The 114,503-nt window shown below is 65.1% G+C and carries 102 protein-coding genes and 2 pseudogenes (2 of these 104 running past the window's edge); 62 read left to right on the top strand and 42 right to left on the bottom strand.

Translation table 11 applies throughout. The features are described from left to right. The 19 genes from HAP48_RS07100 to HAP48_RS07010 form a co-directional block, all read left to right on the top strand. Positions 1–622, top strand: the 3' portion of a protein-coding gene (locus HAP48_RS07100) for an efflux RND transporter periplasmic adaptor subunit (protein ID WP_166214350.1). The gene continues 485 nt to the left of window position 1, outside the view; the window shows 622 of its 1,107 coding nt (coding positions 486–1,107); its start codon lies beyond the left edge, outside the window; its stop codon occupies positions 620–622. 57 nt (positions 623–679) lie between these two features. Beyond that, entirely contained in the window at positions 680–3,817 is a 3,138-nt protein-coding gene (locus tag HAP48_RS07095; protein WP_166214351.1) for an efflux RND transporter permease subunit, read from the top strand. A 21-nt stretch (positions 3,818–3,838) separates the two neighbouring features. Beyond that, complete coding sequence (locus tag HAP48_RS07090; protein WP_166216800.1) at positions 3,839–4,447, top strand: TetR/AcrR family transcriptional regulator; 609 nt, start codon at positions 3,839–3,841, stop codon at positions 4,445–4,447. Between the two features lie 133 nt (positions 4,448–4,580). Next, a complete protein-coding gene (locus tag HAP48_RS07085; RefSeq protein ID WP_166214352.1) occupies positions 4,581–5,204 on the top strand; it encodes a flavin reductase family protein in 624 nt (207 codons plus the stop codon). Positions 5,205–5,525: 321 nt separating this feature from the next. Continuing rightward, the gene (locus HAP48_RS07080) at positions 5,526–6,749 is read left to right on the top strand and encodes an SMP-30/gluconolactonase/LRE family protein (protein WP_166214353.1); all 1,224 of its coding nucleotides are present in this window, start codon (positions 5,526–5,528) and stop codon (positions 6,747–6,749) included. Between the two features lie 404 nt (positions 6,750–7,153). Further along, complete coding sequence (locus tag HAP48_RS07075) at positions 7,154–9,421, top strand: acyl-CoA dehydrogenase (protein ID WP_166214354.1); 2,268 nt, start codon at positions 7,154–7,156, stop codon at positions 9,419–9,421. Beyond that, positions 9,421–10,704, top strand: coding sequence for an acetyl-CoA C-acetyltransferase (locus HAP48_RS07070; protein WP_166214355.1), 1,284 nt, complete (start codon positions 9,421–9,423; stop codon positions 10,702–10,704). Before HAP48_RS07075 ends, HAP48_RS07070 begins: the two co-directional genes overlap by 1 nt. A gap of 2 nt (positions 10,705–10,706) precedes the next feature. Continuing rightward, positions 10,707–12,803: a 3-hydroxyacyl-CoA dehydrogenase NAD-binding domain-containing protein gene (locus HAP48_RS07065; protein ID WP_166214356.1), complete on the top strand. Its 2,097-nt coding sequence runs from the start codon at positions 10,707–10,709 to the stop codon at positions 12,801–12,803. An 89-nt stretch (positions 12,804–12,892) separates the two neighbouring features. Continuing rightward, positions 12,893–13,246: an acyl-CoA thioesterase gene (locus HAP48_RS07060; RefSeq protein WP_051346527.1), complete on the top strand. Its 354-nt coding sequence runs from the start codon at positions 12,893–12,895 to the stop codon at positions 13,244–13,246. 164 nt (positions 13,247–13,410) lie between these two features. Further along, positions 13,411–13,605, top strand: coding sequence for a hypothetical protein (locus HAP48_RS07055; RefSeq protein WP_166214357.1), 195 nt, complete (start codon positions 13,411–13,413; stop codon positions 13,603–13,605). A 76-nt stretch (positions 13,606–13,681) separates the two neighbouring features. After that, complete coding sequence (locus HAP48_RS07050) at positions 13,682–14,377, top strand: HAD family hydrolase (protein WP_166214358.1); 696 nt, start codon at positions 13,682–13,684, stop codon at positions 14,375–14,377. A 140-nt stretch (positions 14,378–14,517) separates the two neighbouring features. After that, entirely contained in the window at positions 14,518–15,345 is an 828-nt protein-coding gene (locus tag HAP48_RS07045) for a DeoR/GlpR family DNA-binding transcription regulator (protein WP_166214359.1), read from the top strand. A gap of 387 nt (positions 15,346–15,732) precedes the next feature. After that, positions 15,733–17,277 (top strand): glycerol-3-phosphate dehydrogenase, encoded by a 1,545-nt coding sequence (gene glpD, locus HAP48_RS07040; RefSeq protein WP_166214360.1) that lies wholly within the window; start codon positions 15,733–15,735, stop codon positions 17,275–17,277. Next, entirely contained in the window at positions 17,274–18,413 is a 1,140-nt protein-coding gene (locus tag HAP48_RS07035; RefSeq protein ID WP_029082999.1) for an ABC transporter ATP-binding protein, read from the top strand. The genes glpD and HAP48_RS07035 overlap by 4 nt, the downstream gene beginning before the upstream one ends. A gap of 12 nt (positions 18,414–18,425) precedes the next feature. After that, entirely contained in the window at positions 18,426–19,511 is a 1,086-nt protein-coding gene (locus HAP48_RS07030; RefSeq protein ID WP_166214361.1) for an ABC transporter ATP-binding protein, read from the top strand. Further along, complete coding sequence (locus tag HAP48_RS07025; protein ID WP_029082997.1) at positions 19,511–20,413, top strand: carbohydrate ABC transporter permease; 903 nt, start codon at positions 19,511–19,513, stop codon at positions 20,411–20,413. The genes HAP48_RS07030 and HAP48_RS07025 overlap by 1 nt, the downstream gene beginning before the upstream one ends. After that, positions 20,413–21,219 carry a carbohydrate ABC transporter permease gene (locus HAP48_RS07020; protein WP_029082996.1) on the top strand — a complete coding sequence of 269 codons (807 nt, stop codon included), beginning with the start codon at positions 20,413–20,415 and terminating at the stop codon, positions 21,217–21,219. Before HAP48_RS07025 ends, HAP48_RS07020 begins: the two co-directional genes overlap by 1 nt. 9 nt (positions 21,220–21,228) lie before the next feature. After that, entirely contained in the window at positions 21,229–21,555 is a 327-nt protein-coding gene (locus tag HAP48_RS07015) for a DUF2160 domain-containing protein (RefSeq protein ID WP_029082995.1), read from the top strand. 115 nt (positions 21,556–21,670) lie between these two features. Next, the gene (locus HAP48_RS07010; RefSeq protein ID WP_166216803.1) at positions 21,671–23,413 is read left to right on the top strand and encodes an ABC transporter substrate-binding protein; all 1,743 of its coding nucleotides are present in this window, start codon (positions 21,671–21,673) and stop codon (positions 23,411–23,413) included. A 192-nt stretch (positions 23,414–23,605) separates the two neighbouring features. Here the strand turns inward: HAP48_RS07010 and HAP48_RS07005 are convergent, their stop codons facing one another. The 4 genes from HAP48_RS07005 to HAP48_RS06990 all read right to left on the bottom strand — a co-directional run bounded on the left by HAP48_RS07005 (position 23,606) and on the right by HAP48_RS06990 (position 27,982). Continuing rightward, a complete protein-coding gene (locus tag HAP48_RS07005) occupies positions 23,606–24,709 on the bottom strand; it encodes an alkene reductase (RefSeq protein WP_166214362.1) in 1,104 nt (367 codons plus the stop codon). An 85-nt stretch (positions 24,710–24,794) separates the two neighbouring features. Beyond that, positions 24,795–25,655 (bottom strand): SDR family NAD(P)-dependent oxidoreductase, encoded by an 861-nt coding sequence (locus tag HAP48_RS07000; RefSeq protein WP_166214363.1) that lies wholly within the window; start codon positions 25,653–25,655, stop codon positions 24,795–24,797. 197 nt (positions 25,656–25,852) lie between these two features. Then, entirely contained in the window at positions 25,853–26,356 is a 504-nt protein-coding gene (locus tag HAP48_RS06995; protein ID WP_166214364.1) for a DUF1993 domain-containing protein, read from the bottom strand. Positions 26,357–26,668: 312 nt separating this feature from the next. Further along, complete coding sequence (locus tag HAP48_RS06990) at positions 26,669–27,982, bottom strand: lytic murein transglycosylase (protein ID WP_175612354.1); 1,314 nt, start codon at positions 27,980–27,982, stop codon at positions 26,669–26,671. A gap of 211 nt (positions 27,983–28,193) precedes the next feature. Here HAP48_RS06990 and HAP48_RS06985 point away from each other — a divergent pair. The 3 genes and pseudogenes from HAP48_RS06985 to htpX all read left to right on the top strand — a co-directional run. Further along, positions 28,194–28,399 (top strand): annotated as a pseudogene (locus HAP48_RS06985) (hybrid sensor histidine kinase/response regulator); the annotation flags it as partial. 47 nt (positions 28,400–28,446) lie between these two features. Further along, positions 28,447–28,839, top strand: a complete 393-nt coding sequence (locus HAP48_RS06980) for a response regulator (protein WP_338028981.1) — start codon at positions 28,447–28,449, stop codon at positions 28,837–28,839. A gap of 265 nt (positions 28,840–29,104) precedes the next feature. Next, positions 29,105–30,037, top strand: coding sequence for a zinc metalloprotease HtpX (gene htpX, locus HAP48_RS06975; protein WP_166214365.1), 933 nt, complete (start codon positions 29,105–29,107; stop codon positions 30,035–30,037). A gap of 73 nt (positions 30,038–30,110) precedes the next feature. Here htpX and HAP48_RS06970 read toward each other — a convergent pair whose 3' ends face one another. Next, complete coding sequence (locus tag HAP48_RS06970) at positions 30,111–31,787, bottom strand: carbamoyltransferase family protein (protein ID WP_166214366.1); 1,677 nt, start codon at positions 31,785–31,787, stop codon at positions 30,111–30,113. A 174-nt stretch (positions 31,788–31,961) separates the two neighbouring features. Further along, positions 31,962–32,912 carry an aldo/keto reductase gene (locus HAP48_RS06965; protein WP_166214367.1) on the bottom strand — a complete coding sequence of 317 codons (951 nt, stop codon included), beginning with the start codon at positions 32,910–32,912 and terminating at the stop codon, positions 31,962–31,964. 282 nt (positions 32,913–33,194) lie between these two features. On the opposite strand from HAP48_RS06965, the gene HAP48_RS06960 reads away from it, so the two are divergent. Beyond that, positions 33,195–33,638, top strand: coding sequence for a GYD domain-containing protein (locus HAP48_RS06960; RefSeq protein WP_224496940.1), 444 nt, complete (start codon positions 33,195–33,197; stop codon positions 33,636–33,638). A 258-nt stretch (positions 33,639–33,896) separates the two neighbouring features. Here the strand turns inward: HAP48_RS06960 and HAP48_RS06955 are convergent, their stop codons facing one another. Further along, a complete protein-coding gene (locus tag HAP48_RS06955) occupies positions 33,897–34,259 on the bottom strand; it encodes a nuclear transport factor 2 family protein (protein WP_224496939.1) in 363 nt (120 codons plus the stop codon). Between the two features lie 177 nt (positions 34,260–34,436). On the opposite strand from HAP48_RS06955, the gene HAP48_RS06950 reads away from it, so the two are divergent. Continuing rightward, a complete protein-coding gene (locus HAP48_RS06950) occupies positions 34,437–35,219 on the top strand; it encodes a hypothetical protein (RefSeq protein WP_210292800.1) in 783 nt (260 codons plus the stop codon). Positions 35,220–35,811: 592 nt separating this feature from the next. Beyond that, positions 35,812–36,168, top strand: a complete 357-nt coding sequence (locus tag HAP48_RS06945) for a hypothetical protein (protein ID WP_210295628.1) — start codon at positions 35,812–35,814, stop codon at positions 36,166–36,168. 2 nt (positions 36,169–36,170) lie between these two features. On the opposite strand, the gene HAP48_RS06940 is transcribed toward HAP48_RS06945, so the two are convergent. Then, the gene (locus HAP48_RS06940; protein WP_166214370.1) at positions 36,171–37,613 is read right to left on the bottom strand and encodes a helix-turn-helix domain-containing protein; all 1,443 of its coding nucleotides are present in this window, start codon (positions 37,611–37,613) and stop codon (positions 36,171–36,173) included. A 496-nt stretch (positions 37,614–38,109) separates the two neighbouring features. Between HAP48_RS06940 and HAP48_RS06935 the strand changes: the two genes are divergently transcribed. From HAP48_RS06935 to HAP48_RS06925, 3 genes are all read left to right on the top strand, one after another. Next, the gene (locus HAP48_RS06935; protein ID WP_029083693.1) at positions 38,110–38,319 is read left to right on the top strand and encodes a DUF4170 domain-containing protein; all 210 of its coding nucleotides are present in this window, start codon (positions 38,110–38,112) and stop codon (positions 38,317–38,319) included. Between the two features lie 288 nt (positions 38,320–38,607). Beyond that, on the top strand, positions 38,608–39,183 hold the full coding sequence (locus tag HAP48_RS06930) for a hypothetical protein (RefSeq protein ID WP_166214371.1): 576 nt from the start codon (positions 38,608–38,610) through the stop codon (positions 39,181–39,183). Between the two features lie 27 nt (positions 39,184–39,210). Beyond that, the gene (locus HAP48_RS06925; RefSeq protein WP_224496938.1) at positions 39,211–39,963 is read left to right on the top strand and encodes a glycine-rich domain-containing protein; all 753 of its coding nucleotides are present in this window, start codon (positions 39,211–39,213) and stop codon (positions 39,961–39,963) included. Between the two features lie 97 nt (positions 39,964–40,060). Here HAP48_RS06925 and HAP48_RS06920 read toward each other — a convergent pair whose 3' ends face one another. Beyond that, positions 40,061–40,948 (bottom strand): metallophosphoesterase family protein, encoded by an 888-nt coding sequence (locus tag HAP48_RS06920; RefSeq protein WP_166214372.1) that lies wholly within the window; start codon positions 40,946–40,948, stop codon positions 40,061–40,063. A gap of 147 nt (positions 40,949–41,095) precedes the next feature. Here HAP48_RS06920 and HAP48_RS06915 point away from each other — a divergent pair, with 147 nt between their 5' ends. From HAP48_RS06915 to HAP48_RS06905, 3 genes are all read left to right on the top strand, one after another. Next, positions 41,096–41,584: an NUDIX domain-containing protein gene (locus HAP48_RS06915; protein ID WP_166214373.1), complete on the top strand. Its 489-nt coding sequence runs from the start codon at positions 41,096–41,098 to the stop codon at positions 41,582–41,584. Positions 41,585–41,623: 39 nt separating this feature from the next. After that, positions 41,624–42,136, top strand: a complete 513-nt coding sequence (locus HAP48_RS06910) for a GNAT family N-acetyltransferase (RefSeq protein WP_166214374.1) — start codon at positions 41,624–41,626, stop codon at positions 42,134–42,136. Between the two features lie 113 nt (positions 42,137–42,249). Beyond that, positions 42,250–42,567 (top strand): EthD family reductase, encoded by a 318-nt coding sequence (locus HAP48_RS06905; RefSeq protein WP_029083699.1) that lies wholly within the window; start codon positions 42,250–42,252, stop codon positions 42,565–42,567. Positions 42,568–42,625: 58 nt separating this feature from the next. On the opposite strand, the gene HAP48_RS06900 is transcribed toward HAP48_RS06905, so the two are convergent. The 6 genes from HAP48_RS06900 to HAP48_RS06875 all read right to left on the bottom strand — a co-directional run bounded on the left by HAP48_RS06900 (position 42,626) and on the right by HAP48_RS06875 (position 52,576). Continuing rightward, complete coding sequence (locus tag HAP48_RS06900) at positions 42,626–45,004, bottom strand: TonB-dependent receptor (RefSeq protein ID WP_166214375.1); 2,379 nt, start codon at positions 45,002–45,004, stop codon at positions 42,626–42,628. Between the two features lie 111 nt (positions 45,005–45,115). Beyond that, complete coding sequence (locus HAP48_RS06895) at positions 45,116–45,538, bottom strand: DUF2946 family protein (RefSeq protein ID WP_166214376.1); 423 nt, start codon at positions 45,536–45,538, stop codon at positions 45,116–45,118. A 160-nt stretch (positions 45,539–45,698) separates the two neighbouring features. Beyond that, the gene (locus HAP48_RS06890) at positions 45,699–47,762 is read right to left on the bottom strand and encodes a hypothetical protein (RefSeq protein WP_166214377.1); all 2,064 of its coding nucleotides are present in this window, start codon (positions 47,760–47,762) and stop codon (positions 45,699–45,701) included. Positions 47,763–47,829: 67 nt separating this feature from the next. Beyond that, complete coding sequence (locus tag HAP48_RS06885; RefSeq protein ID WP_166216824.1) at positions 47,830–50,631, bottom strand: DUF4159 domain-containing protein; 2,802 nt, start codon at positions 50,629–50,631, stop codon at positions 47,830–47,832. Beyond that, entirely contained in the window at positions 50,631–51,572 is a 942-nt protein-coding gene (locus tag HAP48_RS06880) for a DUF58 domain-containing protein (RefSeq protein ID WP_166214378.1), read from the bottom strand. The genes HAP48_RS06885 and HAP48_RS06880 overlap by 1 nt, the downstream gene beginning before the upstream one ends. Continuing rightward, positions 51,572–52,576: an AAA family ATPase gene (locus tag HAP48_RS06875; RefSeq protein WP_029083705.1), complete on the bottom strand. Its 1,005-nt coding sequence runs from the start codon at positions 52,574–52,576 to the stop codon at positions 51,572–51,574. Before HAP48_RS06875 ends, HAP48_RS06880 begins: the two co-directional genes overlap by 1 nt. Before the next feature lie 238 nt (positions 52,577–52,814). Between HAP48_RS06875 and HAP48_RS06870 the strand changes: the two genes are divergently transcribed. From HAP48_RS06870 to HAP48_RS06855, 4 genes are read left to right on the top strand one after another with little or no spacing between them, the layout of a single operon-like run. Continuing rightward, on the top strand, positions 52,815–53,456 hold the full coding sequence (locus tag HAP48_RS06870) for a DUF1285 domain-containing protein (RefSeq protein ID WP_166214379.1): 642 nt from the start codon (positions 52,815–52,817) through the stop codon (positions 53,454–53,456). Positions 53,457–53,488: 32 nt separating this feature from the next. Continuing rightward, the gene (locus HAP48_RS06865; RefSeq protein WP_371261233.1) at positions 53,489–54,124 is read left to right on the top strand and encodes a CoA pyrophosphatase; all 636 of its coding nucleotides are present in this window, start codon (positions 53,489–53,491) and stop codon (positions 54,122–54,124) included. After that, positions 54,121–54,384, top strand: coding sequence for a DUF6111 family protein (locus tag HAP48_RS06860; RefSeq protein WP_166214380.1), 264 nt, complete (start codon positions 54,121–54,123; stop codon positions 54,382–54,384). Before HAP48_RS06865 ends, HAP48_RS06860 begins: the two co-directional genes overlap by 4 nt. Beyond that, a complete protein-coding gene (locus tag HAP48_RS06855; protein WP_166214381.1) occupies positions 54,381–55,637 on the top strand; it encodes a CCA tRNA nucleotidyltransferase in 1,257 nt (418 codons plus the stop codon). Before HAP48_RS06860 ends, HAP48_RS06855 begins: the two co-directional genes overlap by 4 nt. 147 nt (positions 55,638–55,784) lie before the next feature. Here HAP48_RS06855 and HAP48_RS06850 read toward each other — a convergent pair whose 3' ends face one another. From HAP48_RS06850 to HAP48_RS06820, 7 genes and pseudogenes are all read right to left on the bottom strand, one after another. Further along, positions 55,785–56,027 (bottom strand): DUF2158 domain-containing protein, encoded by a 243-nt coding sequence (locus HAP48_RS06850; RefSeq protein WP_420869855.1) that lies wholly within the window; start codon positions 56,025–56,027, stop codon positions 55,785–55,787. Positions 56,028–56,287: 260 nt separating this feature from the next. Continuing rightward, a pseudogene (locus tag HAP48_RS06845) lies at positions 56,288–57,054 on the bottom strand (IS5 family transposase). 78 nt (positions 57,055–57,132) lie between these two features. After that, complete coding sequence (locus tag HAP48_RS06840; protein ID WP_166214383.1) at positions 57,133–57,870, bottom strand: HAD family hydrolase; 738 nt, start codon at positions 57,868–57,870, stop codon at positions 57,133–57,135. Further along, positions 57,861–58,754 (bottom strand): oxygen-dependent coproporphyrinogen oxidase, encoded by an 894-nt coding sequence (gene hemF, locus HAP48_RS06835; protein ID WP_175612355.1) that lies wholly within the window; start codon positions 58,752–58,754, stop codon positions 57,861–57,863. The genes HAP48_RS06840 and hemF overlap by 10 nt, the downstream gene beginning before the upstream one ends. Positions 58,755–58,756: 2 nt before the next feature. Then, on the bottom strand, positions 58,757–59,122 hold the full coding sequence (locus HAP48_RS06830; RefSeq protein ID WP_166216830.1) for a 6-pyruvoyl trahydropterin synthase family protein: 366 nt from the start codon (positions 59,120–59,122) through the stop codon (positions 58,757–58,759). A 31-nt stretch (positions 59,123–59,153) separates the two neighbouring features. Then, positions 59,154–59,786, bottom strand: coding sequence for a 7-carboxy-7-deazaguanine synthase (queE, locus tag HAP48_RS06825; RefSeq protein WP_166214384.1), 633 nt, complete (start codon positions 59,784–59,786; stop codon positions 59,154–59,156). Beyond that, positions 59,783–60,268 carry a tRNA (cytidine(34)-2'-O)-methyltransferase gene (locus HAP48_RS06820; RefSeq protein ID WP_166214385.1) on the bottom strand — a complete coding sequence of 162 codons (486 nt, stop codon included), beginning with the start codon at positions 60,266–60,268 and terminating at the stop codon, positions 59,783–59,785. The genes queE and HAP48_RS06820 overlap by 4 nt, the downstream gene beginning before the upstream one ends. Before the next feature lie 277 nt (positions 60,269–60,545). Here HAP48_RS06820 and petA point away from each other — a divergent pair, with 277 nt between their 5' ends. From petA to HAP48_RS06805, 3 genes are all read left to right on the top strand, one after another. Continuing rightward, the gene (petA, locus tag HAP48_RS06815) at positions 60,546–61,076 is read left to right on the top strand and encodes a ubiquinol-cytochrome c reductase iron-sulfur subunit (protein WP_029083716.1); all 531 of its coding nucleotides are present in this window, start codon (positions 60,546–60,548) and stop codon (positions 61,074–61,076) included. A gap of 72 nt (positions 61,077–61,148) precedes the next feature. After that, positions 61,149–63,221, top strand: coding sequence for a cytochrome c1 (locus HAP48_RS06810; protein ID WP_166214386.1), 2,073 nt, complete (start codon positions 61,149–61,151; stop codon positions 63,219–63,221). A gap of 178 nt (positions 63,222–63,399) precedes the next feature. After that, a complete protein-coding gene (locus HAP48_RS06805; protein ID WP_166214387.1) occupies positions 63,400–64,074 on the top strand; it encodes a dienelactone hydrolase family protein in 675 nt (224 codons plus the stop codon). A 170-nt stretch (positions 64,075–64,244) separates the two neighbouring features. Here the strand turns inward: HAP48_RS06805 and HAP48_RS06800 are convergent, their stop codons facing one another. Beyond that, a complete protein-coding gene (locus HAP48_RS06800; RefSeq protein WP_166214388.1) occupies positions 64,245–65,240 on the bottom strand; it encodes a VOC family protein in 996 nt (331 codons plus the stop codon). A 340-nt stretch (positions 65,241–65,580) separates the two neighbouring features. Here HAP48_RS06800 and HAP48_RS06795 point away from each other — a divergent pair, with 340 nt between their 5' ends. From HAP48_RS06795 to oxlT, 4 genes are all read left to right on the top strand, one after another. Next, a complete protein-coding gene (locus HAP48_RS06795) occupies positions 65,581–67,746 on the top strand; it encodes an anthranilate synthase component I (RefSeq protein WP_166214389.1) in 2,166 nt (721 codons plus the stop codon). Between the two features lie 14 nt (positions 67,747–67,760). Further along, on the top strand, positions 67,761–68,300 hold the full coding sequence (locus tag HAP48_RS06790) for an adenine phosphoribosyltransferase (RefSeq protein ID WP_166214390.1): 540 nt from the start codon (positions 67,761–67,763) through the stop codon (positions 68,298–68,300). Positions 68,301–68,847: 547 nt separating this feature from the next. Then, a complete protein-coding gene (locus HAP48_RS06785) occupies positions 68,848–68,997 on the top strand; it encodes a hypothetical protein (protein WP_166214391.1) in 150 nt (49 codons plus the stop codon). Between the two features lie 45 nt (positions 68,998–69,042). Next, positions 69,043–70,317: an oxalate/formate MFS antiporter gene (gene oxlT, locus HAP48_RS06780; protein WP_166214392.1), complete on the top strand. Its 1,275-nt coding sequence runs from the start codon at positions 69,043–69,045 to the stop codon at positions 70,315–70,317. 56 nt (positions 70,318–70,373) lie between these two features. Here oxlT and HAP48_RS06775 read toward each other — a convergent pair whose 3' ends face one another. The 8 genes from HAP48_RS06775 to HAP48_RS06740 all read right to left on the bottom strand — a co-directional run bounded on the left by HAP48_RS06775 (position 70,374) and on the right by HAP48_RS06740 (position 80,373). Beyond that, a complete protein-coding gene (locus HAP48_RS06775; protein WP_166214393.1) occupies positions 70,374–71,042 on the bottom strand; it encodes a P-loop NTPase family protein in 669 nt (222 codons plus the stop codon). 129 nt (positions 71,043–71,171) lie between these two features. Beyond that, on the bottom strand, positions 71,172–71,915 hold the full coding sequence (locus HAP48_RS06770) for a P-loop NTPase family protein (protein ID WP_166214394.1): 744 nt from the start codon (positions 71,913–71,915) through the stop codon (positions 71,172–71,174). Between the two features lie 226 nt (positions 71,916–72,141). Then, on the bottom strand, positions 72,142–73,380 hold the full coding sequence (locus HAP48_RS06765) for a M48 family metallopeptidase (RefSeq protein ID WP_166214395.1): 1,239 nt from the start codon (positions 73,378–73,380) through the stop codon (positions 72,142–72,144). A gap of 28 nt (positions 73,381–73,408) precedes the next feature. Next, entirely contained in the window at positions 73,409–73,969 is a 561-nt protein-coding gene (locus HAP48_RS06760) for a LemA family protein (protein WP_166214396.1), read from the bottom strand. A 246-nt stretch (positions 73,970–74,215) separates the two neighbouring features. Next, positions 74,216–75,184, bottom strand: a complete 969-nt coding sequence (locus HAP48_RS06755; protein ID WP_166214397.1) for a small ribosomal subunit Rsm22 family protein — start codon at positions 75,182–75,184, stop codon at positions 74,216–74,218. A 121-nt stretch (positions 75,185–75,305) separates the two neighbouring features. Then, positions 75,306–78,770, bottom strand: a complete 3,465-nt coding sequence (gene smc, locus HAP48_RS06750; RefSeq protein ID WP_166214398.1) for a chromosome segregation protein SMC — start codon at positions 78,768–78,770, stop codon at positions 75,306–75,308. 345 nt (positions 78,771–79,115) lie between these two features. After that, a complete protein-coding gene (locus HAP48_RS06745; protein ID WP_166214399.1) occupies positions 79,116–79,772 on the bottom strand; it encodes a DsbA family protein in 657 nt (218 codons plus the stop codon). A gap of 121 nt (positions 79,773–79,893) precedes the next feature. Next, positions 79,894–80,373, bottom strand: coding sequence for a DUF721 domain-containing protein (locus tag HAP48_RS06740; RefSeq protein ID WP_166214400.1), 480 nt, complete (start codon positions 80,371–80,373; stop codon positions 79,894–79,896). Between the two features lie 141 nt (positions 80,374–80,514). Between HAP48_RS06740 and mutY the strand changes: the two genes are divergently transcribed. Then, positions 80,515–81,606 (top strand): A/G-specific adenine glycosylase, encoded by a 1,092-nt coding sequence (mutY, locus tag HAP48_RS06735; protein WP_166214401.1) that lies wholly within the window; start codon positions 80,515–80,517, stop codon positions 81,604–81,606. 71 nt (positions 81,607–81,677) lie between these two features. Next, the gene (locus tag HAP48_RS06730; RefSeq protein ID WP_166214402.1) at positions 81,678–82,097 is read left to right on the top strand and encodes a PaaI family thioesterase; all 420 of its coding nucleotides are present in this window, start codon (positions 81,678–81,680) and stop codon (positions 82,095–82,097) included. 143 nt (positions 82,098–82,240) lie between these two features. Here the strand turns inward: HAP48_RS06730 and HAP48_RS06725 are convergent, their stop codons facing one another. Continuing rightward, positions 82,241–83,506 (bottom strand): flavin-dependent oxidoreductase, encoded by a 1,266-nt coding sequence (locus HAP48_RS06725; protein WP_166214403.1) that lies wholly within the window; start codon positions 83,504–83,506, stop codon positions 82,241–82,243. A gap of 167 nt (positions 83,507–83,673) precedes the next feature. Here HAP48_RS06725 and HAP48_RS06720 point away from each other — a divergent pair, with 167 nt between their 5' ends. Then, positions 83,674–84,294, top strand: a complete 621-nt coding sequence (locus HAP48_RS06720) for a glutathione S-transferase family protein (protein ID WP_166214404.1) — start codon at positions 83,674–83,676, stop codon at positions 84,292–84,294. Positions 84,295–84,476: 182 nt separating this feature from the next. On the opposite strand, the gene HAP48_RS06715 is transcribed toward HAP48_RS06720, so the two are convergent. After that, a complete protein-coding gene (locus HAP48_RS06715) occupies positions 84,477–85,391 on the bottom strand; it encodes a LysR family transcriptional regulator (protein ID WP_166216833.1) in 915 nt (304 codons plus the stop codon). Between the two features lie 169 nt (positions 85,392–85,560). On the opposite strand from HAP48_RS06715, the gene HAP48_RS06710 reads away from it, so the two are divergent. Continuing rightward, positions 85,561–85,983 carry a nuclear transport factor 2 family protein gene (locus tag HAP48_RS06710; RefSeq protein WP_166214405.1) on the top strand — a complete coding sequence of 141 codons (423 nt, stop codon included), beginning with the start codon at positions 85,561–85,563 and terminating at the stop codon, positions 85,981–85,983. A gap of 150 nt (positions 85,984–86,133) precedes the next feature. Here HAP48_RS06710 and HAP48_RS06705 read toward each other — a convergent pair whose 3' ends face one another. The 3 genes from HAP48_RS06705 to HAP48_RS06695 form a co-directional block, all read right to left on the bottom strand. Next, the gene (locus HAP48_RS06705; RefSeq protein WP_166214406.1) at positions 86,134–86,814 is read right to left on the bottom strand and encodes a glutathione S-transferase family protein; all 681 of its coding nucleotides are present in this window, start codon (positions 86,812–86,814) and stop codon (positions 86,134–86,136) included. Positions 86,815–86,940: 126 nt separating this feature from the next. After that, a complete protein-coding gene (locus tag HAP48_RS06700) occupies positions 86,941–87,267 on the bottom strand; it encodes a hypothetical protein (protein ID WP_166214407.1) in 327 nt (108 codons plus the stop codon). A 241-nt stretch (positions 87,268–87,508) separates the two neighbouring features. Next, on the bottom strand, positions 87,509–88,642 hold the full coding sequence (locus tag HAP48_RS06695; RefSeq protein ID WP_029083738.1) for a site-specific DNA-methyltransferase: 1,134 nt from the start codon (positions 88,640–88,642) through the stop codon (positions 87,509–87,511). Between the two features lie 379 nt (positions 88,643–89,021). On the opposite strand from HAP48_RS06695, the gene ypfJ reads away from it, so the two are divergent. Further along, a complete protein-coding gene (ypfJ, locus tag HAP48_RS06690; RefSeq protein WP_166214408.1) occupies positions 89,022–89,957 on the top strand; it encodes a KPN_02809 family neutral zinc metallopeptidase in 936 nt (311 codons plus the stop codon). A gap of 186 nt (positions 89,958–90,143) precedes the next feature. Then, complete coding sequence (gene moaB, locus HAP48_RS06685; protein ID WP_166214409.1) at positions 90,144–90,707, top strand: molybdenum cofactor biosynthesis protein B; 564 nt, start codon at positions 90,144–90,146, stop codon at positions 90,705–90,707. Positions 90,708–90,830: 123 nt separating this feature from the next. On the opposite strand, the gene HAP48_RS06680 is transcribed toward moaB, so the two are convergent. Both HAP48_RS06680 and HAP48_RS06675 read right to left on the bottom strand, forming a co-directional pair. Continuing rightward, entirely contained in the window at positions 90,831–91,772 is a 942-nt protein-coding gene (locus tag HAP48_RS06680; protein ID WP_175612356.1) for a bifunctional helix-turn-helix transcriptional regulator/GNAT family N-acetyltransferase, read from the bottom strand. Positions 91,773–91,865: 93 nt separating this feature from the next. Beyond that, positions 91,866–92,435, bottom strand: a complete 570-nt coding sequence (locus HAP48_RS06675; RefSeq protein ID WP_029083742.1) for a glycosyltransferase family protein — start codon at positions 92,433–92,435, stop codon at positions 91,866–91,868. 163 nt (positions 92,436–92,598) lie between these two features. On the opposite strand from HAP48_RS06675, the gene HAP48_RS06670 reads away from it, so the two are divergent. The 5 genes from HAP48_RS06670 (at position 92,599) to HAP48_RS06650 (ending at position 98,196) form a co-directional block, all read left to right on the top strand. Next, the gene (locus tag HAP48_RS06670; protein ID WP_166214410.1) at positions 92,599–93,789 is read left to right on the top strand and encodes a PA0069 family radical SAM protein; all 1,191 of its coding nucleotides are present in this window, start codon (positions 92,599–92,601) and stop codon (positions 93,787–93,789) included. A gap of 121 nt (positions 93,790–93,910) precedes the next feature. Next, the gene (locus tag HAP48_RS06665; RefSeq protein ID WP_166214411.1) at positions 93,911–94,366 is read left to right on the top strand and encodes a VOC family protein; all 456 of its coding nucleotides are present in this window, start codon (positions 93,911–93,913) and stop codon (positions 94,364–94,366) included. 78 nt (positions 94,367–94,444) lie between these two features. Continuing rightward, complete coding sequence (locus HAP48_RS06660) at positions 94,445–95,200, top strand: ribonuclease HII (protein WP_166214412.1); 756 nt, start codon at positions 94,445–94,447, stop codon at positions 95,198–95,200. Positions 95,201–95,438: 238 nt separating this feature from the next. Beyond that, complete coding sequence (locus HAP48_RS06655; protein ID WP_166214413.1) at positions 95,439–96,941, top strand: glycosyltransferase family 39 protein; 1,503 nt, start codon at positions 95,439–95,441, stop codon at positions 96,939–96,941. Between the two features lie 103 nt (positions 96,942–97,044). After that, positions 97,045–98,196, top strand: coding sequence for an IS110 family RNA-guided transposase (locus HAP48_RS06650; protein ID WP_166214414.1), 1,152 nt, complete (start codon positions 97,045–97,047; stop codon positions 98,194–98,196). Positions 98,197–98,617: 421 nt separating this feature from the next. Here HAP48_RS06650 and HAP48_RS06645 read toward each other — a convergent pair whose 3' ends face one another. Then, complete coding sequence (locus HAP48_RS06645) at positions 98,618–99,445, bottom strand: uracil-DNA glycosylase (protein ID WP_166216839.1); 828 nt, start codon at positions 99,443–99,445, stop codon at positions 98,618–98,620. A gap of 193 nt (positions 99,446–99,638) precedes the next feature. Here HAP48_RS06645 and HAP48_RS06640 point away from each other — a divergent pair, with 193 nt between their 5' ends. The 6 genes from HAP48_RS06640 to HAP48_RS06615 all read left to right on the top strand — a co-directional run bounded on the left by HAP48_RS06640 (position 99,639) and on the right by HAP48_RS06615 (position 109,156). Beyond that, positions 99,639–101,297, top strand: a complete 1,659-nt coding sequence (locus HAP48_RS06640) for an electron transfer flavoprotein-ubiquinone oxidoreductase (RefSeq protein ID WP_166214415.1) — start codon at positions 99,639–99,641, stop codon at positions 101,295–101,297. 415 nt (positions 101,298–101,712) lie between these two features. Next, entirely contained in the window at positions 101,713–103,500 is a 1,788-nt protein-coding gene (locus tag HAP48_RS06635; protein ID WP_166214416.1) for a tetratricopeptide repeat protein, read from the top strand. A gap of 329 nt (positions 103,501–103,829) precedes the next feature. After that, positions 103,830–104,714 carry a 4-(cytidine 5'-diphospho)-2-C-methyl-D-erythritol kinase gene (locus HAP48_RS06630; RefSeq protein WP_166214417.1) on the top strand — a complete coding sequence of 295 codons (885 nt, stop codon included), beginning with the start codon at positions 103,830–103,832 and terminating at the stop codon, positions 104,712–104,714. 1,114 nt (positions 104,715–105,828) lie between these two features. Beyond that, on the top strand, positions 105,829–106,755 hold the full coding sequence (locus HAP48_RS06625; RefSeq protein ID WP_166214418.1) for an SMP-30/gluconolactonase/LRE family protein: 927 nt from the start codon (positions 105,829–105,831) through the stop codon (positions 106,753–106,755). A gap of 135 nt (positions 106,756–106,890) precedes the next feature. Then, on the top strand, positions 106,891–107,484 hold the full coding sequence (locus HAP48_RS06620; RefSeq protein WP_166214419.1) for a GNAT family N-acetyltransferase: 594 nt from the start codon (positions 106,891–106,893) through the stop codon (positions 107,482–107,484). A 28-nt stretch (positions 107,485–107,512) separates the two neighbouring features. Beyond that, positions 107,513–109,156: a GMC family oxidoreductase gene (locus tag HAP48_RS06615; protein ID WP_166214420.1), complete on the top strand. Its 1,644-nt coding sequence runs from the start codon at positions 107,513–107,515 to the stop codon at positions 109,154–109,156. 169 nt (positions 109,157–109,325) lie between these two features. Here the strand turns inward: HAP48_RS06615 and HAP48_RS06610 are convergent, their stop codons facing one another. From HAP48_RS06610 to HAP48_RS06600, 3 genes are all read right to left on the bottom strand, one after another. Further along, entirely contained in the window at positions 109,326–110,828 is a 1,503-nt protein-coding gene (locus HAP48_RS06610) for a flavin-containing monooxygenase (protein ID WP_166214421.1), read from the bottom strand. A 78-nt stretch (positions 110,829–110,906) separates the two neighbouring features. Further along, positions 110,907–111,749, bottom strand: coding sequence for an AAA family ATPase (locus HAP48_RS06605; protein ID WP_166214422.1), 843 nt, complete (start codon positions 111,747–111,749; stop codon positions 110,907–110,909). 105 nt (positions 111,750–111,854) lie between these two features. Next, the gene (locus HAP48_RS06600; RefSeq protein ID WP_166214423.1) at positions 111,855–112,100 is read right to left on the bottom strand and encodes a GlsB/YeaQ/YmgE family stress response membrane protein; all 246 of its coding nucleotides are present in this window, start codon (positions 112,098–112,100) and stop codon (positions 111,855–111,857) included. A 287-nt stretch (positions 112,101–112,387) separates the two neighbouring features. Between HAP48_RS06600 and HAP48_RS06595 the strand changes: the two genes are divergently transcribed. The 3 genes from HAP48_RS06595 to sseA all read left to right on the top strand — a co-directional run. Further along, a complete protein-coding gene (locus tag HAP48_RS06595) occupies positions 112,388–113,563 on the top strand; it encodes a vWA domain-containing protein (RefSeq protein WP_166216842.1) in 1,176 nt (391 codons plus the stop codon). A 55-nt stretch (positions 113,564–113,618) separates the two neighbouring features. After that, a complete protein-coding gene (locus tag HAP48_RS06590) occupies positions 113,619–114,032 on the top strand; it encodes a rhodanese-like domain-containing protein (RefSeq protein WP_016847778.1) in 414 nt (137 codons plus the stop codon). Between the two features lie 168 nt (positions 114,033–114,200). Next, positions 114,201–114,503, top strand: partial view of a 3-mercaptopyruvate sulfurtransferase gene (sseA, locus tag HAP48_RS06585; RefSeq protein ID WP_166216845.1) — the 5' portion only. Its footprint extends 552 nt past the window's final position; the window shows 303 of its 855 coding nt (coding positions 1–303); its start codon is at positions 114,201–114,203; its stop codon lies beyond the right edge, outside the window.

Raw genomic sequence — 114,503 nt, 5'->3', positions numbered from 1 at the left:
CGCCGAGCGTTCGGTCGAGCTGACCAAAAACTCTCTCTCCTATGCAACGCTGGTGGCCGATACCCGAGGTGTCGTCACAGCGACCATGATCGAGCCCGGCCAGGTGGTTGCCGCGGGCCAGGCTTCGATCCGTGTCGCCCGACTTGGTGAGAAGGAAGCTGTCGTCGCGATCCCAGAGACGCTTCTTGCTCGTGCCAGGTCGGGCGTTGCCACGGTGACGCTCTGGTCGGATGCGAAGAAGACCTATGCCGCCAAGCTGCGCGAGGTCGCGCCGCAGGCCGATCCCGCCACCCGCACCTATCTCGCAAAGTTCTCGCTGCCGGACGCCGACGAGGCCGTCTCGCTCGGCATGACCGCAACCCTGACACTGGCCGACAAGGCGAGCGAGCGCGTGGCGAAGCTGCCGCTGTCGGCGCTGTACAGCCAGGGCGGCGATCCCTCGCTCTACATCGTCGACGACAAGGGCGAGGTCGCGCTGAAGCCGGTCAAGGTGAAGGCCTATGAGAGCAACAACGTCGTCATCTCTGATGGCGTCGACGAAGGCGCCAAGGTCGTCGCCCTCGGTGTGCAGAAACTCGATCCGACCCAGAAGGTGCGGGTCGTGTCGTCGCTGTCGTTCTAACCCTCGCAATATCAGCGCAAACGGTTCTGGGACTTGGTCTAGAACTTGGAGAGTTCGATGAAGCGCTTCAACCTTTCGGCCTGGGCGGTCAGCCATCCGACGCTGGTCCTGTTCCTGATGCTCGTGCTCGGCGTCGCCGGCTTCTTCTCCTACGAGAAGCTCGGCCGCGCCGAGGACCCGTTCTTCACCGTCAAGGTGGTGAACGTCTCGGTGATGTGGCCGGGCGCGACCTCGCAGGAAATGCAGATGCAGGTCGCCGATCCGATCGAGAAGAAGCTGCAGGAGCTGCCGTTCTTCGAAAAGGTGCAGACCTATTCCAAGCCGGGCTTCACGGCGATGCAGGTCACCTTCCGCGACTCGACCCCGCCGAAGGACGTGCCCTATCTGTTCTATCTGCTGCGCAAGAAGCTGGTCGACGTGCAGGGCCAGCTGCCGTCGGGCATCCTCGGCCCCGTGGTCAACGACGAATTCTCCGACGTCGATTCGATCCTCTACATGATGACCGGAGACGGCGCCGACTACGCGCAGCTCAAGAAGGTCGCCGAAGGCTTCCGCCAACGCCTGCTGAAGGTGCCCGGCGTGACCAAGGTCGACCTCTACGGCACCCAGGACGAGCGCATCTATGTCGAGTTCTCGCACGCCAAGCTTGCGACGCTCGGCATCACGCCGCAGGCGCTGTTCGACTCGCTCGCCAAGCAGAACAACGTGACGCCTGCCGGCACCGTCGAGACCTCCTCGCAGCGCGTGCCGCTGCGCGTCACCGGCGCGCTTGACGGCGTCAAGGCGGTGGCCGAGACGCCGGTCGAGAGCAACGGCCGCGTGTTCCGGCTCGGCGATATCGCGACCGTCAGCCACGGCTATGCCGATCCGCCGAGCTTCACGGTGCGTCAGGAAGGCAAGCCCGCGCTCGGCATCGGCGTCGTCACCGCCAAGGGTGCCAACATCCTCGAGCTCGGCAAGGAGGTCGAAAAGGCCACCACCGATTTCATGAAGGCGGTGCCGCAGGGCGTCGAGGTCGAGCAGATCGCCGACCAGCCCAAGGTGGTCGAGCACGCCGTCGGCGAGTTCGTGCACTCGTTCGTCGAGGCGCTGGCGATCGTGCTGTTCGTCTCCTTTGTCGCGCTCGGCTGGCGCACCGGCATCGTGGTGGCGCTGTCGGTGCCGCTGGTGCTCGGCATCGTCTTCATCGTGATGAATGCGATGTCGCTCGACCTGCACCGCATCACGCTCGGCGCGCTGATCATCGCGCTCGGCCTGCTGGTCGACGACGCCATCATTGCGGTCGAGATGATGGTGGTAAAAATGGAGCAGGGCTGGGACCGCTTCAAGGCCGCATCCTTTGCCTGGGAATCTACTGCGTTTCCGATGCTCACGGGGACGCTGGTCACAGCCGCTGGCTTCCTCCCCATCGGCTTTGCCAATTCGGCGGTCGGCGAATATGCCGGCGGCATCTTCTGGATCGTGGCGATCGCGCTGGTCGCCTCCTGGTTCGTCGCGGTGATCTTCACGCCCTATATCGGCGTCAAGCTGCTGCCCAACATCAAGGTGCACCAGAACCACGATCCGCACGCGATCTACGAGACGCGGATGTATCGCGGCCTGCGCAGCGTGGTGCAGTGGTGCGTCGATCACCGCGTCAAGGTGGTGGTTGCAACCGTCGGCGTCTTCATCGCCTCGATCGTCGCGTTCGGCCACGTCCAGCAGCAGTTCTTCCCGCTGTCAGAGCGGCCTGAGCTGTTCCTGCAGCTCCGCCTGCCGGAAGGCACCGCCTTCGGCACCACCGAGAAGGCAGTCAAGAAGGCCGAGGGCCTGCTGAAGGACGACAAGGACATCGAGACCTACACCGCCTATGTCGGCCAGGGCTCGCCGCGCTTCTGGCTCGGCCTCAACCCGCAGCTGCCGAACGAGGCGTTTGCCGAGATCGTGATCCTCGCCAAGAACGTCGATGCGCGCGAGCGCGTCAAGGCGAAGCTCGAGCAGGCCGCCGCCGACGGCGCGCTGAACGAGGCGCGGGTCCGGGTCGACCGCTTCAATTTCGGTCCGCCGGTCGGCTTCCCGGTCCAGTTCCGCGTGATCGGGCCCGACGCCAACAAGGTGCGCGACATCGCCTACCAGGTGCGCGACGTCATGCGCCAGAACCCCAACGTCAAGGACGTCCAGCTCGACTGGAACGAGCAGTCGCCGTACCTGAAGCTTGCCGTCGACCAGGATCGGGCGCGTGCGCTCGGCCTGACCCCGCAGGAGGTTTCGCAGGCGCTGGCGATGCTGATCTCGGGCGCGCCTGTTACCACCATCCGCGACGGCATCGAGAAGGTCGGCGTGGTCGCCCGCGCGGTGCCATCCGAGCGGCTCGATCTCGGCCGCGTCGGCGATCTCACCATCACGTCACGCAATGGTGTCGCGGTGCCCCTCCAGCAGATTGCGAAGATCGAATATGCGCATGAGGAGCCGATCCTGTGGCGGCGCAACCGCGACATGGCGATCACCGTGCGCTCCGACGTCGTCGACGGCGTGCAGGCGCCCGACGTCACCAACCAGATCTCGCCGAAGCTGAAGGACATTCAGGCCCATCTCGAGCCGGCTTACCGGATCGAGCCAGGCGGCGCGTTCGAGGAATCGGCCAAGGGCAATGCGTCGATCTTCATCCTCTTCCCCGTGATGGTGATGGTGATGCTGACGCTCCTGATGATCCAGCTGCAGAGCTTCTCGCGCCTGTTCCTGGTGTTCCTGACCGCGCCGCTCGGCATCGTCGGCGCCTCGCTCGGGTTGAACGTCGCCAACCAGCCGTTCGGCTTCGTGGCGCTGCTCGGCCTGATCGCGCTTGCCGGCATGATCATGCGCAACGCGGTGATCCTGGTCGATCAGATCGAGAGCGACGTGGCCTCCGGCCTGACCCGGCGCGAGGCGATCGTCGAGGCCACCGTGCGGCGCGCCCGGCCGGTGGTGCTGACCGCGCTCGCCGCGATCCTCGCCATGATCCCGCTGTCGCGCTCGGCGTTCTGGGGCCCGATGGCGATCACCATCATGGGCGGTTTGTTTGTTGCGACTTTCCTGACCTTGCTGTATCTGCCGGGCCTTTACGCCCTCTGGTTCCGCAAGACCCTCGAGGAAAGCGGCCCCGAGCAAACCGATACTGCGCCGCAGCATGCAGGAAAGGGACAACGCGCATTTCCGCTTGCTGAGGCTGCCGAATAATTGAAGATTGAGCAGGCCAACATGACGCTGATCCAGGAACATAGCGAAACCGACACCCGCGAACGGATTCTCGTGGTGGCGGAGCGCTTGTTCCGGCAGATCGGCTACCAGAAGACCACGGTGGCCGACATCGCCAAAGAGCTGCGGATGAGCCCCGCCAACGTGTATCGCTTCTTCGATTCGAAGAAGTCGATCCACGAAGGCGTGGCGCGCGGCCTGATGGTCGAGGTCGAGATCGAGGCGCAGCGCATCGCGCGCTCGGAAGGGCCGGCCGCGCCGCGGCTGCGTCAGTTGATGACGACCATCAATCGCATGAACACCGAGCGCTATGTCGGTGATTCCAAGCTGCATGAGATGGTCGAGGTCGCGATGCAGGAGGACTGGGACGTCTGTGTCGCCCATATGGAGTGTATCGCCGCTATTATCGGCGAGGTGATCGCGCAAGGAGCCGCGTCGGGCGAGTTCGAGGCCCCGGACCTGCTACTCGCCTCGCTCTGCGCCTGCACCGCGATGATGCGGTTCTTCCACCCGCAGATGATCGCCCAATGTGCGACCAAGCCGGGCCCGACCATCGACCAGATGATCGATTTCGTGATCGCCGGCCTGTCGCCGCGCGTCCGCGCCAATTGAACGCCAGCACTGACGTTTTCGTCAGTTGACTCGCCAGTCATTCCGGGGCGATGCGTTAGCATCGAACCCGGAATCTCGAGATTCCGGGTCTGGTCCTTCGGACCATCCCGGAATGACAAGAGAGAGATTCAGCGTGACCGCAAAAGACCTGCATTTCTACGAGCCGAAGAACGGCCACGGGCTGAAGCACGACCCGTTCAACGCCATCGTGGCGCCGCGGCCGATCGGCTGGATCTCCTCGCGTGACAAGGGCGGCAACGTCAACCTCGCGCCCTACAGCTTCTTCAACGCCTTCTGCTACGTGCCGCCGATCATCGGCTTCTCCTCCACCAACTGGAAGGACAGCGTCGCCAACATCCAGGACACCGGCGAGTTCGTCTGGAATCTGACGACGATGGATCTGGCCAAGCACATGAATGCGACGGCGGCGCATGTCGCGCGCGATGTCGACGAGTTCAAGCTCGCAGGCCTCACGCCGGTCGCCGGCAAGCTCGTCAACGTGCCGCGCGTCGCCGAAAGCCCGGTGTCGTTCGAATGCAAGGTCAGCCAGATCGTCCAGCTCCAGGGCGCCGACGGCAAGAAGGCCGAGGCCTGGCTGACGCTCGGCGAGGTCGTCGCCGTCCACATCGACAAGGCCTTCATCAAGGACGGCGTCTACCAGACCGGATTGGCCCACCCGATCGTCCGCGCCGGCCGCCGCGGTGACTATTTCGAGATCAAGCCGGAAAACATGTTCGAGATGATCCGGCCGGATTAGTTCTTCTCCCTCGCCCCGCTCTTGCGAGGAGAGGGCAGGGGTGAGGGGCTGCTTCCGCGAGCCGTGAACGCGGTGAGACCTCTACCCCCTCACCCGAAATTCAACCTGCGCTTGAATTTCGACCTCTCCCCGCAAGCGGGGCGAGGTAAGGGAGGACTCTGCGGCGCATTTGCACGCTCCGCGACGACGGCCCGGACCACAACAATGTGAAATTTCAGCGTGCAGTGATGAAAAACCGTCACTCGCAACCTCCAGGCGAGCAGTCTAACCTCCCGCGCGCCAGGCCGGATCAACGGCCGGCCAACAGAGTGGGAGGATGTGATGACACATCAAGAACGGCGCGATCCGAACGTGTCACGTCGAACGCTTGTCCAGGGATTGGCGGTTGGGGCAGCCGCCGCCGCAACCGGCGTCAGTAGTGCGCTGGCCCAGAACGCCCCCGCGCCGGTCGGGCCGCCGACCACGATCACAACCCCGCCGCGCGACTTCAGTCCGCGCGGTGCGCCGACCACCTATTTCTGGGACCCCGACATCATCGCGGTCGATCCGTCCTTCAACGACCTTGCCCAGCCCAACACCTCGATCAAGCGGCTCCATACCGGTCTGTTGTGGGCGGAAGGCCCGGCCTGGAGCGCGCAGGGCCGCTATATGCTGTGGAGCGACATCCCCAACAACCGGCAGATGCGCTGGTCGGAGGACGACGGCCATGTCAGCGTCTTCCGCACGCCGTCGAACTACTCGAACGGCAATTCGTTCGACTTCCAGGGCCGCCAGCTGTCCTGCGAACATCTCACCCGCCGCGTGACGCGTTACGAGAACGACGGCACCGCGACCGTGCTCGCCGATTCCTATCAAGGCAAGCGGCTGAACTCGCCGAACGACGTGGTCGCGCATCCCGACGGCAGCTACTGGTTCACCGATCCGCCCTATGGCGGCCAGCTCTATGAGGGCGAGCCTGATGCCGCCGGCGGACCAGGCAATCCGGCCGGCAAGCTCAATCCGCGGATCGGCCAGCCGGCGGGCTTCGTGCCGGCCAAGCGCGAACTGCCGACCAATTGCTATCGCATCGATCCCTCCGGGCGTATCGATCTCGTGGTGAGCGAAGATCAGGTGCCCGATCCGAACGGGTTATGCTTCTCGCCCGATTACAAGAAGCTCTATGTGGTCTCGACCGGCAAGGGACCGGGCGACACCGGCCCCGGCGGCAACGGTGACGTCTTCGTGTTCGATGTCGGCGCCGACAACAAGCTCTCAAACGGCAAGCGGTTCAGCGATTTCACGATCGACGGCGTGAAGTGCGGACCGGACGGCATCCGCTGCGACGTCAACGGCAATGTCTGGTGCTCGAGCAATGCCGGCCGCGCGGTCGGTTACAGCGGCGTGACGGTGTGGTCGCCGGAAGGCAAGCTGCTGGGCCGCATCCGGCTGCCCGAGGTCTGCGGCAACATCACCTTCGGCGGCCCCAAGCGCAACCGCCTGTTCATGGCCGCAAGCCAGTCGCTCTACGCGGTCTATACCGCGACCCAGGGCGCCGGGCCGGCTTAGAGTATCCGCGTAGGAAACTGCGCTCCCTCTCCCGCTTGCGGGGGAGGGTTGGGGTGGGGGCTCTTTCCACGAGTCGCACTGTGGAGAGAGCCCCCACCCGCAAGCGGGAGAGGTGCAGGGAGTCCGCCGCGAGACCGATCGAACTTGGCTTCACCCGCCGGCGCCATCCCCCCGCTACCTGATTGTCGTACCTCAGCTTTCGGAACTGAACGCGTGGCGTGCCGTTAACAAAACGGCGCCTTGCCGCGTCAATTTCGCTTTATCTGCAAGGCGAAGTGTTCACCCGTGACCGGCACTTTCGGATAACATGGAGCATGATCCGAAAAAGTGGAGACCGGTTTTTCGAGAAGATCATGCTCCCAACATAAATCCTATCCGCGCCGCCGATCCATGAGGGCCCCACCATGAGCTTCCGCCGCGATTACATCACCAAGCCGATCTTCTACTGGGCGCGCGGCGTGCTGCCGACGATGTCGGACACCGAGCGCGAGGCGCTGGAAGCCGGCGACGTCTGGTGGGACGCCGATCTCTTCACCGGCAATCCCGACTGGTCGAAATTGCTGGCGATCGCGCCGGCCAAATTGACCGACGAGGAGCACGCCTTCCTGCACGGTCCGGTCGACGAGCTCTGCAACATGCTCGACGAGTGGAAGATCAACTGGGAATGGCGCGACCTGCCGCCCGAGGTCTGGGCCTTCATCAAGGCCAAGAAATTCTTCGGCATGATCATTCCGAAGGAATTCGGCGGGCTCGGCTTCTCGCCCTATGCGCATTCCGAAGTGGTGCGAAAGATTTCGTCGCGCTCGCTGACCGCGGCCGTCACCGTGATGGTGCCGAACTCGCTCGGGCCGGGCGAACTCCTGATGCGCTTCGGCACCAGGGAGCAGCAGGACAGATGGCTGCCGCGCCTGGCCGCCGGCCAGGACATTCCGTGCTTCGGCCTGACCAGTCCCGAGGCCGGCTCGGACGCCGCCTCGATGATCGACACCGGCATCATCTGCAAGGGCAATTTCGAAGGCCGCGAGTTGCTTGGCCTCAAGCTGAACTGGCACAAGCGCTACATTACGCTCGGCCCGGTCTCAACGCTGCTCGGCCTCGCCTTCAAGGCCTATGATCCCGATCACCTGGTCGGCAGCGAGGAAGAGCTCGGCATCACCGTGGCGCTGATCCCGACCCATCTGCCCGGCGTCTCAATCGGCCAGCGCCATCTGCCGGCGATGCAGGTGTTCCAGAACGGCCCGAACTGGGGCCGCGATGTCTTCATTCCGCTCGACTACATCATCGGCGGCCAAGAGCGGCTCGGCCAGGGCTGGAAGATGCTGATGACGGCGCTCGCCGCCGGCCGCGGCATCTCGTTGCCGTCACTGTCGGCCGCCGGCGCCGCCTACGCCGCGCGCACCACCGGCGCCTATGCCCGCATCCGCGAGCAGTTCGGCATCTCGATCTCGAAATTCGAGGGCATCGAGGAGCCGCTGGCGCGCATTGCCGGCACCGCCTATCTGCTCGACGCCGCGCGGCGGCTGACCTGCGCCGCGCTGAACGAGGGGCATCACCCCGCGGTCATCTCCGGCATCATGAAGCTGCACGCCACCGAGCGGATGCGGATCGCGATCGACGACGCCATGGACATCCATGGCGGCAAGGCCGTGATCGACGGGCCGCAAAACTATCTCGGCGGGCTCTATCGCTCGGTGCCGGTCGGCATCACGGTCGAGGGCGCCAATATCCTGACCCGCAATCTGATCGTGTTCGGGCAGGGCGCGATCCGCGCGCATCCCTATTTGTTGCAGGAGATGAACGCGCTCGGCGAGACCGATCGCGACAAGGGCCTCACTGCGTTCGACACCGCGTTCTGGAAGCATGTCGGGCACAGCTTTGCGACCATGTTCCGCGCCTGGGGCCGCAGCTGGAGCTTTGGCCTGTTCGCCCCGGCGCCTGACGCCGGCGAGGCCACCGAATTCTACCGCCAGCTGTCGCGCTATTCGTCGGCGTTCGCGCTCTGCGCCGACATGGCGCTGCTCACGCTCGGCGGCGCGCTGAAGCGCAAGGAGATGCTCTCCGCGCGCTTCGGCGATATACTGTCCGAGCTGTACTTGCTCTCTGCCGCGCTGAAGCGGTGGCAGGACGAGGGCCGGCAGAAGGAGGATCTTCCCGCTCTCGAATGGTGCATGGCGTCGGGCTTCAAGACCATCGAGAACCGCTTTGCGGAAATCCTCGCCAATCTGCCGAACCGGTTTGTCGGCTGGATGCTGAAATTCCTGATCCAGCCGTTCGGCGCCCGCGTCACCGGCCCGTCGGACCGTATGGTGCATCTCTGCGCGCAGCTCGTGCTGTCGCCGTCGGCGGCGCGCGACCGCCTGACGCCGGACCTCGCCTTTGTCGAGGATGACGGTGGCATCGCGCGGCTGGAGAAAGCCTTCCGCCTCGTGACCGAGGCCGACGATGCTGCCAAGCAGCTGCGCGCGGCGCGGCTGAATGACTGGCGGGAGGGCGTCAAGAAGGGCGTCATCACCGAGGCCGACGGCGAAAAGCTCGCGGCCGCCCATGACGCGGTGGCAAAAGTCATCGAGGTCGATGATTTTGCGCCGGAGGCATTGTCCCCGATTTACAAGAAAACCGCCGACGTGCATCAGTTCTTCCAGGAGCTGGGTGAGCAGAGGGCGGCGAGCTGATGGCGCGACAAGTCTTTATCGTCGACGGCAGCCGGACGCCGTTCCTGAAGGCGCGCTCCGGTCCCGGCCCGTTCACCCCGGTCGATCTCGCCGTGCAATGCGGCCGGCCGCTGCTGGCGCGACAGCCTTTCGCGCCCACCGCCTTTGATCAGGTCATCCTCGGCTGCGTCAACGTGATCGCCGACGAGATGAACCCGGCGCGGGTCGCGGCGCTCCGGCTCAGCATGGGCGAGAAGATGGTCGCCTTCACGGTGCAGATCAATTGCGGCTCGGGCATGCAGTCGATCGACACCGGCTACCGCTATATCCGCGAGGGCATCTCCGATCTGATCCTCGCCGGCGGCGCCGAGGCGTTGAGCCACGCGCCGCTGGTCTGGCCCAATTCCGGCGTGCGCTGGTTTGCCGGCTTTGCCGGCGCCAAGGGCATTGGCGCCAAGATCGCCGCCGCGCTGAAGGTCAAGCCGAGCTACTTCAAGCCGATCATCGGCCTCGAGCGCGGGCTGACCGACCCGATCACCGAACTCAACATGGGGCAAACAGCCGAGAAGGTCGGCCATCTCTTCGGCGTTACGCGCGCCCAGTCCGACGCTTATGCTGCCGAGAGCCATCAGCGGCTCGCCAACGCGCAAAAGCAAGGCTTCCTCAAGGGCGAGGTCGAGACCGCGTTCTCCCGCGACGGCAAGTTCTACGATCATGACGACGGCGTCCGTCCAGACTCGACAGCGGAGACGCTGGCGAAGCTGAAGCCGGTGTTCGAGCGCCCCTGGGGCCAGGTCACCGCCGGCAATTCCTCGCAGATCACCGACGGCGCCTCCTGGGTGATCCTGGCGTCGGAGGCAGCCGTTGCGAAGTACGGGCTGACGCCGAAGGCCGTCATCCTCGACAGCCAGTGGTCGGCGCTCGATCCCTCGATCATGGGGCTCGGCCCGGTGCTGTCGGCGAGCGCGCTGCTCAAGCGCAACGAGCTGACGTTGCAGGACGTCGAGACCTGGGAGTTGAACGAGGCGTTTGCGACGCAGGTGCTGGGTTGCCTCGCCGCCTGGAATGACGACAAATTCTGCCGCGAGATTCTTGGGCTCGACGGCGCGGCCGGCGAGATCGATCGCGCCAAGCTGAATGTCGATGGCGGCGCGATCAGCCTCGGCCATCCCGTAGGCTGCAGCGGCAACCGCATCGTGCTGCATCTGGTCAATGCGATGAAGCGGCTCGGCACCAGGCGCGGCGTCGCCACCGAATGCATCGGTGGCGGGCAGGGCGGCGCGATGTTGATAGAGACGGTGTGATCATGGATTCACGGATCATGGACGTTCTCGCCGACCGCGTGCTCGAACTCGGACCGGTCCCGGCCGCCGACAGCCCGTACAGGAATTTCAAGCTGACGCGCGACGAGGACGGCATCGCCTGGCTGTTGTTCGATCGCACCGGCGCCAGCGCCAACACGCTGTCCGCCGATCTGCTCGAGGAACTCGACGCCATCGTCACGGCGCTGGAGAACCAGCGGCCGGCCGGCCTCGTGGTGCGCTCCGCGAAAAAGAGCGGCTTCATCGCCGGCGCCGACGTCAACGAGTTTCGCGGCGCCAGCGACCCGCGCGCGGTCGAGACCGAGATCGGCCGGGCGCATGCCGCGATCGACCGGCTGGAGGCGCTGCGCGTGCCGTCGGTCGCCGTGATCCACGGCTTCTGCCTCGGCGGCGGCCTCGAGGTCGCACTGGCCTGCCAGATGCGGATCGCGATCGACGATGCGCGGTTCGGTTTCCCCGAGGTGATGCTCGGGCTGCATCCCGGCCTCGGCGGCACCGTGCGCTTCACCGAGCTGGTCAACCCGATGCAGGCGATGACCTTGATGTTGACCGGCAAGACGATCGACGCGCGCCGCGCCAGGTCCCTCGGTCTGGTCGATGCCGTCACCCAGGAGCGCCATGTCCGCAACGCCGTGAAGGACGCGGTGTTCGGCCGGCTGAAGCGCGCCAAGCCGGGCGCGCTCAATTCCATCCTCAATTATGGTCCGGTCAGGGGTTTCCTGGCTTCGCGGATGCGCAGCGAGGCCGAGAAGGCCGCGCCGCGCAAGCACTATCCGGCGCCCTCAGCGCTGATCGATCTCTGGGAGAAACACCCCGGCAACCGCGCGGCGATGCTGAATGCGGAGAAGGCCTCGTTCGCCAATCTGATGGTGACGCCGACCGCGCAGAATTTGATCCGGGTCTTCTTCCTGCGCGAGCAGATGAAGAAGGTCGCCGGCAGCGGCAACAAGGTTGCGCACGTCCATGTCATCGGCGCCGGCGCGATGGGCGGCGATATCGCGGCCTGGTGCGCCAATCAGGACATGCGCGTTACGCTCGCCGACATGAAGGCCGAACCGATCGTGGGCGCGATGAAGCGCGCGTCGGAGCTGTTCGGCAAGATCATGCGCAAGCGCACCGATCAGCGCGATGCGCTCGACCGGCTGATCCCCGACATGAACGGCGAGGGCGTCCGCAATGCCGATGTGATCATCGAGGCGGTGCCGGAAAAGCTCGAGCTGAAGCAGAAGGTCTATGCCTCGCTCGAACCGAAGATGAAGCAGGGCGCGATCCTCGCCACCAACACATCGAGCATCCCGCTGCAGGATCTGCACGCCACCCTGGCACGGCCGGAGCGGCTGCTTGGCCTGCACTTCTTCAACCCGGTGTCGCGGCTGCAACTCGTCGAGGTCGTCAGCCATGACGGCACCGATGCGGCCATGCTCAAGGAAGCGCTCGCCTTTGTCGGCGCCATCGATCGCCTGCCGCTGCCGGTGAAGAGCTCGCCGGGCTTTCTCGTCAACCGCGCGCTGACGCCCTATATGCTGGAAGCGATGATGATGCTGAACGAGAAGACCGACCAGCGCCTGATCGATGCGGCGGCCGTCGAGTTCGGCATGCCGATGGGCCCGATCGAGCTTGCCGACCAGGTCGGCCTCGATATCTGCCTCGATGTCGGCGACATGCTGCGCTCGAAGTTCGGCGATACGCTGCCGCCGACGCCCGCGTGGCTGCGCGAAAAAGTCGCCAAGGGCGAGCTCGGCCGCAAGACCGGCAAGGGTTTTTACACCTGGAAGGACGGCAAGGCGGAGAAGGCGCCGCTGCCGGAGACCGGTCCGAAGGTGACGGACGAGATGATCGACCGCCTGGTACTGCCGATCTCGAACGTCTGCGTCGCCGCCTTGCGCGAGGGCATCGTCGACAACGCCGACATGGTCGACGGCGCGATGATCTTCGGCACCGGCTATGCGCCGTTCCGCGGCGGCCCGCTCAATTACGCGCGCAGTCGCGGCGTCGACAATGTGGTGTCGACGATGCAGGCGCTGATGCGTAAGTTTGGCGGACGGTTTGCACCGGATACCGGCTGGGAGGCCTTCAAGTGACCGAGACCCAAACGCCCGATACTCACGTCCGCGCGCCGCCGATCAACGGCAACGAGCCGCAGGGCGATCTCTGTATCCGCACGCTGGCGATGCCGGCCGACACCAATGCCAATGGCGATATCTTCGGCGGCTGGCTGCTCAGCCAGATGGACGTCGGCGGCGGCGTGTTCGCCTCCAAGCTGGCGAAGTCGCGCACCGTGACGGTTGCGATCGAGGCGATGAATTTCCGCAAGGCGGTCTATGTCGGCGATCTCGTCTCGGTGCACGCCAACCTCGTGCGCGTCGGCCGCACCTCGATCACGGTGCATCTCGAAGCCTGGGTGCTGCGCCGCCGCGAGCAGCAGTCGATCCTCGTGACCGACGGCAATTTCACCTACGTCTCGATCGACGAGCAGGGCCATCCGCAACCGATCCAGCGCGACGGCGCGACGATCGAGACCTGAACTCTTCGCGCACCTGTGTCGCTGATTCGGCGCAAGAGCAAACGCGACGAAACTGAGTCCGGAGCGTGGTTTGATTGCAAAAGCGGCGCTCCGGCTCGTAAAATAATGCAGGAACAAACAGCCAGTGACTCCGTTGTCGGCCCGGAGTCAAACCGAGGCCGACAATGTCCGACAGTTACGTGATCGAAGTGAGTTCTCAGACAGCGGGTATCGTGGTGCGCGATAGGCGTGGTTATCAGTTCTTTGCTGCGTCGCACCTTTTCCAGCGCCTGGAAGGCCAGATCTTCCGCAACGCCCGCGAGGCCGAGCGCGCGGCGCGCCGGCTCCTCACCGGTCAGCCCGTGCTGATGGCGTCGTAACTGACCTTGGCGCGTCATTTGCGCGTGCCGCAATTGCCTGTATTGATGCATCCGGGCTCACGGAAACATCTCCCGGATGTCACAGGCACATGGCAGAGCGTCGCAGACACAAGACAAGGCGCTGCTGTTCGATATCGACGGCACGCTCGCCGATACCGATCCGCTGCATCTGGCAGCGTTCAACCGGATACTCGGCCCTCACGGGCATGTGTTCGATCATGCGCGCTTCGGCAAGGAGCTGCAGGGTTTCTCCAACGCCTCGATCGGTGATCGCTTCCTCGCACATGAGCCGCCGGATCGCCGCGCAATCATCCTTGGCGAGAAGGAGCGGACATTTCGCGAATTGGTCAGCGGCCAGATCGTGCCGGTGCCGGGATTGATGGCGCTGCTCGACCGGGCTGATCACGCCGGCGTGCCCATGGTGGCGGTGACCAATGCGCCGCGCCCGAATGCTGAGCTGTTGCTCTCGGGGCTGGGCATCGCGCATCGCTTCAAGGCTGTCGTGATCGGTGACGAATTGGCACACGGCAAGCCGCATCCATTGCCCTATCTCGAGGGATTGCGCCTCGCAGGCGCGTCGGCATCGGCCTCGCTGGCGTTCGAGGATTCGCGGTCCGGCGTGCAGTCCGCGACGGCCGCAGGCATCGCGACGATCGGGATGCGAACCGGGCTCAGTCATGCCGATCTGCTCGCGGCCGGCGCGGTGGCGAGCGCGGCGGCGTTCGACGATCCCGAATTGATCCGCCGGGTTGCATCGGCCATGTCTTGGTAAGCGCTGCGTGGTGAGGAATCGCCGGCACTCACCGCCTCGACATTGCTGCAACGCAGTTCTTAACCCCACGGATGCTTGCTCGTTGACCTCGGTGCCGAACGGTCGCAACATGGGAGACTCGCCGTTTCAAGGGGGCCGCCGTGGCCGGACTCTCCCATCGCCAGACTGAAATCCTCAACATCGCGCGCGCATTCGGCCGGGTCATGGTCGAGGATCTCGCCAGGCGATTCGAGGTGTCGGCGCAGACCATCCGCAAGGACCTCAACGACCTCTGCGACCAGCGCTCGCTGACCCGCATCCATGGCGGCGCGATCATCGCCTCCGGCGTCGAGAACCTTGCCTATGAGGCGCGCCGCTTCGTCGCCGCCGAGGAGAAGAAGGCGATCGGCGCCGCCGCGGCCGCGCGGATTCCGAACGGCTGCTCGCTGTTCATCAATATCGGCACCACGACGGAAGAGGTCGCGAGCGCGCTGACCTCGCATGAGGACCTGCTGGTCATCACCAACAACCTCAACGTCGCGATGCTGCTGTACCGCCATCCGCGCATCGAGGTGGTGGTCGCCGGCGGCACGGTGCGCCGCGCCGACGGTGCGGTGGTCGGCTCCACCGCGACGCAGCTGATCGGCCAGTTCAAGGTCGATTACGCCATCATCGGCGCGTCCGCGATCGATGAGGAGGGCGCGCTGCTCGACTTCGACTATCGCGAGGTGCAGGTCGCGCAGGCGATCATCGCCAATGCGCGCAACGTCATGCTGGTCTCGGATTCGACAAAACTCCGCCGCAGCGCGCCGGTGCGCATCGCGCATATGAGCCAGATCCAGACCTTCGTGACCGACTCACCGCTCCCCGCAGGTCTCGCCAACATCTGCCACAGCCGCGGCATCGAAGTCGTCGTCGCGATGGACAAGCCGCAGAGCGATCTCGACGACAACGCCGAGCCCGCACCGGCGACGCTGCGCAGCGCGTAATTCTCTCGCTGTCATCGCCCGGCTCGACCGCGATCCGATGAAGCCGCGTGCACAATCCTTTCACCGTCCCCCTGAGGAGCGCGAAGCGCGTCTCGAAGGGTCGACGGCCACTTCTCGGGCAGTGCACCCTTCGAGGCTCGCTCCGCTCGCACCTCCAGCGACAACGGCGAAGCCGTTGCGCGAGGATGACGGGTCGAACAGGTAAGCCGCTGCGCCGGGATGACGGCGGAGTGATATGGGACCCGCTGCCCCAGCCGCGATCACCTCGCCCAAAAAATCCACAGCCAAAGTTCCCTGTTTTCACTTTTCTTTCGTTTTTGGTTGTGATCTACTCCAATACGAAAGTAAAACCGTCAAAGCGAAAACGGTTGCCGGGGGAAGCGTTCTTTGGACCAGATTTACGACCTCGCCATCATTGGAGGCGGCGTTAATGGCTGCGGCATCGCGCGCGATGCGGCGGGCCGGGGTAATTCTGTTTTCCTCTGTGAAATGAATGACTTGGCCAGCGGGACGTCGTCCTGGTCGACCAAGCTCGTGCATGGCGGTCTGCGCTATCTCGAATATTACGAGTTTCGTTTGGTGCGCGAGGCGCTGATCGAGCGCGAGATCCTCTGGCAGATCGCGCCTCACATCATTCGTCCGCTGCGTTTCGTTTTGCCGCATCACGCCGGCCTGCGCCCGGCATGGCTGCTGCGGCTCGGCCTGTTCCTCTACGACCATATCGGCGGCCGGCATCTGCTGCCGGCGACGCGCTCGGTTGATCTGACGCGCGACGTGGTCGGCAAGCCGCTGATCCCGGGCCGCTACACCAAGGGCTTTGAATATTCCGACTGCTTCGTCGACGACGCGCGGCTGGTTGCGCTGACCGCGCGCGATGCCGCCGATCGCGGCGCCGAGATCCGCACCCGCACCCGCGCGGTCGAGATCAGGCAGGTCGACGGCGTCTGGCATCTCACGGTCGAGGACAGCGTCAACGGCGCGCGCAACACCATCAAGGCACGCGTGCTGGTCAATGCCGGCGGTCCCTGGGTCGAGCAGGTGCTGGCGTCGGGCGCCGGCGTCAACGCGCGGGCCAAGGTGCGGCTGGTGCAGGGCTCGCACATCGTGGTGCCGAAGCTCTACGACCACGATCGCGCCTATATCTTCCAGAACGCCGACGGCCGCATCATCTTCGTGATTCCCTATCAGGACGATTTCTCGCTGATCGGCACCACCGATCGCGACTATGACGGCGATCCGGCCAAGGTGAAGGCGTCGCAGGAGGAGATCGAATATCTCTGCGCCTCCGCCAGCGCGTATCTCGCCAAGCCGGTGAAGCCCGAGGACGTGGTCTGGAATTACTCCGGCGTGCGACCGCTGTATGACGACGGCGCCAGCGAAGCCAAGGCGGCGACCCGCGACTATGTGTTCGAGCTCGATACGCCCGGCGGTGCGCCGCTACTGTCGATCTATGGCGGCAAGATCACGACCTACCGCCGTCTCTCCGAGGAGGCGCTGGAGCGGCTGTCGCCTTACCTCCGCGGCACAAAGGCGCAGGAGGGTTGGACCGGCAAGGCGCCGCTGCCCGGCGGCGACATGGATGTCTCCGCGGTTGCGGCGCTTTCAGCCGAATTGGTCCGCAATTATCCGTTCCTTGCGCAACAGCACGCCAATCGTCTCGCGCATGCCTACGGCACGCGCGCCAGCAAAGTCTTGGGCAATGCAGCATCGGCCGAAGATCTCGGCCGCTCGTTCGGCGCCACCTTGACGGAGAGCGAAGTCAGGTACCTGATGGCGAACGAATGGGCTCGGACTGCGGACGATGTCGTCTGGCGACGATCCAAGCTGGGCTTGCGGATGACGGCGGGTGAAATCGCCGCGCTCGACGAGTGGATGCTCGCCAACCGCGTGTCCGGTGAACGTCCCCTCCGCGAAGCGGGAGGACGGGCATGAGCGTCACACTGCAGAACGTCACGCGGACCGTGGATGGCATTGCGACCATCCGCGACGTCTCGCTGACGCTGGAGCGTGGTACGCTCAGCGTGCTGCTCGGGCCGACGCTGTCGGGCAAGACCTCGATCATGCGGCTGCTCGCCGGCCTCGACAAGCCGACCACCGGCCGCGTGCTGGTCGACGGCAAGGACGTCACCGGCGCCGACGTGCGCCAGCGCTCGGTCGCGATGGTCTATCAGCAGTTCATCAATTATCCCTCGCTCACGGTTTACGAGAACATCGCCTCGCCGTTGCGGGTGCAGGGCAAGCCGCGCGCCGAGATCGAGAAGCGCGTGGCGGAAGCCGCCGGCCTGCTGCGGCTCGAGCCGTTCCTGAAGCGCACGCCGCTGCAGCTCTCCGGCGGCCAGCAGCAACGCACCGCGATTGCGCGCGCGCTGGTCAAGGGCGCCGACCTCGTGCTGCTCGACGAGCCCTTGGCCAATCTCGATTACAAGCTGCGCGAGGAGCTGCGCGCCGAACTGCCGCGCATCTTCGAGGCCTCCGGCGCGATCTTCGTCTACGCCACCACCGAGCCGTCGGAAGCGCTGCTGCTCGGCGGCGACACCGTGTGCATGTGGGAAGGAGAGGTGCTGCAAATCGGCGCGACGCCGAAGGTCTACCGCCATCCCGACACGCTGCGCGTCGCCCAGGTGTTCTCCGATCCGCCGCTCAACATCATCGGCATCGAGAAGAAGGGCGCCCAGGTGATCTATGCCGGCGGCGAGCAGGCGCCCGCGGCAGGCCTCTACGCCACGCTGCCTGACGGCGTCTACAAGATCGGCTTCCGTGCACACCAGCTCGAGGTCGGCAGCTCCGCAGCCGGCCGCCACAAATTCTCCGCCACCGTGACGGTGACCGAGATCACCGGCTCGGAGAGTTTTGTGCACGTCCATGTCCACGATTCGAACTGGGTCGCGGTGCTGCACGGCGTCCATGAATATGAACCCGGGCAAGTGCTTGAAGCCGCGCTCGATCCCGAAAACATCTTTGTGTTCGACGCCGCTGACCGCCTGGTCGCGTCGCCCGCGACTGCGTTTGCAAGCGAATTGTATGGCGATTCGCTTGCGGCACGCGCGTCGGCCAGCAAGAGCAATTGAGGGAGATGCCCGATGGCCCGCATTGACCTCGTCGATCTCGCACAATCCTACAGCGGCAATGACGCGCCGCCGGAATCCTTCGCCCTGAAGCCCGTGACCATGACCTGGCGGCAGGGCGGCGCCTATGCGCTGCTCGGGCCGTCCGGCTGCGGCAAGACCACGCTGCTCAACCTGATCTCCGGCATCGTGACCCCGTCGCGCGGCAAGATCCTGTTCGACGGCCAGGACATCACGCCGCTGTCGACGCAGAAGCGCAACATCGCGCAGGTGTTCCAGTTCCCGGTGATCTACGACACCATGACGGTCGGCGAGAACCTGGCCTTCCCGCTGAAGAACCGCGGCGTCGCCAAGGCCGAGGTCGATGCGCGGGTCAAACAGATCGCCGATCTGCTCGATCTCACGCCGTATTTGAACCGCAAGGCGACCCGGCTCACCGCCGACGCCAAGCAGAAGATCTCGCTCGGCCGCGGCCTGGTGCGCTCCGACGTCGCCGCCGTGCTGTTCGACGAGCCGCTGACGGTGATCGATCCCGAACTGAAGTGGCAATTGCGCTCGAAGCTGAAGGCGCTGCATCGGGAGCTCGACCTCACGATGATCTATGTCACCCACGACCAGACCGAGGCGCTGACTTTTGCCGACACCGTCGTCGTGATGCATGACGGCCGCGTGGTGCAGAGCGGCACGCCGGCCGAATTGTTCGACAAGCCGGCGCATACCTTCGTCGGCTATTTCATCGGCTCACCCGGCATGAATATCGTGCCCGCCGAGGTCAGTGGCCACGAGGCGCGGGTCGACGGCCATGTCATCGGCCTGCATCGAAACTATGGTGTGCTGCCTAAGGCCGCGAAGGTCGAGATCGGCGTGCGGCCCGAATTCGTCGATGTCGCGGCGCCGGCACCCGGCCTGCTGTCGGCCACGATCGAGCGGATCGACGATCTCGGCCGCATCCAGTTCGCCCGCGTTCGCGTCGGCAACACCAAATTCGCCGCGCGCGTGCCGCCGGGCTTCTCGGTCTCCGGAGATACCGCAGGGCTGATCTTCAATCCGGCGCACGTCCACGTCTATGCCGACAGCCATTTGGTGGAAGGGGTCGCCTGATGGACAAGACGATCAACCAAAAAGCCTGGTTCCTGGTGCTGCCGGTGTTCCTGGTGGTGGCGTTCTCGGCGGTGCTGCCGCTGATGACCGTCGTGAACTACTCGATGCAGGACACCTTCGGCAACAACCAGTTCTTCTGGAACGGCGTCGGCTGGTTCAAGGAGCTGCTCGATCCCTCGACCGATCTCGGCGGCCGCTTCCTGGCCTCGCTCGGCCGCAATTTGTTGTTCTCGGCGATCATCCTCGCGATCGAGGTGCCGCTCGGCATCATCGTCGCGCTGTCGATGCCGCGCGAGGGCTGGAGCGTCGCGGCGTGCCTTGTCATTCTCGCTCTGCCGCTGCTGATTCCGTGGAACGTGGTCGGCACCATCTGGCAGATCTTCGGCCGCCCCGATATCGGCCTGCTGGGCTATACGCTGAACCACCTCGGTATCAACTACAACTACGTCTCCAACGACCTCGACGCCTGGGTCACCGTGATCGTGATGGACGTCTGGCACTGGACCAGCCTCGTCGCGCTGCTGTGCTACGCCGGCTTGAAGTCGATTCCCGACGCCTATTACCAGGCGGCGCAGATCGACGGCGCGTCGCGCTGGGCGGTGTTCAAGGCGATCCAGCTGCCGAAGATGAACCGCGTGCTGCTGATCGCGGTGCTGCTGCGCTTCATGGACAGTTTCATGATCTACACCGAGCCGTTCGTGGTCACCGGCGGCGGCCCGGGCAATTCCACGACCTTCGTCTCGATCGAGCTCGTCAAGATCGCGCTCGGCCAGTTCGACCTCGGCAAGGCGGCTGCGCTGTCGCTGGCCTATAATCTCATCATCCTGATCGTGTGCTGGGTGTTCTACACCGTGATGACCAATGCCGGCGCCGAGCGTCCGGTCAAGGGAGGAGCGGCATGATGCATTCGATCCCCGGCCGCCGCCTGATCATGGCGCTGTTCCTGATCTTCCTGCTGTTGCCGATCTACTGGCTCGTCAACATGAGCTTCAAGACCAACGCCGAGATCGTCTCGACGATGACGCTGTGGCCGCATACGCCGACGCTGCAGCACTACAAACGCATCTTCACCGACGAGAGCTGGTATTCGGGCTACATCAATTCGCTCGAATATGTCGTGCTCAACACCATCATCTCGATCGCGGTGGCGTTGCCGGCGGCCTATGCGTTCTCGCGCTACCGCTTCCTCGGCGACAAGCATCTGTTCTTCTGGCTGCTGTCGAACCGCATGGCGCCGGCGGCGGTCTACGCGCTGCCGTTCTTCAACCTGTATTCGGCGATCGGCCTGTTCGATACGCCATGGGCGGTTGCGCTCGCGCACTGCATCTTCAACGTGCCGCTGGCGGTGTGGATCCTCGAAGGCTTCGTCTCCGGCGTGCCGCGCGAGATCGACGAGACCGCCTTCCTCGACGGCTATTCGTTCCCGCGTTTCTTCATCAAGATCCTGGTGCCGCTGATCGCGAGCGGCATCGGGGTCGCCGCCTTCTTCTGCTTCATGTTCTCCTGGGTCGAACTCCTGCTGGCGCGCACGCTGACCTCGGTGCAGACCAAGCCGATCGCGGCGATCATGACGCGCACGGTCTCCGCCGCGGGCATGGACTGGGGGCTGCTCGCCGCTGCCGGCGTGCTCACCATCATTCCGGGCGCGCTGGTGATCTGGTTCGTCCGCAACTACATCGCGCGCGGCTTCGCGCTCGGCCGGGTCTAGGAGAGGGTCATGGAATCCATCGCATGGATGGCCTGGACGCTGCCGACCGCGATCTTCTTCGCGCTGTTGGCCTCGACGCTCGGCGCCATGACCTGGCTCGCGGCGGTCTATCCCGAGGCCGAGCGGGTCGGCGTGCTGCGCATCCCGACCACGCGCGGCGATCGTTTGTTCATTTCGCTGGTGCTGGCGGCGGTGATCCACCTTTTGTGGATCGGCCTCGTCGGCACCGATACGATCTTCACGCTGCCGATCGGGGAGGGCGTGGAGATTTCGAGCCTGTGGCTCGCAACGCTGATTTCGCTTCTTTCAGCCGTCGCGATTTTTCGCACCGTCTGACGAAAGCGAAGAAGAGCAGATCCGGGGTCTACCCGGGCCTGAGGTTTGGTTTGTCGCTGCAACCGGAGGAAACTATATGCCACATTTGAGGACGACAAAGGATAGTCTTTTGACTATGACCAGCGCCGCCGCGCTGATCGCAGCTTCGCTGGCGGTCGCCGCGCCGGCGCGTGCGGCCGATGAAGCCGTGATCCAGAAGTGGATCGCGGAATTCCAGCCCTCGACGCTGTCGAAGGCAGACCAGAAGAAGGAGCTCGAGTGGTTCGCCAAGGCCGCCGAACCCTTCAAGGGCATGGAGATCAACGTCGTTTCGGAAACGATCACGACGCACGAATATGAATCGCAGACGCTGGCCAAGGCGTTCTCCGAACTCACCGGTATCAAGCTCAAGCACGACATCATCCAGGAAGGTGACGTGGTCGAGAAGCTGCAGACCCAGATGCAGTCCGGCAAGAATGTCTATGACGGCTGGATCAACGACTCCGACCTGATCGGCACGCACTTCCGCTACGGCCAGACCATCGTGCTCTCGGACTATATGAAGGGTGAGGGCAAGGACGTCACCGACCCGATGCTCGACGTCGACGACTTCATCGGCAAGTCGTTCACGACCTCGCCGGACGGCAAGCTGTATCAGCTTCCCGACCAGCAGTTCGCGAACCTCTATTGGTTCCGCTACGACTGGTTCACCAACCCCGACTACAAGGCCAAGTTCAAGGCCAAGTATGGCTACGAGCTCGGCGTGCCCGTGAACTGGTCGGCCTATGAAGACATCGCCGAGTTCTTCACCAACGACATCAAGGAGATCAACGGCGTCAAGGTCTATGGCCACATGGACTATGGCAAGAAGGATCCCTCGCTCGGCTGGCGGTTCACCGACGCGTGGCTGTCGATGGCCGGCAACGGCGACAAGGGCATCCCGAACGGCCTGCCGGTCGACGAGTGGGGCATCCGTATGGAAGGCTGCCGTCCGGTCGGCTCCTCGGTCGACCGTGGTGGCGATACCAACGGCCCGGCCGCGGTCTACTCGATCACCAAGTACCTCGACTGGCTGAAGAAGTATGCCCCGCCGCAGGCCCAGGGCATGACCTTCTCGGAAGCCGGCCCGGTGCCTGCGCAGGGCAACATTGCCCAGCAGATCTTCTGGTACACCGCCTTCACCGCGGACATGGTGAAGCCCGGCATCGCCGTGATGAACGCGGACGGTACGCCGAAGTGGCGTATGGCGCCGTCGCCGCACGGCTCGTACTGGAAGGAAGGCATGAAGCTGGGCTATCAGGACGCCGGTTCCGCCACGCTGCTGAAGTCGACCCCGCCGGATCGCCGCAAGGCGGCCTGGCTCTATCTGCAGTTCATCGTCTCCAAGTCGGTGTCGCTGAAGAAGAGCCATGTCGGTCTCACCTTCATCCGTGAGTCCGATATCTGGGACAAGTCGTTCACCGAGCGTGCGCCGAAGCTCGGCGGCCTGATCGAGTTCTACCGCTCGCCCGCGCGCGTGCAGTGGACCCCGACCGGCAACAACGTGCCCGACTATCCGAAGCTCGCGCAGCTGTGGTGGCAGAACATCGGCGATGCGTCGTCCGGTACCAAGACGCCGCAGCAGGCGATGGACGCGCTCGCCGCGGCCCAGGATTCGGTGATGGAACGTCTTGAGAAGTCCGGTGTGCAGGGCGCCTGCGGACCGAAGCTGAACAAGAAGGAAACCGCCGAATTCTGGTTCAAGAAGGCCGAGAAGGACGGCACCATCGCTCCGCAGCGCAAGCTCGCGAACGAGAAGCCGAAGGGCGAGACCGTCGACTACGACGCGCTGATCAAGTCGTGGCCGGCCACCCCGCCCAAGCGCGCCGAAGCCAAGTAAGGCAGGCGTACCAGCCCACGCCATCCGACGACGACAAAAGGCCGGGAGCGATCCCGGCCTTTTTCTTTTCTCCGCTGTCATCGCCCGGCTTGACCGGGCGATCCAGTACGCCGCGGCGTTTCGATCAATCGTTGGCGTCTCTGGAATACTGGATGCCCCGCCTTCGCGGGGCATGACAGTCTTTGGTCCACTCTACTCCGCCGCCTCGGTCGCCTTCAGCGTCGGGTAATCCGTGTAGCCCTTGGCGCCGCCACCGTAGAAGGTCGCCTTGTCCCACTCGTTGAGCGGGGCGCCGGCCTTGAGCCGCTCGACCAGATCGGGGTTGGAGATGAACGGCTTGCCGAACGCGATCAAGTCGGCAGCGCCAGCTTCCAGCACCTTCTCGGCCAGCGCGAAGTCGTAGCCGTTGTTGGCGACGTAAGCCTGCTTGAAGCGCTTGCGCAGCGAGGCGTAGTCGAACGGCGCGATGTCGCGCGGGCCGCCGGTCGCGCCTTCGATGACGTGGATATAGCTCAGCTTCAGCGCGTTGAGCTGATCGACGATGTAGTCGAACAGTGGCTGCGGATTGGAGTCGGAGACGTCATTTGCCGGCGTCACCGGCGAGATGCGGATGCCGGTGCGATCGGCGCCGGCCTCGGCGGCGACCACCTTCGAAACCTCAAGCATCAGCTTTGCGCGGTTCTCGATTCCGCCGCCGTAGGCATCGGTGCGCTTGTTGGTGCTGTCCCTCGCGAACTGGTCGAGCAGATAGCCGTTGGCGCCGTGGATCTCGACGCCGTCGAAGCCGGCAGCCAGTGCATTCGCGGTGCCGCGCTTGAAGTCCTCGATGATCCCGGGGATTTCCGACAGCTCGAGCGCGCGCGGCTCGGAGACGTCGGCGAAAGTGCCGTTGACGAATGTCTTGCCCTTGGCGCGGATCGCGCTCGGCGCTACCGGCGCACCGCCGTTCGGCTGCAACGTGACATGCGAGATGCGGCCGACATGCCAGATCTGGATGAAGATGCGGCCGCCGCGCTCATGCACGCGGTCGGTCACCTTGCGCCAGGCCTCGACCTGCTCCTTCGAATAGATGCCGGGCGTGTCCTGATAGCCCTGGCCCTGCTGCGAGACCTGGCTCGCCTCGGTGATCAGTAGGCCGGCGGAGGCGCGCTGGCCGTAATAGTCCACCGCGAGCGGGCTCGGCACCATGCCGGGCGGCACCGCGCGGTTGCGCGTCAGCGGCGCCATCACCAGGCGGTTCGGCAGCGTCAGCGCGCCGAGCTTGAAGGGTTCAAGGAGTTTGGTCGGTTGGCTCATGGATATGTCCCAGGGAGTAACGAATGGAGAAGACTTGTGCATTGCAACGACAAGCGCAATGGCCGAGGCATTCGCGCACCGCAGGTTAGCTGCGCACAATCCCGCCCATGTGGCCGGCATCGAGGAACAGGGTGTGCGCGTTCACATAGGAGGATTCATTCGAAATCAGGAACAGCGCAGTATAGGCGACCTCCCAGCCGGTGCCCTGGCGGCCGAAAGGCACTGTCACGGCGCGGTCTGATCGCCTGCGGCTGGCGTCGCGGCCCATCGGCGTATCCATGAAGCCAGGCGCGATCACATTGCAGCGAATGCCCTTGTCCTCGCCGGCCCGCGCGATCGCCCGGCCCAGTGCGATCTGCGCCGCCTTGGAGGATTCATAGGCCGGGTTGCGGCCACCGGCGCGCTGGCTTGCCATCGAGGAGATCAGGATGATCGCGCCACCGGGCGCCATCACCTCGAGCGCCTTCTGTGCGAACAGCATGTGGCTGCGCACATTGACCGCATAGTCGCGGTCCCAGGCTTCTGCCGTCATTTTGGGCAGCGACAGGCCAGAGGAAATGCCGACATTCAGCGCCAGCCCGTCGAGCCCGCCGAGCCGTTGCGCGCAGCGCTCGATCGAAGGCGCGATCGCCGCAACGTCTGATACATCGACCACATCGGTGAAGGCCTTGCCGCCTTCCTTGCTGATCTGCGCGACAGTGTCGTCGGCGCCTTCCTTGTTGACGTCGAGGCAGGCGACCGAAGCGCCCTCGCGCGCGAACAGCACGCTCATCGCGCGGCCGTTGCCGATCGGCGGCTCAGCGTCCACGGTTGTGCGCTGTCCCGCGCCGACCACGATGATGCGCCGGCCGTTGAGGCGGCCGTGGTTCTTTGCCAGTCCCAGCGCTTCCGCATGCAGCGAGGCGGACGGATCGATGGCTTTCGGTGCGTGGGTTGTGGTCGACATGGCGTGCTCCCTGACGTCTTGTTGTTGTCAGGGAGCAGTAGCACGACCGTCCGTGCGAGGCGAAAATCCCGCGGTGAGGAATATGTTTGCTCGTCATTCCGGGGCTCGCGAAGCGAGAACCCGGAATCCAGAGGTTATGTGGCTCGAGATTCCGGGTTCGATGCTGCGCATCGCCCCGGAATGACGAAGGAAGCGCGTCAGCTCACGCCGAGGAAATCGCGCTTGCCGATCTCGACGCCGTTGTGGCGCAGGATGCCGTGCGCGGTGACGGCGTGGAAATAGAAGTTCGGGAACGAAAACGCGTTGAGGAATTGCTGGCCCTTCAGGGTCATGGTGCGGCCGGGGCCGACCGGGAAGGTGACGTCCTTGGCGTCGCCGCCGTCGAACTGCTCCGGCTTGAACGACTTCACATAGTCGATCGTGTTGGCGAGCCGCTGCTTCAATTCGGCGAAGGTGGTCTCGGTGTCGGGCGTCGACGGCACCTCGCTATGCGTCAGCCGCGCGCAGCCCCTTGCGGCGTGATCGCAGACCAGCTGCACCTGCTTGGTCAGCGGCAGCATGTCCGGATAGAGCCGCGATCCGAGCAGCACCTCGGGCGCGATCTTCTTCGCATCGCAATGCGCCTCGGCCTTGCTGAGCAGGCCGGTGAGGCTGTTGAGGATCTGAAGATAGGCGGGGACGACGGCGTCATAAAAGGACATGTGATGCTCTTCTTGGTTCTGATGAAATCCAAATCTGCCGAACGGCGATGCTGCAAATGGGGCCGCGAAGGGAAGAATACAACCGCGGAAGGCTGTAACACTTGGTCAAATATTTCCCGCCGACGCGACGCCCTCCTAGTCCCGTCATCCTGAGGTGCGAGCCTCTTCGGCGAGCCTCGAAGGATGCACGGCCCCAGTGTGGCCGATTCATCCTTCGAGGCTCGCCCAGCGGCGCGAGTGCGCCGCAAGGCTCGCACCTCAGGATGACGGTCCAAGAGCACGGCAGACTGTTCGGGCCAGTCCTACGACGCCCTACCGCGTCCCCGGCACCGCGGCGTCTGCGGCCGGCTGGGTGCGGCCACCGCGCATCCGCGCCAGCAGCTCCGCGGTCGGCCAGGAATCCGCCGGCAGGCCGTACTTCATCTGCATCGCCTTGACCGCGCTGCGGCTCGCCTGTCCGAGCACGCCGTCGATCTTGCCGACATCGTAGCCGGCACGTGCCAAGAGCGACTGCAGCTCCTTGATCTCGTTGAACGGCAGCTGCGCGACCGGCGCGTGCGGGCGCTGCATCGGCGGCGCGCCCGCGATGCGGCCGGCGAGATAGCCGGCGGTGGTCGAATAGATCAACGAGTTGTTCCACTCGGTGTAGGCGGCGAAATTCGCGTAGGCGAGGAATGCCGGGCCCATCCGGCCCATCGGCAGCAACAGCGAGGCCGGCATCTCGTCATTGGCGAGCGGCTTGCCGTCGGTGGTGGTGACGCCGAGCGCAGCCCATTTCGAGCGCGGCAGCTTGACGGTGAGGTCGGCCTGGTCCCACGGGAAATTTGTCGCCTGCGGCACGCGCACCTCCTGCAGCCACGGCTCGCCGCGCCGCCACTTCAATCCGTTGGCGATGTAGTTCGCGGTCGAGCCGATCACGTCGGGGCCGCTGGCGAGCAGATTGCGATGGCCGTCGCCATCATAGTCGACGGCGTAGTTGAAATAGTGCGTCGGCAGGAATTGCGTCTGGCCGAGCTCGCCGGCCCACGAGCCGATCATCTCGTCGGGCGTCAGGTCGCCGCGCTCGATGATCTTCAGCGCCGCGATGGTCTCGTCCTGGAACATCTCCGAACGGCGGCAATCATAGGCCAGCGACACCAGCGATTTCAGCGTCGGCAGATTGCCCATCTGGACGCCGAAGTCGCTCTCCAGTCCCCAGAACGCGGCGATCACCGACGGCGGCACGCCATACTCCTTCTCGGCGCGCGCGAACGCGGCCGCATAGGTCTTGATGTATTGCTGGCCCTGTTGCATCCGGTAGTTCGCGGCCATGCGGCCGGCGAACTGGGTGAATATCTGCCCGAACACGCGCTGGCCGCGGTCGCGGTTGACGATGCCCTGGTCGTAGATCAGGTACGGCGCGGTCTCCGCGATCGTGCGTTGCGAGACGCCGGCGGCCACCGCCTTCTGCTTCAGCTCAGCGAGGAAGCGATCGAAGCTCTGCCCGGCATGGCAGGACGCAGCTCGCGGCGAGGCGGCAACTGCCGGGCGCGGCCTGACCGGGGCGGGGCTTGCGGGGTTGGGCAGCGGCTGCTGCGCCGAGGCGGCCGTCGAGAGCGCCAGCGCCGCCGCTGCTACAGCGATCATGATCGGGGCGCGGGGGGAAGATGCTGGCATCGATGTCACCGGCTGGATCGGGATAGGGCCCGCCCTGCATACACCAGGGCGACACCGGGCAACAACGGGGGTGCCGCCGTTAGACCAATTGGCCTTCGGCAGTGTGAATAGCCGCCGCTAAGATCGGCCGGTGATTCGCGGGCAGGGGGTGTCGGCGGATCGATCACGCCCGGAGGGACCCATGTGGAGTTTTCTCGAGCGTCTTTGGATTCGTCGACGTTTTCGCCGCACGGCATCTGCCTGCTGTGGGAGCCGGAGCTGATCTGGCTCCACGTGATTTCCGACGTACTGATTGCCGCTTCGTATTTCTCGATCCCGTTCGCGCTGGCGATCCTGGTCTCCAAGCGGCGCGATTTTCAGTTCGGCTGGATGGCCTGGCCGTTCGCCGCCTGCCCGAGCGGCGGCAGCCGGATGTCCGCGGCGCGCAGGAAATCGTGCTCGTCGTCGAGGACGACAGACTGGTGCGCTCCTATGTGCTGACCCAGATCGAGAGCCTCGGCTACACGACGCTGTCGGCCAACAATGGCTCTGAAGCGCTCGCCGTGCTCGACAGCAGCGCGCCGATCGATTTGCTGTTCACCGACGTCATCATGCCCGGCGCGATGAACGGGCGCGAGCTCGCCACCGAGGCGCAGAAGCGGCGGCCCGGCCTGCGCGTGCTGTTCACGTCGGGCTACACCGAGAATGCCATCGACCAGGACGGCAAGCTCGAGCAGGGCATCCTGTTCCTCGGCAAGCCCTACAGCCGGGCCCAGCTCGCCCGCATGCTGCAGGTGGCGCTGCGGGAGGGCGAGCGGCAGCTCGCGCGGCAGGAGCCGGTGGGGTAGGCACTCGTCAGCAGGCAAGGTCCCGTTGCCCGGATGAGCCAACGGGTCGCGCGAACGCGCACCCGATGACAGGCTCCGCGATATCCGGGGCGGTGGTCCCGCATGTCGCTTCGCTCATGCGGGCTACAATCTGCCGCAGGTGACCGATCGTTAATCCCCGCCGCGTCGCTGCGACGCACTGGTTCCCCTTGCGGCGCGCTCAGCAAAATCCCTACCTCAGCCGGGTCAGTTGTGGCAGCATTCCGCTCGCCGTGAGGGAACAACGATGAACTATTTCCGCACCGCGCTCCTGCTTGCCGGCCTCACCGCCCTGTTCATGGGCGTCGGCTATCTGATCGGCGGCACCACCGGCGCCGTGATTGCGCTGATCGTCGCGGCTGCGACAAACCTGTTCACCTACTGGAACTCCGATCGCATGGTGCTGTCGATGTACGGCGCCCATCAGGTCGACCAGCACTCGGCACCCGAACTCTATGACCTCGTCGCCGAGCTCGCGCAGCGCGCCGCTCTTCCGATGCCGCGCGTGTTCTTGATGGACGAAGCGCAGCCCAATGCGTTCGCGACCGGCCGCAATCCGGAGAACGCGGCGGTCGCGGTCACCACCGGCTTGATGCAGCAGCTCAGCCGCGAGGAGCTCGCCGGCGTGATCGCGCACGAGCTTGCGCATATCAAGCATCACGACACGCTGACCATGACGATCACGGCGACGATCGCCGGTGCGATCTCGATGCTGGCGCAGTTCGGCATGTTCTTCGGCGGCAACCGCAACAACAACAGCCCCGGCATCATCGGCTCGATCGCGATGATGATCCTGGCGCCGCTCGGCGCTGCGCTGGTGCAGATGGCGATCAGCCGCACCCGCGAATATGCCGCCGACAATTATGGCGCGCGCATCGTCGGGCAGCCGATGTGGCTGGCGTCCGCGCTTGCGAAGATCGAGAACGCCGCGCATCAGATGCCGAACGTAGAGGCCGAGCGCAATCCGGCCACCGCGCATATGTTCATCATCAATCCGCTGTCGGGCCACGGCGTCGACAATCTGTTCGCTACCCACCCCTCGACCGCGAACCGTATCGCGGCGCTGCAGCAGCTCGCCGCCGAGCTCGGCACCCAGACCGCGCCGCTTTCCACCGGCGCAAGCCATCCGCCGCGCAGCCCGTGGGGCGGATCGCAGGGCCAGCGCGGCCCGTGGGGCTGAAGATCTTGGCGCTGAAGGTTCTGGGGTTGAAGATTCGGGGCTGAAGATTCTGGGCTGACGATGGCAGGCGGCGTCACGCCTTTGCCGTCAGCACCACATCGTCCATGAACAGCGCATCGATACCGGACTTGCGGAACGTGACGATGGCGTCGGTGGGAGCGCAGACGATCGGCTCGCTGTCATTGAACGACGTGTTGACGACGAGGGGCACGCCGGTCCTGGCAAAGAAGCAGGAGATCAGCTGGTGAAAGCGCGGATTTGATCTGCGGCTGACGATCTGGACCCGGGCGCTGCCGTCGCGGTGCAGGACTGCCGGGATGAGATCGCGCCGGTCGGGCTTGACGGGACATGCAAACAGCATGAAGGCGTGACTGGCCGTCGGCGCGCCGACCTCGAACCATTCCTCGGCATGTTCGGCCAGCACGCTCGGTGCAAAAGGGCGGAAATCTTCCCGGTGCTTGACCTTCTGATTGAGGATATCGCGCATGTCCGGCCGCCGTGGATCGGCGAGCAGGGACCGATTGCCCAGCGCGCGCGGCCCGAACTCCATCCGGCCCTGGAACCAGGCGACGATCTTGCCGCCGGCGATCATGTCGGCGGCATCGCGCGCCGGCGATGTGCTGCGCCGTGCCTTGAGCCCGGCTGACTTGACCGCCGCCAGAATCTCGCGCCGCTTGAATGCGGGCCCGAGATACGGCGTGTCGTTGCCGCGCTCGGGGGAGCGTTTGTTTTTTGCGCAATGCACGGCGAAGGCAGCGCCGATCGCCGTGCCCGCGTCATGCGGCGCGGAAGGGATGAACACGTTGGTGAATTCGCCGGATCGCCTGACCAGTTCATTGGTCACGCAATTGAGCGCGACGCCGCCGGCAAGACACAGATTGTCCGATGGCACCCTGCGCTTGAGGCGGCGGACGGCCGCGACGACCGCGGCATCCGTCGCCGCCTGCAACGCGGCCGCCATGTCGGCATGCCGCGGCAGGATTTCGCCGTCCTCGTAGCGCCCCGGGCCGAACACGGCTTCCATTCTGGCGTGACGCTCCGGGCTGTTGCCGAGATACTCCGGCGACACCCCATAGTTCACCTCATCGGCACGCATGATCGACTGGAACTGCTGACGGAAAACCTCGGGATCGCCGTAAGCCGCGAGGCCCATGACCTTCGACGCGTCGTAATGCGAGAAGCCGAGATAGCCGCTGAACACCTCCCACAGGAAACCGATCGAAAGCGGATATTCGAATGTCTCGACGGTCTGGATGCGGGTGCCGGCGGCCTTCGCCAGCGAGGTGGCCGCGGTCTCGCCGATTCCATCGATGGTGAGGATCGCCGCGTGATCGAAGCCCGACGGGAAGTATGCCGATGCCGCGTGCGCCATATGGTGAGGCACGAAATGCAGCCGCTGCCGCAGTGAACGTCCAAGCAGGTCGTCGATGGCGCCGGGCACCTGACCGAGCCGGAGCCGAAACGTCTCCTCCAGCCGCGGATCCCACCACTCGGCGCGATATCGCTTGCGGCGCTGCCTGGGATCGAACGAGTATGCGACGTGATCGATATCGCGCGCGGTCAGCCCGGCATGGTTCAGGCAAAAGCGGATCGCGCGTTCGGGAAGCTGATGCGGGTTGTCGAACTCGGCCGGCTTGGCGTGTTTGATGCGGTTGAACCGCTCCTCCTCGGCGGCCACCACGAGCCTGCCGTCGACGAGCAGTGCGGCGGCGGACTCGTGATACACCGAGTTGATCCCAAGGATATTCACCTGCGTTCCCCCATACGCCTGACCGTCACGGCAGACCAGAGCGTTTTCGAGCGAAGTGGATTCCGATTTTATCGGAACGGAAATGGCTCTAGCCAAGCTGTCCGGAATAGTAAGGCGGTATCGAGGCTGCGCACTGAAGACCAAAAGCCGCAGCTCACGCCGATCGCAAACGCGCTATGCGCTTGCGGCGTCCAGCCGTCCGACCTGGTCCTTGGTCAGTTCGAGCTTCGTCGCCGCGACGAGCGTCGCGACCTGCTCGGGCCTGGTTGCGCTGGCAATCGGCGCGGTGACCGAGGGCTTTGCCATCAGCCAGGCCAGCGCGACCGCGGCCGGCTCGGCGCGGGTTTCCGCCGCGACCTCGTCGAGGCCGGCCAGGATCCGCATGCCGCGCGGATTCATGTATCTTGGAATGCTGCGCGCACCGCGCGGGCTCTTGCCGAAATCGGCCTCCGAGCGATACTTGCCGGTCAGAAACCCCGCGGCGAGTGACCAGAACGTGATCACGCCGACGTCGTTCTCTTCGCACACCCGTTGCAGCGCGCCTTCGTAGCTCGCTCGCTCCGCGAGGCTGTACTCGGGCTGCATGCTCTCGTAGCGCGGCAGCCCGTTTGCCTTGGAGATATCGAGCGCGTTCTTGAGCCGCTCCGCCGAGAAATTCGAGGCGCCGATCACCCTGACCTTGCCGGCCTTGATCAGCCTGTCGTAGGCCGCCAGCGTCTCTTCCTGCGGGGTCGTCTCATCGTCCTTGTGGGACTGGTAGAGGTCGATGAAATCGGTCTGCAGCCGCCTCAGCGAGTCCTCGACGGCGCGCGCGATGTAGTCCGGCTTCAGCCCGACATTGCCGCCTCCCATGTCCAGGCCGACCTTGGTGGCGAGGATGACGCGGTTGCGGTTGCCGCGCGCCTTCATCCATTTGCCGATGATCGTCTCGGATTCGCCGCCGCTATGGCCCGGCGCCCAGCGCGAATAGACGTCCGCCGTATCCAGGAACGTCAGCCCGTGCTCCAGCACGGCGTCGAGCAGGCGGAACGACGAGGCCTCGTCGACCGTCCAGCCGAACACATTGCAGCCGAAGCACAGGGAGGGGACGGTGAGGCCGGAGCGGCCGAGCGCGCGATGCTTCATGAGTTTTCTTTCGCTTGTTCTTGAGGGCAGGCGCCGGACACTGCGGCAGATCGCCTTTGTTTGCAAGGCGCTGGGCGACGCCAATACCGCTCTGGTTGCATCACAAAGCGCCGTGCTCGCTCGTGCGTCAGGTCAGGCAGGCTGCCCCTCGGCGCCGCGTCGGTCACGGCGCGACTTTCGCAATGCGCAGGAACGCGATTTCAGTTGTCGGGCGCTTGATGTAGATTGCTCGGCGAGCTGCCACCGGTCGCGCCGAATTCCGGAAAATGAGCGGCAGCGGACATGGCCATCGGCAGGCCACATCTTCTCATTTCAGTACGAAATCTGCTGCTGCCCGGGTCACGCCCGGGTGAAACGCTTTTCTCATTTCAGCCAAATGGAGCGATTGCCATGCATTTCTGCTTCTCAGGTGAATACACCCCGCGTGCTCTCAACAACATCATGGAGAACCCGACGACCAATCGCTATGAGGCCGCCAGGAAGTTGATCGAGGCAGCCGGCGGCAAATTGATTTCGATGTACAGCACGGCGGTCGATGGCCCCGGCGTGATGGTGATCTTCGACGTGCCGGATCCGAGCGTCGCACCTGCCATCAGCGGCGTGGTCGTGGCGGCCGGCACCATGCAGAATGTGAAGCTGACCCGACTGTTTACCCAGGACGAGATCAAGGGGGTGCGTCAGCACGCCAGCAAGCTGAAGGCTGCCTACACCCCGCCTGGTGGCTAGCAGGCCGGAGGATCAAGCACCGCTGATCGTCTGACGTCCGGTGTCCTCTCGCGCGGCGGCGCTACCCGGCGCCCCGCGCGAAGGCGAGGGCCGTTGCGCGCGCCGCTGATCCGGGACGCGTCAACGGATGGGCAACACGCTCCGGCGGATGTCGCGGGCTCGTGCATGCCGGTTCGCAAGCCCCGGCCGGTTGTGCCGTCGCCTGACGTCCGCCGCCTCGTTCAACATTTTCCTCAGCGCCGGCGTCGCAGCCGCCGCTCAAGCAGGCAGCGCGTCCAGGTAGACGTAGAGCGCCGCGATCTTGCCGTACCGCACGATGATGAAATCCACGCCGGTGTACGCAGGCTTCTCGCCTTGCGGCCCGGAGCCCCATGCCAGGCGTCCCGAATTGTGCAGGACCTGCGGCGCGCCATGAGGCGTGTAAGCGAAGTGCGGATGCGTCGCCCGGAGATCGCCGGCGAACTTGTCGAGTGCATCGTGGCCCTCGAGAATGCCGGATGGCGCGTAGAGCACGCAATCCTCGGTGTAGAGCTGTTGAATTGCAGCCTTTCGGCACACCGGATCGCCTTCGCCGAAAACCTCCGGAAGGTTGCGGGTGAGCAGCGTTTCGATGCCGCTCACATCTGCGCCCACCGAGGGTGGGGCGCTGGTCTTGCTAGCATGCTGGTTCATTGGGGACTCCCTTGCGTGTCCCTACATCATGTGGTCGCAGCCGCCGTTGCGGAACGGCAATGATGGAAAGTCGTCGTTTCCCGTTTTGATGCATCGGCGGCCAGGCGATCGAGGATCTCCAGCAGCGTGCTGCCGCAGCAGGATCGGCTCCTTGTCCGGTCCCTTGGGTCCGCTAGCGTCTGGACACATGACGCGAGCTGCTTCAACCTTCTCGAGGCGTCAGGTTATCGGACGCAGGCTGCCGTTGGAGTTTGGGGGACGACGCGGTTTGGAAACATTCAGGTCGGATTTGAACATCCGATCGAGCAGGTTCGTCTCGCAAGGGAGATGGGTATGTTTGAAACTGAGCGATTCATCGCCGACTGCGAGGCGGCTTTCGCAGCGGACTCGAGCCACAAGGCAATTCGCGAGGTCGTTGCACGGGCAATGTCCGAGCCGGCAACAGTCCTCAAGAGCCTCGGTGAGCCGAAGCGCGCCGGGAGCCAGACGCTCTTCCACTCGGATTCGCTCACAATCCTCAATGTGATTTGGGCGCCGGGCATGATGGTGATGCCTCACAATCATCGCATGTGGGCCGTCATTGGCATCTACTCGGGCCGGGAGGACAACGTCTTCTGGCGACGCATCCCGGGCGAGCCGAACAGGATAGAGGCCGCTGGAGCGAAAGCGCTGTGCGAGAAGGACACCGTGCCGCTCGGTTCGGACGTTATCCATTCAGTCATCAATCCGATCGATCGGCTGACCGGCGCGATCCATATCTATGGTGGCGGCGATTTCTTCGCTGCGGAGCGCAGCGAATGGGATTCGTTGACGCTGGATGAGCACCGCCACGACCGTGCGCGGACCCTCCGGATGTTCGAACAGGCGAATGCGCGTTACGAGGCGAGTCTCCGCACACTCGACGGCTGAACCGCGCGGCACCGGGAAAGTGGAAGTGTAATCCGTCTCCGGGAGGATGGCATGCACACGATGACAATTCCGCGTCGCTTTCGCGGGCCGCCGAATTCGGGCAACGGCGGCTATGTCTGTGGGGCGCTGGCGCGCCAAATAGCCGGTGCCGCGGAAGTCACGCTGCGCGCTCCGCCACCGCTGGAGACGGAGCTGGATCTCGTCGAGGTCGAGATGGGCGTATGGGAGATACGCCATGGCGCCGCGACAATAGCAATCGGCCGGGCCGTCATGCTTGACCTGAGCCGGCTCGAGAGGGCGACCTTCGACGAGGCGGCGGAAGCCGAGAAGCGCACGCCAATCGAGCCGCACGAACATCAGCTGCCGATGTGCTTTGTTTGCGGACCTGTGGTCCTAGCCCCGAGCTTTCTACCTTTTGCTCGGGGCCCATGGGTGCGATCGGCACCCGCTTCCCCTGCGCCCTCTGTTCAAGAGGGCGAAACGAAGAGCAAAGCTCGGACAATTCATGTCGCGAGAATGCGAAACTATGGTTCACCCACCAAGCTGCGTATTCGGTGTCGTCCCGGGCTTGACCCGGGACCCATAACCACAAATGCTGATTATTGCGCGATGCTGGGGCCACAACTTCGCCTACAACACGGCCCTGTGGTTATGGGTCCCTGCTTTCGCAGGGACGACGCATGGGGTGAACACCATGGCCAAACAATTACCCAACCGCTCCCGGCGCGCCTTCATCGGCGCCGCCTTCGCCGCCCTTCCCTCACTTCTGCTGCGACCTGCCACAGCCTCCGACAAGATGACCAAACCCCAAGCCGAGTATCAGGACTCGCCGAACGGCATCTACTCCTGCGGCGCGTGCACGCTGTTCGTCGAACCCGACGGCTGCAAGGTGGTCGAGGGCGCGATCAGCAAGGACGGCTGGTGCAAGGCCTTTGCGGCAGTGGATTGAGCTCACAGCTCCCGCGCATTCGAGAATGCGAACGACGACACCCGCCGCGTGGTCTCGTCGAGGATCAGGGTGCGGGTGATCGGCGGCTCGGCGCGCTGGCTGCAATTCTCGCGCTCGCAGAGCCGGCAGTTGACGCCGATCGGGGTGCCCTCGACCTTCTCCAGATCCATGCCGGTCGCGTAGACGAGCTTGGACGCATGACGGATTTCGCATCCGAGCCCGATCGCAAAGCGCGGCTGCGGCTGCGGATAGGGCGCCACCGGCCGGCGCACCGTCTGCGCGATCGAGAAATAGCGCGTGCCGTCGGGCAGCTCGATCACCTGGCTGAGCAAGCGGTCCGGCATGTCGAAGGTCGAGTGCACGTTCCAGAGCGGACAGGTGCCGCCGAATTTGGAGAACGGGAAGGTGCCGGAGGAAAACCGCTTCGACACGTTGCCGGCATTGTCGACGCGCAGCAGGAAGAACGGCACGCCGCGCGCATTCGGCCGCTGCAAGGTGGTGAGCCGGTGGCAGACCTGCTCGAAGCCGGCGTTGAAGCGCTGCGCCAGCACGTGGACGTCGTAGCTCAAGGCTTCGGCGGCGGAATGAAACGCCTGATAGGGCATCATCGCGGCCGCCGCGAAGTAATTGGCGAGCGTGATGCGGTAAAGCCTGCGCGCGGTGTCGTCGAGCGGACCGGCGCGGCTGACGATCGCGTCGATCGCTGTGCCGCACTCGACAAAGCCGATCTGCAGCGCGAGCTGGAAGCTGCGCCCGGCACTGTCGACCAGTTCGGAGATCAGGAGCTGCCGGCGATGCCGGTCGAAGCGGCGCAGCGTCTCGCGCATCACGTCGACCGGCATCACGCGGGTGACGGTCGAATGCTTTTCGCGCAAGCGTGCGCTGAGCGCCGTGAACAGGCCTTCGGTCGGCACGTTGAGCTCGTCGCGCAGAGTTTCCGCCGCGGTCTCGAGCTCCGGAAAATAGTTGCGGTTGGCCTCGATCAGGTCGCGCACCCGCTCGATCGGGTTGGCGTCGAACTGCGAGCCCTCGCGATCGGCCATCTGCGCCGCCACCAGCGTCTCGCCGCGGCGCGCCTCGGTGTAGGCGGCATAGAGCCGCTGCAGCGCATGGGTCACGCCGGGGCAGAGCTCGGCGAGGTCGCGCAGCTCCTGCTTCGGCAGGTCGATCTGGCGGAACAGGGGATCGGAGAAGATCTCGTTGAGTTCCGCGAAGAAGCGGTCCTCGTCGGCGGTGGCGAGGTCGCGCAGATCGAGATCGTAGGTCTCGGCCAGCCGCAGCAGGATCTGCGCCGTCACCGGGCGCTGGTTGCGCTCGATCAGGTTGATGTAGGAGGGCGAGATGCCGAGCCCCTCGGCGATCTGGGTCTGCGACAGTCCCAGTTGCTGGCGGATCCGCCGGAACCGCGGACCGACGAACAGTTTTTTTCCGGACTCGCCAGGCATGGGATGCTCCGTCGCAACGAACGCAGATCACCTCGCCCCGCTTGCGGGGAGAGAGGCGTAGGCCGCCTTCGGCGGCCGCTCAGAAGAACGCCGAAACAAGGTTTCGGCTATGGTCGCATCGTCAGATGCGATCCGGGTGAGGGCGTACAGGTCTATCCGGCAGCGTTGCTCGCGGAGAGATGCCCCTCACCCCGACCCTCTCCCCGCAAGAGCGGGGCGAGGGAGCTGAGAGACCACCCCAAGTCCGTAGGCATGGCAGCCTTCCTGACCTATTATGTGACAAGATTTACAAATCGACAATTATTACAAGTTCAGATGTTACATGACATCACCAATAAAAAACAAGGCATCTATACGAACTTCCCGTTTTCGCGTTTATCTCCTGACACGCGCTTCGCGATGCTCTGTCAAGAATGTCGATACGGCGAGCAGGTCGCGGGGATCAGGATTCAGGCGGCTGATCAAGGGCAGCAGGATTTTTTAGAGGAGACTGACGATGAGCAAGGGCAGCAATTTCTGGGTGATCGGCGGCGAGTTCGGCTCGATGAACTTCCACAAGCTCGTCGAAGGCTCCGCCCAGGTGCAGGGTCCGTTCAAGACCCGCAAGGAAGCCGAGGATGCGTGGCGCGTGGTCTCGGAAGAGAACCGCCACAAGGCCGGCGTGCGCTTCTCCATCGTCGAGGAGCCGTCGCGGGTTTCGGCCTGAGCGAGCATGATCCGGAAAAGTGGGAACCGGTTTTCCGAAAAGATCATGCTCAAACAAGAGATGAAGTCACGATACGCAATCGCATTGTGACGCAGCTAAGAAACGTCCAAGGACGGCAGCCCCATCCGGTTCATCCGGGTGGGGCTGTCCGCTTTCGGAACACTGCCGGGGTCTTTGATCTGGGGATAAGTGGCCGCCTAAGTGCTTGGGAACCAACGTGCTTTGCGGACGTCATGGTTGCTGATAGGTTAATGGATAAGACAACCCGTCACCACGAGGCCGCAAGGCATGTCCGATCCGCACAATACCGGCAGCGAGGCGCGCGAGATGCGGCCGACGCTGCGAGAGGCGCTGCGGCGGGCGCGGATCGAGGCGGCCGATCGCACCGGCGTCGTCGTCGAGTTGCGCGACGCCGAGGTGGCGCGGCTCGAGATCCTCAACGAGGCGCTCGATCCACTGTTCGCGCAGGTGCCGGAGAAGGTCGATCTGTTCGACCGCGGCATCAGCCAGGGCGAGACGCCGCGGCTGTGGATCGACGTCGTCGCCCATGTGCTGATGGGGCGCGACAAGCGCATCTACCGCTTCGTACAGGACACCCGCTTCGGCCGCATCGTGCTCGCCGAATCGCACGACGCGCCCGTGATCGTCGACGCCGTCACCGATTATGTCGCGCGCCGCATGATCGAGCGCGAGCATGCGATGGTGGCAACGCCGCTTCCGGCTGCCGAGCCGGCGGCGCCGCCGCCCGTGCCGGTGGTGACGCCGAAGCGCCGCGGCGGGTTCGGCATGTTCGTGTTCGGCTTCATCATGGGCGCGCTGGCGCTGTTCGGCTACGCGCTGTTTGCGAGCTGGCAGAATTTCTAGCCGCTGAGGGGCGGGGGCATTGTAGTCGTGACACCCGCCTCGGCATTTCTCGGCGTCCTGGCGGCGGCCGCGGTGGTCGGCAGCGCCGTGCTGTTCGGCAAATGGCAGAGGCTGCGGCGCGCCGAATATATCCGCACCTTCAAATGGCCGGCGGGCCTGCTGGCGCGGCTCGAGAAGCGTCACCCGGGTTTCATGCGCAAGGACAGCGCGCTGGTCTCGCGCGGCCTGCGGCAGTTTTTCCTCGCCTATCTGATGAGCGGCAAGCGCTACGTCTCGATGCCGTCGCAGGCCGCCGACGATCTCTGGCACGAATTCATTCTCTACACCCGCGAATACGATGCGTTCTGCCGCCGCGCCTTCGGCGGCTTCCTGCATCACACGCCGGCGGTCGTGCTGGTGAAGGAGCGGCGCCGGAGCAATGAGGGACTGCGGCGGGTCTGGTGGTATTGCTGCAAATACGAGAACATCGATCCGGTCAGGCCGACGCGGCTGCCGCTCCTGTTCGCGCTCGACGCCAAGCTGAACATCGTCAACGGCTTCGTCTATCACACCGACTGCGAGGCGCTGCGCCGCAGCGGCATTGCCGGTGATAGTCCCTATTGCGGCGGCGATTTCTCCGACTCGTCGATCGACGGATCGTCGGCGGGCTTCGGCGATGCCGGCAGTGACGGGAGCGGCAGCGGGGATGGTGGCGACGCTGGCAGCGGCAGCGATGGTGGAGGCGGCGGCGACAGCGGAGGCGGCTGCGGCGGTGGTTGTGGCGGCGGCGGTGGGGATTAGAGCATGATCCGGAAAAGTGCGAAGCGGTTTTCCGAAAAGATCATGCTTAAACAACGAGCCAAAGCGCGATGACGATTCAACCTGATCTCATCGCGCTTCAGGACAGCCGCGTTTGCTTCAACTCGTGAATGCCATCGTGCTTGCTGAAGCCGCGCACGGTCTGCTCGCAGCGCCAGGCGTTGCCGTCGCGCTCGATCGAGAACAGGTTGTAGGCCGCCGCCGGATAATGCTTGCGCGCCAGCGCCGATGCCGACGGCACGCCGATCGCGGGAATCTTCCGCTCCGGACCGTCGAACCACATCGTCGAGTGGATGTGGTCGTGGCCATGCAGCACCAGCTCGACGCCGTGCCGCTTGAGCAGCGCCAGCAGCTGATGCGAATCGGTCAGCCGCTTGGCGCGCCCGTCGGAGTGCAGCGGATGATGCACCAGCAGCACGCGGAAAGCGTCCTCGCGCGACAGCTGCGCGAGGATCGTCTCCAGCGCGCCGAGCTGGGCATGGCCGAGCCAGCCGGTCGCCATCAGCGGCGGCGTCGGCACCGCCGAGGAGACGCCGATCAGCGCCACCGGGCCGCGGCGTCGCACGAACGGAAAGTGGGTCGCTGCGCCATCGGCGTCGCCGCGCAGATAGTCGTCGAAGTGACTGACGAAGCGATGCCGGGTCGCGCGCACATAGGCGTCGTGATTGCCGGGGACCACGGTCACACCGGAGGGATCGCCGACGCCCTCCAGCCATTGCCGGGCCGGATTGAACTCGGCATCCAGCGCCAGATTGACGAGGTCGCCGGTCACCGCGACATGGTCTGGCTGCTGCGCCTGCATGTCCGACACCAGCGCATCGAGCACGTCGCGGCGATGATATTTGTGACGGTTGCGCGTCCAGTTCAAATAGCCGAAGGCGCGCTTGCCGGCGAGATCGCGCAGCCGCGCCGCCGGCAGCGGCGGCAGATGCGGATCCGACAGATGCGCGAGGCGGAATGCCGCCATCATGCGATTCCCTTAGGATTGTCCGTGAAAAGTGGCCGGCAACCGGTCATGTCATGCTATCCCGAACGTCCTGCCCTGTATTGGCAAGAGCTGCGCGGGCGCGCAAGGATCAAAGCACGGATCAAGCACCATGATGTCGAGGGTTCAGTGACGATCCTTGAGGATTTACGCAAGCGCTACGAACCGCAGATCAGGTGGGTGTTTCATTTCTACTGGCGGTTGGCTCGCAGCATGACGCTCGGCGTCCGCGCCGTCGTGCTCGACGCCGACAACAAGGTGTTCCTGGTCAAGCACAGCTATGTCCATGGCTGGTATTTGCCGGGCGGCGGGGTCGAGGTCGGCGAGAGCTTTCTCGAGGCGCTGCGGCGCGAGCTGGAGGAGGAGGGCCGGATCGAGCTCGCGGGCGAGCCGGTGCTACACGGCATCTTCCACAACAGCCACGTCTCGCCGCGCGATCATGTCGCGGTCTATGTGGTGAGGAACTACCGCCAGGACCGCCTGCCGGAGCCGAATCGCGAGATCGTCGCCTGCGGCTTCTTCGATCCGGCTGATCTGCCCGAGGAGACGACCCCCGGGACGCGGCTGCGGATCGCGGAGGTGCTCGACGGCGAGCCGCCGCCGGCCACATGGCGGTGATGGACCGCGCCCGCGCCAGATGCTATCCCGCGCTCCACGATGACTGAACTGTCCCTGACCATCCTGCCCGAGACCCCGAAAGACGCCCAGGCGATCGAGCGCCTGCACGAGCGCACCTTTGGGCCCGGCCGCTTCGTGCTCAGCGCCTACCGGCTGCGCGAGCATGTCGATCATTTGCTCGACGTCTCCTTCACGGCGCGGATCGGCACGCTGCTGGTCGGTTCAGTGCGCCAACTGCCGGTCACGATCGGCGATACGCCGGCCCTGATGCTCGGGCCGTTGACCGTCGAGCCGCCGTTCCGCAGCCGCGGCGTCGGCCGTGCGCTGCTTGAGCGCGCGATCAACGATGCCCGCGCCAAGGGCCACCGGCTGATCGTGCTGGTCGGCGACGAGCCGTACTATGCGCGCGTCGGCTTCAAGCCGGTCCCGAAGGGGCGGATGACGATGCCCGGACCGGTCGACTACAGTCGCGTGCTTGTCATGGAACTGGTCGATGGCGCGTTCGAGGGCGTGTCGGGGCCGATCCAGCCGGACTGGAGCAAGGCGATCTGACATTCCCGCGAGCAACGCCGGAACGGTTGCGCCCTCCGACAATCTGAAGCAGAGTTGAGGCAAGCGCCGGGACAAGACCGGCGCATGTCATATCAACAGGGAGAGTGCGCGCCATGATCAAGGTCAGTGTGATGTATCCGAACAATCCAGGCGCACGCTTTGATCACGACTATTATCGCGACAAGCACATGCCGCTGGTGAAGGCGCGGCTGGGCGACGCCTGCAAATATTACACCGTCGACAAGGGTCTCGCCGGCGGCGCACCGGGGACGCCGGCAACCTATGTCGGGATGTGCCACATCTTCTGCGACTCGGTTGAGGCCTTCGCGGCCGGCATGGGGAAGCACGCTCAGGAGATCATGGGCGACATTCCGAATTACACCGATCTGCAGCCGGTGATTCAGATCAGCGAAGTCGTCGTCGGCCACTGATCGGCGCGGTTCTCGAGGCATGTCCCTCTGCCGCGTGCGGCAGAGGGACATGCTTGTCTCAGAACTTCAAATTGGCGAAGGCCCGTACACCGATGCCCGGCATCAGCACCTCGTCCTTGGTGTAGGAGACCGAGTTTCGGATGTTCTGGTTGAGCAGATTGTTGCCGACCAGACCAAGCGTCATCTCGCGCGCGCCGATCCATGATTGCGTGAGCTTGGTGTTGTAGGTGATCTCCGCGTTCAAGAGATTGTAGCCCGCGGTCGGCGTCTCGCCGATCACCGCAATGTCGTTCTGTGCGAAGGCGTGCACCAGATTGATGCGGGTGAACCAGTTGCTGTCGCGCCAGTACACGCCGCCGCCAAGCCGCACCGGCGGAATCCGCGGCACGTTGGTGCCGTCGGCAAAGGTGGCGCGTACCACGTCGAACTGGTCCTCGATGCCCCAGATGCCGCCGTTGAGCGGGCCGATGTCGATCTGGCTTTGGAACTCGGCGCCGCGGAAGGTGGCGTCGCGCTGCGCGTATCTCGCCTGGTTCAGCTCAAGCTGGTCCGGATTGGCTATATCCACGCAAGCCGCACTGTCGCACGTGTTGCCAGTCAATTGGCGGTAGATAAAGCCGTTGAACTTCGTGTAGTAGCCGGTGAGTTCGAATCGCAACGGCCCCGTCGCCCGCCGTAATCCCACCTCGATCGATTTTGCCGTCTCGATGCCGAGATTGGGATTGCCGATGTCGAAGGTGGTGGTCGCATCATGGGCGCCGCGCGAAAACAGCTCTGCCGGTTTCGGCGCGCGTTCGACGTATTGACCGGTAATGCTCGCGACCAGATCCCACGGCAGGTTCTGGATCAGGCCAATGCTCGCACTTTTCGGCGTGAAGTGCAGATTGCGCGGCGTGGCGGGACCAATACTGGCAGGGTCGATGTTGACGTCGAACACGTCGGGTATGAATGCCGGCGTTGTCCCGGAGAGGTTGACGTGCTCGATGCGTCCGGCGATCTGCGCCTTGGTGGTCTCGCTGAATTTCAGCTCGTTGAAGACGTAACCGGCGACCCTGTTGTTGTTGTTAGGGTCCCACAATCCGTTGAGCGGGCTGCCTGGATCGTCCGGACTTGGGGCCGTTAATTCCTGATGGCCGGCCTGCAGGCCGAACGCCGTCGTCACGGCCGCGAAGCGCGCGTTGAACGGCATCATTTGCACTTCGAGCCGGGCTTCTTGCTCCTTGTTGGTGAAAGTCTGCCGCACGCCGTCGCTTGAGAGATCGGCCGGATCGGCAAGACCGATTTCGTTGTGGCGATAGTCGGTCGCGCCGACCCAGAACCGCAGGGCGTCGATTGCTGCCGCGTCGGGCCGGTACTCGCCCTTGACGGCGATCTTGGTCTGGTGCGCGTCGATCCGGGTCTGGTGATCGGCACCGTCGATGCCGGGAATATGATAGAGCGAGTCGTTCTGGGTGATCGACGCGCCGATATAGCCGCCCTGGAAGAAATACGAGCCGCCGACTGAGGCGCCGTCCGACTGCGTTGCGGAGTTCGGCTGACGGCCGTTTACCGGCCTTGTCTGGTCGAACAGATACGGATAGCTCGGGATGCTGTAGTCGCTGGTGGTGCGGCCATAGACGTCGGCATGCACGGCGACATTGTTGCCGCCGGCGTCCAGCAGCATGCCGCCTTCGACGCCGCGATTGACCGAACTGACCGACGCGCGGGTCTCGACGGTGAGGCAGCCCGGCGAACCGGCATCGGCCATTGGCGCTTTCACCGGCAAACCGTAGGTCTGGAACGGCGCCGCCGCGCAGGTCGGCATCGCATCGGGAATTCGATTGTTGCTGGCGCTGACCACGCCGCCGATCGAGGTCGAGCCGTAGCGCAGCGCGGCAGGTCCCCGCACCACCTCGATCTGGTTGGTCGACAGCGGATCGATCGGCACGAAATGATCCTCGCCGAGATCCGACACGCCGCCGCCGCCGAGACCGTTCTCGACGATACCGACGCGGTTGACGTCGAGGCCGCGGATGATCGGCCGGCTCGAGGCGCCGGGCGCGAAGCTCGAACCGGTGATACCGGGTTTGGAGAACAAGAGATCGCCAAGCGTGGCGCCGCCGGACCGCCGCAGCTCTTCGTTCGGTATCACGGTGACGGTCGCGAACTGGTCGGTCACGACGGGCAGCACGCCTTGCTGCGGTGCCGGCGCCGGTGCCGCGGGCACAGGTTGCACTGCTGCGGTGCGTTCGCGGTTGCGGCTCGGCGCAGCCCGGACAACATGGGTCGGGGTGCGCGTCGGCACCGTGCGGTGCCGCTGGATCGGGCTTGGTGCCGTCACGGTGATGTCAGGGAGTTGTGTCGGCGTGTCATCGGCCAGCGCGCCGCTGTTCATTGCGCCCAGCAACAGCCAGCTCGCGCTCCCGAGTTGGAATGCTCGTGTCTTCAGAAGTGTCATTGTCCCGATCCAGCCCCGTCGAAAATGACGGATCGATTCCGATTTGCCCGCTGGCGGAGGCCGCAAACGTGATGCGGCTGTCCGCTCAGGGCGTGCAGCAATCAGTCGATGTCAGGACAGGGGAGGTGCACGGGAGTGAAACGCCGCAGGCGCCGACTTCAGATGGATGAATTCAGCGTTGGTGGTGCGGAACAGAAGCTCGACGGCTTCCGGCAGCAACAGCACCGGCGGCGCCGTGAACAGCATGCTGCTCGCGAGCGAGATGACGGCGCAGATCGCGCAATTGTCGGCCGGATGCCGGTCGTTGTCGTGCCTGGCGGGGGGCTCGGTCCCGGTCACCTGGACCGCGAGGTCCGGGGTGGCGGAGGTCCCGATATAGGCGAGATCGACCAAGGACAGGCCGGTCTGGACCGCGGGCGCCGCCTGCGCTGATGCAATCGGATGGAAGTGCCCGAACAACAGCACGAACTGGACGGCAAGGGCGAACAGCGCCAGCCGCGAGCCAGTCTTGATGTGTCTCCGGAACCACTTCATGCGATTGAGCCCACCCCATCGGGAGCGCGCCATCACCCCAGCGGCCCGATGTTACATTATAACATCGGACGGCAGTCGCGGTGTCAACCACAGTTGAGGCGAACTGTGTCGATCCGTTGCCGGTGTGTGTTTGAAGCAACGGAGCGCCGAGCCACCGGGCTCAGCGTCCCTCACGCAACCAGGTTGCCGCGAATGCGCCAAGCAGCAGCAGCAGGCCGACGATGCCGGCGAACATCGGCAGCACGCCGACACCCTTCACGACACTGGCGTCGCGCATCTTGACGCCGAGCCAGCCGTCGCCGCGGAAGATCGAGGAGGCGCGTATCGGCACGATGCGCGGCATGTCGAGGTTCGATCCGTCGACGATGCGCCGCGCGTCGCCGCCGGTCGCCTGCGCCAGCGGCTTCAGCGTGTCGGTGATCGAGGTGACCTCCGAGAATTCCTTCGGATTGGTCGGACCGACGTTGATCAGCGCCTTCAGCGTGCCGTCGGTGGCCTGCCACAGGCCGAGCTCGCTCGCAGGGACCGTGGCGCGCCACTCGCCGGGATCGCCGGCGGCGAGCGTCAGTTCGTGCGTGGTGCCGCTCGGCGACGTCACGGTAACAGGCGCGACGGTGTCGGCCATGGTCTGCCGCACCACGATCAGGTCCTTGCCCTGCACCTGCATGCGCAGCGCCTCTTCGTCGAGGTCGGGCTGCTTCATCAGCCAGTGCGACACCCGCCGCAACAGATCGAGATGCGGGCCGCCGCCCTCATAGCCGCGCGCCCACAGCCAGATGTGGTCGGAGAGCAAGAGCGCGACGCGGCCCTCGCCGAAGCGCGACAGCAGCAGCAGCGGCTTGCCGTCGGCGCCGGTCATGACCGGCGGGTTGATCGCGTTGCGGGTATCGACGGTGCGGAAGAACCGGCTCCAATGCGGCGGCTCGGCATTCGAGCCTTCCAGCCCGCGCGTCACCGGGTGGCGTTTCCCGGCGTCGCTCAGATGCGCGTAGAACGGCTTCTCGGTGACGCCGACCGGCTCGGCCGGCAGCACCGAATCCAGCGGCGTGCGCCAGATGCTGGTGGTCGAGGCGTAGTCGGGACCGGCGGAGACCAGTACCGCGCCGCCGGAGCGGACATAGCGCGCGATGTTGTCGAAATAGGCGATCGGCAGCACGCCCTGGCGGGCGTAGCGGTCGAAGATGATCAGCTGGAATTCGTTGATCTTCTGCTGGAACAGCTCGCGGGTCGGAAACGCGATCAGCGACAGCTCGTTGATCGGCGTGCCGTCCTGCTTCTCCGGCGGACGCAGGATGGTGAAGTGCACGAGATCGACGCTGGGGTCGGACTTCAACAGGTTGCGCCAGGTGCGCTCGCCGGCATGCGGCTCGCCTGACACCAGCAGCACGCGCAGCTTGTCGCGCACGCCGTCGATCGCGACCACGGCGCGGTTGTTGACCGGGGTCAGTTCGTTCTCGAGCGGCGAGGCCTCGATCTCGACGATGTTGGGCCCGGCATGCTTGATGTCGACGTCGACGCTTGAGGTTTGGCCGCTGCTCAGCGTGCGCTCGTTGATCACCTCGCCGTCGCGGCGGATCGTGACCTTGGCGCGCTCGCCGGTGACGCCCTGGTCGTCGAGCCGGTAGGTGATGGTCTGGGTCTGGCCGACGATGCCGAAGCGCGGCGCGGCCGTGATCGCGATGCGGCGGTCGCGCTCGTCCTTGCGGCCGGTGATCAGGGCATGCAACGGCGCCTGGAAGCCGAGCGCCTGGGCGTTGGCGGGAATATCGTGCACGCGGCCGTCGGTGATCATGAACGCGCCGGCGACGCGTTCGACCGGAACGTCCGACAGCGCCGACGTCAGCGCGCCGAACAGCTTTGTGCCGTCGGTTTCGCCGTCGGCCTGGCCGGCCTCGACGACGCGGACCTCAAGACCCTTGACCTGCTTCAGGCTGTCGACCAGCGCCTGCCGCGCCTTGTCGGTCTCCTGGCTGCGCCTGCCAAAGTTCTGGCTCGGGCTCTTGTCGACCACGACGGCGGCGACCGACGACAACGGCTCGCGGTCCTCGCGGGTGAAGGAGGGGTTGGCCAGCGCCAGCAGGATCAGCGCCAGCGCGGCGACGCGCACCGTCGCACCGCGCGCGCGCGACAGCAGCAATAGCGCCGCGATGACGACGATCGCGCCGAGCCCGATCCACAGCACGAGCGAAGGAACCAGCGGTGTGAACGCGATACCGTAGTTCATAGCTTGCTTCTATTCATTAGGAGCATGGTCTCTTCGGAAAACCGGTTCCCACTTTTCTGGGTCATGCTCATTGTCCCAGCCGCTCGATCAAAGCAGGCGCGTGCACCTGGTCGGCCTTGTAGTTGCCGGTCAGCGTGTACATCACGATGTTGACGCCGGCGCGGAATGCGAATTCGCGTTGCCGCGGCTCGCCCGGGGTCAGCGGCAGCATCGGTTGGCCGTCGGGACGGATCGCCCAGGCGCCGGCGAGGTCGTTCGACGTGATGATGATCGGCGAGACGCCGTCGCCGCCGCGCGCCGGGCGCTGCGCGGCCTCCTCGTCGTCCTCGCGCGGCAACGACTCGACCCAGGTCTGGCCGGAGTTGAAGCGGCCGGGGAAGTCGCGCAGCAGATAGAACGTCTTGGTCAGCACGTGCTCGCGCGGCACCGGCTCGAGCTCGGGCACGTCGAGGGTCGACAGCAATTCGCGCAGCGTCTGCATGCCCGGCGTCTGCGAGGCGCCGTTGTCGCCCGGCGGCGCCTCGACGGCGTCGCGGGTGTCGAAAATCACGGTGCCGCCCTGTTTCATGTAGGCGTCGATCTTGTTGATGGCGTCCTGCGGCGGCTTCGGCGCGCCCGGCACGATCGGCCAGTAGATCAGCGGGAAGAACGCCAACTCGTCGCGCGCGGGGTCGATGCCGACGGGATCGCCGGCTTCGAGCGCGGTCCGCTGCCCGAGGAACAGCGTCAGTCCGGACATCCCGGCCTTGACGATGGAATCGACGTCGGCATTGCCGGTCACGACATAGGCCAGCCGCGTCTGCGACACCGACTTGATGGCGAAATCGTCGTTGCTCTCGGCGCGTGTCGATGACGGCGCAAACGTCAGAAGGATGAAGGCGAAGGCGAGCACGGCTGGCGCGGCGCGGCGCCGGATCAGCGCGGCGAGGCCGCCGCCCAGCATCGCCACCACGATCGCATCGAGCAGGAACAGCGCCAGCGCCGTCGACAGCATGATGCCGCGCAGGTCACGCGGCTCGGTGTTGGTGTAGCTCGCATGCTTCGCGCGCAGGCCGGACGTGTCGAGCGGCGCGATGCGGTCGGCGGAGGCCAGCGTGTTGACTGTGATCGGGCTCTCGGCGGTGCCGTAGAAACCGGGCGGATGATCCGCCGTGCCGCGGTCGCGATAGTCCGCCGACATCGGCTTCGCGGTCGAAGGCGGCGGGCCGAAGGCGCCGAAGCCGTCCAGCGTGCGCAGCGGCGCGACCGTCTCGGCATTGGGATCGCTGGCAACGCCGGGGCCGGGCTTCGAGGTGTAGCCGGACATGTCGATCAGCCGGCGCAGCATCTCGACGAAGGTGCCGGACATCGGCAGGTCCGACCAACGCATGTCGGCACCGACGTGGAACAGGCTGACCACGCCCTTGCCGCGATGCTCGCCGGTGACGAGCGGGGTGCCGTCCTCGAGCGACGCCCAGCTCTTGGTCGCGAGCACGGCGTCGGGCTCGGCCAGCACCTGGCGGCTGACGGTGATGTCCTTCGGCACGGTGAGGCTTGCGAACGGGCCGTCGGCGGCGAACGAGGCCATGTGTTGCGGCTTCTCCCAGGTCAGGCTGCCGCCGAGCGTGCGGCCGCCGCGGCGCAGCTTGACCGGAACGAGGTCGTCGTCGGCTTGGGCGAGGCGCGGGCCGGCAAAGCGCACCAGCACGCCGCCTTGCTCGATCCAGGCGTTGAGCCGGTCGCGGATCTCCGGCGACAGCGTGCCGACATCGGCCATCACGATCATCGGCAGCCGCTGGTCGAGGAATTGCCCGATCACCTGCTGCGGCGCGCCGCGATCGCCGAGCCGGACGTCGGCGAACGGCGACAGCGCGCGGGACAGATAGAAGGTCGACGCCAAGAGCGGCTGCGCGGTGTCGGCGCTCGCGCCCGAGACCACGCCGATGGCGCGGCGGCGCCAGCGCCGGTCGAGCAGTTGCACGGCGCCGGCCGAATGCTCGCCGGAGATTTCGAGCCGCGAGATGTCGTTGCGCAGTTCGACCGGAAGATCGAAGGCGGCTTCGGTCTCGCGCTCCTGCGGGCCGAACGTGTAGCGGGCCTCGCCGATCGGCGAGCCCTTGGCGTCGACCGCGCGCACCGTTCCAGCCGCGAGGCCGCTCTCGGTGCGCAGCACCTTCACCGTCATCTTGGCGGCGGCGTTCTCGGCCGCGACCAGCGCCTGCGCGGACTGTGCGCCGCCCGAATAGATCGTCAGATTGCGGCTCTCGATCACCTTGCCGAGACCTTCGGTGAACTCGCTGCCGCGGCCGGTGTCGACGCCGTCGGACAGCCAGGCGATGTCGCAGTCGCCGGTCGATTTGAGGAAACGTCCAAGCGAGGTCAGGGTTTCAACGCGATCGATCGAGTAGGGTTTTGGCGCGAGCTGGCGCAACGCGACGCGCGCGGTGCCGGCCGGCATCAGTGTGATGTCACGCGTAGGCTCCGACAGCGGCACCAGTGCGACGCCGCGGCGGTCGCTGTCGGCATCGGCGATCAATTCGTCCGCGGCCTTGACCCGCGCATCCCAGCTCGAGGCCGCGCTCCAGCCGTCGTCGAGCAGGATCACCAGCGGCAATTTGCCGGCGGCGACGCCGGTCTGCGGATTCCAGATCGGGCCGGCGGCGGCGAGGATGACGAGCGCCGCGGCAGCGAGCCGCAGCAGCGTCAGCCACCATGGCGTGCGCGCCGGCGTCTCTTCCTTGGGCGCGATGTCGAACAGCAACCGCGTCGGCGGGAATTCGATGCGCCGCGGCCGCGGCGGCATCACGCGCAACAGCCACCACAGCACCGGCAGGCTGACCAGCCCCAGCAGCAGCAGCGGTTCGGCAAAGGAGAGCGGGAGGCCTGCGATCATGCGCTGCGTCCCGCTTTGACGGTTGACCGGCCGCCGCCCTTGCTCACCATCATGCCTGCATGCAGGAACAGCAGCAGCTCGGCTGCGGAGCGGCTGGTGGTGTGGGTCGAGAACAGCCAGTCGAGCCGGTTGGTCTCGGCGCGGATCTGGTCGCGATGCAGCGTGACGCGGGCGACGTAATCGCTGGCCCAGCTTTCGGCGCGGCCGGCGGTGATGACGCTGCCGGCCTCCGGCTCGACGAACTCGACGCGGCCGGAATAGGGGAAGGTCTCCTCGGCCGGATCGACCACCTGGATCATGGTGCCGTGCGCGCCCGACGAGGCGAGCCCGGCCAGCATGGTCGTGATCTCGGCCATCGGCGACCAGAAGTCCGACAGCACCACGATCTCGGCGAGCGACGACGGCACGAAGGACGGCGGCAGGCTGGCGCGCGTCGCCTCGTCATGCAGTATCGCCTGCGCCATCTTGTCGATCACGGCGCGGCTGCCGGTCGGGTTCATCAGGCCGGGAACGCCGACGCGCTCGCCGCCGGCCACCAGCAGCTCGGCCAGCGCAAAGGCAACGATCAGTCCGCGCTCGAGCTTGGAGTCGCGCGCCTCGCGTGAGGCAAAGGCCATCGACGGCGAGCGGTCGGGCCAGATCCACACGGTGTGCGCGGCCTCCCACTCCTGCTCGCGGACATAAAGATGATCGTCGCGTCCGGAACGGCGCCAGTCGACGCGCTGCGACGGTTCGCCCGACACGAAGCGGCGATATTGCCAGAAGCTCTCGCCGGTGCCGGCGCGACGGCGGCCATGCATGCCATGGATGACGTTGGCAGCGATGCGGCGAGCCTCAAGCACCAGGCGCGGCAGCGATGCGGCGAGCGTGCGGCTTTCGCCATCAGCACGTCGAACCGCAAGGAGCTCCTCGTTCTGGTGCCTGTTGTCAGCCGCCATCAACCGATCCGGGTTTTCAATTGCTTGATCACGTCGGGAATGGTGCGGCCCTCGGCGCGCGCCGAGAAGGTCAGCGCCATGCGGTGCTTGAGCACGGGCTCGGCAAGATCGAGCACGTCGTCGATCGATGGCGCGAGCCTTCCGTCGAGCAGCGCGCGGGCGCGGACCGCGAGCATCAGCGACTGGCTGGCGCGGGGACCCGGTCCCCATGCGATCAGTTTGCCGGCCTCACCGCCCTCGGGGCCGGGACGCGCGGCGCGCACCAGCGTCAGGATCGCCTCGACCACGGAATCGCCGACCGGCAGGCGCCGCACCAGCCGTTGCGCCGTGATCAGCGTCTCGGCGTCCATCGACGCCTTGGCAAGCGTCTCTTCGGCACCGGTGGTTTCGAACAGGATGCGCCGCTCGGCGTCGCGATCGGGATAGTCGACGTCGATTTCCATCAGGAAGCGGTCGAGCTGCGCCTCGGGCAGCGGATAGGTGCCTTCCTGCTCGAGCGGGTTCTGCGTCGCGAGCACGTGGAACGGCTTCGGCAGGTCATGCCGCGCGCCGGCAATGGTGATGTGCTGCTCCTGCATGGCTTGCAGCAGCGCCGACTGCGTGCGCGGGCTGGCGCGGTTGATCTCGTCGGCCATCAAGAGCTGCGCGAACACCGGACCCGAGATGAAGCGGAACGAGCGCTTGCCGGCCGAGCTCTCGTCGAGCACTTCGGCGCCGAGAATGTCCGACGGCATCAGATCGGGCGTGAACTGGATGCGCTTGGCGTCGAGCCCGAGCGTGACGCCGAGCGTTTCGACCAGCTTGGTCTTGGCGAGGCCGGGCACGCCGATCAACAGCGCGTGGCCGCCGGACAGGATCGTCACCAGCGTGTTTTCGATCACCTGGTCCTGGCCGAAAATGACGGTGGAGACCGCTTCCTTGGCGGCCTTGATCTGGCCCGCGACCTGCTCGGCCGAGCGGACGATCACATCCTCCAGTTTCTCGACGCTGTCTGCACCAGCCATTCGGTCCGCTCCTTCTCGACGATCCCGGTGATTCCCGCGTCGTCATCTGTCGTCAGCTCTTGGCCTCATGCTAAACCTGCGCGAAAGCCATGTATTCGTTGAATTAAACTATCCCCACCTTATCGGTATTTCAGGGTATGAACGGCATCACGATGTGGCGAGAATGACACCCCGACCACATCTCAGGATACGTGCACCAAATGTGCCAGATTGAGGGTCGGAAGCTTTAAGGTAAACAATGGCGAAGCAAGGGCAGAGCGAATCCGGCAGTGAAACTACGGGCCTAGGAAGCAAGGGCCTCGAAGGGCTGACCACCGCCGCCAATCGAGCTGCGACATCAGGGCCGGCCGGACGCAAGGGCCTGCCGCCGGTTCACCTCTGGAATCCGCCATTCTGCGGCGATCTCGACATGCGAATCGCGCCCGACGGCACCTGGTTCTACATGGGAACGCCGATCGGCCGTCCCGCGCTGGTGCGGCTGTTCTCCACCATTCTGAAGCGCGAGGACGGCAAGCACTTTCTCGTGACACCGGTGGAGAAGGTCGGCATCCGCGTCGATGACGCGCCGTTCCTCGCCGTGGAAATGCAGACCGATGAAGATGCGCGCGGCCGCTTGCTCAGGTTCCGCACCAATGTCGACGATTGGGTCGATTGCGAGAAGGGCCACGGTCTCAGATTCGAGGCTGCCGAGGACGGCGGATTGACGCCCTATCTGCATGTCCGCGCCGACCTGTGGGCCAAGGTCACCCGCGCGCTCTACTACGATCTGGTTGACATGGGCGAGCAGCGGATGGTCGATGGTCAGGAGATGTTCGGCATCGAGTCCGGCGGCGAGTTCTTCGCGATGGCCGACGCCAGTCAGGTGAGGGACGCACTTTGAACGAGCCGTTGCTGAAGGTGAGGCCGGCGACGATCAGTTCGACGGAATTCTTCGCGCGGGCCCGCACGCGGCTCGATTTCGAAGTGCCGCCGGGGTTGGTCGATCCGCATATCATTCCGCGCACCGGAGACTCCGGCAACGACCGCATGCTCGAGATCGTGGCGCAGGAGCAGCCGGTGCGGCCGGCCGCGGTGCTGATCCCGGTGGTCGATCATCCCGAGCCGACCGTGCTCTTGACGCAGCGTTCGCCCAATCTGTCGAGCCACGCCGGTCAGATCTCGTTTCCCGGCGGCAAGATCGACGCCACCGATGCCTCGCCGCTCGATGCCGCGTTGCGGGAGGCCTGCGAAGAAGTCGGGCTGAAGCGGGAATTCATCGACCCGGTCGGCTATCTCGACCTCTATGGCACCGCATTCGGCTTCCGCATCCTGCCGACGGTCGCCAAGGTGAAGCCGGGATTCACACTGGAGATCAATGAAGCCGAGGTCGTCGATGCGTTCGAGGTGCCGCTCGCGTTCCTGATGAATCCCGAGAATCATCAGATCCACGTCAAGGAATTCCGCGGCATCGACCGGCACTACTATGCGATGCCGTTCGCCGAGCGCTACATCTGGGGCGCGACCGCGGGCATCCTGCGTGTGCTGTATGAGCGGATCTATCTGTCATGATCCGCACGGTATTGACCGAGATCGGCGTCTTCCTGATCCCCTTCGCGGTCTATGCCATCTACCTCATCGCGACGCGCGCCGGCGTGACGCTGCCGGCGTCATGGCCGCTCGACATGCTGGCGAAGCTGACGCTGGCGGCGCTGGTGCTGGTCATCATCAGTTTCGTGCTGCTTGCCGAATTGACCGGCGCGCCGCCGAACTCGACCTACGTTCCCGCCCATATCGAGGACGGCAGGCTGGTGCCCGGAGCTGAGAAATGAGCGAGGTGCGCCTGTTGTCCGACGCGCCATGGCTCACTGAGGGGCCAGCGGCGCGGGTGCTCGGCCTGCTCAATGCCGACGGCGAGGAAGCGCGGGTGATCGGCGGCGCAGTGCGCAACGCGTTGATGAAAATTCCGCTCGCCGACATCGACATTGCCACGACGGCGTTGCCGGACGAGGTGGTTCGCCGCGCCAGGCGGGCGGGCATCAAGAGCGTGCCGACCGGCATCGAGCACGGCACCGTGACGCTGGTCGTCGACAGCCAGCCCTTCGAGGTGACGACGCTGCGCGAGGACACCGAGACCTATGGCCGCAAGGCCAAGGTGGCGTTCGGGCGCGACTGGGTGCGCGACGCCGAGCGGCGCGACTTCACCATCAACGGCCTGTCGGTCGATGCCGACGGCATCGTGCACGATCACGTCGGCGGCCTCGCCGACATCGCGGCGAGGCGGGTGCGCTTCATCGGCGATCCGGCGCAGCGGATTGCCGAGGATTATCTGCGCATCCTGCGCTTCTTCCGTTTCCACGCCGCCTATGCCGCAGGCGAGGTCGATCGCGCCGGCTATCTCGCTTGCATCTCCGGATGCGCCGGACTCGCCGGCCTGTCGGCCGAGCGGATCCGCATGGAGATGCTCAAGCTCGTGGTCGCGAACGGCGCCGCGGGCGCGGTGGTTGCGATGGGGGATGGCGGACTGCTGCTGCCGCTGTTCGGCGGCGTCGCCTATACCGGACCGTTCGCGGCGATGATCGAGATCGAGGGGCTGATGGAGCTTAAGCCGAGCGCGACGCGCCGGCTCGCCGCGCTGACGGTCGCCGTGACCGAGGATGCGCGGCGCATCGCGAGCCGGCTGCGGCTCTCCAATGCCGAAGCCAAGGCGCTCGACTCGATGGGCCATCGCTGGTGGCGCTTGCCCGGCATGGACGAGGCGCGTGCCAGGCGCAGGCTCTACCGGCTCGATGAGGAGCCTTATCGCGACCGGCTGCTGCTGGCCTGGGCGCGAACCGGCGCGAACCGCGATGTCGATCAGTGGCGCGCGCTCGCCACGCTGCCGCAACGCTGGCGCGCGCCTCACTTTCCCTTGAGGGCGTCGGATTTCATCGCGCGCGGGATTGCCGAGGGACCGGCGTTGGGGCATGTCCTGACCCTGGCCGAGGATGCTTGGCTTGCCGCGGATTTTCCGCTCGATCCGCAGGTGTTGTCTGGCATCGCCGACCAGACCGTTTCCCGTTTCACCCGCGACCATCGGCTGTGAGCTTGACCGATATCTCCACCACGCTGCCGTGACTATCGGCAGCGCGATGACCGCGAAAGCGTTGCGCGCATTCTGACGGGACGCGGAAGCGATGCTGCCGACGGCTCGGCGGGCAGCATCGCCTGAGAAAACTTACGCAGCCTTTACTTACGCAGCCTTGCGCTTCTTGCGGCTGCCGTGCTCCTTGTCGTCGTCCTCTTCTTCTTCCTCGTCATCCTCTTCTTCGTCGTCGTCTTCCTCGTCATCTTCCGGATCGATTTCGGTCGATTCGAGCGCGACGAGCGGCAAGGTTTCGCGAAACAAATCGCCGTCCGTGCCCATCCACAGACACTCGACCTTGTCCTCGTCGACTTCAACGACCGTGATCGGATGGCCGCCGGATTTCAGCATGACGACATCGCCTGGTTTCAGTTCCATGATTTTCCCTCCGCGCTTGATGACGCGGACGGCAGGCTAGCGACCGGTGATGACAGTGCGATCACGGCCGCCACTCGGTGCTGTGGATTTGCTGTGTAAACAGCCGTTGCGGCTATTAAAGCGCGATGAGATTGGGTTGAATCGTCATCGCGCTTTAGCTCTTTGTTTGAGCATGATCTTTTCGGAAAACCGCTTCGCACTTTTCCGGATCATGCTTTAGGTGGTGTGGACACTTATCGCATCCATAAGACGATGGCTGCGAGGGTGACGACGGCGCGATAATTTCGGGCGGTCTTTTCGAAGCGGGTTGCGACGCGTCGGAACTGCTTGAGCTTTGAGAAGCAGCATTCGACGAGATGGCGCTGGGCATAGAGATGCTTGTCGAGCGGATATTTGAGCGCGCGTGACGGGTCGTTGGGGATGACTGCGAGCGCGCCTTTGGCGGCGATGGCTTGGCGCAAGTGATCGGCGTCATAGGCTGTATCGGCCATGACGACCTCGGCAGATAATCCCTCGATCAATGCGGCGGCTTGCGGTGCATCGCCCTTCTGACCTGCGGTGAGCGTGAACCGCACCGGACATCCCAAGCCACGAACGGCCATATGTATCTTGGTGCTCAGGCCGCCGCGCGAGCGGCCGATCGCTTGATCTTCCGCTTGATCTTCAGACCCCCCTTTTTGGCGCCGGCGGCGTGCTGATGCGCCCGAACGATGGTGGAATCGACGATCAGATATTCGAAGTCCGGATCATCGGACATCGCCTCGAAGATCCGCCACCAAACACCCTTGATGCTCCATCGGCTGAAGCGCCGGAACACGCTGTTCCAATCGCCAAACACCTCCGGGAGATCGCGCCAGGGAGACCCCGTGCGCACGATCCACAGCACACCTTCCACGAACATCCGGTTGTCGCGCCCGGTGGAGCCCTTCTGATCGGGGCGCCCTATGATCAGCGGCGCTATCCGCTCCCACGCCGCGTCGCTCAATACCAAACGGTCCATCACACCCAAGGCTGCCTCCCCAAAAGCAGCCTTGAATCTGATTTGCTCCTAAAAGGGAATCCTTAGAGTCCACACCACCTAGCGCGCGGCAGGAACCAGTTCGGTCAGCGAACGGATGATGCGGTCGGGCTTGATTGTCGATCCCGGCGGCAATCCGACGCCATGCACGTCCATCCAGATCGCATAGATGCCAAGCCGCTGTGGCGCCACGACTTCCCACTCGAGATTGTCGCCGATCATCCAGGTATCCGGTGCGCTGACGCCGAGCGCTTCCATCGCGTGCAGATAGGCGCGCTCCTCCGGCTTGCCGAAGCCGTGCTCGCCCTCGATCTGGATGTGATCGAAGCGATGGCCGAGCGCAAAGCGCTCGACCTTGGCGCGTTGCATCTCGGCGGCGCCGTTGGTGACCAGCGCGAGCTTGATGCCGAGCGCCTTGAACGCATCGATCGCCTCATGCGCGCCGGGGAAGACGAACATCTCCTCCTCGCGGTAAGCCGTGAAGCGATCGGCGATGCGGTCGGCGAGATCGTCCGGCAGCGCGCGGTGGCCGACCGCCGCGAGCGCCGCCAAGCCGCCCTTCACGGTGAGCCGCCGCGCCTCGCCGAGCTTGATCCGCCAGATCGGCTCGGCCGTCGACCAGAATTGCCGTGCATAGGCCAACAGCGCGGTTGCGACCATGTCCGGGGGCAGGGGCGCCAGCTCCTCGGCGAATTCGGCGGTGATCGTGTTCCAGGCGATCTCGGGGCGCCCATAGGCCGACAGGATGGTGTCATCCATGTCGATCAGCATCGCGCGCGGCAGCTTGGTCACGGCCATTTCACCTCCGGCGGCAGCGACGACAGGATCGAATCCACATTGCCGCCGGTCTTCAGGCCGAAGATGGTGCCGCGATCGTAGAGCAGGTTGAACTCGACATAGCGTCCGCGGCGGATCAGCTGCTCATCGCGATCCTCGGCGCTCCAGGCGGCCGCGAAATTACGCCGCACCAGGTCGGGATAGATTTTCAGGAAGCTGCGCCCGACGTCCTGGGTGAAGGCGAGGTCGGCGTCCCAGTCGCCGCTGTCGTGCCAGTCGTAGAAGATGCCGCCGACGCCGCGGGCTTCCTTGCGGTGTGGCAGATAGAAATAGTCGTCGCACCATTTCTTGTACTTGTCGTAGTCGGCGACGCCGTTCGGCCCGCTGCACGCCTCTTTCATCGCGGCATGGAAGGCGACCGTATCGGGGTCCTCCTGGGTGCGCCGCCGGTTCAGCACCGGCGTCAAATCGGCGCCGCCGCCGAACCAGGCCTTGGTGGTGACGACGAAGCGGGTGTTCATATGCACGGCGGGCACGTTCGGATTGCGCAAATGTGCGATCAGCGAAATGCCCGAGGCCCAAAATCTGGGATTATCGGCGGCACCGGGAATCTGCGCGCGGAATTCGGGGGCGAACTCGCCATGCACGGTCGAGCAGTGCACGCCGACCTTCTCGAACAGCCGGCCCTTCATGATCGACATCACCCCGCCGCCGGGCTTGCCGGTGTGGTCAGTGCGGTCCCAGGGGGTGCGCACGAACCGGCCGGCGTCGCCGGGATAGAGCGCTGCGGGGGCATCGTCCTCGAGTGTCTCGAAGGCCGCGCAGATGTCGTTGCGCAGCGCCTCGAACCAGCCGCGCGCACGCGCCTTGCGGTCTTCGATGATGGCGGGGTCTGTGGGCAGCATGACTATCCCTGCGGTCCGAAATAGGTGCAGCTCTCGTTGCAGCTGTCGCGATGGACGGCGACGCGCGTCAGCTTGCCGGTATGTTGCAGCCGCTCCCAGATGAAGCGCGAGAGATTCTCCAGCGTCGGCACGCCGATGGCCTCGATCTTGTTCAGGAACTTGTGGTCGAGCGTTTTCTGCACCTCGGCCATGGCGCGCTCCAGCAGGCCGAGATCGATCACCATCCCGGTTTTCGGGTCGGGCGTACCGCGCACCGTGACTTCGGCGCGGAAGGAGTGACCGTGAATCTCCTCGCTGTTCACACCAAACGTCGTTCCGGAAAGCGCATGCGCAGCCTCGAACCGAAACGCTTTCGTCAATTCCCACATCTCGTTCAACAATCCAGTTCTGCCAGGGTAGTTATCTGATACCGAGCGTCTTGTGCGTCTGCACGCTGAGGCGCCATTGCGGGTGCTTCAGGCAATAGGCGATCGCGCGCTCGGTATTCGCGATCACGTCGGGGCCGTCCATCGGCTGCAGCGAGAAGCGCTCGAATGACAGCCCCGCGAAATCCTCCGGCTTATTCTCCACCTGCGGATAGACCAGCTTGAGCTCGTGCCCCCTGCGCACCACGAGCTCGGCCGCGGCCTTGGGGCTGACGCAGATCCAGTCGAGCCCGTCGGGTGGGGCGATGGTTCCGTTGGTCTCGATCGCGATCGCAAAGCCATGCCCGTGCAGGGCCTCGATCAGGGCGGTGTCGACCTGCAGCAGCGGCTCGCCGCCGGTCAAGACCACGTAGCGGTCGGCCGCGCCGGCGGTCCATTGCGCGGCGATGGTGTTGGCGAGCTCGGCCGCGTCGGCATAGCGGCCGCCAAGCGTGCCGTCGGTGCCGACGAAATCGGTGTCGCAGAACCGGCAGACGGCCCCAGTGCGGTCCTGCTCGCGGCCGCTCCAGAGGTTGCAGCCGGCGAAGCGGCAGAACACGGAGGCGCGGCCCGCATGGGCGCCTTCGCCCTGCAGGGTGAGAAATATCTCCTTGACCGCGTAGCTCACCAAAAATCCCTCTGAGTTGCCGAACCGGCTGTTCCCGAACCGGTCTGCCGCAGCGCCTCGCCGAGGGCCATGGCCGCCGTGACCGCCACATTGAGCGAGCGCAGGGGCGGCTTGATCGGAATCACCAGCCGCGCGTCCGCGGCGGCCACCACTGCGTCGGTCACCCCCGCCGTCTCGCGCCCGAACAGCAGGACATCGGAGGCCGTATACTCGAAATCAAGATAGGATTTCGCAGCCCTGGTCGTGAACAGGACCAGCCGGCAGGCGGCCTCGGCCCGCCATTCCTCGAATTTCGACCATGAGTCGTGACGCTTCAACCGCACATGGTCGAGATAGTCCATACCCGCCCGGCGGAAATTCCGGTCCGAGGCGTCGAACCCCGCCGGTTCGATGATGTGGGCTGCCACATCCAGGCAGGCGCAGAGGCGCAGAATCGTTCCCGTATTCTGGGGAATGTCGGGCTGGAACAGCGCGATCTGCATGGTGCTGACGACCTGTGAAAACCGGATGAAATTGTCTCAATAAAACATCGCCCGGCGCTGATTTCGTGCATTGCACGTTTGCGAGCCGATAGCGGGCTTGCGCTCGTCCGGCAAGGGTGCCAATAGAACGATTCTGGACTGCTGTTCCGCCATTTGGGGTGGGGAATAGCGGTTTTCTGCCGCCGCGGGGGCCGCGGGCGCCGGCAGCCTTTCTCGGGACGCGTTCCGCGTCTTTGGGGCGGTTCCACCGGCTGCAGAAAAGAAAGGGCTAGGAATCGTGACGACAGCGTCTTCGGCGGACCATCCGACACGCCGTGATTTTCTCTTCGTTGCAACCGGAGCTGCCGCCGTGGTCGGCGCAGCCGCCACCGTGTGGCCGATGGTTGCCCAGATGAACCCGGATGCCGCGACGATCGCAGCCGGCGCACCGATCCAGGTCGACCTGGCGCCGATCGCCGAGGGCCAGGACATCAAGGTGTTCTGGCGCGGCAAGCCGATCTACATCAGCCACCGCACCAAGAAGCAGATTCAGGAGGCCCAGAGCGTGCCGCTCTCGAGCCTGCCCGATCCGCAGCCCGACTCGGCCCGCGTCAAGGCCGGCCACGACCAGTGGCTGGTCGTGATCGGCATCTGCACCCATCTCGGCTGTATCCCGATCGCCCATGAGGGCAATTACGACGGCTTCTTCTGCCCCTGCCACGGCTCGCAGTACGACTCCTCCGGTCGTATCCGCCAGGGGCCGGCGCCCGCCAACCTGGCGGTGCCGCCCTACGCCTTCCTTTCCGACACCAAAATCCAGATCGGCTAAGTCCCGGACCCTCCGGGACTTCGGCTTCCCCTTGGACCCATCGCGTCGTTTTTCTTCTTCAGGATCGCATCAATGAGCGGACCATCTGATTTTCAACCGAGCAACCCCGCCTTGAAGTGGATCGAACGGCGCCTTCCGATCATGGGCCTGGTCCACTCTTCCTTCGTGGCCTACCCGACGCCGCGCAACCTGAACTACTGGTGGACCTTCGGCGCCATTCTGTCGCTGATGCTGGGTTTGCAGATCCTGACCGGCGTGATCCTGGCGATGCACTACACGCCGCACGCCGACCTCGCCTTCAAATCGGTTGAGCTGATCGTCCGTGACGTCAATTACGGCTGGCTGCTGCGCAACATGCACGCCTGCGGCGCGTCGATGTTCTTCTTCGCGGTCTACGTCCACATGTTCCGCGGTCTCTATTACGGGTCGTACAAGGAGCCGCGCGAGGTGCTGTGGATCCTCGGCGTCATCATCTACCTCTTGATGATGGCGACCGGCTTCATGGGCTACGTGCTGCCGTGGGGCCAGATGAGCTTCTGGGGCGCGACCGTCATCACCAACCTGTTCTCGGCAATTCCCTATTTCGGCGAGAGCATCGTGACCTTGCTGTGGGGCGGCTATTCGGTCGGCAACCCGACGCTGAACCGCTTCTTCTCGCTGCACTATCTGCTGCCGTTCGTGATCGCCGGCGTGGTCGTGCTGCACGTCTGGGCGCTGCACGTCGCGGGTCAGAACAACCCGGCCGGCGTCGAGGCCAAGACCGAGAAGGACAGCGTCCCGTTCACGCCCTATGCGACGATCAAGGACGCGTTCGGCGTGTCCTGCTTCCTGATCTTCTTCGCCTGGTTCATCTTCTACATGCCGAACTATCTCGGCGACGCCGACAACTACATCCCGGCGAACCCCGGCGTGACCCCGGCGCACATCGTGCCTGAATGGTACTACCTGCCGTTCTACGCGATCCTGCGTTCGATCCCGAACAAGCTCGCCGGCGTGGTGGCAATGTTCGGCGCGATCGTCATCCTGGCGTTCCTGCCCTGGCTCGACAACGCGCGGACCCGGTCCTCGAAGTATCGTCCGCTGGCCAAGCAGTTCTTCTGGATCTTCGTCGTGGTCTGCATCCTGCTCGGCTATCTCGGCTCGCAGCCGCCGGAAGGCATCTACGTCATCGCCGGCCGCATCCTGACGGTCTGCTACTTCGCCTACTTCCTGATCGTGCTGCCGCTGCTCTCCCGCATCGAGACGCCGCGCCCGCTGCCGAACTCGATCGCCGACGACGTGCTGGCGAAGAGCAAGGGCAGGGTCGTGACCGCAGCCTCCGTGATGCTTGCGCTGGTGGTGGCCGGCGGCCTGTTCGCCGGCAGCACCCAGAACGCCAAGGCCGAGGAGGGTGGCAATGCGCCGCCGGCACAGAGTTGGTCGTTCTCCGGCCCTTTCGGCAAGTATGACCGCGGCTCGCTGCAGCGTGGCCTGAAGGTCTACAAGGAAGTCTGCTCGGCCTGTCACGGCCTGTCCTATGTCGCGTTCCGCAACCTCGCCGATGCCGGCGGCCCCGGCTATTCGGTGGCGCAGGCGGCGGCGTTCGCGTCCGAGTACAAGATCAAGGACGGCCCGAACGACCAGGGCGAAATGTTCGAACGTCCGGGCCGCCCGGCGGATTACTTCCCGTCGCCGTTCCCGAACGAGCAGGCAGCGCGTGTGGCCAATGGCGGCGCTGCACCGCCCGATCTCTCGCTGATCACCAAGGCGCGGTCCTACAAGCGCGGCTTCCCGCAGTTCGTGATCGACTTCTTCAGCCAGTACCAGGAGCAGGGCCCCGACTACGTCGATGCCATCCTGCAGGGCTTCGAGGACAAGGCTCCGGCCGGCGTCACGATTCCGGAAGGCTCGTACTACAACAAGTACTTCCCGGGCCACTCGATCAAGATGCCGAAGCCGCTGTCCGACGGTCAGGTGACCTTCGATGACGGTTCGCCGGCGACAGTGAAGCAGTATGCGCACGACGTCACCACGTTCCTGATGTGGGCCGCCGAGCCGCACATGGAGGAGCGCAAGCGGATCGGCATGCAGGTGTTCTTCTTCCTGATCGTGTTCGCGATCCTGATGTACTTCACCAAGCGCAAGGTCTGGGCCGACGCCCACTGACCTCGTTAGGTAGCGAGTTTGAAAAAGCCCCTTCGGGGGCTTTTTTGTTGTGCGGGACGCACGCGGCGCCAATGCGCGGAGATGACGAGTGCGCGAGCCCGCCGCAGGGCGATTGCGTCCGTCACCGAGTGCGGACAAGATGCCGGCCAATCAGCCGGCAAACATTGCGGAGGAACTCATGGGTACCAGCATCAGCTTCAAGCGTCCGGACGGCAAGGAAGCGTCAGGCTATCTCGCCAATGCCGCGCGCGGCAACGCGCCGGGCGTGGTCGTGATCCAGGAATGGTGGGGCCTGCAGGACCAGATCAAGGGAATGTGCGACCGCTTCGCGCTGGCCGGCTTCGATGCGCTGGCGCCCGATCTCTACAAGGGCAAGGTGGTGCCGTATCACGACACCGACGCGGCCGGCAAAGAGATGAACTCGCTCGACTTCATGGATGCCACCACGCAGACCGTGCGCGGCGCCGCGCAATACCTTGCCAAGAGCGGCACCAAGGTCGGCCTGACCGGCTTCTGCCTCGGTGGCGCGGTGACCATCATCGGCGCCACCAAGATCCCGGAGCTGACGGCCGGTGTGGTGTTCTACGGCATTCCGCCGGAGCAGGCGGCCAAGCCGGCGGACGTCAAGATTCCGCTGCAGGGGCATTTTGCTACCAAGGACGACTGGTGCACGCCGGCGCTGGTCGACGGGTTTGAGAAAGCGATGAACGCCGCCGGCAAATCGCTGGAGCTGTTCCGCTATGACGCCGAGCACGGTTTCGGCAACGAGCAGCGTTTGTCGGTGCACGACCGGCACTGTGCAGAACTGGCCTGGGGCCGGGCGACGGAGTTTTTCAGGAAGCATTTGGGGTAAGAGGCTGCCCGCTACGGCCACCGCTGTCGTCCCGGCGAAGGCCGGGACCCATACGCCGCGGCGGTCGTGATCAAAGGAAGCTGGTCGACGGCTTTGCCAAACAATTGCGCCCTGTGGTTATGGGTCCCGGCCCCCGTGCGCAATTGCGCACTAGGCCGGGAACGCAATCGTTATGCGTTCTTCACCCCGTCCCACCACGGGCAGGTCCCCGACATCAGCTTGAAATTGCCTTCCAGCACCTGCACCGGGGCGCGCTTGCCCTCGGCGGCGGCGCGCATGCGCATCCCGCGCGCGACGGCGCGGTCCTCGGCTGACAGCCAGACGCGCTCGTGGCCCCACAGGCTCGGGCCGTCAACCATCTCGAACGGTGTCCAGTTTGTCGGGTCGATCTCGCGGCCGCCCCAGCCGCACTCGACCATGAAGGCTGACGGCGACTTGGCGTAGAACGACGTCATCAAATCGTTGGTGTGACGGCCGAGCGTGACGTTGACCCGGTCCTCCTTCATCGCAATGTCGTAGGCTTGGCCGACATCGTCGAGCGAGAACAGCTCGACCATCAGGTGATGCATGCCGTTCGTCCCGGTCTCGATCAGCGCGAGCGAGTGGTGGCGGGCATTGACGTGAAAGAAATAGGCGCGGAACGGCTTTTCGATGTAGTCGCTCAGGGCGAAGCCGAGCACGTCGACATAGAAGCTCATGACCGGCGCGATGTTCTCGACCGTCAGCACCGCGTGGCCGAGGCCGAGCGCGCCGGTGCGGAAACCGGAGATCGAGCGGCCCGGCTTGAACGGCGTGTCGTCGATCTCCGGGCCATGGAACGCTTCGAGCCGGTTGCCGGCCGGGTCCTGGAACGAGATCAGGCCGCGCACCCGCCGCGCGTCGGCGAGCGCCTGCGGCTCGGCGGTTACGGCGACGCCGGCATGCTCGAGCCGCGCCGCCAGCGCGTCGAGCGCTGCGGCGTCCGCCACCTCCCAGCCGAAGAACCTGGTGCCTTCGCCCTGCGCGCGGTCGATCACGATGCGTTGCTTGCGATCGTCCATCCGGAAGGCGAGCAGCGAATTGCCGCGCTCGATGGCTTGCAGCCCGACCAGGCCGGTGCCGAATTGCCGCCAGTCGTCGAGCGCGTCGGAGCCGAAGCCGGCATATCCGAGACCCAAAATCGCCATCTGCGCCTCCGCCATCTGTCTGTTTTTTGGGCGGCCGATCGGCCGCCATTTCCACAAATCCTACGCGGATTCCCCGCCGTGCGAACCGGAAAAAGGCCGTCCCGCCTTGGGGCAGGGGCAGGAGCAAGGGCACCGGCCATCCCTTGACACGGCCCGCGCCGGGTGGTGTGTAACGGCCATGCGCACCGTTGCCAGCCCATCCCGTCGTTGGTGGCCCACCTCCTCATAGGTGGCCGGTGCGATTTCATTTCCAAAAGTCGTCGAAGGTCGCCATCGCAGTGCGACGGCCCTTCGTTTGTCCTGTGTGGCGCTCTCTTCCCAAGTCTCGTAAGAGGATCACATGAACAGGACAGTCTTCTCCCTGCCGGCCAAGAGCGAATACCTCACCAATGGCGGCCTTGCCGTCGCGCGCGTGGTCGAGCAGTTCACCGGCGGCGCCAACCGCCTCGACGATCTGATCGCGCTGTTGGACCGCCGCCGCGGCGTGGTGCTGTCCTCGGGCACGACGGTGCCGGGCCGCTACGAGAGCTTTGACCTCGGCTTTGCCGATCCGCCGCTGGTACTGGAGACGTCGGGTACCAATTTCTCATTGCAGGCGCTGAACCCGCGCGGCGAGGTCTTGATCGCCTTCCTCGGCGACGTGCTGCGCGAGCCCTGCGTCGTGATCTCCGAGCGTAGTGCCACCAGGCTCGCCGGCCATATCATCCGCGGTGCCGCGCCGGTCCAGGAAGACCAGCGCACCCGCCGCGCCAGCGTGATGTCGCTGGTGCGCGACATGGTGGCGGCATTCACCTCCAATGCCGATCCGCTGCTCGGCCTGTTCGGCGCCTTCGCCTACGACCTCGTGTTCCAGATCGAGGATATCGTGCAGAAGCGCGCCCGCGAGGCCGACCAGCGCGACATCGTGCTCTACGTGCCGGATCGCCTGCTCGCCTATGACCGCGCCACCGGCCGCGGCGTGGCGTTGAATTACGAATTCTCCTGGAAGGGCAAATCAACCGCCGGCCAGTCGCACGGGACCGCGCCGAGCCTTTACGCCAGGAACGGCCGGCAGGGCTTTGCCGATCATGCTCCGGGCGAATACCAGGCCACGGTCGAGGTCGCGCGCGCGGCCTTCGCGCGCGGCGATTTGTTCGAGGCGGTGCCCGGGCAATTGTTTGGCGAGCCCTGCGAACGGTCGCCGGCGGAAGTGTTCCAGCGGCTCTGCCGCATCAACCCGTCGCCCTATGGCGCGCTGATGAATCTCGGCGACGGCGAATTCCTGGTCTCCGCCTCGCCGGAGATGTTCGTGCGCTCCGACGGCCGCCGGGTCGAGACCTGCCCGATCTCGGGCACCATCGCGCGCGGCTCGGACTCGATCGGCGATGCCGAGCAGATCCGCAAGCTGTTGAACTCGGAGAAGGACGAGTTCGAGCTCAACATGTGCACCGACGTCGACCGCAACGACAAGGCACGCGTCTGCGTGCCCGGTACCATCAAGGTGCTGGCGCGGCGGCAGATCGAGACCTACTCAAAACTGTTCCACACCGTCGATCACGTCGAGGGCATGCTGCGGCCGGGCTTCGATTCGCTCGACGCTTTCCTCACCCATGCCTGGGCGGTGACGGTGACCGGCGCACCGAAACTATGGGCGATGCAGTTCGTCGAGGACCACGAGCGCTCGCCGCGGCGCTGGTATGCCGGCGCGATCGGCTGCGTCAATTTCGACGGCAGCATCAACACCGGGCTGACCATCCGCACCATCCGCATGAAGGATGGCCTGGCCGAGGTGCGGGTCGGTGCGACCTGCCTGTTCGACTCGGATCCGGCCGCCGAGGACCGCGAGTGCCAGGTCAAGGCGGCGGCGCTGTTCCAGGCGCTGCGCGGCGATCCGCCGAAGCCGTTGTCGGATTTCGCGCCTGATGCCACCGGCTCCGGCAAGAACGTGCTGCTGATCGATCACGACGACAGCTTTGTGCACATGCTGGCCGATTACTTCCGCCAGGTCGGTGCCAACGTCACCGTGGTCAGGCATATCCATGCCCAGGACATGCTCAAGAAGAAGGGCTGGGACCTGCTGGTGCTGTCGCCCGGGCCGGGTCGCCCGGAGGATTTCGGCATCGCGAAAACCATCGACACTGCGCTCGAGAAGAAGCTGCCGATCTTTGGCGTCTGCCTCGGCGTGCAGGCGATCGGCGAATATTTCGGCGGTCAGCTCGGTCAGCTTGGTCAGCCTGCGCACGGCCGTCCCTCGCGCGTCCAGGTGCGCGGCGGCCGGCTGATGCACAATCTGCCCAATGAGATCGTGATCGGCCGCTACCACTCCCTCTATGTCGAGCGCGACAGCGTGCCCGAGGTGCTGGCGGTGACCGCGACCACCGAAGACGGCGTCGCGATGGTGATCGAGCACAAGACCCTGCCGGTCGGCGGCGTGCAATTCCATCCGGAGTCGCTGATGTCGCTCGGCAATGAGGTGGGCCTGCGCATCGTCGAGAATGCATTCCGGCTTAATCCGCCGGCCAAATGAGGATTGCGAGACCAATGACCTTCGACCACGACATCAAGGCGACCGTTCGCAGCATCCCGGACTACCCGAAGAAGGGCATCCTGTTTCACGACATCACGACGCTGCTCGCGGATGCCCGTGCCTTCCGCCGGGCGGTCGATGAGCTGGTGCATCCCTGGGCCGGGGCGAAGGTCGACAAGGTCGCAGGCATCGAGGCCCGTGGCTTCATCCTCGGCGGCGCGGTGGCGCACCAGCTCTCGGCCGGCTTCGTGCCGATCCGCAAGAAGGGCAAGCTGCCGCACACCACGGTGCGGATCGCCTATTCGCTGGAGTACGGTATCGACGAGATGGAGATGCATGCCGACGCCGTGCTGCCCGGCGAGCGCGTGATCCTGGTCGACGATCTGATCGCGACCGGCGGCACCGCGGAGGGCGCGGTCAAGCTGTTGCGCCAGATCGGCGCTAATGTTGTCGCCGCCTGCTTCATCATCGACCTGCCCGATCTCGGCGGCGCCGCCAAACTGCGCGCGATGGACGTGCCGGTGCGCACGCTGATGGCGTTCGAGGGGCACTAGCCGCGTCTTCACGTGCCAGCTTGACCTGACCCTTCGCTTGACGACCGCTGTTCAACCGGAAGCAGCCGAAAATGCAGGCGTCGCGGAAGGCCTGCGTCGGGCCAATACCCCCATCTCAAGCCGCCTCCCAATTGGGGTCCGGTCCAGCGCCAAAAGCTCGGTGGGGGCCAAGGTGCGGCATGAGAACGCACCGACGTGCAGCTCAGATGCGGCTATAGTCTGGGTTGCTCGGCAGCGCGCCCATGTACCTGGAAGGGCGGGTGCAGCGATGTGGGACGCCATCTCTGAGGCGGGTCGGGCCGATCAATAGTTGATTGCGAGCTTGCCGCTCGTTGTCGGCCGCCTGTCAGTGGGACGATTACGCCCCTGGCGAGCGAACGGGTGTCGTTCGACCTCATTGACGGCCAGGGCGTAAAGGCGGCTGGACACGCATCGGACAGGTGCGCCGACTCCCCCGGAGTGAAGGAGCAGGTCCAGCGCCGGCCCGTATGCATCACCAAGTGCATCACATTGGACGAGGCTACCGATCTAGGCATCGGAGGCGTTCATGTACACAATCTACGAGGGAACCACTGATCTGGACGTGGTCTCGCTTTTCTCTGCTCTTGGCCTGGTCCTTTCGCTGGCAGTCACATCCATGCTGCCGGCGGACGCCATCGGCTGGGCAACTGTTTACGCGGAAGTGGCGGGACATTGACGGAAAAAATTCTGTCGGCAGTCGCGGTGCCACCAGGGAGGTATCATGACATCGTCAGCAACAATCTCCACGACGCATCCTGGTGCACAAGCCCAGGCGGGCTACCGCTGGATGCAACTCATTCTCGGCGTCGTCTGCATGGTCGCGGCCGCGAACATCCAATATGCCTGGACACTGTTTGTGCCGGAAATCCAGAAGACGTTCGGCTGGCAGCGCGCCAGCATCCAGATCGCCTTCACGATCTTCGTGCTCGTGCAAACCTGGCTTACGCCATTCGAGGGCTATCTGATTGACCGCTTCGGTCCGCGCATCATCGTGCTCATCGGCGGCTTCTTTACCGGCCTCGCATGGATCATGGATTCCTACGCCACCTCGCTCACGGGCTATTATGTCGCCGCCGCGATCGGGGGCATTGGCGTGGGCTGCGTGTACGCCACCTGCGTCAACAACGCGATCAAATGGTTTCCTGATCGTCGCGGCCTTGCAGTTGGCTTCACGGCGGGGGCCTATGGTGCGGGATCCGCTCTCACCATCCTTCCGATTGCCAACATGATCGCCAATGGCGGCTTCCAGGTCGCCTTCTTCTGGTATGGCTTGATCCAGGGAATCATCATCATGCTCGCCTCCCTCGCGATGCGGGCGCCGCAGGCGGGCGAAACGCGACCTTCGACGATCGTTCCGCAAAGCCGACGTGACTACACGTTGCTCGAAGCCGCCAGGACGCCGGTGTTTTACCTTTTGTTCGTGATGTTCACGATGACGGTGACCGGCGGCCTCATGGCGGTCGCGCAACTCGGGCCGATGTCGCAGGATCTCGGGGTCAAGGATCTCAAGGTCGATCTGTACTTCTTCGCCCTCGCCGCGCTGCCCTTCGCGCTCCTGCTTGATCGTATCATGAACGGGATTTCGCGACCGCTGTTCGGCGTTATCTCCGATTACATCGGGCGCGAGAATACGATGTTCGTGGCCTTCGCGCTGGAGGGAATCGGCATCGCCACGCTTGCCACGTTTGGCCGCAATCCATGGGCTTTCGTCTTCCTCAGCGGTGTCGTTTTCCTCGCCTGGGGCGAAGTCTACAGTCTGTTTAGTGCTACCTCGGCAGATGCCTTCGGAACGAAGAATATCGGCAGCATCTATGGCGTACTATATTGCTCGAAGGGTGTTGCCTCTCTGCTCGTCCCGGTGGGAAATCTGATCACGGAGGCGACCGGTACCTGGTCCACCGTACTTTACACGGTATCTGCGATGGACATTCTGGCGGCGTTGTGCGCCCTGGTGCTGCTCAAGCCGGTGTTGCGGCGTCACCTTGCGAATGCTTGACGCCGGGATCACACGGCGCTGTAGGCTCTGCCCGCAAGCGGGGAGAGGGCGAAAGGCTACAACCGCTGCAGCAGCATGCTGAGCTCGAGATCGCGGAACGTCGTGTAGTTCTTCCGGATCCACTGATGCAGCTCGGTCGATGAATCCCTTTCCTGGCGCAAATAGCCGGTGAAGGAGAAATTCAGCCGGTCGATATAGGTCTTCAGGAACACCGGCAGCGCGCGGAAGCGCAGCACCCGGCTTGCGTTCATGACAGGCGGCAGCTCGCCGCGCACCACGAATTCATTGTCGACGACGACGAGCCCGTTCGGCGGGATCTGGCCCTGCAGCATCTGGTAGCCGCGCACCGAGGCGCGGTCGGTATCCGCCACGTAGAGGATGACGGGCGCGACGCGGCGGCGCAGCGCCTCCTTCATCAGCCCGATCTGGTCGGCCATTTTGAAGAATTCGTCGAAGGCGTGGTAGCCGAGGTCGATCACCTTGGCGATGCCGTCATTGACGATGACGCGGTCCATCAGCTGCATCTTGCCGTAGGTGTCGATCACGTCGGCGGTCTCGGTGATCCGCGGCAGGTAGTCGAGCAGCGACGGCTCCTTCAGGTTGATGTCGAAGCAGACCACGTCGCCGTTCTTGAGCAGCAGGAATTCGCCGAGCAGCCGCGCGATCAGCGTCTTGCCGACCTGCGGGCGGGGCGAGCAGATGATGTAAACGGGCGTGGACGACATCGCCCGCTATATCAGGCCAAATTTTCGCCTAATCCAGCCCCATCGCCGCCCCCAGGCGCGATTTTTTCGCTGCCGGGCGCGACTTTTTTCGCTGCCCCGGGCGCGATTTTTCGCTGCCTTTGGGGGCGACTATTTTTCGCCCTTGGCCGACTTGGCGCCGACCAGGTCGGTCAGCTTGATCCGGTCGAACTCGCTCCAGACATTGGCCAGCCAGTGCCGGACATAGCCGCGCAGCACGAAGGAGTAGTTGGCGGCGTCGTCGTTGATGCCCTTGTTGGCGACGAATTTCAGGAACGGTACCGAGGAAACCTCGACCTGCTCGTAAGCCATTTCGTTGAGCTTCGGGATGGTGAGGTCGACGGCATCCTTGATGCGGTGGAAGTAGGAATTGTAGGTCGCCTGGTCCCACTGGAAGAACTGGGTGTCGTTGATGAAGTTCTTCACCAGGAAATATTTCGCGCCGCTCATGAAGTTGGCGGTCTCGGCGATCTCGTCCAGCGAGGCGATCGAGGGTCCGAGGATATGGAACACGGCGAAGGTGATCTGGCCGGAGCGCGCCGCGTCGAGGAAGCCGATGTCGCGCAGCGAGGCCAGCGCCGGCGACAACAGGCCGGCGCGGACGTCGATCACGGTGACCGAGGAACCGGCGTTCAGCGTATCGAAGATCTTCATCTGGTCCGCGGTCGTCGTCATGTCGACGATCTCGGTGATGTCGGGGTGGAAGCGCTTTAGCGTGCCGCGCGGCGACTCGGTGTCGAATGCCCGGGTCTGCACATTGTTGGCGCTGAAATAGTCCAGGAGCGTCCGCGAAACGGTGGTCTTGCCGACCCCGCCCTTGTCGGCGCCCACCACGATCACAACCGGCTTTGCCATGGAAATCCCTTGAAAGCGCGCTCCCGACCGCGATGGCGATCGGCAAGTCCCCACACTGCTTTGGGCGCGAACATGGCAGAAACGAGGGAGAATTCAATTCCTTAAGGTGCAAGCGACCGGTTTGGTGGGGATTTCCTTAATGGACTGAGTGAGGTAGGGGCATGATCCGGAAAAGTGCGAAGCGGTTTTCCGAAGAGATCATGCCCAAATCAAAGAGCTGGCGGGATCAGCGGTGCCGGCCCCAAGGTCCCTGAAGAGGTCCCTGGAGCGGCCCCAAGGGTCCCTGTGCGGGGCTGGTGCCCGGCAACGCCGGCGGATTGTTCGCCGGTGCAGGCGGCGTGTCGCCCCACGGGCCGTGGGTCACTGGCGGAGGCTGGTCGCCAGCCGCGGACGGCTCATCCTGTGTCTCCGTCTGGTCCGATGTCTCGTCCGGCAGCGCCAGCGGCCCGGGGTCGTGGCCGCCGGCATATTTCACCAGCGCATCGACCCGGGACTTCACCGACGGGTGGGTGGCGAACAGGTCGGCAAAGCCCTCGCGCGGATTGTCGATGCAGAGTTCCATCACCGCCGAGGTAGCATCCGGCAGCTCGCCGCGGTTCTCGATTTTGCGCAGCGCGGTGATCATCGCATCGGGATTCTTGGTCAGCTCGACCGATCCGGCATCGGCCAAGAATTCGCGCGAGCGCGACAGCGCGAGCTTGACCACCTGCGACAGCAGCCAGGCCAGCACGATCAGCGCGACCGCGATGATGATCACGACGATCGCGCCGCCGCCCGAGCCCTTGCTGTCACGGTCAGAGGACGAAGATCGAGAGGATGACGAGGACGACCAGCCGCCTCCGCCGCCGCTCGAGTTCCACGACAGATTCGTGAACAGGCGGAAGAACAGCTCGCCGAAGAAGCCGACCGCGCCGGCGATGATCACGGCGACCACCATCAGCTGCACGTCGCCGTTCTTGATATGGGTGAGCTCGTGGCCGAGCACGGCCTCGATCTCCTGGTCATCAAGCGCGTTCAGCAGACCCGTGGTGACGGTGATGGCGTATTGCCGCGGGTTCAACCCGGTCGCAAACGCATTCAGCGCCGGGCTGTCCATCACCTTCAGCTTCGGCATCGGGATGCCGCGCGAGATGCAGAGATTTTCCAGCAGATTGTAGAGCCGCGGCTGTTGCTGCCGTGTCACGCTTTCGCCGCCGGTGACGGCGTCGATCATCTTCTGGTGGAAGAAATAGGCGATCACGATCCAGGCCACGGCCGCTATCGTCGCCCATGGGAAGGCGGAGACGAGATCGCGCGAGGCGTGCGTCAGGTAATAGTCGACCGAGCGGCCGCTATCGATCATCACCTCCGCAATCAGCGCGCCGGCATAGACCAGCACGTAGATCAGCAGGAACAGGCCGCCAAGCAGCAGCATCGAACGAAACCTGTTCGATGCGATGTGCGTGTAGAGACCGTAGGCGGCCATCAGGGCTCTCGCCGGCGCGCGTCGCGCCTCAGAACTTCACGCTCGGTGCCGCCTCGACCTCCGTGCGGCTGGCGCCGAGGTCGAAGAAATCCTTGCGGGTGAAGCCGAACATGCCGGCGAACAAGGCGGCCGGCATCTGCTGGATGCCGGTGTTGTATTCCTGGACCGCGTTGTTGAAGAAGCGGCGGCTGGCGGCGATCTTGTTCTCGAGGTCGGAAAGCTCCGATGCCAGTTGTTGGAAATTGGCGTTGGCCTTGAGGTCCGGATAGGCCTCCGACAGCGCGATCAGCCGGCCGAGCGCGCCGGAGAGCTGGTTCTCTGCCGCCGACACCTGGGACGGTCCCTGCGCCGACATCGCCGAATTGCGCGCCTTGATGACGTCGTCGAGCGTGCCTCGCTCGTGGGAGGCGTAGCCCTTCACGGTCTCGACCAGGTTCGGGATCAGGTCGTGGCGCTGCTTGAGCTGCACGTCGATGTCGGCAAAGGCCTGGCCGACCCGCTGGCTGAGCGCAACCAGGCGGTTGTAGGCGCCGAACGCAAACAGCACGAGAAGAACGATGACGCCGATAACGATCCAGCTGGTCGACATGACGAGGCGGCTCCTGATGGGACGAAACGGCGGCACCGTAGCCCGAGATCGGGGCGCAGGGCAGCCCGCCGCGGAAAGGTGGGCATTGTCTTGGTCGATGATGGTGTCGAATTAGTTCAACGTCGTCCCGGCGAAGGCCGGGACCCATAACCACCAATTCCGGTTGTGAAGCAAAGCCTAGCCGCTTGCGCCCCTTCCGCGGGCCGCGGCGTATGGGTCCCGGCCTTCGCCGGGACGACGCAATATCTAAACCGCGTCACCCCAGCGCCAGCGCCGGGCGCGGGCGTAATCGGCCTTGGCGCGGCGGGGCACCCTGGTGACAACCACTCCATCGGGTGTGCACAGCTTGGCCGCAATCTCGACCTTGCCGACATCCGGCTGCGCCAGCACACGGGACGGCCGCGCGGTGACCTTCGTGCGGCTCAACGCGACATAGGCGAAACGCTCATCCTCGAACGGCAGCTCGGCGCCCTTGACCTGTTTGTGCGCGCGCGAGCGTTGCAGGCGCTGTGAGAAGTGGCACCAGTCGGGCGCCACCAGCGGGCAGCCGCCGTCATGCGGGCAGGGCGCCGCGACATGGGCATCGGCGGCGATCAGTCGTGCGCGGAGTGCGATGATCCGCGCGTAGCCCGCAGGTGTGCCGGGTTCGACGACCAGCAAGGTGTCCTTCGTCTTGGCCCACATTGCATCGGTGAGTGCGGCGCGCTCGGTCTCGCCGATCTCATTGATCACGTAACTCGCGATCACGAGGTCGGCTGTATCGGCATGCGTGACGTAGGTGCGCGCCTGTCCAAGCTCGTATCTGATGCCGCGCAGCCGGCTGCTCTTGCGCGTGAGGTCCAGTGCAAGTGTACGCAGGGCCTCATTGGCATCCAGCAGGGCGAAATCCTGGAGCGATGGGAATGTCTCCGCCGCGGCCCAGCTTGCCGTACCCGGCCCGGCGCCGACATCGAGCAGGCTTGTGGGCGCGAGGTCCGGTCGGATCTCCGTCAGCCCGTTGAGGCTTGCAACAACGGCGGCATACGTCGCCGGCATCCGTGCCAGCGCATAGGCCAGCGCATCGCTCTCGGACTTGATCGTGCCGCCGGAGCCGCCGCCGGCGCGATAGGTCTCGGAAATCGCGGCGGCGCGGCCGGCCGCCTCGTTGCGCGACAGGCCTTCGAGTTTGGCGTTCAGTGCCGTTCTCAGTTCGGCAGGCAGATCGGGTGAGGTCATGCGGCGTACCATCCACACGTCATTGCGAGCGGAGCGAAGCAATCCATCGCACTGCTTGCCGAGGCATGGATTGCTTCGTCGCTGTCGCTCCTCGCAATGACTATGAAGAGCGAGCCCTTGGCTACGCCACGTTCTGGTCGAGGATATCCACCGCGCCCTGCAGGTCGACCGAGACCAGCTGCGAGACGCCGCGCTCGGCCATGGTGACGCCGAACAGCCGGTTCATCCGCGCCATCGTGATCGGGTTGTGCGTGATGATGATGAAGCGCGTCTCGGTCGACGCGGTCATCTCGTTCAGCAGGGTGCAGAACCGTTCGACGTTGTGGTCATCGAGCGGCGCGTCGACTTCGTCCAGCACGCAGATCGGCGACGGGTTGGTGAGGAACACCGCGAAGATCAGCGCGAGCGCCGTCAGCGCCTGCTCGCCGCCGGACAGCAGCGACAGTGTCTGCGGCTTCTTGCCGGGCGGCTTGGCGATGATCTCGAGACCGGCTTCGAGCGGATCGTCGCTCTCGATCAGATGCAGCGCCGCCTCGCCGCCGCCGAACAACTCGGTGAACAGCCGCTTGAAGTGAGCGTTGACGGTCTCGAACGACGTCAAGAGACGCTCGCGCGCTTCGCGGTTGAGGCTCTGGATGCCCTGCCGCAGCCGCTTGATCGCCTCGACCAGGTCGTCGCGCTCGGTGGTCAGCGCGGTGTGCTGGGTCTCGACTTCCTTCAACTCTTCCTCGGCGCGCAAATTGACGGCGCCGAGCCGCTCGCGGTCGCGGCGCAGCTTTTCGAGCTCCTCCTCGACCTGGGCGACCGGCGGCAACTCCGCGCCGGGCTCGATCTCGGCCATGCCGACGACCGCGCTCGGCTCGACCTCGAGCATGTCGTGGATCTCGCGCTCGATGTCGGCGAGGCGGCGGCGGGTGCCTTCCATGCGCTCTTCGGCGCGCGCGGTGGCTTCACGGGAGGACGACAGCGCTTCGAGCGAGGCCTTGGCGAGGCGATCGGTTTCCGCCATCGCGGCCTCCGCGGTCGCCAGCGCGTCGGCGGCGATCCGGCGGTCACCCTCGGCGTGCTCGATCTCCGTGATCAGCGCGCTGCGCTTCTCGGCGAACACTTCCGGTGCGTTGGCGAGTTCCTCGCGCTCGATCGACACTTCGGCGATGCGTGCCTCGATGGTCTCGACCTGCGAGGAGGCGCTGGTCTTGCGGTTCTGCCACTCGCTGCGCTCGGCAAGGATCGCCTGCACGCGGCGGTCGGCGAGCTCGGCCTCGCGGGCGAGCGCCTGCGCCTCGGCGCGAACCTGCGCCGCGGCGCGGCGCTGATTGTCGATCTCGGAACGGACCGCAGCAAGCTGGGCCTCGGTCTCGACGCCGGGCGGCAGTTCGGCGAGCGCAGCAGCCGCGCTCTCATGCGCGGCCTCGGCCTCGGCGCGGTCGGCGGCGACGCGGCTGTGCGCCTCGGTCAGCGCCGATTTGCGCGCGGCATGGCGGTTGATCTCGCGCTCGGTCGCGGCATGGCGTTCGCGCGCGGCATCAGTCTCGCGGCGGGCGGCACGTACGGCTTCACGGGAGGCACCTTCGGCCGCAGACGCCGAGCGCAATTCCTCTTCGGCCGTCTCCAGCGCCTGGCGCTTGGCGGCGGCATCGATGCGGGCCTGTTCCAGCTCATGCTCGATATCGACCAGGCGGGCACGTTCGGCGAGACGGCGCGCCGCGCCGGTCGGGGCATGCGCGTCGGCGACGAAGCCGTCCCAGCGCCAGACGTCGCCCTCGAGCGACACCAGCCGCTGGCCGGTCTTGAGCTGCGACACCAGCGCGGCGCCGCGTTCCTTCGCCACCACGCCGATCTGAGCGAGACGGCGCGCCAGTTCCGGCGGCGCCTGCACGTGATCGGCCAGCCGCTCGACGCCGTCGGGCAGGGCAGGGTCGCCGGCGGCTTCACCGACATTGGTCCAGCGCATCGGCGCCGAGGAATCAACGGGAGCGTCGAGGTCGTCGCCGAGCACGGCGCCGATCGCCTTCTCATAGCCCTTGGCGACCGTGATGCCGTCGATGATCGGCGGCCACAGATTCTTGGTCTCGCTGGTGACGAGCTTGGAGATGGTGCGGGCTTCGGTCTCGAGCCGCTGCACGCGCTTCTCGGCCTCAGTGAGCGGATTGCGGGAGGCTTCCAGCGTTTGCCGCGCGGCAGCGTGATGCGCCTCGCTGGATTGCACGGCGGCCTCGGATTCGGCGAGCGTCTGCTGCGCCATCTCCATGGCGGCGGCGAGCGCGTCGATGTCGCCGAGATTGCCGGTCTCCTGCGCGAGCTTGGTTTCCTCGGCCTGAACGTTGGCGATTTCCTGATCGAGCCGCGCCAGCCGGTCGCGATGCGTGCGGACGCCTGCCTCGAGCTGGTTGCGCTTCGCGGTGAGGTCGGCGAGCTGCGTGGTCAGCTCGGAGAACTGGCGTTCGGTCGCGGCCAGGATCTCCTCGGCTTCGGAGACGCGCTCGTCGACGCCGGAGCGCTTCTCGACCCGCGACTTGATCTCTTCCTTCAGTTCGGCGTCTTCGGTGTCGAGCCGCTGCAATGCGACGTCGGCATCCGAGGTCTGCTGCTGCTCGCGCGCGATGTCCTGGGCGAACTGGGTGAGGCGGCGATCGAGCTCGCCGACGCGCTCCTTGGCGCGCTGTTCCTCGCGGTCGAGCATCTCGCGCGCATTGGTCAGGCGCTGCAGGCCGGCGGCGGCGCGCGCCTCGGCATCGCGCAGCGCCGGCAATTCGGCGGCGCGGATCGCCTGGATGCGGGCGGATTCGGCCTGCTCGCGGGTGCGTTCGGCCATCTCGCGCACGGACAGATCATGGTTATGCGCGGCGTCGTTGACGTCGGCATTGGCCTCGATCCAGCGCAGATGGAACAGCATGGCCTCGGACTTGCGCACCTTGGCGGCGACCTCGCGGTAGCGAATCGCCTGGCGCGCCTGCTTCTTCAGGCCTTCCATCTGGCCGGAGAGCTGGCCGATCACGTCCTCGACGCGGGTGAGGTTGGTTTCGGCCGCCTTGAGCCGCAGTTCCGCCTCGTGACGGCGGGCATGCAGGCCCGCGACACCGGCGGCGTCTTCCAGCACGCGGCGGCGCTGCTCCGGCTTGGCCTGGATGATCTCGCCGATCTTGCCCTGGTGGACCAGCGCCGGCGAACGCGCGCCGGTGGCGGCGTCGGCAAACAGGATCTGCACGTCGCGGGCACGCACATCGCGGCCGTTGATGCGGTAGACCGAGCCGGCCTCGCGCTCGATGCGGCGGGAGATTTCCAGCAACTGGCTGTCGTTCACCGCGGCCGGCGCCGAGCGATCGGAATTGTCGATCGTCATCACGACTTCGGCGTGGTTGCGCGCCGGGCGGTTGCCGGAACCGGCGAAGATCACCGCATCCATGTCGGCGGCGCGCAGCGACTTGTGCGAGGTCTCGCCCATCGCCCAGCGCAGCGCTTCGACCAGATTGGATTTGCCGCAGCCGTTCGGTCCGACGACGCCGGTCAGGCCCGGCTCGATCATGAAATCGGTGGGTTCAACGAACGACTTGAAACCGTGCAGGCGGAGGCGCGTGAGCTTCATGTACACAAATCTCGTTTGGCCGGGCGCGAATCTCCCTGCCGTGACAATACCATGTAAGGCAATGTCGTGTTTGGGGCGAATAGCTGCGTGCAGCTCTCATGAGCGGCGACAATGGCGATGCCTGCGCGTCAGGGCAACCGCTTGACCAAGCTTTTCCCAAGGGATTTGCAAGGGATTTGCAGGGTTTTATGACCACTGCATGTCCTTGAAGATTCGCATCACGCGAATCAAGTTTTCAACAACCAAATATTGCGACAGCCGCGCGCCGTGCTCGCAAATCATCCACAATTATCGTGCCCGGCGCGCGATGCGGGCACGAACGACGTCAGGTTTGTCGTCTCGCGATCAGCTCTTCAGCAGCGGATCGATGCGCTTGCTGAACTCCTCGAACGAGGTCTCGCCCTTCACCATCTCGCCATTGACGAAGAAGGTCGGCGTCGAGTTCACCTTCAGCACTTCATTGGCGTATTTCTGGTCGGCGGCGATCTTGTCGAGCAGCTTCTGATCCTTCAGGCAGTCCTCGACCTGCTGCTGGCTGAGGCCGGCCTGCTTGCCGATCCGCGTCAGCGTCTCGGTGGTGTTCTTGACCACCCAGTCGTTCTGCTGGCGGAACAAGAGGTCGATCACGGCGAAGAACTTCGGCGCGTCGTCCTTGGCGATGCAGCGCGCCAGCATCGAGCCGGCGGCGGCCTTGATGTCGAGCGGGAATTCGCGGAACACGTAGCGGACCTTGCCCGAGTCGATGTAGGTCGACTTGATCTTCGGGAACACGGTCTCGTTGAAATTGGCGCAATGCGGGCAGGTCATCGAGGCGTATTCGACGATCGTCACCTTGGCGTCCTGCGGGCCGAGTCCCATGTCCGGCAGCGACTGCGGCTTGGCGACCTCGGCAGCGGCCTGCGCGAACGCCTCCGTGATCAGGCGCAGCGGCGACAGGCCGGCGAGGGCGGCGAGCCCGGTCAGCGAGAGAGCGGTGGTGAAAGCGCGGCGCGTGATGATCAAGGTCAGCTCCCGGATTGGCGCATTCACGCCAGCATGAAGGGGTCCCGAAAAGAAGCCTTCGCTAGCTTGAAACGACCATTGTGGCAATGCCGGGGTCTCGCGGCCGACCCCGCGAAAAGCGTCAATTTCGCTTGATCGTGGCGCCAAGCCGGGCCAGTGCCGCGCGCAGATCGTCGTCCTCGACGGCCCCGAGGTTTGCCGCCTCCCGGGCCACGGTTTTGGGGTCGGGCGGGCGCGGCCGTGCCGGGCGGCTGCGCCGCGAAAGCGGCGCCTGCCGGATGGTCAAGCGGCCGACCGCATGCCAGCCGAAGAAGCGGTTCACCCGTTCCAGGATGACATCGGAGGAATGCTGGATCTCCAGCGCCATCGGTCCTTCGACCCGCAGCACCAGCGTCGCCGGCTCCTGCGGCTGCCCCTCCACCGGCCGCGGCCACTGCATCTTCAGCGGCTCGCAATAGGCCGCGATCCGCTCGCCCGCGATCTCGGTCCAGCGCGTCACCAGTTCGCGCGCGGCAAAGCCCTGCTTGGCGTAGGCCTCGCTGAAGACGTCGTTGAGCAGGATCGACAGGGGTTTTGCGCTGATCGGACCGGGTTTTGCCATCAGGGGGTTATAGCAGCGGAGCCGATGCGGCTGAAACCGTGTTCATCATTATGGCCGCGTTTCCGTCCCGGAAGAAGAAAGACGTGGATGCCCGGTTCAAGCCCGGGCATGACTTGGAGATATCTGTCTTAAAGTAACGCCATGAGCTCTCGCGCGGCCGCCAAAACGAAACCGACCGACCAACAGGCCGACCGCCCGGCGCGGCTGCTTGCCTGGTATGACCGGCATCGCCGCAAGCTGCCATGGCGCGCCGTGGCGGGGGAGCGGGCTGATCCATACTGCGTGTGGCTGTCGGAGATCATGCTGCAGCAGACCACGGTGCGGGCGGTCGGGCCCTATTTCGAGAAATTCGTGGCGCGCTGGCCTGACGTGACCGCGCTGGGCCGCGCCGCTCTCGACGACGTCCTGAGGATGTGGGCCGGGCTCGGCTATTATTCGCGCGCGCGCAACCTGCATGCCTGCGCGGTCGCGGTGCTCAATGACCATGGTGGGGTGTTTCCGAACACCGAGGACGGCCTGCGCGCGCTGCCCGGCATCGGGCCCTACACCGCGGCGGCGATTGCCGCGATCGCGTTCGACCGCCGCACCATGCCGGTCGACGGCAATATCGAGCGCGTGGTTACGCGGCTCTATGCCATCGAAGCGGCGCTGCCGCAGGCCAAGCCGCTGATCCAAGAGATGGCTGCGACATTGCTCGGTCCGTCCCGTGCCGGCGACAGCGCACAGGCGCTGATGGATTTGGGTGCCACGATCTGCACGCCGAAAAAGCCGGCCTGCGCGCTGTGTCCCCTGAATGACGATTGCGCGGCCCGCGTCCGCGGCGACCAGGAAACCTTCCCGCGCAAGGCGCCGAAGAAGAGCGGCGCGTTGCGCCGCGGCGCCGCCTTCGTCGTGACGCGCGGCGGCGAACTCCTGGTGCGCTCTCGCCCCGAAAAAGGCCTGCTCGGCGGCATGACCGAAGTGCCGGGATCGCAATGGCTTGCCGGGCAGGAGGATGCGGCGGCGCTCGCGCAGGCGCCGGAACTCAAGGGCGTCGCGCGCTGGCACCGCAAGGCCGGAATCGTCAGCCACGTGTTCACGCACTTTCCGCTCGAGCTCATGGTCTATACCGCCAGCGTTCCGCCGCGGACCCGCGCGCCGGAAGGCATGCGCTGGGTGCCGGTCGCGACATTGGATGGCGAGGCCTTCCCCAATGTGATGCGCAAGGTCATCGCGCACGGGCTGGATCTGTAGGAGCTGATGGCCTGCTGACACCATGCTGGCAGCAGGGCTTCGTTATCACCTCCGTCAAACCGGAGGCCGCCATGATCGCAACCGCACTCGACCGCATCCCGATGCCGCCAGTCGCAAAACTGCTGGGGTGGCGCGTGGTTGACGCGCGTCCGCAGGAGGGCTGGATCAGGATCGTGTTCGACGGCAAGCAGGACTTCTGCAATCCGGCCGGCTTCATCCAGGGCGGCATGCTCTCGGCGATGCTCGACGACACGATGGGGCCGGCGGTGTTCGTGATGACCGAGGGCAGGCTGTTCACCACGACCATCACGATGAATGTGAATTTCCTCGCGCCCGCGAGGCCGGGGCCGATCACCGGCAAGGCGACGGTGACCCAGCTCGGCAAGACCATCGCCTTCGTCGAGGGCCGGCTGAGCGCCGCCGACGGGACGCTGCTCGCCACGGCGACGAGCAGCATCCGCTTGGTGGAGGCGGCGCGGGCGCTGCGGTAGGAATGCTCGCGCAATAGCCAGTCCCGTCACCCCTGAGGAGGCCGCGCAGCGGCCGTCTCGAAGGGTCGACGGCCACCGGCCGGGCCGTGCATGCTTCGAGACGCCGCTTCGCGGCTCCTCAGCATGACGGATAGAGATCTGCTTCAGCCCGCCCGCTGCACGATCGGCGGCTTGGCGTTCAGCCCCTCGACCTGAAAACCGGCGACGCGCTTGTAGTTGGCGGCGATGTCTTCCAGCTCCTGCTGCGACAGCACGTCGGTGACGACGGCAAAGCCATCGGGCGCGCGCTCCTCGACCAGCTGCATCACCTGCTCCGGCCCGTTGCGGCGGTTCAGCATCACGAGATCGGTCGTCGCCGGCCGCCGCTCGGCCTCATAGGCTGATAGCGCGGCCTGCGTTGCGCCATGGGCCAAAATCTCGCGCGTCAGCACGCGCGCATCCAAAATTGCCTGCGAGGCGCCGTTGGAGCCGATCGGGTACATCGGATGCGCGGCGTCGCCCATCAGCGTGACGCGGCCGAAGGTCCATTGCGGGATCGGATCGCGGTCGACCAGCGGATATTCGTAGGCGTGCGGGCAGTTGCGGATCAGGCCCGGCACGTCGAGCCAGTCGAAATTCCAGCTCTCGAACCACGGCAGGAACTCATCGAGCTTGGCGGTGCGGTTATAATCCTCGCGGCGCCACTGATAGGTCGGCGGCATGTGCCGCTCGGCGACCCAGTTGATGTCGAACTTGCCGTCGGGCCCGGCCTGTTTCGAGATCGGGTAGCAGACGAATTTCAGGATCTCGTGGCCGGCCATGATCATGGTGCGGCCGCTCAGGAAGGCGTCGCCGCGGGTGATGCCGCGCCACAGGATGCGGCCGTTCCAGATCGGCGGCCCTTCCTGCGGATAGAGCTTCTCGCGCACCGCCGAATGGATGCCGTCGGCGGCGATCAGCACCGCGCCGTCATAGCTGCCCGCCGGCTTGCCGGTCGCCTTGTCGATGAAATCGGCGCGCACGCCATCCGCGGTCTCGGTCCAGCCGGTGAGGTGATGGCTGGTGAGGATGTTGTCACGTCCCAGCCGCTCGGTCGCGGCGTCGAGCAGCAGCTGTTGCAGTCGGCCGCGATGGATCGAGAACTGCGGCCATTTGTAGCCGGCCTCGAGCCCGCGCGGCTCGCTCCAGATCGGCTTGCCGTGCTTGGAGAAATAGGCGAGCTCGCGTGTCCGCACCGCTGATGCATCGAGCACGTCGTGCAGGCCGAGCTCGATCAATTCGCGCACCGCATGCGGCAGCACGTTGATGCCGACGCCGAGTGGCCGCAGCTCGGGCACGCTCTCGAACACCCGACAGGGCGCGCCGATCTGGTGCAGGCTGAGCGCCAACGTCAGCCCGCCAATTCCGCCACCTGCAATGAGGACAGTCATGAAAATCCCCTCTCGATTGGCATGGTCATCGCACGGCGGCCCCGCTGCGGGCAAGGTCCGCGGCACCGCGGGGTGGACGGCAGGGGGAGGTGCCGCTAACGTTCGCCGCATCTGATAAAAAGGGCCGGGTTCGCAGCGAACCGACAAGGCCCGGAGAGGACATCGACATGCTCAAGCTCTATTTCGCGCCCGGCACCTGTGCGCTCGCGTCCCACATCGCACTGGCCGAGGCCGGCGCGCCCTACACGACCGAGAAGCTCGACTTCAAGATCAATCAGCAGAACAGCCCGGAGTATCTCAAGATCAATCCCAAGGGCCGGGTGCCCACGCTGGTCACCGAGCGCGGCGTGTTGACCGAGACGCCGGCGATGCTCGCCTACATCGCGCAGACCTTCCCGCAAGCGAAGCTCGCGCCGCTCGACGACGCCTTCGAGTTCGCCAAGCTCCAGTCCTTCAATTCCTATCTCTGTTCGACGGTGCATATCTGCCACGCCCACAAGATGCGCGGCGCGCGCTGGGCGACGCAGGAGTCTTCGTTCGCTGACATGAAGGCGATGATCCCGAAGACCATGGGCGCCTGCTTCAATCTGATCGAGCGCGACATGCTGAAGGGCCCGTGGGTGATGGGCGAGAACTACACGGTGGGCGACGCCTATCTCTACACGCTGACGCTGTGGCTCGACGGCGACGGCGTCGACATCGCGACCCTGCCCAAGGTGAAGGCGCATCGCGCGGCGATGGAGAGCCGCCCTGCGGTGCAGAAGGTGCTCGCCGAGCAGAAGGCGTAGGGCCAAAAACTCGGTGTCGTCCCGGGCAAGCGCAGCGCGATCCGGGACCCATAACCACGAATTTGAATTGTTTTGCGATGCTGGGGCCGCTGTCATCTTCGCTACAAGCAGCGGTGGTTATGGATCCCGGCCCCCGTGCGCAATTGCGCACTCGGCCGAGACGACGCGGGGATAGAGCGCCGCTACACCTTCCGCGTCTCCAGCTCGCGCCCCGTCTCCAGCATCAGCCTCCGCAGCCACAGCGAGCCGGGATCCATCTGGGCGCGCGTCGGATAGAACATGTGCTGCTCGTCGATCCCGGGATCGAGCGGCGGCGTCACCGTCACCAGCGACAATTGCTTCGACAGCGCGGAGATCAGCCGGCGCGGCACGAAGGCGACGAGGTCGGTGCGCGCGGTGACGTGCAGCGCCTCGATATAGCCCGGCACCACCAGCGCGATCCGCCGCTCGATGCCCTTGGCGCGCAGCCAGGTGTCGATCAGATCCTCGTTCTGGCCGCGGATGATCACGGCGACGTGGCGCGCGGCGAGGAACGCCTCGCGCTTCCTGAGTTTCGTGCCGAGCGGATGGCCGCGCCGTACCGCGAGCGCATCGCTGTCGGTGTAGAGCCGCTGGCGGTGAAAGCCCTTGAAGGAATCGCCGATCGAGATCACGAGATCGATGGTGCGGGCGAATTCCGGCGTGAAGGTCGCAGGTCCCCGCCACGGCACCACGTCGATCGTGATGCTGGGCGCCAGCCGGGTCACCTTCTCCATCAGTGGCGGCATCAACAGCTCGACCGCGAGGTCGGGCATCATCAGGCGGAAATGCCGTTCGCTGCGCGCCGCGTCGAAATCGTCGGAGACGAACAGCGTGCGCACCTGGTCGAGCGCTTGTGCCAGCGGCGAGCGCAGCGCCTGCGCCCGCGGCGTCAGCTCCATCCGCGCGCCGTTGCGCACCAGAAGCGGATCGCCGATCAGATCGCGCAGCCGCTGCAGCGCATGGCTGGTTGCCGGCTGTGACAGATTGAGTCGCATCGCGGCGCGGCTGACATTGGCTTCGCGCAGCAGCGCGTCGAGCGCGACCAGCAGATTGAGGTCAAGCGAGTTCAAATTCATCAGGTGAATATATATCATACCACCTATCGATTGGAAGAATGCGCGCCGGTGCCGCAGGATGGAGCGCAAGCGTTTTCGAAGCCTGTCCCGCACTTGATGCGGGATGGGTACCGGTTCGCGTGAAGAAAACGCGTCAAACCAGAGCCAACCCATCGCAAGGAGACGCGCCATGAGCGCAGCCGACAACAAGAAACTGGTGCAGGAGATGTTCGTGATCGCGGGCAGCGCCGATCCCGCGGTGCGCGAGAATTCGCTGTTCATGGCAACGCTTGCCGACGATGCGATCTGGACCGTGACCGGGCAATATTCCTGGTCGCGCACCTTCACCGGCAAGCCATCGATCATGAATGACCTGCACGGCCATGTTCGCTCCAAACTGGTCGAGCGCGGCCGCACCGTCGCGCATCGCATCATCGCCGACGGCGACATCGTCGTGGTCGAGGCCAAGGGCAACAACCTCACCAAGCAGGGTCAGCGCTACGACAACGATTATTGCCTGGTGTTCCGCTTCGACGACGGCCGCATCAAGGAGGTGCGGGAATATTGCGACTCGGTTCTGACCGAGAAGGCGCTCGGCGCGTTTCCGGCATAGTGGGCGTCGGTTCGCGTGAAGTAAACGCGTCAAAACAAAAAGCTGGAGCTTCGGTTCTGATTCAATCAGAACCGAAGCTCTGGCCGCGCGCGGCACAAACGAGAACGGCGCCCGAGAGGGCGCCGTCTTGTTGTCGATGGGGCGATGGGCTCACGCCACCTTGGTCGTCATGTGCTTGAACATGTTGCGGCGAGCCTCGTCGTCCATCTCGGCCTTGAAGGTGAACTTGTCCTTCAGCGCGATCGCCCTGGCGGCCGCGGGACGCGCCGAGATCTCGTCGACCAGGCGCTTGACATGCGGGTACCTCGCATAGGCGTCGTCGCCGAGCTTGAAGGGCAACATCCGCGCCCAGCCCCACAGCGCCATGTCGACGATCGAGTAGCTGTCGCCGGCCATGTAGCGGCGGCCCGCGAGATGACCGTCGAGGATCTTGTAGTGGCGATCGGCCTCGTACTGGTAGCGGTTATGGGCGTAGTCGTGGTTCTGGTCCTTCGGCGCAAAATGCTTGAAGTGCACGGCCTGCCCCGAATACGGCCCGACACCGGTTGCGACGAACATCAGCCAGGACAGCAGTTCGGCGCGGTTGGTCGGCAGGAATTTGCCGGTCTTCTCGGCGAGATAGAGCAGGATGGCATTGGAATCGAATACCGTCGTGCCGTTGTCGTCGATCGCCGGCACCTTGGCGTTCGGGTTGATCTTCAAATAGTCCGGCGTGAACTGGTCGCCCTTGCGGGTGTCGACCGCGATCGACTCGAACGGCAGCCCGGACTCCTCGAGGAACAGCGCGACCTTGGTCGGGTTCGGCGAACCGTTGAAATAGAATTTGAGCATGAAAGGGTCTCCTTTGGGGTGTGACCGGCACGCAGCCTGCGAGGACCGCGGACGGCCCCTCATGCGCAAATTTCGCCGCGCTTCGCAACCGACGAGTTTGTGAGGCAGCTGCGCGTAACGCGCCGGTCAACCGAACCAGCAGAAGCCGGCGATGCCGGCTGCGACCAGGGCTGCGCCCGCGATCTCCAGCACGACGGCGGAGCGCATCGCGGCATGCAGGTGAGAGAGCTGCGTCGCGCGTTCGGAGCCGCGGGCATAGCCGTGGACGATGATCTCCTGGTTGAACTCGCCATGCGCCTCGAGCCCGAGCGTCAGTCCGACAGAGACCAGCAGGATGCCGAAGATGATCAGGCCGAAAGATCCGAGCAGGCCGATCAGCAGCATCGGAAACATGCCGAGCAGGAAGACCGGCAGCAGCGGCACCAGCAGCAATGTCTCGGATTGTCTTCGCATCGGGCGACCAATCGAAACGGCAAGTGACGGGTGGATTGTAGGCCTGCCGCTGCGGCGTCACAAGGCGGCCGCGTTCAAGACGGCGTCATCTCTTCCCTCGTCATTCCGGGGCGCCGCAACGCGGCGAGCCCGGAATCCATAACCACGATCGTGAGTATGGATCCCGGGCTCTCGCTTACGCGAGCCCTCAGGTGCGCAATTGCGCACCGGGGAATGACGAAGGAAAGATTGTGCGGCCCGCTCAGCCCGCCGCCATCCCGGAGCGGATCTCGGCGCGCAGCTCGTCGATCAGCCGCAGGCCGGTCTTGGTCTCGACGTGCCAGAAAGTCCAGCCGTTGCAGGCGCCGGAGCCCTGCGCGACCGCGCCGATGCGGTGGATCGAGCCGACCTTGTCGCCGAGCATGATGGCGCCGTCGGCGCGCACCAGGGCGCCGTGGCGCTTCTTGGCATCGACCAGCCTGGCGCCGGGCACGATCATGCCGCGCTCGATCAGTTCGGAGAATGCGACGCGGGGCGCCTCGCGCGCGGTCATGAACGGCGCCAGCGTCGCTTCCGGCAGCGGCTCGATCGCGGCGATGCGCGCTTCGGCCGCGGCCGCATAGGTCTTGTCACGCTCGAAGCCGATATAGCTGCGGCCGAGCCGCTTGGCGACGGCACCGGTGGTGCCGGTGCCGTTGAACGGATCGATCACGAGATCGCCGGGCTTCGACGACGACAGCAGCACGCGGGCAAGCAGTTGCTCCGGCTTCTGTGTCGGGTGCACCTTCTTGCCGTCATCGCCCTTGAGGCGCTCCTCGCCGGTACACAGCGGGATCAGCCAGTCGGAGCGCGCCTGCACGTCCTCGTTGGACGCCTTCAGCGCTTCATAGTTGAAGGTGTAACCCTTGGCCTTCTCGTCGCGCGCGGCCCAGATCATGGTCTCGTGCGCGTTGGTGAAGCGGCGGCCGCGGAAGTTCGGCATCGGATTCGACTTGCGCCACACGATGTCGTTCAGGAGCCAGAAGCCGAGGTCCTGCATGATGGCGCCGACGCGGAAGATGTTGTGATAGGAGCCGATCACCCACAGCGTCGCCGACGGCTTCATCACGCGGCGGCAGGCCAGGAGCCAGGCGCGGGTGAAATCGTCATAGGCGGCGAACGACGAGAACTTGTCCCAGTCGTCGTTGACGGCATCGACATGCGACTCATCGGGGCGTTTGAGATCGCCCTTGAGCTGCAGATTGTAGGGAGGATCTGCGAACACCAGATCGACCGAGCCGGACGGCAGCTTCGACAATTCGGCGACGCAATCGCCAATGACGATTCGGCTCGACGGGGCATTCTCAAATTTAGTGCGGGGCGCCCTTGCAGACGCCCCGCGACGCGACACTACCATGACTCAAGAACTCTGACTCAGGCGACGCTGTCGGCGACGCGGGACTAAACAACCGACTGGCGCCACATTGACCCGGCAAAGTAAAAATCGACTTAATTGGAAATCTTCATGCAAAAGATTGCAGCATCTTTCGAACGCCGCGGCGCAATGTCATCAGCGTTGTGCTGCAACTTCAGCGCGTTCTGCGAAAAATTCTGCGGATCATCAAACCGGCACGATTCGACCGGTAAATTGCCCGCTGCCTGCGGCCGTTCGCACTGCAAACGATGTGCGTCTTGGACTAGGCAATTGTTGCCGGGCAGGATATTGATTAACAGAACGGAAATTTTAGGTTGGAGTGTCCCGCATTGGGGCGCCGACCGGAATAAAGGAAACCGCCATGCGCTATGATGATTTCCGTCGCAGCGACGACATCGAAGACCGTCGCGACGACAGCGGAGGAGGCGGCGGTGGCGGCGGCTTCGGGATTCCGATGGGCGGCGGCGGGCTCGGCATCGGCACTGTCATCGTGCTCGGGCTGCTCGGCTACGCCTTCGGTATCGATCCGCGCATCCTGATCGGCGGCGCCGAGATTCTCACCGGCGGCGGCCAGGCGCCGACCTATCAGACCGACCGGCAGTCGTCGGGCGGGCAGGCCAAGCGCGGCGCGCCGACCGACGAGATGGGCAGCATGATCGCCGGCATCTTGGGTGAAATCGACGACCGCTGGAGCGAGATCTTCCAGGCCTCAGGCCAGACCTACACCGGTCCGAAGATCGTGCTGTTCCGCAACGCCACCAATGGCGGCCGCTGCGGCATGGCGCAGTCGGCGATGGGGCCGTTCTACTGCCCGCCGGACAAGACCATCTTCCTCGACACCGGCTTCTTCCGCGAGGTCGAGACCCGCTTCCGCGGCTGCTCGGGCAACGCCTGCAAGTTCACCGCGGCTTATATCATCGCGCATGAGGCCGGCCATCACATCCAGAACCTGCTCGGCATCATCCCGCGGGTGAACCGGCTGCAGCAACAGGCCGGCAGCAAGGCCGAGGCCAACGCGCTGCAGGTCAAGGTCGAGCTGCAGGCCGATTGCCTCTCCGGCGTCTGGGTCAACCGCGAGGAGAAAAAGCGGCCGGGCTTCCTCGAGGCCGGCGACATCGACGCCGCGCTGACCACCGCAAATGCGATCGGCGACGACACGCTGCAACGGCAGGCCACGGGCAGGGTGGTGCCCGACTCCTTCACCCACGGCTCCGCCGCGCAGCGCAAGGAGTGGTTCATGCGGGGCTACCAGCAGGGCACCGTGCAGGCCTGCAACACGTTCGGCGGTAGCTTGTAGCCGTGTGCTGGTAGCGTCATCCCCGGGTGAGCGCGAGAATGCGCTCACTCGGGAGGTGTTCGCCTCTTGGCGAGCCTCGAAGGATGGCGGAACCTGCGGCCCATCCTTCGAGGCTCGCCCAGCGGTGCAAGTGCACCGCAAGGCGCGCACCGCAGGATGACGTCGGTGGGCGGGAAAGGGTGCGAGATGTCTTCGATCGACGAATCCAAATCATTCATCCCGCTCAACATCGCGGTGCTGACGATTTCCGACAGCCGCACGCTGGCGGATGACAAGTCGGGCACCACGCTGGCCGATCGTCTGACCGCGGCCGACCACAAGCTCGCGGCGCGCGAGATCGTCACCGACGATGTCGAGGCGATCCGCGCCGTGATCCGGCGCTGGATCGCGGATCCGGGCGTCGATGCCGTCATCACCACCGGCGGCACCGGCTTCACCGGCCGCGACGTGACACCGGAGGCGGTCGAGCCGCTGTTCGAGAAGCGGATGGACGGCTTTTCGATCGCCTTCCACATGCTGAGCCACGCCAAGATCGGCGTATCGACGATCCAGAGCCGCGCCACCGCGGGCGTCGCCGGCGCCACCTTCATCTTCTGCCTGCCCGGATCACCCGGCGCCTGCCGCGACGGCTGGGACGGCATTCTGGCCGCGCAGCTCGACTACCGCACGCGGCCCTGCAATTTCGTCGAGATCATGCCGCGGCTGGACGAACATCTGCGCCGCCCGAAGGCCAAAGGGGCGAGCGCCTGACTGTCATTCCGGGGCATCGCGCAGCGATGAGCCCGGAATCCATCGGGCCACATAACCTGCGGCGAAATGGATTCCGGGCTCGCGCTTCGCGCGCCCCGGAATGACGACGGAGAAGGGCGAGCCTTACAAATCCAGCTCCCAGGTCTCACCGACCAGGTCGACGCCAAAGCTGTGGTGCTTCTCTTCCTTCACGCGGCGGAAGCCTGTGCGGGCATAGATGCCGCGCGCGGCGAGCAGGATGCTCTGGGTCCACAGCGTCATCTTGGTGTAGCCCATCTCGCGTGCGGAGCGGATGCATTGCTCGACCAGCGCGCGGCCGACGCCGAGCCCACGCGCCTTCTCCTCCACCAGCAGCAGCCGCAGCTTGGCGAGGCCGTCGCCGGCCTTGACCAGGAAGATCGAGCCGACCGGCTCGCCGTCGACCTCCGCGATCCAGCACTGCTCGCGAGCCGGATCGAACGACCGCAGAAACTGCGCGCAGATCTCGGCCACCAATGCCTCGTAGCTGATGTCCCAGCCATATTCCTCCGCGTAGGCGCGTCCCTGTCGCGAGATCACCCAGCCGATATCGCCGACGCGATGGCTGCGCAGCAGGAAGCCGGCCGGCTTCTCGGCCGGCGGCTCCAGCGACTGCTCGATCGTGCCCATCGCACGCACCACGGCGGCGCGGCGGTCGCCGTCCATCTGCTTCAGCAGCGCCCCGACTTCGCTGCGCGAGCGGCGGTCGAGATCGGCGGCAGCAGTGCGGCCCTTGGCGGTCAGCGCCACCTCATTGACGCGCTTGTCGGCCTTCGACGGCTTGCGCGTCACGATCTGGCGGCGCTGCAGCGCCTGTAGCGTGCGGCTGACGAAGCCGGCATCGAGGTCGAGCTCGCGCACCAGTTCGGTCGCGGTGCAGTTCTCGCGATGCGCGAGCTCGTAGATGATCCGCGCCTCCTGCAGCGTGAACGGGGAGTGCAACAGCTTCGGCTCGATGATGCCGAGCTTGCGGGTGTAGAACCGGCTGAAGCCGCGGATCGCGGCGACCTGGCTCTCGAGCATCGTGTCAAAAGAATTTGATTTCATCAAACATATTATTTGACGGAATCAAATAAATGGCAAGGCCGATTTGCAAGGCCCATTCAGGGCATCGCGAAGCGGCGTTGCGGGTCGGAAACCCTACGCCACCATGATCCGGCTGCGCAGCATGGTGCGGGAGGAGCGGCCGAGCCGGCGCAGCAGCCGCGCCTCGGAGCGGCGGGCGTCGGGCCGGTAGCCGCCGATCCGCTCGTAATGGTCGCGCGCGATCAGAAGGCCCTGTTCGGCCGAAGGGCCCACGATCATCCGGGCGACGAATTTGATGCCGTCGCGCAGGCCGGGGTCGGTGTAGGGCGCGCGGGCGTAGCGGAAGATGCCGGCGCGGTCCTTGCCGCTTGCTGCCACCATCTGGATGAATTGGGTGGTTTCCTCGATCCAGCCCGCGTCGAGCACTGCGCCCGGATGCAGGAACATCAGCCAGGGCGAGCGGGCCTGCTTTGCACCGGCGGCAAGTGCCGCGGCACGCGTGCCCTCGAAGCGCAGGAAACCGCAGCCGGCGATGTCGGCAACGCGCTCCATCACGTCGCTGTTGGTGCGGTCGACCAGCAGCACCTCGCGGATGACGCCGGCGGCTGCGCCCGGCACCAGCGCCGCCAATGTCGCGACCGCGGTGCGCTCGACGCCGTCGGTTGGAATGATCACGCTCAGCATGATTCGAGGCTTCGATGGCTCAAACGGTTGAAAAACTCCGGCCGTGTTATCACCTTGTCATATTCAAAGCAGCCTTTTCGCCTGCAGAATTTTGCGCCATCACTTTGTGGATTTTCTCAAGCGATGTTCTTGATTTGTTCTCAGGCTGTGTTAGCTTCAGAACATGAGCCGAGCATCCTCTCATGCCCTCAAGCACCCGCCGGTAACGGCGCCCTCCGATAACCCGGCGGGTGCACCTTCGCCTGTCCCTGCCCCTTTTCCCGAGCTTGCGGTCGCGGTCGCGGTCGCGATCGAGCGCGAGCGGCGGCGCGGCCGAGGCGCGCAGTCCAACGCCAGCGGCCGTTACGAGGCCGAGGCGCGGACAGCCTTCGACGACGGCTGGCAGAGCCTCGACGACCTGCCGCCGTTCCAGACCAGTGTGGCGCTCGACACCTCGCGCAAGGTGATCACCCGCAACGACTCGCCCGACATCGGCTTCGACCGCTCGATCAATCCCTATCGCGGCTGCGAGCATGGCTGCGTCTATTGCTTCGCGCGGCCGACCCACGCCTATCTCGGCCTGTCGCCCGGGCTGGATTTCGAATCCAAACTGTTCGCCAAGCCGGACGCGCCCGCGCTGCTCGAGAAGGAGCTGGCGGCGCCGGACTACGAGGCGCGGATGATCGCGATCGGTACCAACACCGATCCGTACCAGCCGATCGAGCGCGAGCGGAAGATCATGCGCGGCATTCTTGAGGTCTTGGAGCGCGCCGGCCATCCGGTCGGCATCGTGACCAAGTCGGCGCTGGTGACCCGCGACATCGATATTCTGGCTCGGATGGCCAAGCGCAATCTCGCCAAGGTCGCGCTGTCGGTGACGACGCTCGACCCGAAGCTCGCCCGCACCATGGAGCCGCGCGCGTCGACGCCGCCGAAGCGGCTCGAGGCGATCAAGCGGCTGGCTGACGCCTGCATCCCGACCACGGTGATGGTCGCGCCCGTGATCCCGGCGCTGAACGATTCCGAGATCGAGCGCATTCTTGATGCCGCCGTGCATGCCGGCGCCAAAGAGGCGAGCTACGTGCTGCTGCGGCTGCCGCTCGAGGTCCGCGATCTCTTTCGCGAATGGCTGATGGCGAACTATCCCGACCGCTACCGCCACGTCTTCACGCTGATCCGCGACATGCGCGGCGGCCGCGATTACGACTCGCAATGGGGCACAAGGATGAAGGGCACCGGCCCGATGGCCTGGATGATCGGCCGCCGCTTCGAGATCGCCTGCGAAAAGCTCGGGCTCAACAAGCGGCGCACCAAGCTGACCACGGATCACTTTGCCAAGCCGAAGCGCAACGGCGAGCAGCTGTGCTTGTTCTAGGTGAGATCGGTGGCCCGGATGAAGCGCAGCGCAATCCGGGTCTTCCATCAACGGTTGGAGCTTTCCCAGATTGCGCTACGCTCCATCCGGGTTACGACGATAACAATGAGTGAGTGCAACAATGAGTAACGCCCCCGCCGCCCCGACCGCACGCTTCACCGTCCTCACGCTCGGCGTCAGCGACATGCGCGCCAGCATCGCCTTCTATGAATCGCTCGGCTTCACCAGGAAGATGCGCGTGACCGGCGAGGAGGTCGCCTTCTTCGACACTGGCGGCACCGTGCTCGGGCTGTTCCCGTGGCATCTGCTCGCCGCCGACGCAGGGCTGCCCGATCAGCCGCGGCCGGAGGCCTTTCATGGCGTTGCGATCGCGTGGAACTGCAACGACGATGCAGAGGTCGATCGTGTGATGGCGTTCGTGCGCTCGAAAGGCGCTAAGCTGCTGAAGTCCGCGCAGCCGACAAGTTATGGCGGTTATTGCGGTTATTTCGCCGATCCCGACGGCCACGCCTGGGAAGTGGTGCGCGCGCCGGGGTTTGAGGTACTCGATAACAGGCGGGTGTCGATTCCCGACTAGAGCCGGCCGGATTGAATTACGGGGAAGGGCGCCAGGTTCCCGGTTGCGCCGCGGGGCTGGCTTGATCACCATCCCCGCATGATTCGGGACAAGTCCAAGAGCACGCCGAAGAAGGCGCCGGCCAAATCAGCCAAGCCGGAGAAGCGCATCGTCTTGCGGCCGAGCTTCCGGCGCGAGCGCGCGCTGATCAAGCAGGGCGTCTGGCCGGTCGCCGGCTGCGACGAGGCGGGGCGCGGTCCGCTGGCCGGTCCGGTTGTTGCCGCCGCCGTGGTGCTGGACCCGAGCAGGATTCCAAAAGGCCTCGACGATTCGAAGCGGCTGACCGCCGAGCGCCGCGAGGAACTGTTCGAGGAGATCTGCGCCACCGCTGCGTTCTCGGTCGCGGTGGCGTCGCCGGCGCGAATCGACCGCGACAACATCCTGCGCGCCTCGCTGTGGGCGCTGGCGCGTGCGGTGCATGCGCTGCCGGAAATGCCAAAACACGTCTTCGTCGACGGACGCGACAAGCTCGCCACGCCCTGTGATTGCGACGCCGTGATCGGCGGCGACGGCATCGTGGCCTCGATCGCGGCGGCCTCGATCATCGCCAAGGTGACGCGCGACCGCCTGATGTGCGCGCTGGCGCTGGATTGTCCCGGCTACGGGTTCGAGCAGCACAAGGGCTATGGCGTGCCCGAGCACCTCGAGGCGCTGGACCGGCTCGGGCCCACCACCCACCACCGCAGCTTCTTCGCCCCCGTCGTCGCCGCGCGGCTGAAGCATTTTCCGGTCCCGGCCGAGCCCGACCTGTTCGCGGTGGACGAGGAAAGCGAAGCCGCGTCAGCCGCTGCTTGACCCGCCCGATGCTGTCATCCCCGCGCATGCGGGGATCCAGTATTCCGGAGACAGCTGTGCTTGAGCCCAGCCGCCGCGGCGTACTGGATGCCCCGCCTTCGCGGGGCATGACACCTGTGTCTGACTTTACACCGTGGACCCATCGGGCCCCCGTTGCCTCCGCCGCCGCCGCCCGTTATCAAAACCACCGGGATCAGATGGCGCCGCTGACGGGTGGCTGGGGCATTTCAGGCGTTTCATGCGGTTTACCTCCCTGGTTGTCGAACTGATCCGCGCCCGGCCGCGCCTCGTGGTCTGGGTGGTGGTGCTGGTGCAGGCCGCGATCTGGCTGTTGCTGCCGCTGATCTTCTACGGCAGCCCGCCCGGCAATCTCGCCGCCATCCTCGCCTTCGGCCGCGAATATCAGGTCGGAACCGACATGGGGCCGCCGCTGTCGTTCTGGCTCGCCGACATCGCCTTCCGCGCCGCCGGCAATCACGTGTTCGGCGTCTATCTGCTGGCACAGGCCTGCGAGATCGCGACCTTCATCGCCTTCTACCAGCTGGCGCGCGCCATCGTCGGCGGCCCGCAGGGCGTGCTGGCGGTGCTGCTGTCGATGACGGTCGTTGTGTTCTCTTCGCCAAGCGTCGAGTTCGGCCCGCTGATCCTGGCGCGTCCGCTGTGGGCGCTGCTGCTGCTGCACTCCTGGCAGCTGATCGGCCAGAACCGGCGCGCCGCTTGGTTCGCCTGGTCGATCGATTGCGGCCTGTTGCTGCTGACGACGCCCGCGGCGATGGGCATGATCCTGCTCGTGATCGGCTTCGCCCTCGCAACCGAGCGCGGGCGGCGCACGCTCAAGGCAGTCGATCCGCTCTATGCGGTGCTGGTCATCATCGTGCTGGCGCTGCCCTATCTGATCTGGCTGATCCGCGCCGACGTGCTGGCGCTGCCGGCCGTGCCCGCACTTGCCGTTCTCAAGGCGCGCGCGCTGCACTGGGGCGTCGTGCTCGGCGGGCTGATCGTGGCGACGGCCGCAATCGCGCTGCTGGCGATCCTCAATTCGCGCTGGTTTGCCCGCGAGGCCGAGGACGCTCCGATCATCTATCGTCCGCCGGTCAGTCCGCTGGCGCAGCAGTTCGTCTATTTCTTCGCCTTCGCGCCGGCGATTGCGGGCAGCTTCGTCTCCGGCCTGTTCGATCTCGATCGCGCCTTCGGCGGCGCCGGCGTGGCGCTGTTGATGTCGGGGCTCGCCGTCGTCGTCGCGACCGGTGATCTGATTCCGCTCAGGCGGCAACGGCTGTTGCGCTCGGTGTGGGCGTTCGCGGTCGCGGCGCCCGCGGCCGTGGCGCTGGCGGCGGCGCTGTTCCTGCCCTGGACCAGCACCACCGAGGTGCCGACCTCGCTGCCGGCAGCTGCGATGGGGCGCTTCTTCGACGACAGCTATGAGCGCCGCACCAACCAGCGGCTGCGCGCGGTGGCCGGCGACCCCGAAATCGCCAGCCTGATTGCGATGGACCGGCGTCGTCCGCATCTCTTGCTCGACGCCGCGCCGCAGCGGACGCCGTGGCTATCGATCCCGAAGTTCAACGAGACCGGCGGCGTCGTGGTCTGGCGCGCGCAGGACACCGCCGGCACGCCGCCGCCCGAGCTCGCGCAGCGCTTCCCCGGCCTGGTGCCGGAAGTGCCGCGCTTGTTCGACCGGCTGGTCAATGGACGGCAGCCGGTGCTGCGGATCGGCTGGGCGATCGTGCGGCCGAAGTAGTGTGAGATCTGTAGGGTGATTTGGTTTGTAGATTCCATGGGGCGGTGAGCGTGGCCTTTCCGATAGGTTTGGGTTTCCACACTCGAACCATCGGAGAAGTCAGATGCAAGCATCGACCACAGGCACGCCCACCGCCGACCATTGTGGCACAATTTTCGTTGCGGTCGAACTGAGTCAGAAGACGTGGCTTGTGACGTTGCACAGCCCGGACCGGGATCGGATTTCGCGCCACAAGCTGGAAGGGGGCGATCACACCGAACTACTGGCGTTGATCGAGCGGATCCGCGCCAAGGTGGCGGAGAAGTTCGGGTCGGCGCCCGGTGTGGTGAGCTGCTATGAAGCCGGCTATGACGGCTTTTGGCTGCACCGGCTATTGGAAGCAGCCGGGGTTACGAACTTTGTATTCGATCCGGCAAGCATTGCGGTGGAGCAGCGCGCGCGGCGGGCGAAGACGGATCGGATCGACGGCGAGCTTCTGTTGCGCACCCTGATGGCCTATCTGCGGGGCGAGCCGCGGGTGGTCCGGATCGTTCGCGTGCCGCGGGTGGAAGCGGAGGACGCCCGGCGCGCCAGCCGCGAACGCGACCGGCTGGTCACCGAGCAGACCGCCCACACCAACCGGATCAAGGCGCTGCTGCGCCTTCTGGGGATGGCGGTCGGCAACCCACGCCGACGGGACTGGCTTGCCTGGCTCGAGCGGCAGCGCGACTGGCAGGGCGAGCCGCTGCCGCCGCATCTTCTGGCCGAGATCAAGCGCGAGCACGCGCGGCTGATGCTGGTGCGTGAGCAGCTCGCGGCGCTGGAGCAGGCCCAGGCTGCGGACGCTTCTCCGGCCGTTACCACGCCGATGGTCGAGCGGCGGGATCAATTGCAGCGGCTCAAGGCGCTCGGCCCGGCCTTCACCGCAACGCTGGTGAATGAGCTGTTCTACAAGGACTTCCGCAATCGGCGCGAGGTCGCCAGCTATTGCGGATTGACGCCCAGTCCCTGGAAGAGCGGCGGCATCGATCGCGAGCAGGGCATCAGCAAGGCCGGCAATCGGCGCGCCCGACACAAGGCGATCGAACTGGCCTGGCTGTGGCTCCGCCACCAGGGCGACAGCGCGCTCAGCCGCTGGTTCCGTGCCCGCACCGCCGACGCCGGCAAGCGCGCCAAACGCATCGCCATCGTCGCCCTGGCGCGCAAGCTGATCGTGGCGCTGTGGCGTTACCTCACCACCGGCCTCGTTCCCGAGCTGGCAACCATGAAGGCGTAGAACAAACCACACCACCACGCACCGCGGCTTCGCCGCGCTCCGTGCAGGATGGATGATGACCGTGCCACCCTAGGGCTTCAACCGCCGTTTCGTAGATGGGTCTCATCCGCGCCAGGCTTCCTCGCCGCAAGCATGCGGAAGGTGGGTACGGACATTGGTCCGACCGGATATGAGGTGATGCAGTGAGCTGCAGAAATCTTCGGAAGCCAATCCTCGCCTCGGACCAGGTCGTCGCGCTGCGCTACGCATGGCTCCGCGCGCCGCCCTCTTGCCGTCAAACCCCAACCCTGACTTCTCGAAGAAGCTTGATTTACAAATCCCCATATGAGGGTGGCTTAGCCGAAGGCGTAACCCACCATCCTCTCCGCGGTGAGCAAGTCGGTGGGTTACGCTGCGCTAACCCACGCTACGCAGCAACGATCTACGCCGTCGCCGGCTGCAACACCTTCGCGATCGCGCGCAAATCCTGCCAGGACAGCCTCTTGTAGGACGGCGAGCGCAGCAGATAGGCCGGATGGAACGTAGCGACGGCGCGGATCGTGCGGGTGCCGGTGTCGTAGTCGATCCATTTGCCGCGCGTGCGCATGATGCCCTCGCGCGTGCCGAGCAGCGCCTGCGTCGAGGGATTGCCGAGCGTCACCAGCACGTCCGGATTCACCAGCTCGATATGACGCTGGATAAAGGGCAGGCACACCTGGGTCTCCTGCGGTGTCGGCGTGCGGTTGCCCGGCGGCCGCCACGGAATGACGTTGGCGATATAGGCCTTGCTGCGGTCGAGCCCGATCGCTGCGATCATGCGGTCGAGCAGTTTTCCCGAGCGGCCGACGAACGGCAGCCCCTCGATGTCCTCGTCGCGGCCCGGCGCCTCGCCGACGAACATCACCCGCGCCTCTGGATTGCCGTCGGCAAACACCAGCCTGGTCGCGGTGTGCTTCAGCGCGCAGCCGTCGAATGTCTCCATCAGCGCGCGCAAGGCTTCCAGCGTCGGCGCGGTGCGTGCGGCTTCGCGCGCGGAGGCGATCGCGGCGTCCGGCGCGACGGTGATTTCGCTGCGCGGAACTGCAGGCATCGCCAGCGGCGGGGGACGCAGCGGATTGAGTGCCACTGATGGACGCGGCGCCGCGGGCGCGGGAACTGGCTCGGGCTCCTCCAGCCGGTTGATCGGCGCGTCGCCAAGCGCGCAATCGACCCCGGCCTCGAGGTAAAAGGCAAGCAATTGCTGCAGTGTAGGGGCGGGCTCGGGCGTCAGGGCCATGATAGCTGCAATCTAGAGCATGATCGGGAAAAGTGGAGGCCGGTTTTTGGAAAAGATTATTCTCTTAAGGTATCGGGGCCGTGCAAACCCATGGAAGTGCGATTCCATGGTTGTTCTTCGGTCAAAAATCGGAAACAACGACTTTTGAAAAGCTTAGAAGCGTTCTCAATGGGCTGAGACCAGGATCATGAGTGCTGAAGACCTTCCTCCGCGCGAGTCTATGGAATTCGATGTCGTCATCGTCGGCGCCGGCCCCTCGGGCCTGTCGGCCGCGATCCGGCTGAAGCAGCTCAATCCGGAGCTCTCGATCGTCGTGGTGGAGAAGGGCTCCGAGGTCGGCGCGCACATCCTGTCCGGTGCGGTGATCGATCCGGTTTCGCTCGACAAGCTCGTCCCGGACTGGCGCGACAACGCCGATTGTCCGCTGAAGACGCAGGTCAAGGAGGACCGCTTCTACTGGACGACGTCGCAGGGCTGGTTCCGCCTGCCGAACTTCATCATGCCGCCCTTGATGTACAATCATCACTGCTACATCGGCTCGCTCGGCAACGTCTGCCGCTGGCTGGCGCCGAAGGCGGAAGCGCTCGGCGTCGAGATCTATCCGGGCTTTGCCGCCACTGAGGTGCTCTATGACGACAAGGGCGCGGTGCGGGGCATCGCGACCGGCGACATGGGCATCGCCAAGGACGGCAGCCACAAGGATTCCTACACCCGCGGCATGGAGCTGCTCGGCAAGTACACGCTGTTCGCCGAAGGCGCGCGTGGCTCGTTGTCGAAGCAGCTGATCGCGAAGTTCAAGCTCGACGCCAACAGCGAGCCGTCGAAATTCGGCATCGGGCTGAAGGAGGTCTGGCAGATCGATCCGGCGAAGCACCGCAAGGGACGGGTTCAGCATACGCTGGGATGGCCGCTGAACGACAAGACCGGCGGCGGCTCGTTCCTCTATCACTACGACGACAACCGCGTCGCGGTCGGCTTCGTCGTGCATCTGAACTACAACGACCCGTATCTGTCGCCGTTCGACGAATTCCAGCGCTTCAAGACTCATCCTGATGTCCGCGAGCTGTTCGAGGGCGGCAAGCGGCTGGCCTATGGTGCGCGTGCCATCACCGAGGGCGGCTACCAGTCGGTGCCGCGCCTCTCTTTCCCGGGCGGCGCGCTGATCGGTTGTGCGGCAGGCTTCGTCAACGTCCCGCGCATCAAGGGCGTCCACAATGCGATGGGTTCCGGCATGCTCGCCGCCGAGCACGTCGCGGCCGCGCTCGGTGCCGGACGCGCCAATGACGAACTCGTCGACTACGAGAATGCCTGGCGTTCGTCTGCGATCGGCAAGGACCTGTTCAAGGTCCGCAACGCCAAGCCGTTGTTGTCGAAGTTCGGCAACATGCTCGGAATGGTGCTCTCCGGCTTCGACATGTGGTGCAATACGCTCGGCTTCTCGCTGTTCGGCACCCAGTCGCACGCCAAGCCGGACCGCAAGACGCTCGATCCGTCGAAGCAGCACCAGCCGATCGCCTATCCGAAGCCGGACGGCAAGATCTCGTTCGACAAGCTGTCGTCGGTGTTCCTGTCCAACACCAACCATGAGGAAGACCAGCCGGTCCATCTCAAGGTCGCCGACATGAACCTGCAGAAGACGTCGGAGCACGACGTGTTCGCCGGTCCGTCCAACCGCTATTGCCCGGCCGGCGTCTATGAATGGGTCGAGGAGGGCGCCACACCGCGCTACCAGATCAACGCCCAGAATTGCGTCCACTGCAAAACCTGCGACGTGAAGGACCCCAACGGCAACATCACCTGGGTTCCTCCGGAGGGCGGCGGCGGTCCGAACTACGAGGCGATGTAGGGCTGGTAGCCGGCCACATTTGCGTGAGGCGGCCGCGAGCTGCGCTTGGCTTGTCCTTTCGTAGGATCGGCCGGATCGCATCGCCAACTCCGGCGAGAGCGGCGAAAAGGGGGCCTGCGGCGCCGGGAGCCGCGGCTTTTTGCGTCTGCACGCGAATGTGCCCGGCCCGGTCACGATACCGCCATAGTGGGAGGCTTTTGCGGTGGTGCTGGCTGGATCGGCGGGCGTAAAGGCCTAATCTGCCAATTGATTCGTCATGGGCTATCCTTGCGGTAGAGCGCCAAAAGCGGCATTGTCCGCTCGCCGTGATGCCGCCGCTTGGGTTCGCATTTTGAGACTGATCGCAAGATCTTGTCGCGAGGATCTTGGCCGTAAATCCTTCGTGGCCTTAAACCCCTGGAGCAAGGCGACCGTGATGCTGTCCACCCGTTTCAACCGACTGACGATTGCCCTTCTTGCTGCGGCGGCGCTTGCCGTGCCCGCGCAGCTGTCGGCGCAAACGCCGGACCATCCGACCGACAATACCGCGCAGTTCCCGAGCAAGACCGACCTGAAATCGCTGACCACCGCCGGCAGCTATCTGGCGGCCCGCCACGCCAGCGTCGAGCGCGATGCGACCTCGGCCGCGGCGTTCTACCGCTCGGCGCTGCGCACCGATCCGAAGAACTCCGAGCTGCTCGACCGCGCCTTCATCTCCTCGCTCGCCGACGGCGACATCGAGGAGGCGGTCAAGCTCGCCGACCGCATCCTGACCCAGGACAAGGCCAACCGCGTCGCCCGCCTCGTGGTCGGCGTGCGCGACCTCAAGCAGAAGAAATACGCCGCCGCGCAGTCCAACATCAACCAGTCGGTCCGCGGCCCGATCACCGATCTCGTCGCGACGCTGCTGTCGGCCTGGGCCGCCCAAGGCGCCGGCGACAGCAAGGGCGCGGTTGCCGCGATCGACAAGCTGACCGGCCCGGAATGGTATCCGATCTTCAAGGACCTGCACGCCGGCATGATTTACGAGCTCGCCGGCAAGGACAAGGATGCCGGCGCCCGCTTCGAGCGCGTCTACAAGCTCGACGATTCGATGCTGCGCACGGTCGACGAATATGCGCGCTGGACCTCGCGCAACAAGGATGCAGCCGCTGCGACTGCGATGTACGAGGCCTTCGACAAGAAGCTGCCGCGGCACCCGCTGGTGCTGGAAGGCATCAAGGAGACCAAGGCCGGCAAGAAGCTGCCGCCGCTGATCGATTCACCGCAGGCCGGCGCCGCCGAGGCGCTGTACGGCATCGGCGCCACGCTGACCCGCCGCGGCGGCGAGGACCTCGCGCTGGTCTATCTGCAGCTCGCGCTCTATCTGCAGCCGAACCATCCGCTGGCGCTGCTGTCGCTTGCCGATCTCTATGAATCGGTGAAGAAGCCGCAGATGGCGATCAAGGTCTATGAGCGGATGCCGGCGTCGTCGCCGCTGAAGCGCAACGCGCAGATCCAGCTCGCGACCAATCTCGACGCCGCCGACCGCAGCGACGAGGCGATTAAGATCCTGAAGGAAGTCACAACAGAGCAGCCGAAGGACATCGAGGCAATCCTGGCGCTCGGCAATATCGAGCGCGGCCGCAAGAAGTTCGGTGACTGCGCCACCACCTATTCGCAGGCGATCGACGCGCTGCCGGCCGGCGGCGACAAGAACGCCTGGGTCACCTATTACTACCGCGGCATCTGCGAGGAGCGTTCCAAGCAGTGGAACAAGGCCGAGGCCGACATGCGCAAGGCGCTCGAGCTGCAGCCCGAGCAGCCGCATGTGCTGAACTATCTCGGCTATTCCTGGATCGACCAGGGCATCAACCTCGACGAAGGCATGAAGATGATCAAGCGTGCCGTCGATCAGCGCCCTGACGACGGCTACATCGTCGACTCCCTCGGTTGGGCCTATTACCGGATCGGCAATTTCGAGGAGGCGGTGAAGAACCTCGAGCGCGCGATCGATCTGAAGCCGGAAGATCCGACCATCAACGACCATCTCGGCGACGCCTATTGGCGCGTCGGCCGCACGCTGGAAGCCAAGTTCCAGTGGGCGCATGCGCGCGACCTCAAGCCCGAGCCGGACGAGCTGCCGAAGATCCAGGCCAAGATCGACAACGGCCTGCCGGACGATGCCAACTCCTCCGCCGCCTCCGCCGACAAGAAGAAGGACGACGACGGTAAGGGCGGCTAGGCGGCGAGGCTCAGAGCAAGCGTCCTCGCGCTACATTTTCGGAAGAGATCGGTCATGCCGGGGCTTGTCCCGGGCATTGCCGTTTCCTCATCGTCATGGCCGGGCTTGACCCGGCCATCCACGTCTTTCTTCGCGTCCAAGACGTGGATGCCCGGGACATAGGCGAGCGGAAGCGACGCCGTCCTTCGGACGGCTACGCCCGGGCATGACGGTTTGCTGGCATCCGGCGCATGCAAAAAACCCGGAATTTCCGTGCCAACAAAGGAATAGGATCGTGAGGCGATTTACGCTAATCGCATCACAATGTTTGTTTTTAGGGGTTTATCGCCGTGCCGGCGCTGATTGAAGAAGGGCGTGCCAAGGTCAACCTGACGCTGAAGGTTGTCGGGCGGCGCGTCGATGGGTTTCACGACCTCGAGAGCGTTGTCGCGTTTGCCGATTGCGCCGATCGTCTCACGCTCGAGCCGGGCTCCGAACTGTCGCTGGCGATGTCAGGACCGCTGGCCGATGCCTGCGGCGATACGTCAGACAATCTGGTGCTCAAGGCGGCGCGCCTGCTCGGCGAGCAGGTCGTCGACCTCAAGGTCGGCCACTTCACGCTGGAAAAGGTGTTGCCGGTGGCGGCCGGCATCGGCGGCGGCTCGGCGGACGCCGCGGCCGCGTTGCGGCTCTTGGCGCGGCTCAACGAGCTCTCGCTCGACGATAGCAGGATCATGGCGGTCGCGCTGCAGACCGGCGCCGACGTGCCGGTCTGCGTCGCCTCGCGCGCCTGCGACATGACCGGCGTCGGCGAAGGCCTGCTGCCGCTCGATCTGCCGAAAATGCCCTGCGTGCTGGTCAATCCGCGCGTGCCGGTGGCGACCAGGGACGTCTTCAACGCGCTCGGTCTGCGTCACGGCGAGCTCCTGATCGGCGCCACCGACGTCATGATGCAGGCGCCGTCCTGGCCGGAGGGCCACGCGGTCGACGACTGGATCGCGGCGCTCAAGCGCGGCACCAACGATCTCGAAGGCCCCGCCGCGCGGATCGAGCCCGTCATCAGCGAGGCGCTGTCCGCGCTGCGCGCGACGAAGGCCGTTCGCCTCGCCCGCATGTCGGGCTCCGGCGCGACCTGCTTTGCGATCTTCGAAACCGACGCCGACGCCGAGGCCGCCGGCGAAAAGCTCCGCGCCGATCACCCCGGCTGGTGGGTGCACGCGGGGACGTTGAGCTGAGCTCGCTCCCATCGTCATTCCGGGGCGCGCCGCTTGGCGCGAGCCCGGAATCCATTGATCCGCACGACGTGTGGCTTGATGGATTCCGGGCTCGTGCTTCGCACGCCCCGGAATGACGAAAGGAGGGTGCGACAAACCAACCCGACGGGCAACTCAGTAAAACCTGTCAATCCTCGCGCGCGAAAATATTTCGCTTTATCAGAAGTGCAACTCAGTGTATGGTTTGCCCGTCTCACCCGATCGAGGGGCGCTTCGCGATCGTCACGGGTGTGCGGTGAGATGCGGTGGACGCTTGGTGCGCAACTGACGAGTGCGCATGAAGCGGACGGTGAAGTCGTGTGGTCCTGACGCCCTAGCGGCAGGTGTCCTCTCGCAAGATGCGAACGCGTGTTGCGAAGGCGGTGACAAAAAAGCCCAGTCTCGCCGGGGAGAGCACGAAATAAGCCGTAACCCATCGCGCAGGGAAAGCCGGATTGCTCCGGTTACACCTGTGGTCCTACCCCCGAGCTTTCTACCCATTGCTCGGGGCCCATGGGTGCGATCGGCATCCGGCTTTCCCTGCGCCCTCTGATCGAGAGAGGGTGGAACGAAAGAGCAAAGCTCGGGCAAATATGTCGCGAGAAGGCGAAGCTGCATCCCCACCACATTTGTCATCGCCCGGCTCGACCGGGCGATCCAGTACGCCGCGGCCCCTCGGTTCAAGCACCAGCGTCTCTGGAATACTGGATCACCCGCATGCGCGGGTGATGACAGCGAATACGCTGTCTAACATTCCAATCCGAACTCACTCCGTCATCCCCGCGCAAAGGCTTCGCCTTGTCGCTGGAGGTGCGAGCGGAGCGAGCCTCGAAGGATGCACGGCCCGGCTGGTGGCCGTCGATCCTTCGAGGGCCGCTGAAGAAGCGGCCACCTCAGGATGACGGGTTTGGTAGTGTTCGCCAGGACGACGCCGTTGGTGTGGTTATGGCGCAGCCCACCCACCTCAACGCCGGGCAGCGTTGCGCCGCTGATTGCTTGGCAAGCCAAACCCACTTTGCCATAACAGGAGAAATAACATGTTGCGCGTGCGGGGCCGTTCGGAATCCGCCTGCAGCCCAAGAGCCGGGAGGATGCCATGGCCAATATCCGAGTTCTCGCCACCGATCTCGAGTTTCCCGAAGGCCCGGTCGTCATGCCCGACGGTTCGGTCGTGCTGGTCGAAATCCGCGGCCAGCGGCTGACCCGGGTCTATCCCGACGGGCGCAAGGAGATCGTCGCCAAGGTGCCGGGCGGCCCGAACGGCGCGGCGCTCGGTCCCGACGGCAAGATGTACATCTGCAATAATGGCGGCTTCTCCTGGATCCCGACCAAGAACATGATCATGCCGGGGCCGCAGCCCGAGGATTATCTCGGTGGCTCGATCCAGCGCGTCGATCTGCAATCCGGCAAGCTCGAGACCGTGGTGACGAAATGCGGCGAGCATGAGCTGCGCGGGCCGAACGATCTTGTGTTCGACAGGCAGGGCGGCCTGTGGTTCTCCGATCTCGGCAAGCGCCGCGCCCGCGACATGGATGTCGGCGCGTTCTACTATCTGAAGCCCGGCATGAACGAGATCGTCGAGGCCGTGCACGGCATCCTGCCGGCCAACGGCATCGGCCTGTCGCCGGACGAGAAGACCGTCTACATCGCGGAGACGCCGACGGCGCGGCTGTGGGCTTATGAGATTTCCGAGCCCGGCACCGTCAAGCCGCGCGACATCATCTATCGCGGCGAGCGCGGCAAGCCGATCGCCGGCCTCGGCGGCTATCAGATGTTTGACTCGCTTGCGGTTGAGGCGAACGGCAATGTCTGCGTCGCGACGCTGGTCTCGGGCTGCATCTCGGTAATCGCGCCCGACGGCACCGTGGTCGAGCAGGTGCCGACCGGCGACCGCGTCACCACCAACATCGCCTTCGGCGGCCCCGAGCTGAAGACCGCTTACATCACGCTGTCGGGCAAGGGCGAACTGATCGCGATGGACTGGCCGCGCCCGGGATTGCCGCTCAACTTCTTGAACAAATGATGCACTCGCCGTCATTGCGAGGAGCGCAGCGACGAAGCAATCCATCCCTCCACATGCGCGGATAGATCGATTGCTTCGCTTCGCTCGCAATGACGGGTTAAAGTGAGGTCCTGCTTCTACGTAGAGGATGTTCGAATGCCCTGGCTTGAACCCGTCACCCTTCGCGGCGCGCATGCGCGGCTCGAACCGCTGTCGCACGCTCACCTCGATGGTCTGACGGAAGCCGTGAAAGACGGCGGCCTCTCCAACCTCTGGTACACGGCGATTCCGCAGCCGGAGAACATGGCGAAGGAGATCGACCGCCGGCTTGGCCTGCAGACCGCGGGCACCATGCTGCCGTTCACGGTGTTCGACGCCGACGGCAAGATTTCCGGCATGACGACCTACATGAACGTCGACACGCCGAACCGCCGCGTCGAGATCGGCTCGACCTGGTACGCCAAGCGTGTGCAGCGCAGCGCGGTCAATACGCAGTGCAAACTGCTGCTGCTCCAACACGCCTTCGAGAAGCTCGATTGCATCGCGGTCGAGTTCCGCACGCACTTCTTCAATCACCAGAGCCGGCGCGGCATCGAGCGTCTGGGCGCCAAGCAGGACGGCATCCTGCGCAGCCATCAGATCGCGCCCAACGGCACGTTGCGCGATACCGTGGTTTACAGCATCATCGCCAGCGAATGGCCGACGGTGAAGGCCCATCTCAACTCTCAACTCAACGAAAAACCGCGCTGACGCTTTGGTCGGCGCCAGAAACGAGACGATGGAAACGTTCGATTATGTGATCATCGGCGCAGGCTCCGCCGGGAGCGTGCTGACCAACCGGTTGAGCGAGGACGCGGGCTCAAGGGTCTGCGTGCTCGAGGCGGGGCCGAGCGACTGGCATCCCTACATCCATCTGCCGGCCGGCTTCATCAAGACCTTCCACATGAAGAGCGTGAACTGGGCCTACCAGCAGGAGGTGGGTCCCTACACCGGCGGCCGCAGCATCTACGCGCCGCGCGGCAAGACGCTCGGCGGCTCGTCCTCGATCAACGGCCATATCTACAATCGCGGCCAGCGCCAGGATTTCGACACCTGGGCGCAGCTCGGCAATCGCGGCTGGGGCTATCCCGATGTGCTGCCGTATTTCCGGCGCATGGAGCGAAGGATCGGCGAGGGCGACGACACCTATCGCGGCCGCGACGGCAATCTCACCGTCACAACGATGGACTGGCAGGACCCGCTTTGCGAGGCCTTCATGGCGGGCGCGGTCAGCCTCGGCATTCCGCGCAATCCTGACTACAACGGCCAGATCCAGGAGGGCGTGTCGTACTGCCAGCGCACCATCCTGAACGGCCTGCGCGTCAGTGCGGCGACCGCCTATCTGCATCCGGCGCGCAAGCGGCCGAATGTCGATGTGCGCACCCATGCCCACGTCACCGGGATCATCTTCGAGGGCAAGCGCGCGGTCGGCGTGCGCTACAACCGCGGCGGCAAATACGGCGATCCGCTCGAGATCCGCGCCACCAAGGAGGTCATCCTCTCCGGCGGTGCCTACAACTCGCCGCAGCTGCTGCAGCTCTCCGGTGTCGGTTCGCCCGAACTGCTGCAGGCGCACGGCATCGAGGTGCGTCACGCGCTGCCGGGTGTCGGCGAAGGCCTGCAGGATCACTACGCGCCGCGCTCGGTGGCGCGGGTCAAGAACATCCGGACCATCAACGAAATGCGCCGCGGTTTCAGCCTGTGGGGCGAAGCAATCAAATGGGCGACGACGCGGCGCGGGCTGTTGTCGCTGTCGCCGACCATGGTCTACTGCTTCTGGCATTCCGGCGAGACCACCGAGAGCTCCGATTTGCAGCTCACTTTCACGCCGGCGAGCTACAAGGAAGGCGTGCAAGGCCAGCTCGAGGACGAGCCCGGCATGACAGTGGCGTCATGGCAGCAGCGGCCGGAGAGCCGCGGCTATGTCCGGATCCGCTCGGCCGATCCGTTCGCGCCGCCGATCATCCAGACCAACTATCTCGCCGAGGAAATCGACCGCCGCGTCGTCGTCGCCGGCATGAAGCTGGCGCGCCGGCTGCTCGCCTCCGAGCCGCTCGCGCCGTATTACGCCTATGAGGATTTCCCGGGTCCGAAGGTGACGAGCGACGACGAGCTGCTCGCCGCCGCGACCCAGCGCGGCACCACCACCTTCCATCCCGGCTGTACCTGCCGGATGGGTCCGGCGGACGCGCCGTGGGCCGTGGTCGACGACCAGCTCCGGGTCCATGGCATGCAGGGGCTGCGGGTGATCGACGCCTCGATCATGCCGCGGATGATCTCCGCCAACCTCAACGCCTCGACCTTGATGATCGCCGACAAGGCCTCCGACATGATCCGCGGCAAGACCCCCGAGGTGGCGGCGAAACTGCCGGAGTATGCGTGAGGGAGGAGAGGTGCGATGATCCTTCTTGATCAGCGCGCTCCATCTCACACCGTCACCCTGAGGAGCCGCGAAGCGGCGTCTCGAAGGGTCGACGGCCCCGCTGGTGGCCGTGCATCCTTCGAGGCCCGCTTCGCGGGCACCTCAGGATGACGGAACAGGCAGGAGGGAGCTAGCCGTAGACGAACGCCTTGTCCGCAAGATCGATCGCCGGGAATTCGTCCTTCTCGGCCCAGTAGTCCTGGTTGTGCTGCCACTCGGGCTTGTCGCCGCGCTTCGGCAACAGGTGCATGCCGCGCATCATGTAGCCGGGGTTGAAGTTCTCCGGATCGATCCACGGAAAGAGCGGCATGTTGTGGTCTTCGGGGCGCAGCTCAGGCGTCACCTTGTTCGCGCCGGTCGCCTTCATGTGCTGCAGCAGGCGGCAGACGAAGTCGGCGACCAGGTCGACACGCAAGGTCCAGCTGGCGCGGAAATAGCCGAACACCCAGACGAGGTTCGGCACGCCGGTGAACATCATGCCGCGATAGGTCACGGTGTCCTTGAACTCGAGCGGCTTGCCGTCGATTGCGAAGTCGATGCCGCCATTGGCGGAGAGGTGGAAGCCGGTCGCGGTGATGATGATGTCGGCCTCGAGCTCCTTGCCGGACTTGAGCAGGATGCCGTTCTCGGTGAAGCGGTCGATCTCGTCGGTGACGACGGAGGCCTTGCCGCCCTTGATGGCCTGGAACAGGTCGCCGTCCGGAATGAAGGCGATGCGCTGCCGCCACGGCCGGTAGCGCGGCGTGAAGTGGGTGGCGATGTCGTAATCCTTGCCGAGATAGGCTTCCACCGCCGACAGCAGATCCTTCTTGGCAGCCTCGGGCTCCGCAAAGGTCTTGCGGGTGAAGGTGTCCTGGTCGAGCAGGATCTTGCGGCGGGTGATCTCGTGGATCCAGCTCTCGTCGACCTGCAGCTTGCGCAGTTCCTCGGCGATCTCGATCGCGTTGCGGCCGGTGCGGAAATAGGTCGGCGAGCGCTGCAGCATGGTGACATGGCCGGCATCCTTGGCCATCGCCGGGATCAGGGTCGCAGCCGTAGCGCCGGAGCCGATCACGACCACGCGCTTGCCCTTGTAGTCGAGGTCATCGGGCCAGGTCTGCGGATGGATGATCGGACCCTTGAACTTCGCCATGTCGGTCCATTCGGGGGTGTAGCCCTCGGTGTGGCTGTAATAGCCCTGGCACATCCAGAAGAAGTTGGTGGTGAAGCGCAGCCTCTCGCCGGTGTCGATACGGACCGCATCGACGGTCCAGAGGTTGGTCTCGTTCGACCACTTCGCCGCGGTGATGGTGTGGCGGTAGCGGATGTGGCGGGCGAGGTCGTTCTCCTCGATCACCTCGCCCATGTATTTCAGGATCTCGGCCGCGCTCGCGATCGGCGCGCTGGTCCACGGCTTGAAGCGATAGCCGAAAGTGTGCAGGTCGCTGTCGGAGCGGATGCCGGGATAGCGGTGGGTGGACCAGGTGCCGCCAAAGGTCTTCTGCGTCTCCAGCACCACGAAGCTGGTGCCCTTGCATTGCGTGGTGAGGTGGTAGGCGGCGCCGACGCCGGAGATGCCGGCGCCTGCGATCAGGACGTCGAAATGCTCTGTTGTGACGGGCTCGGCGGCGCGGATTTGGGTCTGGACGTTCATCTTCCCTGGTCTTCTTGTTGTTTGAGCTGTGGAAGCAAAACGCCGGAGCGAATGCCCCGGCGCCTGCCGATATCGGAACTAGACTTCGCGGCGGCTGAGGAAGGCCAGCCGCTCGAACAAATGCACGTCCTGTTCGTTCTTGAGCAGCGCGCCGTGCAGCGGCGGGATCAGCTTGCGCGGATCGCGCTCCCTGAGCATTTCCGGCGTGATGTCCTCGTTAAGCAGCAGCTTGAGCCAGTCGAGCAGCTCGGAGGTCGAGGGCTTCTTCTTCAGGCCCGGCACCTCGCGCACCTCGAAGAAGATCCGCAGTGCCTCTTCCACCAGCCGCTTCTTGATATTGGGGAAGTGCACGTCGACGATCCTGCCCATCGTGTCGGCGTCGGGGAACTTGATGTAGTGGAAGAAGCAGCGGCGCAGGAAGGCGTCCGGCAGTTCCTTCTCGTTGTTCGACGTGATCATCACGATCGGGCGCAGCTTCGCCTTGATGGTCTCGCCGGTCTCGTAGACGTGGAATTCCATGCGGTCGAGCTCGAGCAGCAAATCGTTGGGGAATTCGATGTCGGCCTTGTCGATCTCGTCGATCAAGAGCACCGGGCGCTTCTCGTGAGTGAAGGCGTCCCACAGCTTGCCGCGCTTGATGTAGTTCTTGATGTCGGACACGCGGGCGTCGCCGAGCTGGCTGTCGCGCAGCCGCGACACCGCGTCGTACTCGTAGAGGCCCTGCTGCGCCTTGGTGGTCGACTTGATGTGCCAGGTCAAAAGCGGCGCGTCGATCGCCTTGGCGACTTCCTCGGCCAGCACGGTCTTGCCGGTGCCGGGCTCGCCCTTCACCAGCAGCGGGCGCTCGAGCACGATGGCGGCATTGACGGCGACCTTGAGGTCATCGGTGGCGACGTAGTCCTTGGTACCCGTGAATTTCATCGATCTCTTTGCCTTGCTTGGTTCGTTGGCCGCATGGGCCGCCACTTGGGCCTCAACATGAAACGACCGCTCTCGCAGCGGCCGTTGGGAATGCAAATTTTCTGGTCACGCGCGTCTGATCAGCGACACGATCACCAGCACGACCACCGCGCCGATGGTCGCGTTGACGATGTCGCGGATCGCGCTGCCGCCGAGGCTGATGCCGAGTTGCGGCAACAGCCAGCTCGCCACCAGCGCGCCGACGATGCCGACGACGATGTTGCCGATCAGCCCGAAGCCCGCGCCGCGCACGATCAGCCCAGCGAGCCAGCCGGCAATCGCACCGATCACCAGTGCCGCAATGATGCCCATTCAAACGTCCTGCCCAATGTCTTGTCAGGCGCAATTGTAATTGAAAAAGCCGGACGGTCTAGGGCGGATTCCGCAGCGCAGCGGGACCCTGAACGGCAGGGTGCGTATGGAATGTTAGGCGTCATGTTTCCGCCGTGCGGAATGACTGCAGCACGGATACGGGGAGACGATGCCGTTGGGGTGGACCCGGCAAAGCATGGCTGCAGGGGGCCAGATCAAGGCGGATGGCCGGTCTCGGCATGGCTAGGCCCTTGACGCCACCGGTCCAGCGGGCGATCTAGGTGAGTATGTTCCTGCAGTTCTTCACATCGCTGCGCGACGCCCAGGTCCCCGTGACGCTACGGGAATATCTGACCTTGATGGAAGCGCTCGACGCTGATCTCGCCGAACAAACGGTCGAGAACTTCTACTATTTGTCGCGTGCCGCCCTGGTGAAGGACGAGCGCAATCTCGACAAGTTCGACCGCGTGTTCGGCACCGTGTTCAAGGGGCTCGAGAGCCTGCTCGACGCCATGGGCAAGGCGGAGATCCCCGAGGAGTGGCTGAAGAAGCTCGCGGAGAAATATCTCACCGAGGAAGAGAAGAAGCAGATCGAGGCCATGGGCTGGGACAAGCTCATGGAGACCTTGAAGAAGCGGCTCGAGGAACAAAAGGGCCGCCACCAGGGCGGCAGCAAGTGGATCGGCACCGCCGGCACCTCGCCGTTCGGCGCCCATGGCTACAATCCCGAAGGCGTGCGCATCGGCCAGGAGAAGAACCGCAACAACCGCGCCGTGAAGGTGTGGGACAAGCGCGAGTTCAAGGACCTCGACGGCAATGTCGAGCTCGGCATCCGCAACATCAAGGTCGCGCTGCGGCGGCTGCGCAAGTTCGCGCGCACCGGCGCGCCCGATGAGCTTGACCTCGACACCACGATCAAGGAGACCGCCAACCACGGCTATCTCGACGTGCATATGCGCCCGGAGCGGCGCAACGCGGTCAAGGTGCTGGTGTTCTTCGATATCGGCGGCTCGATGGATTCGCATATCGAGCAGGTCGAGGAACTGTTCTCGGCCGCCAAGAGCGAATTCAAGCACATGGAATATTTCTACTTCCACAACTGCCTCTATGAGGGCGTCTGGAAGCAGAACAAGCGGCGCTTCACCGATCGCACGCCGACCTGGGATGTGCTGCATAAATACCCGCACGACTACAAGGTGGTGTTCGTCGGCGACGCCTCGATGTCGCCTTACGAGATCATGGTTCCCGGCGGCTCGGTCGAGCATGTCAACGAAGAGGCCGGCTCGGTCTGGCTCGACCGCATCACGCGTACTTACCCGCACGCGGTGTGGCTCAATCCGGTGGCACAGAAACACTGGGACTATTCGGAATCGACCACCATCATCCGCCGCCTGTTCTCCGAGCGTATGTATCCGATCACGATCGAAGGTCTGGAGCATGCGATGCGGGAGCTGGTGCGGTAAACGCACTATGCGTCGCGCGCCTGTGGGCGCGCCAATAATCATCAGGGAGAGCCTCATGCCCCAGAACATCCACCGCGGCATCAAGGTGATGATCGACGAGGCCAATGCCGAGATCGAGACCATCAGCGCGGCCGATGCGATCACGCTGATCGGCAAGAATGACGTCGTGATCGTCGACATCCGCGATCCCCGCGAGATCGAGCGCGACGGCAAGATCCCGGGCGCGTTCTCCTGCACCCGCGGCATGCTCGAATTCTGGATCGATCCGAACAGCCCCTACGCCAAGCCGATCTTCCAGGAAGACAAGAAGTTCATCTTCCACTGCGCCGGCGGCCTGCGCTCGGCGCTCGCCGCCAAGACCGCGAAGGACATGGGCCTGAAGCCGGTGGCGCATATGGGCGGCGGCTTCGCCGCCTGGCGCGAGGCCGGCGGGCCGATCGAGGCCTGGGAGCCGAAGAAGAAGGGCTAGTGGATGTCACACGCGGGCTTGCCGCCTTCGCTTAGAAGCTTCGGCGGCCACTTTACCGAGAGCCCGGCGAAGCCTTTGCGTAGCCGGGACCCGCGTGTCCATCGTTTCAAAAAGAAGATGGATTGCTGGATCAAGTCCGGCAATGACGATGGAGAGACATGTAAGATGATGACCACCGACGATCCGCTCGTTTCGACCGAATGGCTGGCTGCGCATCTCGGCGATGCCAACGTCAAGGTGCTTGATGCGACCTTCAAGCTGCCGGGCGTGCTGCCGCTGCCGAAGGACGATTATCTCGCCGCGCATCTGCCGGGCGCGGTGTTCTTCGACGTCGACGCGGTCTCCGACCATGCCAATCCGCTGCCGCATATGTTTCCGAGCGCCGAGCAGTTCGGCCGCGACATCGGCGCGCTCGGCGTCAGCAATGCCGACACCGTCGTGATCTATGACGCCGGCGGCTGGGTCGCGGCG

The sequence above is a fragment of the Bradyrhizobium septentrionale genome, from assembly GCF_011516645.4.
In the GTDB taxonomy this organism is placed as follows: domain Bacteria; phylum Pseudomonadota; class Alphaproteobacteria; order Rhizobiales; family Xanthobacteraceae; genus Bradyrhizobium; species Bradyrhizobium septentrionale.
Note: the sequence above shows the minus strand (reverse complement) of the source record. Positions and strands in the feature narration are given on the sequence as shown.

Coding starts and splice junctions, on each gene's coding strand:
- HAP48_RS07095 (WP_166214351.1), top strand. CDS start 680: ATGAAGCGCTTCAACCTTTCGGCCTGGGCGGTCAGCCATCCGACGCTG.
- HAP48_RS07090 (WP_166216800.1), top strand. CDS start 3,839: ATGACGCTGATCCAGGAACATAGCGAAACCGACACCCGCGAACGGATT.
- HAP48_RS07080 (WP_166214353.1), top strand. CDS start 5,526: ATGACACATCAAGAACGGCGCGATCCGAACGTGTCACGTCGAACGCTT.
- HAP48_RS07075 (WP_166214354.1), top strand. CDS start 7,154: ATGAGCTTCCGCCGCGATTACATCACCAAGCCGATCTTCTACTGGGCG.
- HAP48_RS07070 (WP_166214355.1), top strand. CDS start 9,421: ATGGCGCGACAAGTCTTTATCGTCGACGGCAGCCGGACGCCGTTCCTG.
- HAP48_RS07065 (WP_166214356.1), top strand. CDS start 10,707: ATGGATTCACGGATCATGGACGTTCTCGCCGACCGCGTGCTCGAACTC.
- HAP48_RS07060 (WP_051346527.1), top strand. CDS start 12,893: ATGCCGGCCGACACCAATGCCAATGGCGATATCTTCGGCGGCTGGCTG.
- HAP48_RS07055 (WP_166214357.1), top strand. CDS start 13,411: ATGTCCGACAGTTACGTGATCGAAGTGAGTTCTCAGACAGCGGGTATC.
- HAP48_RS07050 (WP_166214358.1), top strand. CDS start 13,682: ATGTCACAGGCACATGGCAGAGCGTCGCAGACACAAGACAAGGCGCTG.
- HAP48_RS07035 (WP_029082999.1), top strand. CDS start 17,274: ATGAGCGTCACACTGCAGAACGTCACGCGGACCGTGGATGGCATTGCG.
- HAP48_RS07030 (WP_166214361.1), top strand. CDS start 18,426: ATGGCCCGCATTGACCTCGTCGATCTCGCACAATCCTACAGCGGCAAT.
- HAP48_RS07025 (WP_029082997.1), top strand. CDS start 19,511: ATGGACAAGACGATCAACCAAAAAGCCTGGTTCCTGGTGCTGCCGGTG.
- HAP48_RS07020 (WP_029082996.1), top strand. CDS start 20,413: ATGCATTCGATCCCCGGCCGCCGCCTGATCATGGCGCTGTTCCTGATC.
- HAP48_RS07015 (WP_029082995.1), top strand. CDS start 21,229: ATGGAATCCATCGCATGGATGGCCTGGACGCTGCCGACCGCGATCTTC.
- HAP48_RS07010 (WP_166216803.1), top strand. CDS start 21,671: ATGACCAGCGCCGCCGCGCTGATCGCAGCTTCGCTGGCGGTCGCCGCG.
- HAP48_RS07005 (WP_166214362.1), bottom strand. CDS start 24,709: ATGAGCCAACCGACCAAACTCCTTGAACCCTTCAAGCTCGGCGCGCTG.
- HAP48_RS07000 (WP_166214363.1), bottom strand. CDS start 25,655: ATGTCGACCACAACCCACGCACCGAAAGCCATCGATCCGTCCGCCTCG.
- HAP48_RS06995 (WP_166214364.1), bottom strand. CDS start 26,356: ATGTCCTTTTATGACGCCGTCGTCCCCGCCTATCTTCAGATCCTCAAC.
- HAP48_RS06990 (WP_175612354.1), bottom strand. CDS start 27,982: ATGATCGCTGTAGCAGCGGCGGCGCTGGCGCTCTCGACGGCCGCCTCG.
- htpX (WP_166214365.1), top strand. CDS start 29,105: ATGAACTATTTCCGCACCGCGCTCCTGCTTGCCGGCCTCACCGCCCTG.
- HAP48_RS06965 (WP_166214367.1), bottom strand. CDS start 32,912: ATGAAGCATCGCGCGCTCGGCCGCTCCGGCCTCACCGTCCCCTCCCTG.
- HAP48_RS06960 (WP_224496940.1), top strand. CDS start 33,195: ATGGCCATCGGCAGGCCACATCTTCTCATTTCAGTACGAAATCTGCTG.
- HAP48_RS06945 (WP_210295628.1), top strand. CDS start 35,812: ATGCTGATTATTGCGCGATGCTGGGGCCACAACTTCGCCTACAACACG.
- HAP48_RS06940 (WP_166214370.1), bottom strand. CDS start 37,613: ATGCCTGGCGAGTCCGGAAAAAAACTGTTCGTCGGTCCGCGGTTCCGG.
- HAP48_RS06935 (WP_029083693.1), top strand. CDS start 38,110: ATGAGCAAGGGCAGCAATTTCTGGGTGATCGGCGGCGAGTTCGGCTCG.
- HAP48_RS06930 (WP_166214371.1), top strand. CDS start 38,608: ATGTCCGATCCGCACAATACCGGCAGCGAGGCGCGCGAGATGCGGCCG.
- HAP48_RS06920 (WP_166214372.1), bottom strand. CDS start 40,948: ATGGCGGCATTCCGCCTCGCGCATCTGTCGGATCCGCATCTGCCGCCG.
- HAP48_RS06910 (WP_166214374.1), top strand. CDS start 41,624: ATGACTGAACTGTCCCTGACCATCCTGCCCGAGACCCCGAAAGACGCC.
- HAP48_RS06905 (WP_029083699.1), top strand. CDS start 42,250: ATGATCAAGGTCAGTGTGATGTATCCGAACAATCCAGGCGCACGCTTT.
- HAP48_RS06900 (WP_166214375.1), bottom strand. CDS start 45,004: ATGACACTTCTGAAGACACGAGCATTCCAACTCGGGAGCGCGAGCTGG.
- HAP48_RS06895 (WP_166214376.1), bottom strand. CDS start 45,538: ATGAAGTGGTTCCGGAGACACATCAAGACTGGCTCGCGGCTGGCGCTG.
- HAP48_RS06890 (WP_166214377.1), bottom strand. CDS start 47,762: ATGAACTACGGTATCGCGTTCACACCGCTGGTTCCTTCGCTCGTGCTG.
- HAP48_RS06880 (WP_166214378.1), bottom strand. CDS start 51,572: ATGGCGGCTGACAACAGGCACCAGAACGAGGAGCTCCTTGCGGTTCGA.
- HAP48_RS06875 (WP_029083705.1), bottom strand. CDS start 52,576: ATGGCTGGTGCAGACAGCGTCGAGAAACTGGAGGATGTGATCGTCCGC.
- HAP48_RS06870 (WP_166214379.1), top strand. CDS start 52,815: ATGGCGAAGCAAGGGCAGAGCGAATCCGGCAGTGAAACTACGGGCCTA.
- HAP48_RS06860 (WP_166214380.1), top strand. CDS start 54,121: ATGATCCGCACGGTATTGACCGAGATCGGCGTCTTCCTGATCCCCTTC.
- HAP48_RS06855 (WP_166214381.1), top strand. CDS start 54,381: ATGAGCGAGGTGCGCCTGTTGTCCGACGCGCCATGGCTCACTGAGGGG.
- HAP48_RS06850 (WP_420869855.1), bottom strand. CDS start 56,027: ATGCTGAAATCCGGCGGCCATCCGATCACGGTCGTTGAAGTCGACGAG.
- HAP48_RS06840 (WP_166214383.1), bottom strand. CDS start 57,870: ATGGCCGTGACCAAGCTGCCGCGCGCGATGCTGATCGACATGGATGAC.
- hemF (WP_175612355.1), bottom strand. CDS start 58,754: ATGCTGCCCACAGACCCCGCCATCATCGAAGACCGCAAGGCGCGTGCG.
- HAP48_RS06830 (WP_166216830.1), bottom strand. CDS start 59,122: ATGTGGGAATTGACGAAAGCGTTTCGGTTCGAGGCTGCGCATGCGCTT.
- HAP48_RS06820 (WP_166214385.1), bottom strand. CDS start 60,268: ATGCAGATCGCGCTGTTCCAGCCCGACATTCCCCAGAATACGGGAACG.
- HAP48_RS06810 (WP_166214386.1), top strand. CDS start 61,149: ATGAGCGGACCATCTGATTTTCAACCGAGCAACCCCGCCTTGAAGTGG.
- HAP48_RS06805 (WP_166214387.1), top strand. CDS start 63,400: ATGGGTACCAGCATCAGCTTCAAGCGTCCGGACGGCAAGGAAGCGTCA.
- HAP48_RS06800 (WP_166214388.1), bottom strand. CDS start 65,240: ATGGCGATTTTGGGTCTCGGATATGCCGGCTTCGGCTCCGACGCGCTC.
- HAP48_RS06795 (WP_166214389.1), top strand. CDS start 65,581: ATGAACAGGACAGTCTTCTCCCTGCCGGCCAAGAGCGAATACCTCACC.
- HAP48_RS06790 (WP_166214390.1), top strand. CDS start 67,761: ATGACCTTCGACCACGACATCAAGGCGACCGTTCGCAGCATCCCGGAC.
- HAP48_RS06785 (WP_166214391.1), top strand. CDS start 68,848: ATGTACACAATCTACGAGGGAACCACTGATCTGGACGTGGTCTCGCTT.
- oxlT (WP_166214392.1), top strand. CDS start 69,043: ATGACATCGTCAGCAACAATCTCCACGACGCATCCTGGTGCACAAGCC.
- HAP48_RS06775 (WP_166214393.1), bottom strand. CDS start 71,042: ATGTCGTCCACGCCCGTTTACATCATCTGCTCGCCCCGCCCGCAGGTC.
- HAP48_RS06770 (WP_166214394.1), bottom strand. CDS start 71,915: ATGGCAAAGCCGGTTGTGATCGTGGTGGGCGCCGACAAGGGCGGGGTC.
- HAP48_RS06765 (WP_166214395.1), bottom strand. CDS start 73,380: ATGGCCGCCTACGGTCTCTACACGCACATCGCATCGAACAGGTTTCGT.
- HAP48_RS06760 (WP_166214396.1), bottom strand. CDS start 73,969: ATGTCGACCAGCTGGATCGTTATCGGCGTCATCGTTCTTCTCGTGCTG.
- HAP48_RS06755 (WP_166214397.1), bottom strand. CDS start 75,184: ATGACCTCACCCGATCTGCCTGCCGAACTGAGAACGGCACTGAACGCC.
- smc (WP_166214398.1), bottom strand. CDS start 78,770: ATGAAGCTCACGCGCCTCCGCCTGCACGGTTTCAAGTCGTTCGTTGAA.
- HAP48_RS06740 (WP_166214400.1), bottom strand. CDS start 80,373: ATGGCAAAACCCGGTCCGATCAGCGCAAAACCCCTGTCGATCCTGCTC.
- mutY (WP_166214401.1), top strand. CDS start 80,515: ATGAGCTCTCGCGCGGCCGCCAAAACGAAACCGACCGACCAACAGGCC.
- HAP48_RS06730 (WP_166214402.1), top strand. CDS start 81,678: ATGATCGCAACCGCACTCGACCGCATCCCGATGCCGCCAGTCGCAAAA.
- HAP48_RS06725 (WP_166214403.1), bottom strand. CDS start 83,506: ATGACTGTCCTCATTGCAGGTGGCGGAATTGGCGGGCTGACGTTGGCG.
- HAP48_RS06720 (WP_166214404.1), top strand. CDS start 83,674: ATGCTCAAGCTCTATTTCGCGCCCGGCACCTGTGCGCTCGCGTCCCAC.
- HAP48_RS06715 (WP_166216833.1), bottom strand. CDS start 85,391: ATGAATTTGAACTCGCTTGACCTCAATCTGCTGGTCGCGCTCGACGCG.
- HAP48_RS06710 (WP_166214405.1), top strand. CDS start 85,561: ATGAGCGCAGCCGACAACAAGAAACTGGTGCAGGAGATGTTCGTGATC.
- HAP48_RS06705 (WP_166214406.1), bottom strand. CDS start 86,814: ATGCTCAAATTCTATTTCAACGGTTCGCCGAACCCGACCAAGGTCGCG.
- HAP48_RS06700 (WP_166214407.1), bottom strand. CDS start 87,267: ATGCGAAGACAATCCGAGACATTGCTGCTGGTGCCGCTGCTGCCGGTC.
- HAP48_RS06695 (WP_029083738.1), bottom strand. CDS start 88,642: ATGGTAGTGTCGCGTCGCGGGGCGTCTGCAAGGGCGCCCCGCACTAAA.
- ypfJ (WP_166214408.1), top strand. CDS start 89,022: ATGCGCTATGATGATTTCCGTCGCAGCGACGACATCGAAGACCGTCGC.
- moaB (WP_166214409.1), top strand. CDS start 90,144: ATGTCTTCGATCGACGAATCCAAATCATTCATCCCGCTCAACATCGCG.
- HAP48_RS06680 (WP_175612356.1), bottom strand. CDS start 91,772: ATGAAATCAAATTCTTTTGACACGATGCTCGAGAGCCAGGTCGCCGCG.
- HAP48_RS06675 (WP_029083742.1), bottom strand. CDS start 92,435: ATGCTGAGCGTGATCATTCCAACCGACGGCGTCGAGCGCACCGCGGTC.
- HAP48_RS06670 (WP_166214410.1), top strand. CDS start 92,599: ATGAGCCGAGCATCCTCTCATGCCCTCAAGCACCCGCCGGTAACGGCG.
- HAP48_RS06665 (WP_166214411.1), top strand. CDS start 93,911: ATGAGTAACGCCCCCGCCGCCCCGACCGCACGCTTCACCGTCCTCACG.
- HAP48_RS06660 (WP_166214412.1), top strand. CDS start 94,445: ATGATTCGGGACAAGTCCAAGAGCACGCCGAAGAAGGCGCCGGCCAAA.
- HAP48_RS06655 (WP_166214413.1), top strand. CDS start 95,439: ATGCGGTTTACCTCCCTGGTTGTCGAACTGATCCGCGCCCGGCCGCGC.
- HAP48_RS06650 (WP_166214414.1), top strand. CDS start 97,045: ATGCAAGCATCGACCACAGGCACGCCCACCGCCGACCATTGTGGCACA.
- HAP48_RS06640 (WP_166214415.1), top strand. CDS start 99,639: ATGAGTGCTGAAGACCTTCCTCCGCGCGAGTCTATGGAATTCGATGTC.
- HAP48_RS06635 (WP_166214416.1), top strand. CDS start 101,713: ATGCTGTCCACCCGTTTCAACCGACTGACGATTGCCCTTCTTGCTGCG.
- HAP48_RS06625 (WP_166214418.1), top strand. CDS start 105,829: ATGGCCAATATCCGAGTTCTCGCCACCGATCTCGAGTTTCCCGAAGGC.
- HAP48_RS06620 (WP_166214419.1), top strand. CDS start 106,891: ATGCCCTGGCTTGAACCCGTCACCCTTCGCGGCGCGCATGCGCGGCTC.
- HAP48_RS06615 (WP_166214420.1), top strand. CDS start 107,513: ATGGAAACGTTCGATTATGTGATCATCGGCGCAGGCTCCGCCGGGAGC.
- HAP48_RS06610 (WP_166214421.1), bottom strand. CDS start 110,828: ATGAACGTCCAGACCCAAATCCGCGCCGCCGAGCCCGTCACAACAGAG.
- HAP48_RS06605 (WP_166214422.1), bottom strand. CDS start 111,749: ATGAAATTCACGGGTACCAAGGACTACGTCGCCACCGATGACCTCAAG.
- HAP48_RS06600 (WP_166214423.1), bottom strand. CDS start 112,100: ATGGGCATCATTGCGGCACTGGTGATCGGTGCGATTGCCGGCTGGCTC.
- HAP48_RS06595 (WP_166216842.1), top strand. CDS start 112,388: ATGTTCCTGCAGTTCTTCACATCGCTGCGCGACGCCCAGGTCCCCGTG.
- HAP48_RS06590 (WP_016847778.1), top strand. CDS start 113,619: ATGCCCCAGAACATCCACCGCGGCATCAAGGTGATGATCGACGAGGCC.